This window comes from Glutamicibacter sp. X7 (assembly GCF_054889245.1).
Window position 1 is genome coordinate 3,242,954 of sequence record NZ_CM142678.1, and the last position, 115,343, is coordinate 3,358,296.

Here is a 115,343-nt window from a genome sequence, read left to right on the forward strand (position 1 = left end):
GGAACCGTTGAACTTCGGCAAGAGCCCTGCGACACTGCCGTTATGGTCAGCGAAGAAGACGTCCGAGTTGCGGCGCTACGCCTGCCCGGGGTCAGTGAACGCCTGAGTTGGGGAAGTCTCAATGTTCAGTGTCAAGCGATTTTCAACTCCGGCACGTCATAGAGCGACCCGTCTCGGATCAGGGCGCACAACACCGAGAGGCGCCTGTGGGCCAAAGCGATCAGCGCTTGGTTGTGGCGTTTCCCTTCAGCCCGTTTCCGGTCGTAGTAGTCGCGGCTGGTTGGGTCGAAGCGGATGGACGCGAAAGCCGACAGGAACAACGCGCGTTTCAACCGTTTGTTCCCTGAATGACTGACGCGCTCGGACTTGATGGAGGTCCCTGATTGCCGGGTGGTTGGTGCACGCCCGGCGTAGGAGGCCAACGCGGCGGCGCTGGCGAAGGTTTTGCCGGAGGTCTCGGCGATGATGATCGCTGCGGTCCTGACTTGCGGTCCCTGGCAGGGATGTCAGGACCGGGTAAAGAGGGTGGGCCTCCACCATGGTTTCCAAGTGAGTGGCTATGTCCGCTCGTTGGGCATGCAACGAGATCAATTGCCGGGCCAGGTGGGGAATGGCCAGGCCGGCCGCGTCGGTGCCGATCACGGCCACCGTTTGTTCGTCCATCGCATCAATGATGGCCCCCGGCCCAGGCGGTGTGCCGGCGGGCACCATGTTTTTGAGCTTCGCACCGATTCTGGCTTTGCCGGCATGCTTCAGTGCTGCTGGGGTGGGCCAGGCTGCAAGGTCTTCCAGCACCGCATCATGCTCTTGCCAAGGCCCAAGGATCCGTTCGAGTGGCGGGTGAATGTGGGTGAACAACCCGCGGATTCTGTTGCTGGTTTGGGTGATCTGCCGGGCTAGCTCCAGATCGATTCCGGTGAGCATGCCCAGGGTGGCTTCGTCCTGGTCGGAGATTTGGATGCTGCGTAGCGTGTGCGGCATGGTGCGCGCTCCGCCGGCGATGATGAACGCGTCCTTTTCATCGGTTTTCGCTGTCCTGGGATTCATGCCTGCGATGCGCCGCATCGAAAGTCCGGGCAGGTAGGCCACTGTAATACCGAGGTTCTGGGCGACCGCGACTGCCAGCGCACCGATGGTGGCGGGTTGGTCCACGACGACCAGCACGGTGCCCTGGGCGCTGAGATTCTGGTAGACGGTGACGAGTTTGGTTTCGTCGTTGGGTAGGGTCTTGTTCCAGATTTTGGTGCCGTCTTTGGTGACGGCACAGGCCCAGGGGTCGATTTTCCCGACATCGAGCCCGAGAAATATCTCGCTATCCGTGCTGATCATGGCTAGTGCTGTCTTGAACCGGTTCTTGTTCAAGGTCGGCCAACCGTCGGTAGCAAAGTCTTACATCCACGTTATGACAGGCGTCCGTTTTTGGCGCCGCGACCCTAATCAGCAATCACCTCGCTGCCATCCCAGCCTCGGTGGCAACACCCCCGGACTATTGGATAAGCAGGGGCAAGGCACCATGCCGAGGCTGGTCGGCCGATAGTCCCTATGATCTTCTTTTAGGGGCTGCCAACAACATATCAGGCAGCCCTTCATGGTTTGCCCGCACTCTAATTGCACGCATATGGGAGCCGGGCGTGCTCACGGTCCAGGCAGATGAATACGAGGCGCTGGCCGCAATGGATCCGGATGCCTAATCCTGGACAGCCCGCCACAAAGGCTAAATGCAACTAACACAAGCCCCTTCATCAATCAGTAAGGCTAGATGAAATATTGGAATCCGGCCCTGACAACCTGCTTGGGAGATTATCATGAGATAAATCTGGCGGGCAGTTACCGTGCCACTACAGCACAGCGTGCAAACGATTCGGACACACCCACGGGCTCGGTTGACCTTAGGGTCCTTGAGTTGCAATAACGGTCAACGCACAGAATGGCTACATGGCAATTCGAATGAAGCTTATGTAAAGTTACAGCTATGAATAAACGTTCGCTAGTCCTCGGGCTGGCTTTCTTCTTGCTGTACGCTTCGCTTTTTGTTTTTACGGTAGGGCTCACTTGGTTATGGAGCACGAACTACAGCTGGTGGGTCATCCTTTCAATATTTGCAATTCCTGCACTCCTCGCATGGGTAACTATTTACGCAATCCAAGGTCGCAAAAAGTCTTCATAGGAACCAGCTAGCGCTGACATGTTCCATACGCCGAAAATCAATTGCACACTCAGTGCGCAAGCGGCGAATATTCGACATGGACACTAATTTCGGCAAAACAACACCGACTTTATCTACTTTCATATTAAGACTGATTGATAGCATAAAAGTTCCGATTGAAAATGCAAGTCATGCCAATTCTGATCGTAGCCGATGACATCCAATTGTTTTGTATACATATTTGGAACCACGTGCCGGCGTATCCGGTGTGTAATCTCGCTACTTCGTAGACACCGAATCTCACCACTTCGTAGACGATCGATCTCAAAGCTTTGTAGCCACCCACCGTCTTGAATCCCGTGAAACCCTTCGGAGATGCGCAGCAACCCTCCTGGTTAGTCGGTGAACGCCTCTGGAGTCTGCCTTTCCCGTAGTTCGTACTCCTCCCTGTATCGTGTCACCTTGTTCTACCAATGACGTGTCGGATTGCTCAGCTGAATGCCACGGATCGAATACGAGACAGTATGTCTACCACTGGAATACAACGCCGTCATCGGCAACGGAAGCGACATCGCCACTACGCCTGCGATCGGATCAAAAAGCAAGATCTCCGTGTCGGTTACTGTGCGGGCACGCCATCACCGATGGGCAGGGAAATATGCTGACGCTTATAAAACACCTTGCGCTGCTCCGCCATGACTGCCTTCAGCTTCTGGTTGGCCTCAAGACCTGCCGCCCCTGGGTCTGACTCGTTCCAGTCATCAAGATTGTAGGCTTTCCTGTCTTTGGTCACGACCATGTCGGCACAGCTCAAGTCTGTATGTTTCAGCCGCCGTTTGGTCAGGTACCCGGCGGCCTTCGCTCCCAGCACGACGAGTGCGATCGGCTCTGTCGCGGGCGAGCGTTCCAGCGTTGTCCACGCCATTTCCGGTGTCGCTTGATTAAGCGACTGGTGCGGCCCTCGGGTGTTGTAATGTTTCCGGTAACGCTGAATGAGCCGGCGCAGTTCGCTGAGGTCTTGGGGCTTGTTGGCACTCAGGAAGCGTTGCAGGGTATGGTGTGAACGTTCGCTCTTGCCCTACGTGATGGGCTTGCCCGGCATCCCCGTGATCGGCATGGGTCCCTTGGAAGCAAGGAACACTTCTACGGCGCCGAAGACACCGCTGCGCAGTTGATTGACCTCCATGGAGTTGTCGCTGAGTATCTCCCGCGGCGCCCCATACTCAGTGACACCCCGCGAGAGCACTTCGTGGTGTGGCTGTTCTCGTGCCGGGCGTAAGCACAGGAGCCGACATCGTAGCGGCTTGCGTCATCGACGAGCTGATACACGGTCCGGGTTTTCCCATCCGCGGTGGTGAATTCGAAGGCGTCCAGCTGCCATAGAGCCATGGCCGATGCCCGGGCAAACGAGATGCGTGAGGACCTGGGGCGTTTGCGGGTGTTGCGGTCTACCTGACCAACCGCCGCTAGAAGCCGGGCGATCGTGGCCCCCGAGGGGACCTGGCCGGCCGAGTACTCTTCGACCAACGTGGCTTCGTAGTGGATTGTTTTCGGCCCGTAGTCCCATCCGTCCTGCTTCAGTTGCTTGCGGAGACGGACCAGTTCGTTGACGGCCTCGGGCCCGTAGCGCCTGGCCAGTTGATGAGGTGCCCGAGATCTGGGATGCAGTGGTGCTGATGCTTCGTTCGCGGCTCGTTCGCGCAGACGATAGAAGATGCTGCGTGGGATCTTCTGTATCTTGCAGAATTCACTAATTGCGAGGGCTTCTGGGGCAGTCTGCTCGTAGTTGATGATCATGGCTCTCACCCGCGGTGGCAACGGTTGACTCATGCTTCGACTGTGCCAAGAAACGGGCGGGCTTTGTCCGCGAAGCGTTGATAGATGCTGCCTACGATGTCATGAGATCGTGTGTCCACAAGGCGATGAGACAGGACATACAAAGTCGTGAGATCCACCGTCTACGAAACCATGAGAATCAGTGTCCACGAAGTACCGAGATTACACATCCGATGCGCACACAGGTGCTTCCAATAACGTCCGCTAAACAAGCCGATAACTTACTACTTGTTCAACACAACTCCTTGCAACGAAGTGATGTTCACCCAGCGGACCTACCAAACCGTAGACCGCCGGGTGACGTACATCTCTAAACGCAGCTCTGCCGCTGAATCGTCAAACTATCCAGCTACATCGTAGCTCTCCTGACCTTCAAGTTTCGTATCACAACCGGCAAACCATTGTTTCAGCGAGTACCATCGGCGAAAGATCGCTGACAAAGGACAGCAGAACACCGAACAAATCCTTACGAGAGGCATGATATCGTCAGGTTTGTTCTTCAGCCATTACATTCCTAGCTGATATTGCCTTCCATCATTCGCGGGCCAAGCATCGGGCAAAGCTCTTGCCTTAAGTTACCGCCGAATTGACTCCAAAGACCCTTTGGAACAATGGTTTTCACGTAAGCCAGAAGTTTATTCTTGTCCCCGCCATTGCCCCATGCGTTCGTATTGAGCGTCTTACCGTCGGCAGAGAAGGTGAACTTTAGGTGATTGCCGCTCCCCATTACGTGTCCAGGGAGAGCCTTAAACTGAAAATGCCGAGAACCAACCTGCTCAACGTAGATCTTATTGTTTCCAGCAAGCGCAACAGTTTGGCCGGCACGGATATTGTTCGGCATCCCCGGCACCGGGAACAATCTCGCGAGTTTCGGGTTAACTCTCTTCCAAACCGCATTGCCGTCCTGCCCCGAACAAGGGCGACGAGGATCTCCAGTTGTCTGGATCGTGTAGTTGTAGTTGTACGAATACTTTGCGGCTACGTCGCCTGGAGTGTCAATTACAATAGGTTCCTGCGCAACTCGCACAGCTGACACAGGTGCACCAACCGCTGCATTAGCCCCCAAAAAAGCCAGGCACATTGCAATCGCAACACCAGCCTTCATTCTGTTTGCCACGAACAGTCCTTTCAACACTATAGATCATTGATAAATGATGAACACTAACTAACAGCCACCTGATCGATGACTAGCGATTTTCTATTACATTAATACTATTAACCAACAATTTGATCAAACTGGATGCCACGCCTATCCGTGACACGACCGCCGACAGGCACGCTGGTTTACCGAACCGCCGCCGCCCTGCGACACTGCCGTTATGGTCAGCGAAGAAGACGTCCGAGTTGCGGCGCTACGCCTGCCCGGGGTCAGTGAACGCCTCAGCTGGGGGCAACCGGCGTGGTTTGCCCGCACCCTATTCGCCCGCATCTGGGAAGATGGCGTGCTGACGGTAAAGTCCGACGAACGCGAAGCGCTCGCCGCGCTCGATCCGGATACCTACTACTGGACGGCGCATCATCAACGCTCGCCGTTGCTTGTCCTCGTTCGCATGGACCGGATCGATGCCCAGGTGCTGGGCGAGCTCATCGCCGAGTCGTACCGGTTGGCCAACGAACCCTAGAATAGCTAGGACGGCATCCGCGCACGACAGGACCGAGAATGAGCTTTGCCCCCGACACCGAACGCACGCTGCGTTCGATCGTGGACCTGCTAAACACCAGCAGCCCGCTGGTCGACCTCCTCTCCACGGTGGCGGACCTCGACCAGTACCTCTCCGCGCAGAGCTTCGCCGGTCCGCGCGCCCGCAACCAAGCCGAACTTCGCTCCATTCGTCTGCTGCGCTCCCAGCTTCAAGCCATCTGGACCGCACCGGTCGAAGAGGCCGTGCACCGAGTGAACTACATTCTGCGCAACGGACGCGCGCTACCACAGCTGGTGACCCGCGACGGCAAGAGCTACTTTCTGCATGCGGTCACCGAATCAGCCCCGCTCTACGACCGAATGGCGGTTACCGCAGGGGTGGCCCTGGCCGAGGTGATCAGCGCCGATGGTCTGGACCGCCTACGAATCTGCGCCTCGCAGGATTGCCACGCGGCCCTGCTCGATCTTTCACGCAACAATTCCAAGCGATACTGCGACACCGGTAACTGTGCGAACCGCGAGCACGTGCGTGCATACCGAGCGAGAAAAGCCGCCAAGTAGCTCAACGCACAGATCAGACCTATGCTTGGGACAACGGAAATGTTGCCGCCCAGCCGAGGGAGAATCATGAGCACCGAATCTCATGCCGCTGATCACTACGAGGCCCGCCTGGAACAGAGCCACGAGACTCCCCTGCGCGCCGCGGGACGCTGGGTTGCCGCGATCGCCTCGGCGGCGCTGGGCTCCAATGAAATCGAACCCATTGGTGCCGCCGTCGTCGTCCACTCGCGAGCCGACAACTCGGTCATCCTCACCCTGAAGACCTCGAATATCGAAGAGGCCGAGCGACTGATCGAATCCGTTCGCAAGGACCTCGAAGAGCTCACCGACGAAGAGTTCATGGACGAGTGGGGCGCCAAGGCCGCCGAAGACCCGGCCTAGGAGTCAGCCCGCGCCAGATCCACGGTGATCTCAAGGTGCCCCAGATGCTGGCAGAGTTCCTCGAATACGTGCAGGATGACGCCCCCGCAGGTAACGAACCACGGCTCCGCGCGCTCGGCGGGCAGAGCCACCGGCGGTGCGGTGAGGTCCGTGAGGGCAAGGTCTTCGAGGAAGGCCGCGCGCGTGGCCGCCGCCAGCTCCAGGCTTTCGGCCACGGGCATCTGCACGGTAAATTCCGCCGCGCGGTCCCGTGGCACCGGTACCCCGCGATTGACCGTGGAGCTCCAACGGCGCATCATCCCGCAACAGTGGCTCAGCAGCTGAACGGCCGAGTTACTCCCGGGCACCGGCACCACGTAGTTGGCCTGCTCGTCGGTAAGTGAGGCCACCACGGCGACGAGTTCATCGAACTTCTGCACCGTGAAATCTACAAGCAGCGAATCGTTAGGGCTTCTGGTCGTCATAGCCCTAAGCCTAGCTACCTACGCCGTGCTCACCGCGCCTAGCCTCGGAGACCAGATGCATCAGCGGGTGCTCGGCGCTTAAGTCTGCAAGGCGTAGCGCCCCGGCAAGACCGTCGCCGTCGGCGGATACCACCTCGGCCCGCGGCTGTAGCTCGCCCAGAACCAGAGCGAATTCCTCGGCGATCAGCTCATTGGAGAACACCCCACCAATCGCCGCCACCGGAAGCAGTTGCCGGCTTGGTTGTTCTTCGGTCACCAAGCGCAGCGCGGTGGCCACCGATTGTGCCAGCTCGGTGGCGGCCCGCACGCAAATATCACGCGCCACCGTGTCGGTTGGCGCCCAGCGTGCTACCTCGCGGGCCAGGGAGGCCACGAGGCTCACCCGGTCCGGTGCGGACTGCAAGGCAATGTAGGCCTCGTCGAGTCGTGGCCAACGTTCCCGCACCGGTTCGCTGAGGCCGGTTGCCGGTCCACGTCCGTCGTAGGCCCGCATGACGGCCCGCAAGGCCTGCTGGCCGATCCAATAACCGCTGCCCTCATCTCCCATGATGTAGCCCCAGCCGTCGACCCGGGCGGTGCGGTGCGGTCCGACGGCGAGGGTGACCACTCCGGTGCCGGCGGCGACCACGGCTCCGGGACGATCGCCGAGGGCGCCGAGATAGGAGGTCACCGAATCGTGGGTGAGCAGCACGCGTTCGAAGCCCGTGTCGCCAAGCACCGCGAGGAGTTCGGCGGCGTCATCTTCGGCGCTGGTCAAACCGGAGACACCGAAGGTCAGCGTGGGTGCGCTCAGCCCGCTGTCCTGCACCGCGGCGGCTAGTTGCGGTAGCAGCGGCCGATCCGTGCGCACCCCGGGGTGCCGCGACTCGCGCACCGGTTCCCCGGGGCTCTGCAGCCGCAGCTTAATGCCGGTTTGGCCGCAGTCCACGGCCAGCACAGTTTCGGTCACTTCTCCCCCATCAACGCATCACAATCAGCGAGTCACCGGTGCGCACCGGGGCGACTCTGCACCTCATCGTCGCCCGTGCCGGCCCAAACTGGCAAGCGGGACGCGAAAAGCCCCGGCGTCAACGCCCGGGTCACGGGCGCCCACTCCGGGGCTTCTAGCACTCGCAGTGCTCGCTACGCGGTGATGGCCGCGTTAGTCCAGCTTCTTCGGGCCGAGTTCGGCCAGGAACTGGCCGGGGCCCGGGTTTGTCTCGGCGTCGTTACCGCCAAGGTGCTGCACAACGCCCCACACGGCGTTCAGACCGGTGGTCACCGCGCCTTCGGCCCAGCCCGCGGTCCACGACACGTCATCGCCGGCCAGGAAGATGCCGCGGTGTTCGGCGGCCAAGTTGGCCTGATCGAAGTGGGTGTACAGGCGCTCCTGGTAGCGGTAGTGACCCGGCAGGTTGGCCTTGAAGGCGCCCATGAAGTTCGGGTCGGCCTCCCAGGAGACGGTGACCGGCTGGCCCACGATGTGGCTGCGGATATCTACGTTCGGGTAGATCTTCTCCAGCGAGTGCAGCATCAGCTCCATGCGGCGTTCGGCGGAGAGCGAGAGCCACTTCAGCGCGTCGTCGTTCCAGGTGTAGGACAACAGGATCACCGCGGGCTTATCGTCCCCGTTATCCAGCAGGTAGGTGGCACGGTTCAGGCGGTCGGTGAGGGTCATCGACATGACGTACTCGCCGGTGACCGGGTCGCGGTCCTTCCAAAACGGACGGTCCACCATGACGAAGGTCTTCGAGGACTGCATGTAATGGCTGCGCTCGATCGCGGTCCACAGCTCTGCCGGGAAAAGCCCTTCCTCGGTGTCGATGCCGGTGGAGAGCAACCAGGACTGCACGGTGGAAACCACGGCCGGGTAGGTCGCGGTGCGCCCGAAGCGTTCGGTGATCTCGATGGCGTTCGAACCGTTGAAGCCGGGCTGCTCGGAACGACGGATCTTGGCCACGGCACCGCGCGGTGCGCCGCCGTGCAGCGAGGCCAGCGTGGTGCCGGCCGGCCAGTGCTTGAGGTCGGCCGGGGCGTGGTTCCACAGGGCGTGCGGCAGTTTGGCCGCGCCACCGGTGATACCGCGGTGGTTGTCGTCGGCATCGGTGTAGACCACGCGCAGGATCTCCAGGATGGAGTTCGGGAAGTCGGTGTCCCAGCCGCCCGAGCCGAAGCCCACCTGACCGAAGGCCTCGCGGTGTTCGAAGCCGGCCTCCTTGAAGGCCCTGGAGTTGGCGATGAAGCCGTAGAAGCTTTCCTCGTCGAACTCCTCGAGCAGCGAGTTCCAGATGCGCTTGACCTCGTGCACGTCGCGATCCATGATGGCACGCTGCATTTCGTCGAACTTCGCGTCGTCGCGCAGGGCCTGTTTCCAGGCCTCGGCCACCTCATGATAGAAGGCCGGCAGGTCCTCGTCCTTTTCCACGTAGACCTTTTCGCCCTTGAGCTCGATCACGGTGGAGTCGGTGGGTGCGGCCAGCGGGTTCGGGAAGTCGAAGGTTTCCAGGCCCAGCTTGTCGATGTAATGGTACAGCGCCTTGCTGGAGACCGGGAAGCGCATGCCACCGAGGTCGCAGGTGATCTCCGGGGCCGAGGTGAAGCTTGCGGTGCGCAGACGGCCGCCGATCTCGTCGGCCTCAAAAACCACCGGCTTCAGACCCAGTTTCATCAGCTCGTAGGCGGTGACGAGGCCGGAAAGACCGGCGCCGATCACGGCCACCTCGGTACCGTACAGCGACTCGGGCACGCACCCCAGGCCCGCCGGGTGCTCCAGGTAGAGGTCGTAATTGAACGGGAAATCCGGGTTCAGCATGTTGATGCTGCCATCGGCCTGTGGTGCCGCAGCGCCTGCGGCGTTGTGCAGTGAGGTCATGGAGTGTTCTGCAATCCTTCGGTAGTGATGTGCGTGGGTGGCCGGGGTGGGCGGTTACTTCTCGCCCAGGTGGCTGTCGATGTATTCCTGCTTGCTCAGCTGCCCCAGGCGGGAGCGGCGGCGTCCGTAACCGAGGTAGATCGCGGCGCCGACGAGCATCCACAGACCGAAGACGGTCCAGGTGTGCCAGGACAGTTGGCTCATCAGGAAGGCGCAGGCGGCAACGCCAAGGACCGGGGTGACCGGGTAGAACGGCACCTTGAAGGTACGTTCGGCCAGCGGCTGCTTGCGGCGCAGGTAAATCACCGAGACACCAACCAGACCGAAGGCGAAGAGCGTACCGATGCTGGTGGCGTCGGCCAGGGCGCCGAGCGGGATGAAGGCCGCGGTGATGGCGATCAAGCCACCGGTAATGAAGGTACCGGCCAGCGGGGTGCCGGTACGCGCCGAAACCTTGGCGAAGACCGGCGGGACCAGTCCGTCGCGCGACATGGTCAGCAGAATACGGGTCTGGCCGTAGAGCACGGTCAGCACCACGGAGCCGATAGCGAGCACTGCGGAGGCGGCAAAGAGCAGCACTACCCACTTCTGCCCGGTCAGTTCGGCCAGAATCTGCACCAGCGCGGCTTCGGTGCCGTCGAACCAGTTCCACTCGCGGGCACCGATCGCGGAGACGGCGACCAGCACGTAGGCGGTGGTGACGATGAGCATCGAGAGCAGGATGGCGCGTGGCAGGTCGCGCTTCGGATTCTTGGCCTCTTCACCGGCCGTGGAGGCGGCGTCGAAACCAATGTAGGAGAAGAACACCGAGGAGGCCGCAGCGGTGACACCGGCGGCGCCCATGGGCAGCAGCGGTTCGAAGTGGCCGGCGTCGAAGGCGGTGAAGGCCACGATCGAGAAGAAGATCAGAATGCCGGTCTTGATGGCCACGATGATGGTGTTGGCGATCGCCGACTCACGGGCGCCGCGGGCCAGCAGCAGGGTGGCCAGCACGACGACGATCAGCGCCGGAAGGTTCACGACGCCACCCTCGGAGGGGCCGCCGGCCAGTGCGTCGGGCAGGCCCATGCCGAACACGCGCAGCGTCTCGTTGACGTACTCACCGGCGCCGACGGCAACCGCGGCCACCGAGACGGCGTACTCGAGCACGAGGCACCAACCACAGACCCAGGCGATGCCCTCGCCCATGGTGGCGTAGGAGTAGGAGTAGCTGGAGCCGGAGACCGGGACCATGCCGGCCATTTCGGCGTAGGACACCGCCGAGAGCAACGCGGTAATACCGGCAATCACGAAGGAGATCCAGATGGCCGGACCGGCAATCGGCACGGTTTCGCCCAGGATCACCAGGATGCCGGTGCCTAGGGTGGCACCGACGCTGATCATGGTCAGCTGGAACACGCCAAAGCTACGGCGCAGCGTACCGCGACCCGCGTTGGACTCCGCTTCGCGGACCATGGAGTTAATCGACTTGCGTCGGCGCAGCTGCGGACCAAGCGCGGTGGCCGGTCCGGTCGTGCCGGTGGTGGTGTTCATAGGCGTATCCTCATTGAAAGACGTGCAGTGGTGCCGAATACAAGCCTAGGCCTGTGAGGTGGCTCTCAGAACGGTTCGATTTGAACTAAAGTTGTCTGCCATGGGACAAATCGCACCTGAACCGGATACAACGATAACACCGCACGATCCGTTCACTCGGGCGTGGGATACCATCACGCTGGCCCGTTTCCTTCGGCAACTTCCCGATGACGTGCGCGTACATCACGACGCGGGTGACCGACCGCTGCGTTGGGTCGAACCCAGTGATATCGACGACCCCACCCCGTATCTGGTCGACCATGAACTCATCCTCACCAGCGGATCGTTATTCGTCGAGCACGCCGACGACCAGCAGTGGGTAGATTCCTTTGTGGCCCGGCTCGTCGAGGCCAAGGTCAGCGCCCTAGGTTTCGCGATGGACCCCTACTTCTTCGAGGTCCCAGTCACGGTGATCGACGCCTGCCGCCGCCACGACCTGACCCTGTGGGAAATCCCCGCCTCGCTGCCCTTTGCCGCCATCGGTTTGGCCTTTGCCAAACTCATGGAGGCCGACAGCGCACGCCAGCTACGCCATAGCGCCGAAGCCAATCGCGCGCTGATGCGCTGCGTCGCCGCGGCGAACCCGGAGGAACAACTAGTTACCGTGCTCGCCCAACGGGCCGGGTGCGCGGTGCAACTACTGAGTCCCGCCGGCCGGCTGCGCCACTATGCCAGCGGCAGCGAGGGCACCGGGCTGGACGGGGCCGCACTGGCCAAGCTATGCGCCGAAGCCGTGGATGCCCCGGCCGCCGGGCAGCTTGTCATGGAGCAGGATGAGTCCGGCACCCATCTGGCCTTCCCGATTCGCGCCGGCACCAGCGGAACCCGCAGCGCCGCCGTACTCGGGGTGTTGCAGCTGAGCTTTGCGCAGCCGCCCACCAGCATCGACCACGCGCTGGCCTCGACCGCGTTGGGGTTGCTCGAAGTTGTGGCGCGCCAGCGCATGGCGGGATCTTTCGCCCCGACCCAGCTGGCCACCACCATGCTGCTCACCGGTCGCGCCAACCTGGACGCCCGCGAATTGGAGCTTTTCGCCGGCTCGCTGGGCGGTCCGGCGCGCCGCCCGGTGCGTGTGGTGGCGCTGCGGCAACAGGGCGATCCCGGCGAAAGCGGGCTCGGGGCGGATGTCACCCCGCTGCGTTCGTTGCTGGATACCAAGCTGGTGCTGGCCGAGGACACGGGGTTCCTGGCGATCACCCGGGCCGAACCGGTCAAGGCCCTCTTCGACCGGCTCAAGCGCGCCGGGTACGTGGCGGCCTTCAGTCACCCGGCCGAGGTCAATCCCAAACTGGCCGGGCAGTTGGCCGACCTGACCGCGCAGGCCCGCGGGCTGTTGGGCCGCGCCCGGGAGGAAGGGCGGTGCCTGGATGCCGCCGAACTGCCGCGCACCTTCGCCTCGCTACTGCCGCAGCAGGCGGGGCGTCAGCTGGCCGAGGAAACCCTCGCCGGCGTGCTGGAGCTCCCGGCCAAGCGCCGCAAACTGTATCTGCAGGTCTTGCGCGCCTGGTTGGCCGCCAACGGTTCCTGGGATGTGACGGCCGGGGCGATCGATCTGCACCGCAATTCGGTGCGCCGCCATATCGCCTCCATCGGCGAACTGCTCGACCTGGACCTCAGCGAGGCCGCGGTGCGAAATGAGCTGTACCTGGCGCTCTCATTCCTGCCGGAGCAGGATTAGCCGTCCCAGCGCTCGTACAGCTCGGGCCGACGGTCGGCCAGGTAGGGGATCTCCGCGCGGGCGCTGGCCACCAGTTGCGGATCGAAATCCGCGAAGAGCAGGTCCGCGGAGGCCGTGGCCCGTGCCAGCACCGTGCCGTCGGGGCCGGCGACCACACTGGTGCCGGCCAGCTTGAAACCGGCCTCGCTCCCGCAGTGGTTGGCGTAGGCGATGAACATCTGGCTTTCCATGGCGCGGGTGGGCACGAGCGTGGTGCACACCGTCTCGTAGCCGGCTCCCATCGCGGTGGGGACCAACAACCCCTGCGCCCCTCGCAGGGCAGCGGCGCGCACGGTCTCGGGGAACTCGACGTCGAAACAGATGACCATGCCCAGGCGCAGGCCGCGGAAGTCGACGATCGTCGCCGGCTGGTCGCCGGGCACGAAAACGTCCTTCTCCTCTTCGCCGAACAGGTGCACCTTTTCATAGTGACCCAGGCGCGCACCGGTCTCGTCGATGAAGGTCGCGGTAATTTTCCAGCCCGATGGGGAAATCTCGGGCAGCGAGTACACCAGGGCGATCCCGCGCGAGACGGCAATTTCGGCCAGCCGGGCACGCGTCTCGGGCAGGATGGCGGGTTCGAGCTCATCGCGCAGTTGGTAGGGTGCGTAGCCGACCACGAAGAGTTCCGGGGTCAACAACAGTTCCGCGCCCTGCGCAACGGCCCGCTGCGCGGCAGCATCAATCGCGGCCAAGTTGGCGTCGATATCCAGCACCGCCGCCTGGGCCTGCATCACCGCGATCTGCATTGAGGGTCCTCCTGCGCGTCGTTTAATCGCTTGCTACTAGATTAATCCGTCACGGGTGGCGCGGGGGCTAGTCCATTAGTACCGGTTGGGTGGCGAAGCTGGATGATTCGCACCAAAGCGGCGGCGATCAGTGACGACGCCGCATCCGTGCCGCAACCGCCACCACCGCACCGATCAGCAGGGCTGCCGCGCCGAGCCCGAGGAGTTGCTCGGCCGCGAAACCGGTGTCGGCCAGTTCCTCGTCGCGCTCCGGCGCCGAGGCTGTGCTGCTCGGTGTGGCACTTCGTTCCGGTGACTGGCTGGGTTCGACCGAGTCGCTGGGTTGCGGCGACTGGCTTGGCTCCGGGCTGTGAGTCGGCTCGACGCTCGGGTTCGGGCTCGGCGCCGGCTGTTCCGCCAGCGCGAAGAGCTCCTCGACGGCGCCCAGGTGGGCGAAGGCGGTCTCGCCCGTGGCGTCCTTGACCGCGTCGTTATCGCTGACCACATACACCTGCCCGGAACCGGTCAGCCCCAGTCCCTCGAGTTTCTCCTGCACCCGCCCGTTGTCGGCGGTAAGGCTCGGCATTACGTCCACGGCAAGCTTCTTGTGCAGCATCGGCACCTCGCCGGCCACCGGCTCCGGCAACGTCACCTGATATACGGCCTTGAGCTGGGCATGCTCCCCCACCTGGTTATCGCGTTCGATGACGGCCAGCGACCCGTCGGGCAGTGCGGTAATCTCCGAGAGACCATTCCACTGCCCCTTTCCGGCGCTGGGCTCGAGTTCGTACCCAAACCAGGCGAAGTCCCCGTCGGCCGGGCGGTACCGTCCGATCCGCACGAAATCCTCGCCGGGCACCTCGCGCTGCAGGGCGAAGAACACCTCCTCGTCCGCGCCGGCCCCACGCGCGGTCACGCCCTCCAGCCCCTGCTTGCCTAGGTCAGCGACGACGTCCTGCGACAGCGGAACCTCCTCGGTGACCGCACCCTGCGCGTCGAGGCGCAGCAACAGGTTCTCGGGCCCGCTGGTTCCCTCGTGAACGGCCCAGAAACCACCCTCGGCACGGGCGGCAATGCCTTCTAAGTCGTAGTGGGCCGGGGCGCCGTCCTTGGTCACTGGGATACTGCCATCGATGAGCGCCGGGCTCTGCGCGGTGTCGATGGAGTAGATCCGCGGTAGGTAGGCATTGTCGTTGACCGCGTAGAGCCGATCCGGGTTGGCTGGGTCCTGGCTCAGTCCACTCAGCGCCCCGAAGCCGGGGACCTTCTGGCCGTCGGCCTGCAGCTGCGGGAAGGCCGCCTGTGCGGCTCCGAAGCTGAAGAGGTTGAGCGAGGAACGCACCCCTTCCTCGGCCTCGTCGACCTCCGAGGAGATGGCCAGCAGGTCGCGGCCCGGAATCGGCAGCACACCCTCGGGCCCGTTAGTGGTTGGCAGGCTCTGCACATACCGCGGCTGCGTGGGATCGCTTAGCTCATAAACCGCCACGAAGTTCGCCCGTTCGGCGGCGACAAAGGCGTAATCGACCCCGTTGAACTCGGCCACGGCCAGCCCCTCGGGCTCGATGCCTTTCTTCTCGGCCCGGTGCTCGGGGAACAGGCCCTGCGCCAGCGCCAGCCGTTCGAGCTCGTTCCCGGCGTCCCAGATGACCTCTCCGGTGCTGGTGTCGAAGACCGAGAACCCGCGGCTGCCGCCCTTCCAGTCGCCCTCATTGGCGGTCAACAGATAGCGGTCCTGCGCCCAGGCGATCGCGTCGGGTTCGCGCGGGGCCTGTTCCAGCGAGCCGGAGGGATCGAGCTGCCCATCCTTGGCGGTATCCACCCCTGCCACGTCCACCGCCCCGGTGCTGAAGGCCCCGGTAATTTCGCCGCTTGGCAGGTCGACGAGCACCACGCCATTGTTCTCCTGCAAGCTCACCGCCAGCTGGTTTTGCCCGTTGATGATCACATACTCCGGCTCCGGGTCTTGGGGCGTATCGAGACCGGCCTGCTCCAGCACCGGCAAGGCCTGCGGGTCACCGGGATCGCCACTGGTCAGCGGGACCTCACGCAGCGACCACTGCGCAGGTTCGTGGGCCGCCAAATCCAGGATCGCGATGGACCCGGCCGGTGCCTGAGGCAATCCGCCATCCCCGGCTTCCTCATCACGTTCATTCTCGATGGCGATCGCCGCAAAGGCGCCGTCGCCGGATACCGCGATGGAATCCGGCTGCCCGGGTAGCTCGAAACTGTGCACCACGGAGCGATCGGCAATCCGCACCACGTCGACCCGTCCGCTGGGCTGCGCATAGCTGGCGGAGGTATTGACCACCACAAAGACGTACTCGCCATGGGTGGCGACGCTGGTGGGCTCGTCTTCTTCATTGCCCAACTGCTTCAGCGACAGGGTGCCAAGGCCCTGCGGGGCACTCGCGTTGGAAATGTCGACGAAGCCAATTTGCCGTGCCAACGCGTCGGTATAGATCAGTGTGTTCCCGTCGGGTGACACCGCGGAAATTTCGGCGGCCGTCACCGCCGACTCGCCCTCCGGGTGATTCTGATACACCGGGTAGGTGGCGGTGCGTTCGAAGAACTGCTGCTCGGCGGCCAAGGCCTCCGGACCGATCAGGGTCACGCTTAGGGCCAGCGATCCGGTGAGCAGGGCGCCGGCTAGTACACGAGGATGAAGATTGCGATTCACGAGTGACTTTCGGTAGCAAAACGATGCGAGGGCCGCAGGAAATGAGGCCTCTCACAGGGTGGCAAGCCGACATGACCTGTTGCTTAACGGCAGGTGAAGGAACCGCACCGGCCAATATGTCGGCCCGTTTGCTGGGCTATAGGCAATAAGTGGTGTCCTGGAACTTGATTCTGCCCCGGAATCCCGGGGCAGAATCAAGTTCCGCATGGGCATTGTTCCCATAGGCGTGACCCCTACAAGACAAAACACCCACCTATGCAGTATCTGCCATAGCCCTCTAAAGAAAAACGGGAAACGCAACGGCAAGCAACGCTGGCGATGCATCACCTGCAACGCCTCCACAACCCGAGCACGTCCAGACACCACCGCACGCAACGTCCTAGCCGGCTTCGTCAGCTGGCTGACCAGCAAACAGTCCCAAGCAGAATTCGCCGGAGGAACCGGACGCACCTTCCGCCAGCAAACCCAGTGGTGCTGGAACGTGCACCCATTTTTGCACCACACCGGCGAAGTCTTTGCCGAGATCCAGATCGACGGCATTTACCTCCGTCCAGGATGGTGTCTATTGATCGCCATCGCCCACGGCAAGGTCATTGGATGGCAGTGGTGCGATCAGGAAAAATCAGCGGCGTGGCTGGAACTGCTCAAGCACTTCCCCGAGCCCAGAGTCGTTGTCACCGACGGCGGCTCGGGACTGCTCAAAGCACTGAAGTCCCTCTGGCCGAAGGTGAGGATCCAACGCTGCCTAGTGCATCTGCAACGCAACGTACGCACGCACCTGAGCATGAGACCGCGAACTGAACCTGGCAAGTCACTACGGCGCTTGAGCCTGAGGCTCACAAAGATCAAGACCCGGGCTGCAGCCGCTGAATGGAGTGCCGCGTTCGCGTCCTGGCAGGCCTGCTACCAGCACCTGCTGGAGGAAAAAACATACGCGAAAGACTGGGCCGGCCCATTGCCCAAAAGCGTCAAGTCCACACGACCGTGGTGGTACACGCATGAGCGGCTACGTAGCGCCTACCGCAGCATGGCCACACCGCTCAAGCGCGGCCATGTGTTCACCTACCTGGACGAGGACTTGGACGGGTTGGGCGTCAACGCGACGACGAACATGATTGAAGGAGGGATCAATTCCGGGATCCGGGCGCTGATTTCGCATCACCGCGGGATGCCCATCGAGCATCGCCGGCGGGCTTGTGAATGGTTCTGCTGGAACCGAGCTGAGCCGGTGTCAAGAGCGAACTTGCCGGCCTTGATCCGGGCCTCGGGAAAGCTGGTCTTGGAACGAGAAGCCAAGATGAAGCCGGTTGACCAACAGGTTGGTCCAGCGCTTTATGACACGCACACGACAGCTGAGGATGGCTTGTATTCCCGGTCTGGCTGGGGCGGGCGCAGCCGTTAGGAACCGTGGTTTCACGAAGGTCTGGCCCGGGTAACACGCCCGGGCCAGACACCATTTATTGCCTATAACCCCGTTTGCTTAGGATGAAACACGCTTGGGGCAACCAGTGCCCGGGCCCAAGGATTCGAAAGGACTCGCGATGGCACTGCCAGCAATCCGTCGCCACGGTTTCGACCCGGTTTATGACCGGATGGATCGGGCCACCCTCATCGCCCTGTGTCACGATCGTGCGATGCCAGGTCTTGGCAGTCGCCCGGAGCACATGACCCGTCGGGAGCTAATCGATGCCATTCTCGATAGCGAATCATCCCCGGCCCCTGGCCCAAGCGACGACTATCCCTTGCGCCGACCTCACCAATGGGTTCCTACCGCTCGGTTATCCGCGCTCACCGGGCAGCGGGTGCTCTGGCGCTTCGCCCAAGCCACGCTGGGAACGCTCCGCGCCTTGGAGCATGCGGATACCGCGGCCCTGCCCGACGATCGTTTTCCGCGACGCGCGGGCGATCTGGTGCTGACCGCGGTGAATACGAGCCCGGCACTGCTGCTGAGCATCGACCAGGTTGTGCAGGCCAAGGCTGAAACCACCGCTCTGGAACACCTGGCGACCTTCTCGAATCCGCTGTCGCTGACTCAGCTCGAGGCACGCACCGGTAATCGTCTGCCCCGTGCCACGCAATTTCTTGCGGTGCCGGACTCCGAGCGATTGCTCGCGGCGGTGACCGACGCGCTAGCAACCCCGGCACCGATTTTCCTTACCGCCGGAGACTGCGCCGCGGGGGCATCGAAGGGCAACTACCGCACGCTCTTGACGCTTGCCCTATTGCAATCCGGTGCTCAGGAAGAGCCGATGTGTCAGGTTTGCGAACGCTACAACCCGTCCCGGCTCGAAGCGCATCTGGACCGCCCGGGAACCGAGGATCTGCGCCTGGAAATTCAGGACCACATCGATGACACCGTGGTGCTCTGCAGCGACTGCCATGCCATGGCACATAACCCCACTGTGCAGCAGCTTAGAGGTTTCGCCCGCCCCGCCTGCCCGGACTGCGGCGCCCCGAATCCGATGCAGATTATCTGGGGTGAGCCCGCCATTGCATTCGACGAGGATGTGGTGCTCGCCGGATGCGTCATGTCATCCGGGCCAACACCTCGCTGGCAGTGCCGTGAATGCGAGGCTCGGTACTGGGTGGAATCTGCGCGGCACGCGCCGGAGCAGATGTTCTAACCCGCCGCACGCCTTAGCAGCCACAGGCGGCGCCGCGCGGGGCAACCCGGGCGTCGACAGCCTCTGAGCGCAGCCCCTGCTCCGTAGCCACGTCGAATCCTTCACGGATCCAATATTCGATGCCGCCGAGCATTTCCTTTACCCGATACCCGGCCTGCGCGAAGGCGAGCGCGGCACGAGTTGCACCGTTGCAACCGGGTGACCAGCAATAGGTGACCACCGCGGTTCCGGCGGGGATCAGTTCATGCGCGCGCCGCGGAATCTGCGCGGTCGGCAGGTGCACCGCGCCGGGAATATGCCCCTGTTCCCACGCCGCGTCGCTACGCGTGTCGACGAGTACGAAATCCTCATTCGCCTCGAGTGCCGCATGCACATCGGCGACGTCCGTTTCGTAGGCGAGTTTGGCGGAGAAGTGAGCGATGGCTTGTTGTTGAGTCTGCATGCCACCAACAGTATGAAGGGAAGCTCGCGCATTGAATATGAGAATCCCTGACTTTTCCGCGTTGTGCAATGAAAGTCGTGGGAAAATTCGAGGGTGACCGCGAAACTTCCAATCACCCTCGATTCCGTAGATGCCGCACTGCTCGAACGCATCCAGCACAACGGGCGGCAAAGCGTCGCCGAGCTGTCGCGGAGCCTGAATATGAGCCACAGCGCCACCACCGAACGCCTGCGCCGTCTCGAAGAAAGCGCGGTGATTAGCGGCTACGCGGCACACTGCGATCCAGAACGCCTGGGGTACAGCATCATGGCGTTTATTCATCTGCGCTACCCGAGTAGCAACTACGCGCCGCTTCATGAACTCATCGGCCAGATGCCCGAAATCATCGAGGCCCACCATGTCACCGGCGACGACTGCTTCATCATGAAGGTTATCGCCGGTGACATGAGGCATCTGGAACAACTCAGCGGCCGGGTGGGGTCCTTGGGAAGCGTGCGGACCTCGGTGGTGTATTCCTCGCCGCTAGCTTCCCGCGCCTTAGCACCGCGCGCCTAGTCCTGCTTCACTAGGTCGCCCAAGCAACGACGCAGTTCGGTGTCCGCGTAGAAGAAGCTGCCCTCTTCGATCGGTTCGCAGTCGAATCCGAACGGGATTTCGCGCTCGTTGTAGAGCATCCGCACGAGCACCTCGTGATCGTCGTTGGCGTAGACATCCCACTGAATGTTCGAGCCCATCGGTGCGACCTGCGCCCCGCGCCAGTCATTGTTTTCGTAGCTGAATAGGCTATCGGCCGGCTGGGCGGTGGTGCTGCCAGGCAACTGCAGCAGCGCGGCCAGCGGAATGATCTCCTCCGCGTGGGCGAAGCGGAAGTCCGCGGCTTGGGTAGTTTCACCGGTACGCACCCCGGTGACCGCGTCGAGCATATCGGAGAGCAACACATCGGCCATCCGGTAGGTCACGTCGCTGCCGGCGAAACTTGGGCCCTTCTCGTAGAAGTCCTCGGCTTCGGAGACGCGCGAGAGCACCAAGGCGTCGTCGTTGGTGAGGAACTGGCTAAAGTCGATGGGATGCTCATCGGCCATCCCCGGAGCGATAACGTACAGCTCATACAGGTACATAGCCGCATCGACGACGCTTTGCAGGTGCTTCTTTCCCTTGCCCCGATCGACCAGATCGATCGCGCCGCTATCGAGCTTGGCGATGAACTCTTCGGTAAATAGTCGACCGACCACCCGGCGAGCCACCTGCTGAATTTCCGGGTCGGCCTCGACCTTGTCGAGAGTTTCAGCCAGTAGCGGGTCGTTGTCCACGAAGTCGTTATAGGCTTCGTCGGTGTCGTGGAAGTAGAGCACGTCGGGCTTCGCCACCGGTTCGCCGATCACCTCCGCTAGGTCGTCGTCCTGCCCGGTCAGCCCCTGCACAAAGTTTTGTGCGCTATCCACCGCGCGGTCCACTCCGGAGGTCGCCACGTTGATCGGTAGTTCGTCGTCTTCGGCCTCCTCGAAGAGGTCCTCCATGCGCTCATAGGCACGCTCGGCCATATCTCGGTGCTCTCGTTGGCCCAGGACACTGAGGTTTCCGTAGCCGACCTGTTCGTGCACGGCGGTGATCTCTGCGACCACCGGTCCGAGCCGCTGACCGGTCTCGGTGAGACCGTTCTCTGACTTGGCCATTTCCCAGAGCTGTGTGATCAGATCGTCGTATTTCTTGCTCGAGAGCAAACGTGAGCCGTGGCGGGCCACATGTTCGAGCAATACCGGCTCAAACTCGTCGGGTGCCTCGGAGTATTCGATGTCCTCCGCCGGGGCCTGATAGGTCGCCTTGGTGCCTAGGGCTAGGCGCGCGGCATCCGGTAGCTGGGATTGGCTGGAACTCTGGGTTTGCGGGGTTTCAGCCGCGAAGCCGGTGGTGCTGCACCCGGTTAACGCCAGCATGGTGCCAACCAGTGCCAGCGAGGTGATCCGTGAGGTGGTGTCCTTCATGAATGATGCTCCTTGGAGTGTTGGTGATGGTTCCTGCGGGTGTGTTACAGGTCTGTGGTCGAGGCGCGAGCGACGAGGGTCGGGGTGTTGAACTCGCGCAGTGGCTCGGTGCGTCCCTCGCCGCGTTCGACGAGGGCGTCCACCGCGCGTCGTCCCATCTGCACTTGCGGCTGATCGATGCTCGTGAGGCTGGGGTAAAGCAACTCGGTCAATTGCGTGTTGTCGTAGCCGATGACCGACAGGCGATCCGGTACGGGGATGGATTGCTGATGCGCCAGGCGGATGACCTCGGCCGCCGTCAGGTCGTTATTGCACAGCAGCGCGTCGAGGTCCTGTTCATCGAGTAGTCGCTGCAGGTCGATCTGCTCGCCCGAGGCGATCTGGATCAGGCAACTGGGCAAGTTCGCGTCGGCCAGAGCCAACTGCACGCCCTGAACACGCGCCTGACTGGTGGCGCTCAGAGAGCGGGACAGGTACCCGATACGGCTTCGCCCGCTAGCAACTAGGTGTTCCACCGCCAGTCGGGCGCCGAGGACATCATCGCTGGCGATGGTGTCGATTACCGGCGGCGGATCGGCAATCTGGGTGACCACCACGGTCGGGACCTCCGCACCGGCTTTCTCCAGCACCTCTCTGGGCACCCAGGACGAGACGATCACCAAGCCATCCACGCGTAGCTCGATCATCGTGTCGATCTGCCGCCGCAGCTCCGCCTCGGAGTGGCCCCCGTGGCCGATAAGCACGCTGGCGTTCAGCTCCCTGGCGCGGGCCTCCACACCGTCCACGATTCCGGTGTGGTGTTGGTTTCCCAGCTGGTTCAGAACCACCCCGATCAGACCCGAGACCCCGCGAACCAATGAGCGCGCAGCCGAGTTTGGTCGATACCCTAGGTCTTCTGCGGCGTCCAGAACCAGCAGACGGCTTGCCTCGCTGACGCCCGGATCCCCACGCAGTGCGCGTGAAGCCAGTGACTTAGAAACTCCGGCGCGTTCGGCCACATCGATGATGGTGGGGCGACGGCCGCTGGCAAGCTGCAGCGACATGAGGCTAGTCCCCGGTTCCCGCGCGGCGGCGCGAGACCCGCTCGACGAAGCTCTCCAACGCCGGATAGTGCGCGCCGGGTCCCGCCGCCACGAAGGCCGGTGCCAGATGGTCCGGGCGCTGAGCCTGCGGGGCATCCAACCAGACCGGACGGTAACTGCCCCCGGCGCGTCGCACGATCAAGGCGCCGGCGGCCACATCCCAGGGGTTGACCGAGCCGCCAAAGGCGCAGTCCACCCAGCCGGCCGCCACGTGGGCCAGGGTCAACGCCCCGGATCCGGTGCGACGAAGCGAGGAGAACGCCTCGATCAAGGTGCCGGCATCTTCCAGTGCCGCGGATCCTTCCACGGCGAGGTCGCGGGCGGTGGGGTACCCGGTGATCATGGTGGCCGCATCGGCCGGCTGCGCGGGGGCGGTGCGCAGTACGCTGCCATCCAGATACGCGTGCCAGTCATCGGCGCTGAACATGCGGTCGGCCATCGGATCGTAGATGACTCCGGCGCGCAGTTCCCCGTCGACCTCCGCCCCGATGGACACGCAGAAGAAGGCCAGTCCTTGGGCGAAGTTCGACGTGCCGTCGATCGGGTCCACATACCAGGTCACGGGGCCGTCGCCGCCACGGGTGCCGCCTTCCTCACCGACGATGCGCCAGCTCGGGTCGCGCTCCAGCAGGAAGGGAACGATTAGTTCCTCGGCGGCCCGATCGTGCGCGGTGACCAGGTCGTGGCGGTCGCGCTTGTAGTCGATCTCCATCTCCGAGCGGAACACGGTGCGCAGGTAGTCGCCGGCCAGCCGGGCGGCATCCTCGGCGACCACGCGCAAGGTCTCGGCGTCGTGGCTGGTGACCGTCGAGTGGCTCTGGGTCTCAGGCAGGGACATGAATTTTCCTCATTTCGTTCAACAGGTCTCGTGGGGTGCCCAGTACTAGGTCGGCGCTGACCGGCACGTCATACGGGCGGGCGGCGCTGCCCGGCGAAGGCATGAGCACGCTGGCGCCGATCCCCGCACGGGTGCCGCACAGCACGTCACGGTCCAAGTGGTCACCCACGTACCAGCAGTCGGCGATATCAAGGTTCAGCGCCTGGGCGCCGAGGTGCAGGAAGTCGGGGTTGGGTTTGCGGAGGCCACATTCATCCGAATACAGCTCGGCGACGAAGTAGTGGCTGAGCCCCTGCTCCGCGAGATAGTCGCGGTGCACCTGCCCGCACATGGCGTTGGAGACGATCGCGACGGGCAAGCCAATCCGCTGGCACCATGCCAGTAACTCCTCGATGCCGTCGCGCAGGGTGCGCAGTTCCTTGGTGGAGCTAATCAGGTAGCACAGCGCCGGGATATATTGGGCGATGGTGGCCCGCGCTTCGTCGGGCCAGTCTGCCGCGATGAAGTCCATCACGTAGCTTTCCTGATCCAGTTCTCTCGGGTAGCGCGGACGTGACATGGCGTTGCGCCACAGGCCCGCGGCCACCGCACCGGCGGTGATGTCCGCCAGCAGGCGTTCGCGCGGGACCATCGGCCCCTCTCCCACCAGGCTCAATACGGCCTCGGTGACCGTCTGCTGCCACCCAATGGGTTTTTCGGAGTTCACGATGACTCCGCCAAAGTCCAGCAACAGGCCTCCGGGCAGGTCTAGGTTCTGCCTCATGCCGCAACCTCCATTCGTTCGTGACGCACACCCGAGCCAGTGAAAAGGTGCACCGCCTGCGGTGCCACATGAACCGGCACCAGTTGCCCCTGAACCACCTGCGGACAACGCTGAGTGGTGGCGAAGTACCGACGTGCCCCGTCGTTCAGTTCGACGATCCACGACCCGCCGGTGGGCAGAAGCGCGCTGACACGCAGGTCAAGGGTGAGCTCCCCGCTGCCCGGGCGATGCACGTCGCTGGTCAGCTGCAGGTCTTCTGGGCGGATCCCCAACGTGGCCACGTGCGGGTCGATATGTTCGAGCCAAGCGTCGGCCTGCGCGTTCTGGCCGCGCTCAAAGATGTTGATCGGCGGGTTGCCCATAAATTCGGCAACGAACCGGTTGGCCGGGGCGTTGTAGATCTCCATTGGCGTGCCGACCTGCTGGATTTGGCCCTGATTCATCACCACGATGCGGGTGGCTAGGGTCATCGCCTCGAATTGGTCGTGGGTCACGAAGAGCATGGTGTTACCCGTCTGACGGTGCAGGCGTTGGAACTCGGCGCGCATCTCCAAGCGAAGCCGTGCGTCGAGATTGGAGAGCGGCTCATCCAACAGCAACACTTCGGGACGTGCTGCCAGCGTACGAGCGATGGCCACGCGCTGTTGTTGCCCGCCCGACAGCGCCGACGGGTACCTGTCGGCCAGCTCCGCGATGGCCAAGGTATCAAGCGCCTGTTGCACGCGCAGCTCGCGTTCGGCCTTCGGCAGTTTTTGCACACGCGGGGCAAAGCCGACGTTCTCGCGCACACTCAAGTGCGGCCAGAGCGCGTAGTTCTGGAACACCAAGCCCAGGCCGCGTTGCTCTGCGGGGATGCAGCGCCCGCTAGATACGTCGTCCACCACCCGGTCCCCGATCACAATCCGTCCCGAGCTGGGATTTTCCAGCCCGGCGATCATGCGCAGCGTGGTGGATTTACCGCAGCCCGAAGGTCCGAGCAGGCACAGGAATTCACCTGGTTCGATCTCTAGGTCCAGCCCCTGCACACTGGGAGTGCGGCTACCGGGGTAGGTTTTACTCAGCGCGCTGAGCGTTATCTGCGCCATGGCGCGATCCTCCATTCTGAGAGGGCGGGGCCGATTCACCGGCCGAGTTGGCTATTTGGCCGAGGTGCGCCAGAGGTCCTGCCACGCCTCGCGCGAGGCCCAGTCTGTTTCCAGGCCCGCATTGTTGAACTGGAAAATCTGCTCGAGGTGCTTGCCGACATGGGCCGGGTCCTCGGGCTGGGTGATGCTGGAGTTCGCCGAGATCTTGCCGTCGGCGATCTGCGGGGCGATGCCCTCGGCGGTCAGCGCGAAGTGCACGTAGAGTTTGGCGGCGTTCGGGCTCTTGGTCCCCGAGGCGATGGTCAGCCCCTTCGGGGATGCCTTGCCCACCCACGGAACCATGCCTTCGCAGACACCGAGGGCGTAGCCCTTTTCCTCAATATTTCGGTACTTGGCGCTGGACATCAGGGCCATCGGCGGGTTCTGCTGACCGGTGGCTCCCACGGCCTCGGAGGACTCTTCGCTGGACTTGGTCAGAATCGGCTGGTTGGCTGCCATACGGGCCACCCACTCGGCCGCAGCGGAATCCTTATCGGTCTTCAGTTCTTCGCCAAAGGCCTGCTGGTAGGCCTCGCGCAGGGCGTCCTCGCCGAAGCTCGCCATCTGGCTGTACCAGTCCAAGGCGCCGTTGTCCCCCACCGGGTCTTGGAAGGCCACCTTGCCGCGGAACTCCTCGGTGGTCAGGTCCCAGATATTATCGGCCGGGCAGCTCTGAAACGCCTCGGTGTTATAGGTCCAGAAGCTCGGGTCGGTGATCATCACCAACGGCTCACGCATCGACGGGTCGATATGCTCGGCAAGGTCGCCAGGTACCCAGCTGGTCACGAAGTTGTTGGGCAAAAGCTGGTTTTTCAGCGCCGGAAGATCGGATATCGCCACCACATCGCCCACGACGTTGCCCGCCTGTGCTTCCCGAGTGACCTTCTCGATGGTTTCCGCGGCATCGGCCTTCACTCCGGTGGCCTCGATACCGTACGTCTTGGTGAAGGCCGCCGCCATCTCCTCCACCTTCGAGGTGCTGTCGTAGATGGTGATGGGGCCCTCGGATTTAGCGGCGGCGATGAGTTCGTCGAGGTTGAAGTCCTCGGCGGATTCGGTGACCGCGACGGGTCCAGGGTTTGCGCTGGACGCGGGATTGCCCCCGGCGCATCCGGTAAACAGCAGCGCTCCGATGGCGAGGGTAGCGAGGGTGGCCATACGGCCCGTGCGGATGATGGTCATGGCGTTCTGCTCCTTGGTGCGATGGTGTTGCGATGGTGTTGTTGAGGTTTAGCCGCCTAGCCCATCGGCCAGGTTGCTACGGAATAGTCGTTGGGTCGCCCAGGTGCCGAAGAGGGCAATGGCGCAAATCAGCACCACCACGGCGTTCGCGGCGTGGGTGTAACCGAAGTCGATCAACGTCATGGACAGCGTGGTCATAAGCTGGGTGCCCGGGGTGGCCAGAATGATGACGAGGCTCAGACCTTGCACCCCCGAGACGAAGGGCAGCAAGGTGGCGCTGGCTACCGAGCCGCGCAGCATCGGAATGATCACCGTGCGCATCCGTCGGGTAAAGCGCGCCCCGAGGCTTTGCGCCGCTTCCTCGGCCTCCTGCCCCAGCTGCATCATCGCCGAAACCCCGGCCCGTGAGGCAAAGGGCATTTCATCGGCGATCATGATCAGGATCAGGATGGTGGCGGTGCCATAGAGTGCGGGGATGGGGCCGCGCGGTACGGCGAAGAGCGAGAGGTAGGCCACCGCGAAGGCTAGACCCGGCACGAGGTAGGGCATGAAGGTGATAACGCGCAGGGCGGTGCCCAACTGCCGAAGCGGGGAGCGCACCACAACGTATCCGACAAGTAGCCCCAGCAAGCCCGTGCAGATCGCGGCCAGTCCAACCATCCACAGGGTGTTCCAGGCCGCGTGCCATGTCTCTGGCGAAACCAGCACGCCCCGGTTGAATCCCACGGTGGGAAGGTTGTGGCCGATCCAGTAATCCAAGGTGAAGTTCGACGGGGCGAAATGGCCAGGCACCCGCATCACCGTGGACAGCACCAATACGCCCAGGGGCAGTACCACGGAGATCGTGAACAACGCCGCCACCAGGGTGAAGGCGAGAACCTTGAAGCGTGCCAGCGGCACCACACGCGCCGCGAGGCTCTTACCCGAGACGGTCATGAAACGCTTGGCCTCGCGCAGGAAGCGAATGTCGATCAGGAGCGAGATCCCGCCGAGCACCACCATGACCGCTGCGATCACCGCGGCCACCCCAGACTGCTGGGTAGAAATGCTTTGGTGCAGGGTTGTGGAGAGGACCTGGAAGCCGGCCGGCAACCCCAGTACGTAGGCCACGCCGAATTCTCCGACGGCCTTGGCGAACATCAGGGTCGCGGCGGAGAGCAACGCCGGGCGCAGCAACGGCAGAGTGATGCGCCACCAGCGTTCCGCGGCGGTGGCTCCAGCCATTTTGGCCGCCTCATCCAGCTCCGAGGGAAGGTTCCTCATGGCGTTGGTGACCAGCAGGATCACGAAGGGAGTGAAGTGCAAACAGAAGATCACGATAATGGGCAACGGCCCATAGGCCAGCCAGTTCGGAGGCTCCCATCCTAAGGATTCGAGCCAGCCCAGTTGCCCTGCGCTGCTGCGGTTTTTGAAGATCGTCGTCCAGGCCAGCGCGAAGGTCCAGGCCGGCAGCATATAGGGCACGATCAACGCACTGGAGAACCAGCGCCGAGCCGGCAGGTCGGTACGAGCCAGCAGCCAAGCCACCGGCACCCCGATCATCAGGGCCAGCACGATGGAGCACAGCGAAATAAGCAGGGTGTTGCGTAGCGGCGTGTAAAAAATGATCCCGGAGACCGGGGAGCTAAAGACTCGCCCCAGGTAGTAGCTGGTCAACTCGCCCGCTCCGGCTCCGGCCTTTGCCTCGTCGCCGAAGCCGACCTGCACGGCGCCCAGTAGCAACGAGATCACCGGAGCCACGATGAGGTACCCGAAAAGCAGGATCAGCAGGATGCCGATGAGCGTGGCCGGGTGCCGGAAATTCACCTTCGTGCGGTACGCCAGCCCCTGGGTTTGTGGACGCACTTGGCGTGTGGAACGTTCCCTTTTTGGGGTAATGAGTGCCATACATCCCTCCACATAACCGGTGATTACGGGCCGACGAGGAGGTTTCCCCGCGGCACCTGTTTGAGGCTATGTGGCGTGAGCAACGTTCAGATGGCAGTAAAGTGAACGGTTCGAGTCATCAAGTGGAACGTTCCCATGTCGAGGCACGAAAAAAGCCGCCGCGGCACTCCACATCATGTGGTGCGCCGCGGCGGCCTACAAATCTAGGGCCAGAAGGGCCTTTAGTCCTCGAACTTCTTCTGCGGGTTGGCCGAGGAGCGGTTAACGCCCGAGCCCTTGCCCAGCGACTCGTCATTTTCCTTGGAAGCCATCGTCAACACGGAGATGACCAGCAGGCAGGCGACAAAGGCGATGCCAAAGCACAACAGACCGATGTCGTAACGAATCGGGTTCTCCGAACCGCCCGTGGAAGTAATCATCCCGACGATTCCGGCGATGAGCGCCATCACCAGTGAGAAACTCAGTGGGCCCTTAATGGACTGGCTCCACGGTTGTTTCTTCTGTCCGTTATTTCCCACCGGAAACTCCGTTTCTATCTTTCTTTGGTCAGCTGAAGTCTAGTTGCTTTCCGGCGTACCGGGGTCGGTTTGTTCCTTGCGGGCCTCGTGACGATGGCCGAAGGCTGCGATAAGCACGAAGACCGCGAAGATGATCGCGCCACCACCGACCAGCCCGAACATGCCGTGCGCATCGAGCGATCCGCCAACCGCCAAGGCCGCAGCCAGTGCAATCGACACCGCTCCGCTGACCAGCTGGTTGCGGTATGGCGGAAACAGTGCCCGGTACTTGGCGAAGATGAGGATCTCGCTGATGCCTGCCACGAGGAACCCGAAGGCCGCCATGAATCCAACCATGGCCGGGGTGCCCATGAACAGCGTGACAATACCGGCGATGAGCATGAGCCCGGATCCCAGCGCGTAGAGACCGCGGGACTTTTCGGGTGCCGAGGGCACCGAGGCGTACTGCCACATGAAGACTCCGGTCACCACAAGGAGGGCACCGGTTGCATAGGCGAGCACCTGGGTGTCGGCGTTGATCCAGAAAATCGAGGCCAGCGCGTAAATGAGCGCGCTTAGTCCACGCAGGAAGACGGGGCGGAAAACCTCTGAAGCTTGAACTGGGGTGGTTTTGTCGGCAGGCACGCATCTATTCTACCGGGCATAGAACAAAGGACTAACTCACGGAGCATGGGCTTGCGCACGCCGGCAGAAACGGAAGAATGTGGCTATGACCTTCGCGGAACAGCTGATCGCACGCCACGTTAACGCATTCAATGCCCGTGACCTCGACGCATTGCTGGCAGATTTCACCGACGACGCCTCCTGGGTCACCGGGGATTACAGCGTCCCTGCCGGCGGGTTGCGGGAATTCTTCGACGAGGCGATGCGTGCGATCTTGCCGCACCTCGAGATCCGCAGAGTGATCGATGGCGGACAGGTGGTGGCCGCGGAGCTCACCGAAACGTGGCAACATCAGGGTTCCGCCCGTCGTGCCGCGCTGATCGCCGTCTTCGATATTGAGCACGAACGCATCAGCCGGGCCAAGATCTATCGCGAGGGGTCGGCCGACGCTTAAACCAGGCAGACTGGTGCCGCGGGGCCGCAAGCACGGTAGCTACTTGGGTTCGAAGTTGATCGTATTGCGCCACAACCGTTGCTCGGGATCCACGTGCTTTGGATATCGCACCCAGGGCAATCCGTCCTTCACCACGATTTCAAATAGACCGGCATGCCGGTCGGTGTGATGTCCCGGATGGATGCTGGCCCCGTTCAGCACACTGGTCGGCCCGCCGTTGACCCATTCTTGAATATGATCGACCTCGCAATGTTCGGGCGGGACCGTACACCCCGGGACAATGCATCCACGGTCCCTGGCCAAGATGGCCCGTTTCATCGCGGTCGGGAAGTAGCGTTGGGAGCGTCCCACATCCAGGATCTCGCTGGATCCGCCCAGCACCATGGGGATGATGTTCGCCTCGCACAGCGTCCGGCGGAGCGTACCGGGATCGATCGCTAGGCCATGAGCGGTAATTCCACCGACGGTGGGTAGTCTCCCGGCCCCGGCTGCCTCAGGTAGCTCCAGTCCGTGCCGGTCAGCGAGGGCCAGCATCTCGCGTAGTGGCATATGCACAATCACGGTGGGCCGAAACAGGCCCTTCGGTTTTCCGGAGCCCGTCGCGGCGATCCCGGCGCTGGTTCCAGTGATCTGCGAGCGCAAGGCATTGGTCAGTCCGGCCAGACGACGTTGCGCAACGGTGGGTTCCGGCGCGCCCAGGTCGACGGCGCAGGCGGAGACTGCTTCTTCATCGGTGAGGAAGTCTGGATGGGGCAGCTCGTCTTGTCCCGCCCTGCCAGTTGGGCCGACTCCGGCTTTTGCGGAGTCGACCGCTGAGGCGTGAGCCTGTGTTTTGGGGTGGTCCACGTTGGCGATCAGCGATTCCAGTAACTCGCTGTCTTCCCCTGCGGCCTTAAAGATGTATGTCGTGATGCCGTTCTTGGTGCCCTTGCGAAAAAGCCCGGTGCCGGCCAGCGGGTCGGTCGCTTTCTGGGTGTCGGTGGCGCGACGGAAGAATTTCGATAACCCATCGGCGCGCGTGCGTGGGTCTTCTTCGCCGAGCAGGGTGGCGGTCTGTTCTTCTAGGTCGGCGGACTCGCTGTCGTCGGACACTTTCTCCAGGCGGCGCGCCGCGGCCAACACCCCATGGGGGTCGGGCGTGCTCGTGAACTGTTCGGCGAGCCGGATGAATCGCGGCTGCTCGGGGAGCTCTGCGCTGGCCGGTCGAGCGATGAGCCGGTGGGCATCTTCGACCCGGGCTTTTGCGCCGAAGTACTCGATGCGCAGCCAGGCGGCGAGGAAGCTGGTGGCGTTCTGGTACGTGGGACGCCCGGGGACCAGTGTGCAGGGGCCATCGAGCATACGCTCCAGATCGGGCTCCTTAGCGTTGGGCGCGTCCGCTGCGGCCGGTGTTGTGGCTGAGGCGGATTTGAGTTGGTCGAGGGTGGCCACTGGTAGGGCGTGAGCAGCGGTGGCTTCCACCCTGTGGGCTGCGTGAATCTGGTTCCGCACCACCTCGTGCTCCAGCTGCTCGATCTGCAGTGCCGCCAATGCGGCCACGCGCGGGTCGGTGTTCTGGGCTAGCAGACGGGGGAGTTCGTGCAGATAGTCGGTGATCTGCTTCAGGGCGTGCAGATGCCTGGCCGCACGCTGCTGCGGGTCGAGGTTAGCGGTGGCCTCGTCGTTCAGGGACCGGGCCAGGTCGGTGATCTGCATAGGCCCAGTCTCGACGCGACGCGGCCGCGGTGCTCTGCGGGCTTGCGAACTGTGGATAGGCAGGCGCGGGAGCCCCGGGCTACTCCCCCAGCCGCATCCAGGCGGTGCCGCGGGCACGCACCGAGAGGGTCAGGCCGCGCGCGGCCATATAGCCGAGGGCGAAGGCAATCCAGATCCACAAGATCGCCGTCGCGGGGCTCTGCGCAAATACCTGCACCGCCCACAGCATGGGTAGGTACACCACCATATTCAGCACGCCCACTAGGCCCAGATACTTCGCGTCGCCGGCGCCGATGAGCACGCCGTCGAGCACGAAAACCAGTCCGCAAAGCGGTTGAGCCACCGCGAGCACCCAGAGTCCCGGAGTGGCCAGCGCCTGCACCTGCGCGTCGGAGGTCAACAGTTTCGGGAAAACCCAGGACAGCGCGAAGAGGAACAGCCCGGTCAGCACGCCGAAGTAGAGCCCCCAGCGGCTCATCACACCGGTGAGCGTGCGCACCGCGGGGGCGTCACCGGCGCCCAATTCCTTGCCGATCAGCGCCTGGGCGGCGATGGCCAACGCGTCCAGCGCGAAGGCCAGGAAGGAGAAAATGGTGAAGACCAGCTGGTGGGCCGCCAGCGTGCTCGGGCCGCTATTGGTGGCCACCACCACGGTGGCCAAGAGCGCCACGCGCATGGTCAGGTTGCGCAGCATGAGCCAGGACCCAACCTGACCGGTGGCGATGAAACCGCGATAGGTGGGGCGGATGGAGACCTTGGCGGCGCGAATGCGCGGCACCAGCAGCCACAGATACACCACGGCCATCATCCACTGCGCGATCGAGGTACCCAGCGCCGCGCCGGCCACCGACATGCCCAGCGGGTAGACCAGCACGAGGTTCAGTAGCGCGTTGATCGCGAAGCCCACGGTCGCCACCAGCAGCGGGGTTTTGGTGTCCTGCATGCCGCGCAGCACGCCGGTGGCCGCCAGCACCAGCAGCATGGCGGTCAGCCCGGGCAGCGAGTAGTGAATGTAGTCCACCGCGAAGTCCAAAGTCGGGCCGCTGCCGCCCATGGCGCGCACCAGCGGGCGCGCCCCGAGGAGCCCGGCGATGCTGAGCAGCACGCCCAGGGCCACCGCGAACCACATGCCGTCGCGCCCGGCCGCCATGGCCCGGGGCATATTTCCGGCGCCGATGGCGCGCGCCACCGCGGGGGTGGTGGAGTAGGCCAGAAACACCATCAGTCCGACGGCGGTTTGAATGATGGTGCTTCCCAGCGCGGCCCCGGCCAGTTCGGCGACCCCAAGATGTCCGACGATGGCCGTGTCGGCCAGCAGGAAGAGCGGCTCGGCGATCAGCGCGCCGAAGGCGGGCACCGCCAGGGCCAGGATGCGCCGGGCCAGCGACCGGGAGGGGTGGGAAGTTTTCGCGTCATTCACGGTTTCCAGCTTAGATTCAGCGCTGCGCCGGGCAATAATTGAGTCATGCGAACTCACCCACCGGGCAGCGCCGGCGAAGTGTTCACCGCCTTTCTCCGTCTCGGGCTGACCGCCTTCGGCGGCCCCGTCGCCCACTTGGCCTATTTCCGGGAGGCCTTCGTCGCCCGACGCAAGTGGCTGAGCGAGGACGAGTACGCCGACACCGTGGCCCTGTGCCAGTTCCTGCCGGGGCCGGCCTCAAGCCAGGTGGGCATGGCGCTGGGTTTGCAGCGGGCCGGTTGGCGCGGGATGCTCGCGGCCTTTACCGCCTTCACCTTGCCTTCGGCGATCCTGATGCTGCTGTTCGCGGGCAGCGCGGTGTTCCTCGGGCAGACCCTGGGCAGTGGCTGGCTGACCGGGTTGAAGGCCGCCGCGGTGGCGGTGGTTGCTCAGGCGGTGCTGGCGATGGCTAAGAACTTGGCCGCGGAGAAGATCCCGGCGGTGTTGGCGGCCGCCGCCTTCGCGTTGGTGTTGCTGGTGCCCGGGGCCTTCAGCCAGCTCTTGGCGATTCTGCTGGGCGCGCTGGCCGGACTGTTGCTGCTGCGGCGCTCGACACCGGGCGAGGCAGGGTCGAGAAACGCCAGCCGCCGACCGGTGTTGCCGATGGCCGTGGCCGTGAGCGCCCTGGTGCTTTTCGCGGTGCTGCTGCTCGGGTTGCCGGTGCTGGCGGCGCTCACCGGCAATGATGCGCTGGTGCTCTCGGAGATTTTCTACCGGGCCGGGGCGCTGGTCTTCGGTGGCGGGCACGTGGTGCTGCCGCTGCTCGAGGCCCAGCTGGTGCCCACCGGGCTGATCGATCACGACCTGTTTTTGGCCGGTTATGGTGCCGCGCAGGCGGTGCCCGGGCCGCTGTTTACCTTCTCGAGCTACCTCGGGGCGCTGAGCCAGGATTCGTTGGCGCCGCTGGCCGGGGCCGGGTTGGCGGTGCTGGCCATGTTCCTGCCCGGGGCGCTACTGGTGGCCGGGGCCTTGCCCTTCTGGCAGCGGCTGCGCACCTGGGCTCCGGCTCGGCGGGCGCTGATTGGGGTGAATGCGGCCGTCGTCGGTATTTTGGGTGCCGCGCTCTACGATCCGGTCTTTACCGCCGGGGTGACCTCGGCCGGCACGCTGGCCCTGGCGGTGGCCGCCTTTGTCGGGCTGCACCGGTTGAAGCTTGCGCCGTGGCTGGTGGTGCTGGGCGCGGCGGTGCTTGGCCAGTTCTTCTTCTAGGCTCCGCCTCACGGGATTACACTGGGGCCCATGGACGCCACTTTGCAACGCTGGCAGTGCGCCACCTGTGCCACCGAATTCGATCCGGCTCACCAGTTGCCGCAGTTGTGCCCGATTTGCGCCGATGAGCGCCAGTATGTGCCCGACGGGGTGCAGCGCTGGGTGACCGCTGGGCAGTTGCTCGACGCCGGTCACCGGGTGCGGATCACCGGGATCGAGCCGCGGCTCTACGCCCTGGACGTGGAACCGGCGGTGGGGATTGGGCAGCGCGCCAAGCTGGTGTGTACCGAGGGCGGGAACCTGCTCTTCGATGTGCCGCCGGTGCTCGATGACAAGTGCGTGGCGCGGCTGCGCGAGCTCGGAGGTGTGGCGGCGATCGTGGCCAGCCACCCGCATATGTATGGGGTGCAAAGCGCCTACAGTGCCGCCTTCGACGACGCCCCGGTGTATGTGGCCGCAGTCGATGCGCACTGGGTGCAGTTCGAATTCGCCGCGATCCGGCACTTCGACGCGGGCTTCGAGCCGTTACCCGGGCTGCGTCTGGAGATCGTCGGCGGGCATTTCCCGGGCAGCACCGTGGCGCTGTGGGCCGATGGGGCCGAGGGCCGTGGCGTGCTGTTGGCCGGGGATGCGATTTTCCCGGTGGCCGATGGCAATGTGACCTTCCTGCGCAGCTACCCGAACCGCATTCCGCTCTCCGGTCCGGTGGTGCGCCGGATCGCCGCGCAGGTCACGCAGTGGGACTTTGATCGGCTGTATAACAACTTCACCGGGGTGCTGCCGCGGAACGCTCGGCGGATCATCGGATTTTCCGCCGAGCGTTACGCGCGTTGGGCCGAGGGCGCCAACGACCACCTGACCTAGCCTTCGGCGGCGCGGTAGCGCGCATAACCCCAGGTGGCGAGGGCCAGCAGCGGGCCCCAGGCCCAGAACGGCAGCATCAGGGCGCTGGCCCAGTGCAGCTGCCCGGCGGCAATGAGCACGAGTTCTTGCGCCCCGCCGGCGGTGAAGAGCACCGCCACCGTCAGCGCCGGGATCACCGCCAGCCGGGTAGGCACCGGTTGCCCGCCGATGCCCGGGACCCAGTGCGGGAAGCGGGTGCCCCAGGGCCGTACCAGCCCGATGGTGAGCAGCGCCCCGAGCAGCATCGCTGCGCCGAGCATCAGCCCGGTGGCGAACATGCTCGGGTCGTCGGCGAACTTCTGCGCATCACCGCCGAAGAGCGGCCATGGGGTCAGCCACGAGATGCGGGCGAGGACATAGGGCAGTGGGCAGAGCGCGGCGAGCACGGTGAGCGTCACCCGGTGGCGCTGCACGGATGCCCCGAGCCCGCCGAAGGCGACGGCGGAGGCGCTGGCCCCGCGCACCATCCCGAGTCCGGCGAAGACGATCAGCCCAAGGGCGGTGGCGTAGCGCACCGGCTCGTCGAGCACGCTGGTGGCAAACTTTGCGTAGAGTACGCCGAGCGGAAAGTGGCCGGTGAGCGCCAGTACCAGGACCCCTAACGCTGGTAGCGACACGGCCAGTGCCAGCCAGGGGCGGCGTCGGGCCAGGAGCAGAATCAGTGCCAGCAGGCCCAGCGGCAAGGACAGTGCGAGCGTATATCCGGCGATGACGATTCCGTCGAAACCGATGAGACCGAAGGCGACGAGCGCGGCGGCCACGGCGGCCAGCGGCGGGAGGGTTCGGCCGAGCCAGTCGGGCCGCGTGGCGGGCAGCAACCCCGTGGTCAGGCTCAGCGCACCGGCCGCGGCCAACAGTGCGGCCGCGGCGATGCTGGCGCCCTGGCCGGTGCCGAGCAGTTGTTCCAGTGGGGTGGTGCCGGCGGCGAAGGGTCCGGCTGCGGGAATCAGCAGCCAGAGGAGGCCAAAGGCTAGCGCCACGGCGGAGAGAATGATGCTGGCCCAGCCCAGTGGGCCGTTCTCGGGGTAGCGATCGTGGGTGGTCGGTAATGTGCGGTTGGATGCTTGAGTGTTCATGGTTCAAGCCTCGCTCGGCGGAGGGTGTGTGCGCTTCGCCCGGCGGGGCGGGACCGGCTCACCCGTGCGGGTGAGTTGGCGCGGCCTGCGCTCCCCCGGGTTCGATGACGCCGTGCTCGTAGGCCCAGATCACCACCTGAATGCGATCGGCGAGCCCCAGCTTGGCCAGAATCGACTTCACGTGGGTTTTAACTGTGTTGCCGGTGAGGTAGAGGGAGCGGCCGATGGCCTCGTTGGAGGCGCCGCGAGCCAGGAGCAACGCCACCTCGCGTTCGCGCGGGCTCAGCGGCGCAAGGGCCTGCTCGCCGTCGGAAGGTATGCGATGGCGGGCATATTTCAAGAGCAGTGCCGTGGCCCGCGGAGATACCGCGGCGTCCCCCGCCGCCACCTGCACAATCGCCTCGGCCAGTTCCGCCGGATGGGCGTCCTTGGTGAGAAATCCGCTGGCTCCGGCCCGGATGGCGCCGAAGACGTACTCGTCGACGTCGAAGGTGGTCAGCACCAGCACACGGGTCTCCGGGCGCAGGGTGCGCACCGCCTGGGTGGCGCGGATCCCGTCCATTTGCGGCATGCGCACATCCATCAGGACGACGTCGACCGCGTGGGCACGCACGAAGTCCACGGCCTCGGCCCCATCGGCCACCGATCCGACGATCTGCAACCTCGGGTCGGCACCGAGCACGGTGCCCAGCGCGTCACGGAGCAACTCCTGGTCATCGGCGAGCAGGACGCGAATCATCTGCCCGCCCCCGCCGGCAGGGTGACGCGGATGCTCCATCCGTTCCCGCGCTGCACCTCGAGATGACCACCGGCTTGACGGACGCGTTCGGTCATGGCCAACAGGCCGGTACCCGCGCCCGGATCTTCCCTGGGCCCGGCGCCTCCGTCGTCGGTGACGGTCAGCCGCACTTCCTTAGCGGCCCACGCCAATTCCACCCGCACACTGAGTGGAGGCCGCAGGTGGCGGACGGCGTTGGTCAGCGCTTCCTGGGCGGCGCGGTAAAGGGCCAGTTCTGCCTCGGGGGCCAGTTCTCGAACCTGGCCGGTCTGCCGGAAGCTCAGTCGATGCTCCGGTGAGCTGGCGGCGGCCACCAAGTCGGCCAGCGCGCCTAAACCCGGCACCGGTTGCGTCCCGGCGGGAGGCGCTTCCGGGTCTTCCTCGAGTACCCGGAGCATCCCGCGCAGTCCTTGCAGCGCCGAACGCCCGGTCTGCGCCACCCGGCCAAGCGCCTGAGCGGTCTCTTGATCGCCGGTGAGCACCCGGGCCGCCTCGGACTGCGCGATCATCACGGTGAGCGAATGCGAGACCACGTCATGTAGGTCCCGAGAGATACGGGTGCGTTCGGCGGCGATCGCCTGGCGTATTTGGGCCTGTTGTGCGCTAAGTACGGCCGCGCGGCGGCGCCGAGCTGAACGGCCCCAGAACCAGGCGGCACCGACCACCGCCGCCAACGCGGTGGCTTCGAAGGCCAGCAGCATCAGGTCTCTTTGTTCATAGCTGATAGCGTCCACCGCGGTGATCAGCAGCGCCCCGAGCAGGCCCACGCCCAAACCGGTCAGCGCCGTAGGCCGCGGTTGGGTTGTGGCTAGCTGCCATTGCAGCAACAGGAAGGTGACCGCCGAGGGCAGCAGCGCGGCGCTCGAACTGCCCAGATCCCCGGCGAGCGCCAGGGCGAGCATCAGCAGGGCGCCGAGACCGAACCCCGCGCGCGGGAACCAGACACAGAGGAACCCCGCCAAATGCAGTGCCACCGCCAGCGCGCCGATCCACGGCACAACCCCGTCCCAGCCGGCGGGCTCGGCGAGCTGAAGCAGCGCGGCGATGCTCAGCGGCAGGCCGATGGCGCAGATCAGCATGGCCGCCACGAGCGGCGCGCGGGTCTCGGCAGAGGTTGGGCTCACGGCTTCATCCTGCCACGCGGGATCGGGCGGGCACCTCCCCCTAACGGGTGATCCCTGAGGCCTTCATCAAAGCGGGAGCCTCGCGCATCATGACGCTCGTCGCGTTGAGATGCACCGGCAGTAGGATGCGCCAAAGCATTCGTCCTGCCGGCCGCCGGTAGTGGACAAAGGTAGCTAGGCTGAGACGGTCCCCTACGGCGCAGATCACGAGCTGTCCCGTCAAGGAGCGGGACGACGACGCCAGTCGCACCCATCCATCCCCGCGGGATTCGATCGGCCAGCCGGCGATGGTCTCGGAGGCACCCAACTCGGCCAGGGGTAGGCGCAGTACCTTGCGCCAGATCCATTGACCCGACGCACCGGCAGCATCGTGCAGCAGAATCTGTGCCCACTCTTCGGCACTGGCTCGCACCTCCGTGCGGATCGAGACGCAGTCAACAGCATCAACCTCCGGCGCGCCCAGGGCGCGAATCTCGGATGTGACGGCCTCGCCACGAGTTCCTTCGACACGACCGTGTTCCGCGGTCAGACGCGAGAGCCAGGCCCGTTTCCACTGCCGCGTCAGCGACGGATAGACCAGGAGTCGCCGGAAGGGAAGGATGGCCGCGAGATAGGCCCGACCGAACCAGTTGCGCGGGCGTACGAGCACGGCCAAGCGTAGTTCCCAGCCCTGAGCACCCTGCACCCAGCCAAGGTGCATAACCGCGTGGGTGGTGGCGTTGGCGATTTCGCTGGCGTATTCATTGGGCAAGCGATATAGCGGGCGGAAGACTTCCACAGGTTCTTCCTCGACGGTTCCACAGAGGTCCTCGGGTAGTTTCTCTGTGAGCGACGGGGCTGCGGCACCCGGCGCATATTCGTCCCTGTCCCACCCAAATATCGCGCCCAGCCGCCAGCGTAGCGCGAATAGCGCACGTACGACCGGCGACGAGTTCCCCGGAGCCCCGGCCTCACGGATGGCCTCAAGGAGCGCGGGAAAGTCTTCCGGCCCGGCCCCCGGAGTGTGGATCGACCATAGGTCTTCGAGTACAAACCCGTCGGCGATCTGGTGGATCCGCCACGGGTGGTTGTAGTGCACGGAATTGCGTAGGCGAGCCATGGTAGCCTCCATCTATACGGATACGTATAAAAGGAGTCTAGCGCTTCTATACGCAGGCGTATAGATTTAAGGAGATTGAGCATGGCCAATGCACGTACCCCGAGAGATGAATGGATTCGCGCGGGTCTTAACGCGCTTGAGCGCGGTGGTCCGGGCGCTGTACGCGTGGAATCGATCGCCAGCACTCTTGGGGTCAGCAAGGGCGGGTTCTATGGATACTTTTCGGGACGCGACCAATTGCTCGACGAGATGCTCGCAACGTGGCAACATGAGGCCGCGAACGCGGTGATCACCGAGGTAGAAGCCGCCGCTGGCGATGCCACCGCTCGGCTTGCCGCCCTACATCAGAGTGTCGACGCACGCGCCGACCGAACCGGACTCGAGCTAGCGGTCCGAGAATGGGGAAGACGCGACCCCGCCGTTGCACGCCGTCTCGCTCAGGTCGATGCCGCCCGCATGGACTACCTGCGTGAGCTCTTTCTCGAAGTGACTGGAGACGAGGAAGAGGCACTGACCCGCGCCGCGACGGTCCTTGCCGTGTGGATGGCTGGGTACCTCATGCGCTACGACTGCGCCGGGCGAACTCATGACGAGATAAAGAATCTCACCATGCAACGCACCCTCGACAGGTAACTTCCTAAACGCCCAGGCCCGGCAACATCGGTGCAAGCGTGTAGCTCACCGTCAGCGCGATCCCGTTATTGACCACGTGCATCATGTAGGCATAGGCCAGCGACTTGCCGGAAAGGATGTAGGCCAGCGACATCAGCACCCCGAGGAATAGGTAGGGCAACACCTGCACGATGTTGGTCAGTTGCCCCGAGCCCACGAAATGGATCGACGCGAAGAGCACCGTGGATATGACCGCGCAGATCCACACATTGACCCGACGCGAGAGTTTGCCGATGAGCAGGTGACGGAAGAGGTATTCCTCTACGAAGGGCCCAAAGAGCGCGGTCACCGCAAACATCACCGGGAAGGGCACCACACTCGTCATGGACTGCAGCGCCTGTTGATTCTCGCTGATTTCAGGACCGCCGGCGAGCATGGCCACCGCCGCGGAAACGATGATGGTGGCGAACCAACCCGCCGGTAGCATGAGCCATTTCACCCAGGGCAGATAGCGCATGGTCGCGAAGGACTCGAAGAACTGCTGCCCGCACTGGATCATTGCCAAGATGAAGAACCCCGAGTACAGGATGAGGTTCACCCCGAACAGCGCCGCCTGGTCGCTCGGGAAGGCCTCCATATAGCCCGGCACGAGGGTGAGCAGGGCCGCTCCCCCGCCAACGAACAGGAGTAGGTACGCGAGCACCGTGAAAAAGTCTCCACGGTGGAACCGTCCAGCATCGAACACCCTTTGACGTCGCCGCGGAGGGAAATATGCCGGAGGCCCAAACTGCGATTGCTGCATAATCCCTACCCTACCCAGCACGTCTGTGAGTGGGCCGATTGGACACCGGATAGGCCCGATCCGGATGCACACGGCAAGCGGTATCGCGCCCGATGTCGCCGGAGCGCGCGAACTCAGGATTGCGAGGAGGGGACGGTACCGTCCCCTCCTTCCGCCCAAGCCGACAGCGCAAGGGCTATGCCTCGGCGAATGCACCTGCCGCACGGCCGGAGGCGTTGACCACATGAGCCACGGCCAACACCTGGCTGATCACCGGGTTACTGGCAACCTCGGCCGGCACAATTTCTGGTCCGATAATGGCGCTGGCCTCCCAGCGATCCCCGTCGCGGGTGGTGGGGGTCTGCTCCCCGTTGATGGTCAGCTGCACCTGAACGCCCTCGGCCTGCTGCACGGTGCCGGTCACGGTGACCAGGCGGGCGCCCTCGTTGTACGCCGGCTCGTGAATGCGCAGCTCCTCGATGGTGATCTCCGGCGCCGGGCCCTGGGCCGAACGCTCAAGCAAGGGCAGCGTGTCGGTGGGCAAGGCAGGGGCCAGAGCCGGGACGCCACGCAGCCGCGCGGCCGCGTCAAAGGCGTAGCCGTAGGCGAGCAGGTTGCTATCGTCATAGGCCGCACCGGCGATGGTCAGGCCCACCGGCATGTCGATGTCCTCCATGATGCCCATGGGTACCGTGATCGAAGGGATACCGAAGTGGCGCAGCACGTAGTTGCCATTGGAGAAGAACACGCCATTGGCCCAAGCCTTATCCGCGGACTGCGGGTTCACGTCCGCGTCGGCGGGGGCCACGTCGGCATTGGCCGGGAAGACGATGCCGTCGAGCTTCAACTCGGCCAGCCAGTCCTCGAAGTATTCCTTCCGCATGGCTTCTAGGGCATGGAGGGCCTCGGAGAAGCCCGGCAGCTCGGAGGCGATGGCGCGCCCCTGCCCGGCCAGCGCCACCATATCGCGGTAGCGGTTCTCATAGTCCTCGACCTCTTCGTAGCGGTCGGGTAGCGAACCGGCCGGCGCCGGGAAGATCTGCAGGTGGTCCACGTCGGCCAGCCGGTTGAGCTTCGGGTCGTTATTGGCACGCAGGAAGGCATCCCAGCCGTAGGCGAGCAATTCGTTGAACTCGCGGTCCATCCAACCCTCGGGCAGGGTGCCGAGCGCGGCCAGGCTTTCTCCGCCCGGGATGGCACCCTCGTACTTCTCCACGACCGGCAGATCCACCTCGATCACCTCGGCGCCGAGTTCTTCGAGCTTGGCCTTGGCCTGCTCCCAGAGCTTGAGCACGCTGGGGCGTACCTCGATGGGGAAGTTCTCATCCTTGCCCAAGTACATTTTCGGGGCACCAAAACGCTTGCCCTGCAGTGCCTGGCCGTCGCCGAGGGCGCGGTAGCTGGCCGGACGCACCTCGCTCAGCGGAGGAAGTTCCACGGCCTTTTGGTCGCGCCAGAAGTCGCCGGTGGTGATCTCGTCCTCGGCCACCAGCACGTCGAGCACGCGCAGCATGTCCGCCATGGTGCGCGTGTGCGGTACGACCACGTCGCGGGTGGGGAACAGCGGCCAGTTACCGCGAATGGAAATCACGCCACGCGAAGGGGTGTAGGCGCACAGCGAGTTATTTGAGGCCGGGCTACGTCCCGAGGAGACGGTTTCTTCGCCCATGCCGAAGGCGCTCATATTCGCGGCAGTGGAAACCCCGGAGCCGTTGGAGGAACCGGAGGCAAAGGCGGCGGGCAGGAAGTTGGTGTTGTACGGGCTTTCGGCGCGTCCGTAGACGCCGCGCTGCATGCCGCCATCGGCCATTGGCGGCATATTGGTCTTGCCGACGAGCACGCCGCCGGCTTGGCGCAACTGCCCCACGCTGAAGGCATCGAACTGTGATTCGAGGTCCTTGAAGGCCGGCGAGCCGCTGGCCACGGTGAGGCCGCGGGCCATGTAGCTGTCCTTGACGGTGAAGGGCACGCCTTCGAGTTCGCGGGCGTTTCCGGCGGCTCGTCGCTCATCGGCGGCGGCGGCTTCGGCGAAGAGTTCGGGGTTCAGCACGGGCACGGCGTTGAAGCGAATGCCGGAGCGGTCGTAGCGTCCGATGCGGGCCAGGTAGGCGCTGACTAGTTCCACCGAGGTGGCGGCTCCGGTCTCGAGCGCCTGGGTGATCTCGTCGATTCCGGCCTCGATGAGGTTGAACGGTGTTGCCATGTGTTCGTGATCCTTCGAATCTGTCTTTATCCGGTCCCGCGAGCGGTGTGGCTGCGACCGGTGGAGTGCTCACATCCATTATTGACTGGATTTTCAGTTAAGCATAGTCTGGCAGCGAAAAAAGTTGTCGACGAGGTCAGAACTTTCCCGCTGGCAGACAGCCTCGCTAGGGTTGTTTCCTGTAGTCGCGAACGAAAAATTGGAGTGGAATATGGCCGCCGGAAACCCGGAACGCATTTTGGCCGCCTGTGCGGCCTGCATTGCCGAGCACGGGGTGCGCGGCCTGCGCGTCACCGACGTCGCCAAACGAGCCGGCGTATCCTCGGGGCTGCTGTATTACCACTTTGAAGATCGTGACGGCCTGCTGGCCGCCACACTGGAATATGTCAACGCCACCTCGCTGGCCTCACGGCAGGGACAGGAAGCGACCGGGGAACAGGCCGCGGCCGAAATCACGCGTCGCCTGCTGGCCGAAATCGACGAAGATCCCGAAGTGCGAGGGAACTCCATCGTGTGGAACGAGATCCGGGCTATCGCCGTATTTGAGCAGACGTTGGCCGGGCATCTGGCCAACTCCACCAGCGCCTGGCAGGGCGTGATCCGAGACCTAGTCACCGGGCACGGTGTCACCGATCCGACCGTGGCCGAACGTAGCGCGCTACTGCTGACCGCCCTCGTCGAAGGGCTTTCCGGACGGTGGCTCAGTGGGCAGATCAGTGCCGCCGAGGCACGCGAGGCCTTGGAATCCGGCATCTCGGCCCTGCTGTCGACCTAGCAGCACGCGGTCTCGTTCACGGGAATTTCACCGGCGCCCAATCAGGTGTACACGCCGGGCACCACTGGGCGTCACACCGCGCCGTTAGCGTCTTGCCATGACGATTACCACCTTGGCACCGAAGACCCTGCACACCATGGATGCGGTGTTCTTCGATTTCACCTCAGCGCTACGACAGGGGTCCGGCGGCGATCCCGCCGGCTCCGCGACGGAACGTATCGACGAATCCGCCCGGCAGCTGGTGCGTTCGCTCTACCGTGCCGGAGTTAAGCTCGCCGTGCTCGGTGCCGCTACCGAAGCCGAACTCCTACCGGTCCTGCGCCGGGCCGGCATCCTCGAGCTGATCAGCGTCATTGTCACCGCCGAGGAACTCTCCGGACATGCGCCACACGTTTCGGCCGCGGCCCTGGCCGCTCGGCAGCTGGGCCTGCACCATTCGAGCCGCGTAGCGGTATTCGCCGATACCTTACACGGGGTGCAAGATGCCCTTCAGGAGGGCATGAAGGCGATCGCCGTGAGCGGCGGCAACCCCACCCTGGCGTTCGAATTGACCACGCAACTGGTGGTCCCTCGAATCACCCTCGACTGCCTTGGCCTGAAGTTGGCCTGATCAGCCCGGTAGCTGTCCGAAGGCCTCGGTGTCCTTGGTCGGCCCCAACACCAGAATGCGTTCCCCGGGTCGCAACACGGTGGCCGCGTCGGCGTTCTGCCACTTACCGTCGGCATCCGCATGCGCGGCAATGGTTACCCCATAGTGCTTACGCAGATTGCTATCGCCCAGTCGTAGCCCCTGCAGTACCTTCGGCGCGGTCATCTTCACCATGGCATAGCCGCGTTCGACCTCCACGTAGTCCATCATCGACCCGCGCACCAGGTGTGCCACTCGGCGCCCCATATCCTTATCCGGATACACGATGTGATGGACGCCGAGCTGCTCCAGGATCAAACCGTGCTGGTCGTCATGGGCCTTGGCCCAGATTTCAGGAACCCCCATCTTCAGGAGTTTCGAGCAGGCCAGGATGGAGGACTGCAGATGGCTGCCGATGGCCACGACCACGCGATCAAAATCGGCCAGGGATAGCTGCTCGAGCGTTTCGAGCTTGGCCACATCGGCCTTCACCACCTGGGTCAGCTCGCCGTTGAGAGACTGCACGGTCTCTTCGTTCGAGTCGATGCCCATCACACTGGCGCCCGTGCTCATCAATTCGAGAGCCAGCGAGGTTCCGAAGCGGCCCAGGCCGAGCACGGCCACCGAATCGGCTTGCGCGATCTTCTTGGCGGCGTTCCGACCGCCGATAATGTTAACCAATGGCTGGCCTTTCCTTAGGTAGTTCATACACTAATTTCTTGTCGCGTAACGCAAGCGCGGATCCGAGCGACAACACGCCGACGCGGCCGGTGAACATGAGGACGATGACAACGATCTTTCCGGCGGCCGGTAGGTCTGGAGTAATTCCGGTAGACAACCCCACCGTGGCGAAAGCGGATGCTGCCTCGAAAAGGCACTTGTCCAGCGAATGCTCCGTGATCAGCATCAGCGCCATGGTGCCCACAAACACCGCAGCCACGGCGAGTAGCACCACGGCAATAGCCTGGCGGTGCACCGAACGCGACAGGCGCTTGCCGAAAATATTGACCGCACCCTCACCGCGCAACTCGGTTGAGAGGATGAAAAACAACACCGCGAAAGTGGTGATCTTGATGCCGCCAGCGGTACCGGCGGGTCCACCACCAATGAACATCAGTACGTCCATGCCCAGCCACGTGGCCGGATGCATCTGTCCGATATCTATGGAGTTGAATCCCGCCGTACGCGTTTGCACGGAATGGAAGAAGCCTGCCATGAGCTTCTCCGGCGGTGACAACGGCCCCAGCGTGCCCGGGTTCGACCACTCGAGCCCGGTGATAAACACCGTTCCAGCCACCAGCAGCATCGCGGTGCCCGCCAGCACCAGCTTGGTATTCATGGACCACTTCAGGCGGTTTCGGGCGTACTTACGCAGCTGCAGTAGGACGGGGAAACCCAACCCGCCAAGGATGATCGCGCCAGCAATCGGCAGACAGATCCAGGGATCGGTCACGAACCCCATGAGACTGTCAGAGAAGAGCGCGAAACCAGCGTTGTTGAATGCCGACACCGAGTGGAAAACGCCCAGCTCAATCGAGCGCGGCACCGAATAGCCGTAGCCGAGGTAGAACCGGCCGATGAGCATCAGTGCCACAATCGCTTCGATGAGGAAGGTGGTCTTGACGATGCCCAAAACAGTTCCGCGCACGTTGTTGCCTTCAACTGCCCGCGCCTCTGTCTGGGTGGTCATCTTGGTACGCAAACTCAGCTTGCCAAGGATGCTCAACGAAATGAGCGAAGCGAGCAGCATAATGCCCATTCCGCCGATCTGGATCAGCATGAGGATAATTCCTTGACCGAACCCGGAGAAGTCGTTGGGCGTGTCCAGCACGACCAAGCCCGTGACGCAGACGGCCGAAGTGGCGGTAAACAGTGCATCGATGAAAGCTATTGGCTGACCGTCCGCCGAAGCCCACGGCAAAGCCAGCAGCATCGCGCCAATCAGGATGGTGAAAGCGAACCCACCGACGACGGTCCGCGCCGGTTGGGCAACCACGCGGGCACCGTGCACTCGTATTTGGGGCTTGCCTTTGATGACGCCCATAACCTACCTGAGTTTTCGCTACTGCCTTCCGCATTTCGCAAAAGGCCTTACGAATGGATGATCATACGCCTACCCGGCGGCTAGTCAAACGTTAGCTGCACCACAGAAGCGGTACGTGGATGATCCGTGGTGCAGCCGTGAGGTTAGGCGTTTCTGGGCACTGGGAGATCGATGGACTTGATCAGTTCTTGACTCATGAAGTCCCATGCCTCGATGCGTATACGATCCCTAAAGGTCTTGACTCGCAATCCCGAAGCCCGCTCGCCGGGCAACGCCACCTCGGAGTAGTCTCCACCCAGCGTGTACTCATTGGCCAGGGCCCCGGTATTGACCACCATGGGCCCACGTTTGCTGCTCCAGGCATCGGAACCGCCGTGATATTCGCTAGCCCAGTCGTCTAAACGTAGCGACCAGTGGGTGTGGCTGGTGAGCATCACGACGTTAGGGTTTTCGGCAAGTAATTGCTTGAACCGCTCTCGGTGGGCTCCAAAATCGTCGCGGTAGAAATTAATGAATGTGCCCGAAACGCTGTTGTCCAGAACATAGTGACTAAAGAGCAACACCGGCTTTCGTTGCTCCTTCCAATAAGCGAGGCGTTCTTCGAGCCACGTCAGCTGTTCCTCGGAGAAGTCCACAAAGGGCCCCGACCCGGTGTTCTCGTTATAGTCATAGCCTTCGCTCCCGATGACCAGCATCGGGGTCTGCCCGATCATCTGCTCCTGCCACACCTTTTCCTGCCCGGTGTACTTCAAGAAACGTTGCAAGTAAGTTTGGGATCCTTCGCGTCCATAGAATTCATGATTTCCGTTGGCGTAGAAGATCTGTCCGGAACGGTGCCCCTGGCTTGATTCCAAGGCTTGGGTGAATGCTTCCCAGTTCGCGGTACTGCCTTGGCTGACGATGTCACCGTTAATCATTAGGGCGTCGGCCGAGTCGGGTAGTGAATTCAGCAGCGGCAACGCATGGTCCGTGAGGTGTCGGTTGCCGGTGGCACCCTGGATGTCGCTGACTACATCGAGCACGCCGGTAGGCTTGGCACTGGTTTCTGGTAGCGGCGCGACCACCTCGACGTTATCGATGGCCCAGAACCAGTTGTTCGCCGAGTCGCGGTAGTTGAACTCGAAGTTCACCTTCTTCGCTCCCTGCGGGACGGTGAAGCGTACGACTTCGCGTTTGGAGGCCACATCCTTGCCGACATTATCCGAGGCGGCGGAGCGGTCGTAGGTGAGCACCGTTTGCGGGTGCTGTCCCGGCATATTCATTATGATGTCCGCGCTTTGTTGCCCGCGCCCCTGCCGGTAGTGGCTGTCGAAGCGCAGCTCATAGGTGCGTCCGGCCTCCACGGGAATCATCGGTGTTTTCATGTGACTGGAGAACAAACCGTTCGTTGGCGCATTCTGGTCACTTTCAACCACGGCCATCGGGCCGGCGGCGCGAGTGAACGACTGTCGCAAATCGGTGCCCCAGCGTTGCACAAACTCATCGCGGGTGTGAAGGGTGAAGCCTTCCCACCCTTGTGCCATTCCCTCGGTGTTCTCGTGGGTGAAGGACCAGCCGCGCGGGATACTTCCCTGATCGAATCCCTCGAACCAGACCCGCTGCTCGGTGAAGCTCCTGTCGGCCCCGTCGGTTCCAGGCGGTGCGGCAAGAGCTGTCGTAGGAACAAGAGGTACTAGCGCGCAGGCCGCAAGCGTCGCGGCGAGGGTACGGCGAGAAGTCTTCATCGATCATCCTTGGTCTGTCATCCGTGCTTCCGAAGAGCAACCTATCTCTACAAGTCAGCCAGCGATAGATGACTACTACGCGACCGGAATATGTACGGAAGCCAAAGCAGGCACCCGCTGCGGCGAATACTTGGTGAACGCTCACGAAGAGCGGCCCGCGCGGCGAGTTCCTGGGAACGGTCGGACGCTGGCGCGCGGACTCCCGAAACCTATTCATCGCCAAGATCACGCGATAGGGTACGAGTTAACTTCCCCCACCGAAGGACTGTGCGCACCGTGAGCTCATCGAAAAATCAGCAAACAAACAGCATCCCCGAGGCCCCAGACGACTCCGCGAAAGTCAAGAAACCCGAGTTTCACCCCTACCACCATCCTGCCGCCGGATGGGGCGCGGCAAAGAGCGTTGGACGGGTCCTTTTAGAGCAGGGCCAACTCGTCGATGGATCCCGGGCAATTTTCCGGATGAATCATGAAAACAAGGGCTTCGACTGCCCGGGGTGTGCCTGGCCCGATGACACCAAGGGACTACGACTCGATATCTGCGAGAACGGCATCAAGCACGTCACCTGGGAAATGACACGCAAACGCGTCGGCGCAGAGTTTTTCGCCGAGCATTCGGTCGCCGAGCTTTCCCAGTGGACCGAACACGAGCTCGAGAACCAGGGGCGGCTAACCGAGCCGATGCTCTACGACGAGGCCAGCGATCACTACGTTCCCATCTCTTGGGCGGAGGCCTTCGAGGTCATTGGCCGCAACCTACGTGAACTAGAGAACCCCGATCAAGCGGCCTTTTATACCTCTGGGCGCCTCGGCAATGAGGCCACGTTCCTCTACCAACTCTTAGCCAGAGAGCTGGGCACCAATAACCTGCCGGACTGTTCCAACATGTGCCACGAAGCCAGCGGCCGAGCCCTGCAGGCGGCGCTAGGCACGGGCAAGGGCACCGTAGACCTCGAGGATTGGGAGGTCACCGACGCCCTGTTCGTCATCGGCGTCAACGCCGCCAGCAACGCTCCGCGCATGCTCACCTCCTTATCCGAGGCCTACCGACGCGGCGCCCAAATCGTCCACATCAACCCGCTTGTCGAGGCGGCCGCCACCCGGACCATCGTCCCGCACGAGATGCTCGACATGGCCACCTTCCGGAGCACGAAGACCAGCACGCTGAACTTCCAGCCACGCATAGGCGGCGACATGGCGCTGGTGCGGGGCATGGCCAAGGCGATCTTCGAGATGGCCCAGAGCGATGAAAAAGCGCTGGACCGCGAATTCATCGAACGACACACCACAGGGTTCGAGGACTACCGGAAGCTGTGCGAGTCGACCGACTGGGCGGAACTCGAGCACCAATCCGGGTTGAGCCGAGCAGACATTCTGGCGGCGGCTCAGGTGTACCGCGATGCCGACCGGAGCATCATCAGCTGGTGCTTGGGCGTCACGCAACACGAACATGGGGTGGACACCGTCCGCGAGATCACCAACTTGCTGCTCATGCGGGGCAACTTGGGCCGTGAAGGCGCCGGGCCTTCTCCGATACGCGGACACAGCAACGTGCAGGGCAACCGTACCTGCGGCATCAACCATCGGCCGCGTGAAGATTTCCTGGATCGGCTCGACGAGGTCTGCGGCATTAAGGCGCCGCGCCATCACGGCCTGGACACGGTGCAATGCATCGAAGCCATGCGACGTGGTGAGGTAAAGGTGTTCGTGGGTATGGGCGGCAACTTCGCCCTGGCGGCCCCGGACACCGAGTACACCTTCGAGGCATTGCGCAACTGCGAACTGACGGTTCATGTGAGCACGAAGCTAAATCGTAGCCATCTGGTGCACGGCCGTACGGCGTTGATCCTGCCCTGTTTGGGGCGCACCGAGAAGGACCAGCAGGCCGAAGGACTTCAGAGCACCTCGGTGGAGGACTCGATGAGCATGGTGCATCTCTCGGTCGGCATGAAACAGCCGGCCTCCGAGCATTTGCTTTCCGAACCGGCCATCATCGCCGGGATCGCCAAGCATGCGCTGCCGCAGAGTGAGACGCCGTGGCAGTGGTACGTCGACGACTATGATCGCATCCGCGACACCATGTCCCGGGCCCTGGTTGGCTTCGAAGACTTCAATCGCCGGGTGCGTCTGCCCTTGGGTTTCCGAATCAAACAGCCCGCCCGCGAGCTGGTCTTCCACACCCCCTCTGGCAAGGCCGAGTTCAGCGCGGCCCCGTTGCCCGATGTGGTACCCGCCTCTGGAACGCTGGCCCTGGGCACGATGCGCTCACATGATCAATGGAACACCACTATCTACTCGGATAATGACCGCTACCGTGGGGTGAAGAATCTGCGCACGCTGATCTTCATGAACGCCGAGGATATGGCCGAACGAGGCATCGATAAGCTTCAGGCGGTGGATATTGAAAGCACCGCGCGCGACGGGTCCACGCGCTCGCTCGAGAGTTACCTGGCCGTCCCGTATGACATCCCTCGCGGCTGTGCCGCCGGGTACATGCCGGAGATGAACGCACTGTGTGCGATCGGGGATTACAGCACGCAGAGCGACCAGCCCATTATGAAGCACCTCAAGGTGCGGGTCACCCCGGCTCGGCACTAGCCCCCGCGTTAGGTCCGGAACGAGCAAGAGCGCTGTGGCGCGGTAGCCATTTGGCTACCGCGCCACAGCGCTGTATGGATAGCTTTCCCCTAGTGGGCCTGATCCTCGGCGAGCGATTCGGCGACCGCCGCGTCGGTGACCGGGGTGACGCTGGTATCCGGGTTCGCGTCGATATCTTCGGCGGGGCCGGAGAACTGCGACTGGTACAACCGGTAGTAGGCGCCCTCGGCCGCCAGCAGGGTTTCGTGGTTGCCCTGCTCGACGATCTGACCGGCCTCCATCACGAGGATGGTATCCGCGTCGCGAATGGTCGACAGGCGGTGCGCAATCACGAAGCTCGTGCGGTCGCTACGCAACGCGGCCATGGCCTTCTGCACGAGCACCTCGGTTCGGGTATCCACCGAGCTGGTGGCCTCGTCGAGGATCAGCAGCGACGGGTTGGCCACGAAGGCACGGGCGATGGTGATCAGCTGCTTCTCACCGGCCGAAACATTCGTTCCTTCCTCGTCGATGACCGTCTCGTAGCCGTCGGGAAGTGCACGCACGAAACGGTCCACATAGGTGGCCTTGGCCGCGGCGATGACTTCCTCGTCGGTGGCCTCGAGGCGACCGTAGCGGATGTTCTCCATGATGGTGCCGCCGAACAACCAGGCGTCCTGCAGCACCATGCCCACCTTGGAACGCAGATCTGCACGGGACAGGTCCGTAATGTCCACCCCGTCGAGCACAATGCGTCCGCGGTTCAGCTCGTAGAACCGCATCACCAAGTTCACCAAGGTGGTCTTTCCCGCACCGGTCGGACCGACAATGGCCACGGTGTGCCCCGGGTCGGCATCGAAGGAGAGGTCTTCGATCAGCGGCTTGTCCTTGGAGTAGGAGAAGCTCACGTTCTCGAAGGAGACGTGCCCATCGGTGCGGGCCGGCAGCTCGCGGGTGGCGTTCTCCGGGTCTTGTTCCTCGGCATCCAGCAATTCAAAGGTGCGCTCGGCCGAGGCCACACCGGACTGCAGCATGTTGGCCAGGCCGGCCATCTGCCCCAGCGGCTGGGTGAACTCACGCGAGTACTGAATGAAGGCCGTGGCATCGCCCAGGCTCAGTGCACCGGAGGCCACGCGCAGGCCACCGACCACGGCGATGCCCACGTAGGACAGGTAGGAAATGAACTGCATCACCGGGAAGATCATGCCGGACATGAACTGTGCGCCGAAGCTGGCCTTGTACAGTTCGTCGTTGCGCTTGTTGAAGCGCTCGACCATATCCTGTTCGCGACCGAAGACCTTCATCAGCTCATGGCCGGAGAAGGACTCCTCGATCTGCCCGTTCAGTGCGCCGGTGTTCTTCCACTGGGCCGTGAACTTCCCCTGCGCCTTCGAACCGATCACGCCGGCGGCAATACCGGAGAGCGGCAGGGCCACCAACGCGATCAGCGCCAGTTGCCAGGAGACGATGAACATCATGATCACGATGCCCAAAACCGTCAGCACGGACTGAATCAGCTGGCTGATGGCCTGCTGCAGGGCGTTTTGGATGTTGTCCACGTCGTTGGTGACGCGTGAAAGCACATCGCCACGCTGCCTGGTATCGAAGTAGTTCAGCGGCAGGCGGTTGAGCTTATCTTCGACGTCCTTGCGCAGGTTGTAGATCACCCGCATCACCAGGCGGTTGAGCAACCATCCGGAGGCCCACATGAAGATCGAGGCCACAAAGTACATGGAGAGCACGATCAGGATGTAGCGCGAGAGCAGGGTGAAGTCGATCCCCTGGCCCGGCACGAAGTCGATCCGGTTGAGCATATCGGCCTGGGTGGTCTCCCCGGCGGCACGCAGCTGCTCGACGAGCCCTTCCTTGGTGGCTCCCGGTGGAAGCTCGATCCGTTGCCCGAGGACGCCGGCGAAGATCACGTCCATGGCCTTGCCCAGCACACGCGGGGCAATAACCGAGAGCACCACGTAGACCGCGATCAGGCCCAAGGAGATGAAGACACCGAGCTTGTGCGGGGCGAGCAGCCCGACGAGGCGTTTGGCCGATGGCCAGAAGTGCTTGGCCTTGCGCACGGGTGCGGCGTCGCCGAACACGTCTGTGGAGCCAGCGGTATCAAACTCGTCGACCTCGGCCAGCTCCTGATCCACCGCCGTGGTGGTTCCGCTTTCTTTCTTCCGCGCCATCCTAGGCCACCTCCTCGATGCTCATCTGAGATGCGACGATCTCTTGGTACGTTTCGGAGGTTTCCAGCAGTTGCTCGTGGGTGCCACGCGCCACGATCTGGCCTCCGTCGAGCACGAGAATCTGATCGGCTCCGGTAATGGTGCTCACACGCTGAGCCACGATAATCACCGCGGCATCGCGGGTGGGTTCACGCAACGCCGCACGCAGCTTGGCGTCGGTGCTCACGTCCAGCGCGGAGAAGGAGTCGTCGAAGAGGTAGGTCTTCGGCTTCGCCGCCAGGGCGCGGGCAATGCATAGCCTTTGCCGCTGACCGCCCGAGACGTTGGTACCGCCCTGGGAGATCCGTGCATCCAGCTCTTCGTCGCGTTCGGCCACGAAATCGGCGGCCTGCGCCACCTGCAGCGCCTGCCACAGGTCCTCGTCTGTCGCCGATTCGGCACCGAAACGCAGGTTGCTGGCAATGGTGCCGGAGAACAGGTAGGGTCGCTGCGGCACGGCGGACACATTGCGCGAAATCACGCTACGGCCCAGTTCCTGCACCGGACGCCCACCAATCAGCACCTGCCCCTCGGAGGCGTCGTAAAGCCGCGAGATGAGGTTCAAGAGCGTGGTCTTACCGGCGCCGGTGGAACCGATAATGGCCGTGGTCTGGCCCGGCTCTGCCTTGAAGGACAGGTTCTTGAGTACCGGTTCCTCGGCGCCCGGGTAGCCGAAGCTGACATCGCGGAATTCCACGGTGCCCGGAGTGGGAAGCTCGAGCTCAACATCCGGTGCCTCGGTCATCGACGGTTCGGTCGACATGACCTCGTCGATACGTTCGGCCGAGACCATGGCACGCGGGATCATCATGGCCATGAAGGTACCCATCATGACGGCCATGAGGATTTGGAGCAAGTACTGCAAGAACGCGGTCAGCGCTCCGACCTCAACCTGCCCGGAATCCACGCGGTGCCCACCAAACCACAGCACGGCGGCCGTGGCCAGGTGCATGATCATGCCGATGGCCGGGAACATGAGCACGAAGAGGTTACCGACCTTCACGCCCAGTTGGGTCAGCTTGTCGTTCGCATCGGCGTAGCGTTCGGTTTCGTGGCGTTCGCGCACGAAGGCGCGCACCACGCGGATGCCGGTGATCTGCTCGCGCAGCACCCCGTTGATTCCGTCGATGCGGGTCTGCATCTGGCGGAACAGCGGCATTAGCTTCAGAACCAGCACACCCACGACGACCAGTACGACGGGCACCGACACCCAGACCAGCCAGGAAAGGCCGGGATCTTCGCGGACCGCCATGATCACGCCACCAATGGACATGATCGGCGCGTTGACCATGAAGTTCAGCATCATCAGGGTCAGCATCTGCACCTGCTGCACATCGTTGGTGCCGCGGGTGATCAATGTGGCCGCACCGAACTTGTTCACGTCTTGCGCGGAGAAGGTGGTGACGCGTTCGAAGATGGCATGGCGCAGGTCGCGCCCCAGTGCCATGGCCGTGCGCGCGCCAAAGTAGACGGCACCGATGGCGCTGGCCACCTGTGCCAGCGCGACCAGCAGCATCAGCCCGCCGGTGCGCCAGATGTAATCGATATCGGATTGGACCACGCCGGTGTCGATGATCTTCGCGTTGAGACTCGGCAGATAAAGCGTGGCGATGGTTGTGATGAGTTGGAGGATCAACACCGCGATGATCCACCCGGTATACGGTTTGCTATGTTTCAGAATGAGCTTCAGAAGCATGTTTTCCCTCAAGGACTCTCAAATCGGGAGACACCACCGCCGACCGGTTGCGGGCAGCGTGAATCCCGAGCGATCAATAGTCTATGCAGGGGGTAGGACGCTTTGAGTCATCCTTGCGGTTGATTTTTCTCAACCAATATACTTTTGCTCAGCGCTCCACTTGCCGGATGGCCGCATTGACCGCCTGCACGGCCAGCAAACGCACCACATCCACATGGGCCGAGACCTCTCCGACGGACGCGGCGATCACCGCGTCGCCGTCGAATCTCGTATGCGGTGGATGCAAGGCTCGGGCCAACCCATCGTGGCCACCCTGAGCCACGACGTGGCAGGCGACCTTGTCCAAGCGCGCGTTGGTCAATACCACCCCGATGGTGGTGTTCGAGCGGGAGGTCTTCGCACCCGGTTCCATGGCGGTTAGTGCGGCCAATACCGAGGCGGTGTCGGCTGTGGACTCCCCCACGTCTCCGAAGGCGTTGACCGCGAACAGCGCGCCGACCACGACATCATGGTAGCGGCGTTCGGCGTAGACAATGCCGCCAGGATAATGACCGGCCGCTCCGCGCCAATTGCCGGCATAGGCGCCGGTGCCAGCGCCCATCGCGCCGGTCACCACAACACCCTCGGTGGCGTCCCGTGCGGCAAGGTAACCGTGTTTGGCTTCGGGGCGGGTGACGGCCTGGCCCACGGCCAAGTCGTAGAGGCCGAGCGCCGGAACGATCGGCACCACACCGGCGGGCGTGGGTACCCCACGCCCCTGTTCCTCCAGGTATTGCATGACCCCGTCTGCGGCGGCCAACCCGAAGGCCGACCCGCCGGTCAACAGCACCGCGTCGATTTGCGCCACGGTTTTGTCCACGGAGAGCACATCGAGCTCACGGCTGGCCGGGGCACCGCCGCGGATCTCCACCGCGCCCACGGATCCCTCGGGCAGCCGAATGACGGTGCATCCGGTCTGCGCTTCGTGGTGCGTCCAGTGGCCCACGGCGACACCGGGTAGAGACATTCGTTCTTCACTCATGACAACCTCCCGCAATTCAGCATGTGCTTGTGGCCGCCGGATGTCCAGAGCCTTAGGTTAGCGGCCCTCACCGTGTCCGAGCTTGCTGACCTTTTTCGGTAGCTTACTCACCTTGGGCGCGGCGGGCTTGGCCGGCGCAGCTTTTTCTTCCTGGGTGGCTGGCTTCTGCTCGCTGGACTCGGCAGGAAGTTTACGTACCTTGGTCGCGACGCCGCTGGGTCGTTTGGCTGCTTTTCCGGAGGGCTTGCCAAGCGATGCGGGCTGATCGGTCACCGGGTGCTTCTTCAGCTCCACGAGTTTGCCGGGCTTGATCTTGGGCTCTGGTTCGGGTTCGCGCAAGACCTTGCGCGCAACGTGATTCGCCTCGTGGACCGCGGCACGCAGGAACCACCAGACAAAGAGGTAGCCCACGGTACCGAAGATTGCCGCCGCCTTCGCATCGCCGGCGATGGCGAACAGCCCGGCGACGCCTAGCATCACCAGCGACCAGTGCATGGCGCTGCGGACATAGGGCCACGCCGCATAGTGCCCCTCCACCCACGCATGATCGCTGCGGGTGGTCCACTTGGTGCGTAGGCCCAAGGAGCCGGGCGCCAAGCTGCGGGATTTCATGGCACCGAAGAGCATGGCACATAGCCCGCATACGCAGGCTAAGCTCATGAGAAATGCGATGACCAAGGGTACGTACATGCTTCTGAGAGTAGCAACGCGTTACCCCAGTTTTGGCCGCTACGCACCTATTAACAGGTCACTTTTGGGTCACGGTCGATTTACTTGTGGATTTAGGCGCATGGTTCCCATCACACTCGGTGATTAGGGGCCTTCGAGCACTGTCCCGGAGACCGCGTCGAGGGTGTAGTTGGCCGACTCGTAGCCATTGTCGAAGGAGAAATGCGCCTGCGGATCGGCGAACGACTTGCCGTAGTCGTCACCGCCTATTTCGTTGTTGCGGCCACGTTCAACGTAGTAGCTGGTTTGCTCATCCAGGTGAAGATCACCACCTTGCCCAGCACCACGCACGGCCTGCCAGATCGAGTTCCAATTGATCTTGGAGGCACGGTAGAACTCGCGTTCGTCCTCGGGCTGGATGGTGGCGGGACCCTCATTGCGCAGCTCGCCACGGCGGTAGATCCAGTCATCTGCTCGCAACCCGGTCACGTCAACGGCGGCCTCGATAGTTACGAACTCCGGGTAGGCGCGTACGTTAAGCACCCGGTCGTGCCCGACCTCTCGTTCCAGGGCTTGCAGTGCGAGCTCCACCGAGTATGGTTCACGCATATCTAAATGCAGTTGGCCGTGCTCCTGCAGCGCATAGACGCTCTGCGACAGGGCAGCACGATATGGATAGAGCACTGCGGTGGCTGTCAGGGCAAAGACCAAGGCGAAGAGGATGACCCGCCAGCTTCGGCCCTTGGGCCCCATACCTAACAGTGGCTTGCGTCGCGTTCCGTCCTCGCGCAGCCCGCCGGGCGCCGGGCGCTGGATATCTCCGGCCTGCGCTATCGAAGGAATACGGGTACGGGACCAGACCTCCGCATGGGCATCCGCATCGAGCAACGCAACATCGGGCTCTCCCGGGAGCAGTTGCACCACGACTCGGTGCATTCCTGGCTGCACACTCGGTAACTGACTGACCGGAATGACCGAGCGCAAGATCGTTCGGTAGGCGGCTCCGTGCGCCGGCTGCACCGTGAGTTCAAGTTCGCACAGTGGTTGATCGTTGATCTGCGTACCGGTTTGCCGCAGTGCGTCGATACGCGCCAAGGCCGCCCGCCCCTCATCTTGGGCCTTACGCACGAGCGCGGCCGGCGGAGCCTGGATCGTGCGCATGGTTCCGGAGATCCCCCAGAGCACGGCGGACGTGATGGCCAAGCCTAGCCCCGGCCCCCAGGCACCGGCACCGGCCCCCGGAGGTCCAACGACGGTGGCCGCAATGCCGCCGACGAGGAGACCCAAACCAACGAAGAAGAGTGCACGGATCATTCACTTATCTTATCGGCGGATTTAATATCAACTGGACTTGAGCGGACTGCATGGTGAGTCCACGCATCTTCATTCGCCCGCCTCGCCCCTGGGCATTCCCCAGTTAACGAAAGACTCCCGGAGACGACAGTCATGCTGTCATCTCCGGGAGTCTTTGCGCCGGCTTTAGCGTGCGGCGTTCTCCGGGTGGTGCTTCTCGTGCCAGTGGCGCGCGATGTCCACGCGGCGGGTAACCCAGATGTCCTCATGGGACTTCACGTACTCCAGGAAGCGGCGCAATGCGGCCGCACGGCCCGGGCGACCCACTAGACGGCAGTGCAGACCGATCGACATCATCTTCGGCGCACCGTCGGCACCCTCTTGGTAGAGGGTGTCGAAGGTGTCTTTGAGGTAGCTGAAGAACTGGTCGCCCGAGTTGAACCCCTGGGCGGTCGCGAAGCGCATGTCGTTGGCTTCGAGGGTGTAAGGAACGATCAGGAAGGGCTTACCCTCGTCGGTGCTGACCCAGTACGGCAGATCGTCGGCGTAGCTGTCGGCGGAGTAGAGGAATCCGCCTTCTTCCTGCACGAGGCGCAAGGTGTTATCCGATGGCTTGCCCTGGTAGATACCGTAGGGTCGCTCACCGGCGACCTCGGTGTGTAGGCGGACGGCCTCACGAATGTGGGCGCGCTCGACCTCTTCGGGAACATCCTTGTATTCCAACCAACGGTAGCCGTGGCTGGCAATTTCCCAGCCGGCCTCGTTCATCGCGGCGACGGCTTCGGGGTTACGCGCCATGGCGGTAGTGACGCCGTACACGGTGACGGGCAGATCCAGGTCGGTGAACATGCGGTGCAGGCGCCAGAATCCGGAACGCGAACCGTACTCATAGATGGACTCGATGTTCAGGTTGCGCTGACCCTGCCAAGGAGCCGCACCAACGATTTCGGAGAGCAGGCACTCGGAGGCTGCGTCGCCGTCCAGGATGTTGCTTTCGCCGCCCTCTTCGTAGTTGACCACGAACTGCACGGCGAGCTTGGCGCCGCCCGGCCACTGCGGATCCGGGGTGTGGCGGCCATAGCCGACGAATTCACGAGGGCTGGACAGGTCAATGAGGTCGTTCATGACGATTCGCTCATCCTTTCGTTCGGTGAAACTCTGCTTCCGGTTGGTGGAAATGTGCTCCCACTCACAAGATACGCCTTCCGGGCCCCGAAAGGAAACCGTTACGCCCAATTCTCGGGCGCGCAGAGCACCGAACCAATCACCTACTGCTCATGCGGCGCCTCGGTACAAAAACAGAACCGGTTGCCCTGCGCATCGGTCACGACCGTCCAGCTCGGGGTTCCGACATGGCCCAACGCCCCGCCAAGCTTCTCGGCCTGCTCGAGTTTATCCGCCGCGTGTGAAACCGGCATATTGATATCCATATGCAAGCGGCTGGTATTTGGCGTGGGCGTGACTTGGAACCATACCGCCGGACAGCGGCCATGGGGGTCCACCAGAGCGCCGGATTTGTCGCGCACATAGCCCAGCGCCTCGCGCCACAGTTCTGCGATCGGTTCGGGATCATCGGTGTCGATGCAGATATCCATGGTGCGCACCAGTTCCAGACGTACTTTGGCCTCGGCTGCTTTGGCCTTCCCGGAGATGGTGGCGGCAAGGTTCAGATCGCGGTCGGTCACTCCGCCGGCATCGTGGGAACTGATCGCCACGAACAACATGTCATACCGCCAGTCGACATCTGGGTGGTGGTTCGCATCCTCGGCGGCTGCCGCCACGGCAACGAAGAGCGAGGTGGCCACGCGCGAAGAGCTGCATTTATATGCGGTGCGTAGCGCGCCGTCCACATACCGCCAGTCGGGCAGCTCCTTCAAGCGATCAACGATGGTGTCGCGGTCTAAGGGCTTGGGGGAAGTCATCGGCACATCCTTTCTAGTCCAGCGACATGGATCACATGCCACGGCTTCCAGTCTGTCACCGCTCTAGACCCACCGCTAGGGCGCGCCGGGTGGATTCCCCCGAAGAATACGGGGGATGAAGAGTTGCCAGCGGCCGGACCGGGTCGACGCAGTACATCTTCCGCCGAACTCACGGCCCGGAGCTCAACCGGGATTGCGGGCAACGAGCCGGATGAGACTAGTCAGAGGTCACCAACGCCCGCTACCGCACGGTTGATGCTACGGTGATTTTGTTGCCTCTCACGCCGTGAAGAGGTCGTCGATTACCTGTAGTGCACCGTCGGATTAGCCAAGCACTACCCAATGATCGGAGCCCCGCTATGGAACAACTGTTAGAACTGCTCGCCTTGACCCAGAGCAGCTTCAGTGACGCACTAGCCGCCCTTTCCGAAGAACTCCCCCAACTCACCGATACCATCATCGAGCAACTTCGGGCATTGTTCCGCTAGGGATCAAGCACGTCCGGTAGCTACCCGTGGCTCACGAACTAACGAATCGGCGGATCTGCCGGTAGCAGGTGTTCACCGGTGCGGTCGGTGGCCAGCGCCAATGAGGAGATGTACTGTCTCTCGCCATTCGGGCCGGGCACCGCGGAGGCCACCATATCGGGGCGTTCGAAGCTCAGCCCGGTCACACAGCAGGTCAACAGCTCATCGCTGGGGTTGCCCTCGGCATCCAGCAACGGAATCTCGATTCCGTCATCGCTCCGTCGCAGGTAGTAGCGTCCCTTGGTGGCCACTGCCAGAATCGGCGGCAAGAACAGCGCCAAGGCCACGGCCACCAGTGGACTGAAGGGTTGCAGCTGCGGACCGAAGAGCCCGAAGAAGACGGCGATCGAGGCGACCGCGGAGAGCAACATCGAGATGAAACCCACCGGGTTGACGGCGTAGAGCATGCCGCGGCGGAACTCGGGGATCTTTGGCGAGAGCTTAAGTAGGTACTTGTTGATGGCGATGTCACTAGCCACCGTGACCACCCATGCCATGGCGCAGTTGGCGTAGAAGCCCAGCACGGTATTGAGGAAGTCGAACATGTTCGCTTCCATCAGCACCAGGGCGATGCCGAGGTTCACCAACACGAAGACCATACGCCCCGGGTAGGTTTTCGTCACTCGGGTGAAGGAGTTCGTCCACGCCAGGGATCCCGAGTAGGCGTTGGTGACGTTGATTTTGATTTGCGAGATCACCACGAGCACCACGGCTAGGCTCATCGCCAGCCAGGCGGGCATCATCTCACGGTAGACACCGAGGAACTGGTGGACCGGCTCGTTAGCCGTGGCCGAAGCCTGCGGATCCAGTGTGGCAATCAGATACACGGCGATAAACATGCCAGTGATCTGTTTGATCGCACCGAAAATAACCCAGCCCGGACCACCGAGGATGACCGCGGTCCACCAACTGCGCGCATTGGCCGCGGTCTTCGGCGGCATAAAACGCAGGTAGTCGATCTGCTCGGCGATCTGAGCCATCAGTGAGAGGCAAACACCGGCGGCCAGCATGGCCGAGGCGAAGTTCACCCCTCCGCCGGTTCCTTGTTCGCCGGCGTAGCTTAGAAACCTGTCCACCGATTCCGGGTGGGAGGCAACCAGATACACCAGCGGGACGACCATCAACACCAGCCATAACGGTGTGGTCCACACCTGTAGCTTGGCTAAGGTCTTCATCCCGTACACGACCAGCGGGATGACCAGCAACGTAGAGAGCGCGTAGCCCAGCGGCTTGGGAATACCCAGCCCGAGTTCCAGCCCCTGTGCCATGATGGCGCCTTCCAGGGCAAAGAAAATAAAGGTAAAGGTCGCGAAAATGACGTTCGTGACAATCGAACCGTAGTAGCCAAACCCCGAACCGCGGGTGATCAGGTCCAGGTCGAGGTTGTAGCGTGCCGCGTAGTAGGCCAGTGGAAAGCCGGTGACAAAGATAATGAGTGCGGCGATCAGCACGCCGGTGATCGCGCTGGCCGTCCCGTGGGCCAGGGCAATATTCGCGCCAATGGAGAAGTCCGCTAGGTAAGCGATCCCACCGAGCGCGCTGGTGGCGACAACTCCCGGAGCCCACTTCCGGTAGGAACGCGGGGCAAAGCGCAGGGTGTAGTCCTCCAAGGACTCCTTGGCCGCATTCATCTGCCCCTGTGTGGAGGTGCTGGCGGCTACCGGAGCTGCGTGCTGTGGCTGGTTTGTCACTGTCATGGCTCCAGCCTAAAAATCACATGTTTCACGGGCCGCGTTAGTCATGTAACCGGTTCGTAAATTGCAACTCACCAAGTAAAGCCTCGGTTAAGCGGTCGCACAGGTGATTCATGCCAAGACGTTGCCAGCCAGTGACATAGCCGCAACATGCGTGAAACATATCGTTACTAAGCTCAACTATTATGCGATTGACTGACAGGGAGCAAGAGAAGCTCATGATCGTGGTGGCGGCCGATCTGGCCCGCCGCCGGCAGCAACGGGGACTGCGTTTGAATTACCCCGAAGCCATCGCCATCATCACCTATGAGTTGCTCGAAGGCGCGCGCGACGGGAAGTCGGTGGCCGAGCTGATGTCCTTTGGCACCACTATTCTCTCCACCGACGATGTGCTTGACGGGGTCCCCGAAATGATTCACGACGTGCAGGTGGAGGCCACCTTCCCGGATGGAACCAAACTGGTCACCGTCCACGACCCGATCAGGAGCGCGGCATGATCCCCGGAGAACTCATCCCGGCCGAGGGGCACATCGAGCTCAATGCATCGCGTCCCCGGGTGACCGTGACGGTCTGCAATACCGGCGATCGCCCGGTACAGGTCGGTTCGCATTTTCACTTCGCAGAGGCCAATCGTGCGCTCGAGTTCGATCGGGAGGCGGCCACCGGCTACCGACTCGATATTCCGTCGGGAACGGCCGCGCGTTTCGAACCGGGCGACCGACGCGAAGTACGTCTCGTGGCCTTGGCCGGACACCGCGAGGTCTACGGCCTACGCTCGCTCACCGACGGGCCACTTCCGGCAGCCGTCGTGCCGGATGAGAAGCCGCAGGGGCTCTCGATCCCGCGCCGGCAGTACGCCGAACTTTACGGACCCACCACCGGCGACAAGGTTCGGTTGGCCGATACCGTGCTCTTCGCCGAGGTCGAATACGACCTCACCGTGTACGGCGAGGAAGTGGTCTTCGGCGGCGGCAAAACGATCCGCGACGGTATGGGCCACAACGGGCGGTTGCCTCGCGCTGCCGAGATCGCCGACACCGTCATCACCAACGCGCTGATCATCGACTACACCGGGGTGTACAAGGCCGATATCGGGCTACGCGACGGACATATTCACGCCATCGGAAAAGCCGGTAACCCGGACATCCAAGACGGGGTGGATATTGTGATCGGCGCGGCCACCGAGATCATTGCCGGCGAGCGCAAGATCCTCACCGCCGGCGGCATCGATACCCACATTCACTTCATCTCCCCCACCCAGGTTCCCACCGCGGTGCAGAACGGTATCACCACCATGATCGGTGGTGGCACCGGCCCGGCCGAGGGCACCAAGGCCACCACGGTCACCCCGGGCCCGTGGCATATTTCCCGTATGCTCCAGGCGGCCGAGGGGCTGCCGGTCAACCTCGGGTTTCTCGGTAAGGGCCACGCCTCGGCCACCGAACCGCTGGCCGAGCAGATCCGCGCCGGGGCGATTGGGCTGAAGATCCATGAGGACTGGGGCGCAACCCATGCGGCCATCGACACCTCATTGCGCGTGGCCGACGAATACGACGTGCAGGTCGCCATCCACACCGACACACTCAATGAATGCGGTTTTGTCGAGGACACCGAGGCGGCCATCGCCGGCCGGGTGATCCACACCTTCCACACCGAAGGGGCCGGTGGCGGACACGCACCGGATATTATCGCGCTGGCCTCGCGGGAGAACGTGCTGCCGGCCTCCACCAATCCGACGATCCCCTACACGGTGAATACGGCCGAAGAGCATTTGGACATGCTGATGGTCTGCCACCACCTGAACCCGGATATTCCCGAAGACATGGCCTTCGCCGACTCGCGGATCCGCCCCGAAACCATTGCGGCCGAGGACGTGCTGCACGATCTGGGGATCTTCTCGATCATGTCCTCCGATTCGCAGGCCATGGGCCGGGTGGGCGAAGTGGTCACCCGCACCTGGCAGCTGGCCGATGCGATGAAGCGGCGGCGCGGGGCGATCGACGAGTCGGGGGTGAACTCCGCGGCCAACGACAACTTCCGGATTCGCCGCTACGTCGCCAAATACACCATCAACCCCGCCCTGGCCCAAGGCATCGCCGACACGGTGGGGTCGGTCGAGGTCGGGAAGTTCGCCGATTTGGTGCTCTGGGAACCGGCCTTCTTCGGGGTCAAGCCGGATCTGGTGATCAAGGGAGGTCAGATCCTGAACTCGGTGATGGGTGATGCGAATGCCTCCATCCCCACCCCGCAGCCCCAGTTGCTGCGTGGGGCCTTCGCCGAATACGGCACGACCATGGCCGAAGCGGCCATCACCTTCCTGCCGAAGGCCGCCATCGAGGCCCAGGTCCCGGAACTGCTCGGTCTGCGCCGCAGAATCCGGGCGGTGTCGGGGTGCCGCGAGGTCCGCAAGCAGGACCTGAAACTCAACGACAGCACCGCCCATCTCGAGGTGGACCCGCAAACCTATCAGGTACGTGTCGATGGCGAGCCGGTCGGCTGCGAACCGGCCGTCGAACTGCCCATGGCCCAACGCTATTTCCTGTTCTAGGAAGGACTTGTCATGTTGATCGATTCCCTGCAGGGCAACCTGCACGAACTGGATGAGGCGCAGGCACGGGAACTGGCGCAACTACACCGCGAATATGTGCTGCTCTCCGGCGCGCAACTGACCAAACGCATTCAGCGGCTACGCACCGATCATGACCGCGAGCTAGGGTTGCGTCTGCCCGGAGGTCACCGCGACCTGCGTGACGGCGATATTCTGCACCGCGATGAGAAGGGGCTGGTGGCGGTGAAACTGCTACCCACCGATGTGTTGGTGATCAGCCCACGAAGTATCGAGCAGGCCTTGTTCACCGCGCACTCCTTGGGCAACCGGCACCTGCAGGCGCAGTTCTTCGGCCCCGACTCGGCGTATGGCGCGGAGGTGATGGTGGTGCAATACGACCATACGGTCTGCGACTTTCTCGATGCGCACGCGGTGCCGTATGAACGAACCGACCGAGTAATGCCGGTGCCCTTCCGCCATGCCGAACACACCCACTAAGGGCGAAGAGCTCTCGCTGCTGCTGCAGCTGGCCGACTCGGCGTTGCCCACCGGGGCGTTCAGCCACTCCTTTGGCCTGGAATCCCCGATCGTCGCCGGGCTGATCGGCGATGAAGAGTCGCTGCAGTGCTGGCTTCGTAGCTACTTGGAGACCCAGCTGCTGTGTTCGGAGACCTTGGCCATGCGCTGGATCTATGAGGGACAAGATCCCGCTCGGGTGCACGCGCTGCTGGCGGCGGCCACGGTGGCGCCTCAGGTGCGACTGGCCAATCGCCGCATGGGTGCGCAACTGATCAAACTCGCCCCGCAGATCGACGGCACGCTCGGCACCGCACCGCTGCAGTGGCCCGAACACTTCGCGCTGGGCTTCGCCCTATTCGGCAAGCACCTTGGTCTGGACTTCACCGTCCTGGTTCAGGTGTTCCTGCATTCCTCGGTGACCACCCTGGTGCAGAACGCCGTACGCGCCATACCGCTGGGGCAGTTGGCCGGCCAACGGGTGCTCAGTGCCCTGCGTCCGGCCATCGCGGCGGCCGCGGTCAAAGCCAGCACGCTGGATGAGCGGGAGTTTGGCAGCGCGGCCCCCGGACTTGAAATCGCCCAGCTGCGGCACGAACACCAGTCCATGCGCATGTTCATGAGTTAGCAGCCACACCACTAGTTGAAAGCAGGACCCACGATGAACGACCCGGTAATCATTGGCATCGGCGGCCCGGTCGGCGCCGGCAAAACCCAGCTGATCGAGCGGCTGACCCGGGCGGCCAGCCACGAGATCTCCATGGCCGCGATCACCAATGACATCTACACCATCGAGGACGCGAAAATCCTCTCGGAAAACTCGGTACTCCCACTCGAACGCATCATCGGCATTGAAACCGGTGGCTGCCCGCATACCGCGATCCGCGAGGACACCTCCATGAATGAGCAGGCCATTGCCGAGCTCAAGGAACGCCACCCGGACCTTCAGGTAATCTTCGTGGAGTCCGGGGGCGATAACCTTTCGGCCACCTTTAGCCCCGAACTCGCCGATGTCTCCATCTACATCATCGACGTGGCCCAGGGTGAGAAGATCCCGCGCAAGGCCGGTCAGGGCATGATCAAGTCCGACCTGTTCATCATCAACAAAACCGATCTGGCCGTGCACGTCGGTGCCGACCTCGCGGTGATGGAGTCCGATTCGAAGGTGTTCCGTGGCGAGCGGCCCTTCTGCTTCACCAATCTGAAAACCGACGAGGGGCTCGAGGCGGTGCTGCAGTGGTTGCGCCACGATGTGCTGATGCTGGATCTGGTGTAGCCACCGAAACCGGGACGCTGCGCCTTGCCACACTGAATACAGGCGACGGCCGCACCCGGGTGAGCCAGCAATTCCACCGCGGAGCACTGCGCATCCTGCGCGCCCACCCCACCACGGAGCGCACCACCATTACCGTGGTCAATCCGGGCGGCGGATATCTCAGTGGCGACCGCTACCTGCTGGAGTACCACGGCGGCGCGGGCACCCGTACCTTGCTGACCACCCAGTCGGCCACCAAGGTCTATCGCAGCACCGGTGAGCCCGCATACTGCGAACAGCGCTTCAGTCTGGCCTCGGGGGCGGTGCTGGAAAATGTCCCCGACCAGCTGATCGCCTATGCGCACGCGCGCTACGAACAAGACACCGTGATCGAGTTGGCCGATGCCAGTGCCGGCTACTTTGGGGCCGAAATTATCACCCCGGGCTGGTCCCCGGATGGCGGAAGTTTCCGGTACGAGCAGGTCCGTTTACGTACCCGGCTAGGCGTTGCCGGGGCGCCGTTGCTTCACGAAAACCTGCTACTCGCTCCGGGCGAACAAGCGGTCGACGACCCCGCCTGGTTGGGTACGAAGAGCCATTGCGCCTCGGTGGTCATTGCCGGGATCGGCGTCGATGAGCGGCTCCTTGGCGAGATTCGCGCCCGCTGCGCCGAGGCAGAACCTCAGATACTCAGTGGTTGCGGACTGTTGGCCGGGCCGGGCGTGGTGGTCCGAGCGCTGGGGGCCGACACCGATCGGCTACGTGCGCTGGTCGACGATCTCGGTCGGCTCTATCAGCGCGCTCGCGGTCTACCCGGCACCGGGTGGGACCTGCGCAAATACTGACATTTTCATTTCAAGGAGCACAGCATGACTCAAAGCTCGGTGGCCGGCCAAAAGCATCAGGTTCTCAAGGTATTGGGCGGAGTTCTGGCACTGAACCTCGTGGCCTGGGGACTTTTCGCCCTCGCGGTGGCCGGTCACGGCTTCGCCCTTCGCGGCGGGCAACTCTTTACCGCCGGGCTCGCGGCCAGCGCCTTCCTGCTGGGGGTGCGCCATGCCTTCGACGCCGATCATATCGCCGCCATTGATAACACCACCCGTACCCTCTCCGGCCGGGGCCTACCGCATGCCAGCACCGGTTTCTGGTTTGCACTGGGCCATTCGAGCGTCGTGCTCGGTGCCATGGTGCTGCTGGCCGCCGGAGCTACTGCCTTGGCCGGTGCCCTAGAGAATCCCGAGTCGCTGTTCCTACACATCACCGGAGTCTGGGGCCCGGCGGTCGCCGGAAGCTTCCTGGTGCTTATCGGGATGATTAATCTTCTTTCGCTGGTGCAGCTCGTCCGGTCGATCCGGGCGCTGCGCTCCGGGGCGGACACCGCCCAGGGCTTGGAAACCGCATTGGCCAAACGCGGGGTGCTGGCTCGGGTAATCGAGCCCTTGGCCCGAAAGGTTGATTCGCCGGCCAAGCTCTACCCGCTGGGTTTGCTCTTCGGGCTGGGCTTCGACACCGCGGCCACGATCGGCCTGTTGGTCATCTCCGGCGGTGCGGCCCTCGCCCTGCCCTGGTACGTCATGCTGTGTCTGCCGTTGCTCTTTACCGCGGGCATGGTGACCTGCGACAGCCTCAACGGCCTGGCCATGGGCGGGGTCTACCGCTGGGCGCATAAGGAACCGGTCCGCCGGGCCGGGTATGCGCTGGTGGTCACCACCTTCTCCGTGTTCGTGGCCTTCGCGGTGGCCGCGGTGGTGCTCGGCGGGCTCGTCGAAACCCTGCGTGGCGAACCAGTCGGGGTGATTTCCTTGGTGTCCGGCATTGATTTGGAGTACTTCGGGCTGATCACCGCCGGCCTGTTCCTCGCAGTGTGGTTGGTTTCCTGGGGGCTGTGGAAGCTTTCGGCACCACGGCGCACGTCCGTGACCAGCTAGTCGGCGGTGGCCCGGGCCAGTCGAGCCGACCATTCGTGGAGCATCTGGACCAAGGCGGCGGGGCGTACCTCGCTGAGTTCCGCGGCGGTGCTAGCGAGCGCAAACGCGGCCCAGCGCAGGTCGTTGGTGTCGGCTCGTACCCGGCAGGCTTGCGCGCCGAGCTCTTCAACTTCAAACCAGCGTCCGATGGCGCGCCGGACGTCGCCGGTCGGGGCGTGGATCACCGCGCTGCATTCGTGGCGCTCGCTGCCGCGTAGCCCACGCCGAACGAATTCGGCCGCATCCCCGCCGGGGATGGGCCGGGGCGTGAAACGTAATGCCTGCGCCTTGGCGTCTCGGGCCCGGTCAACGCGGAAGCTGCGCCAATCTTGCCGGTCGAGGTCGAAGGCAACCAGGTAATACCGGTTGGCCACGCTGACGAGGTTGACCGGTTCTACCCGTCGGGAGGTGGCACCGCCACGGGCATCGACGTAGTCGAAGGAGATGCGCTCACGGTCGCGGCAGCCCTGTGCGAAAACCACGAGAGCTTCGGGTTCGGCGAATTCGGGAGCCGGTTCGCCTGACCCCAACGGCACCGTTGCCGTGGCTAACGCCTGTACCTGTTTCCGCAACCGGGCCGGGAGCACCGGAACCACCTTGGTCAGCGCGCGCACCGATGCTTCGGCAAGCGAGCTCACCCCGGCGTGGGCGGCGGACTGCAGGCCCACCACGAGCGCGACGGCTTCATCATCGTCGAGCACCAGTGGGGGCAGTGCCGCACCGGCGGCCAGCTGGTAGCCACCGCCCACTCCCCGTTCGGCCTGCACCGGGTAGCCCAGATCCCGCAAACGTTCGACGTCGCGCCGTAGCGTGCGCAGGGAAACATCGAGTCGTTGCGCCAACTCGTCGCCGGACCAGTAACGATGCGTCTGGAGTAGCGACAGTAAGCGGATGAAGCGTTCGCTGGAGCTCATGAAAATATTCTCTTCTTATTGAGGACAAAAACTGACACTTATTGCTTCTACTCTTGAACCTACCAAGCCACTTCAACCCAAGGAGCACCCCATGTGCACCACGATGGTCACCCCAGATACCACGCTGACCGGCGAACGCGCAGGCCTGCACCAGGCCCTGGCCAATGCGCGGCATTTCCTGAAGTTCACCACCCGCGAGCTGAGCGATGATCAGGCCCGTTTGCGCACCACCGCCAGCGCGCTGACCCTCGGCGGTCTGATCAAACACGTCACCGGCGTGGAGGAGCAGTGGCGCAATTTCATCGTGCAGGGGCGTGCCGCAATGGGTTGGGACGGCACGGATTTCAGCACGATCACCGAGGAAATGATGGAAGCCTTCCACGAAGAGTTCCGGATGAACGCGGACGAAACGCTTGCAGGACTACTGCAGCGCTACGACGAGGTCGCTGCCGCCACCGACGAACTGCTCGCCACGGTGGATCTGGATCAAGTCCACGAATTGCCGCAGGCACCTTGGTTCACCGGCACCCACTGGTCGGTGCGCCGCACCCTGTTGCACATCATCGCCGAAACCACCCAGCATGCCGGGCATGCGGACATCATCCGCGAATCGCTGGACGGGGCGAAATCCATGGGTTAGCGCGATGGCGCCCTGTGCGCCCGCACGGTTCCATGCCGCTAGGACGCACAGGGCCATCGAGCGTTAGCTGCTCGGGAGACTCGTCGGTCAACGCCGTACACTAGAAATCACATCACTAGCACCATAGAATGGAATCAAAATATCGCTATATGAAAGTGAGTTTGTCGTGAGCCAGTACTCCACCCCGCTGACCGTCGGCCAGAAAGCCCCGAATTTCTCCCTGCAGGACGCCAACGGAAACACCGTCTCCTTGGCAGATCAGGCCGGCAAGAACGTCATCGTCTACTTCTACCCGAAGGCCGCCACTCCCGGCTGCACCACCGAGGCCTGCGACTTCCGCGATAACCTCAACTCGTTGCAGGGCGCCGGCTACACCGTGCTGGGTATTTCGCCTGACCAGCCAGAAGACATCGCCAAGTTCGCCGCCGATGAGTCGCTGAACTTCCCGCTACTGTCCGATCCGGACAACAATGTCGCCAAGGCCTACGGCTCATACGGCGAGAAAAACATCAACGGCAACACCATTGTCGGCACCCTGCGCTCGACCGCAGTCGTCGACGCCGAAGGCACCATCAGCCACATTGAATACGGCGTTGACGCCCAGGGGCACGTGGCGCGCCTGCGCGAAACTTTGGGCGTCTAGCCTCACCAACAACTCGCCACCCGGCGAATCAATAGCAATGCCGCGACCCCTCTTCCAAGGAGAAGGGGCCGCGGCATTGTTGGTATCGCCTAGTTCGCGAACTTCGGCGGCCAACAAACTTCAAAGCGCTCCATGATCACCTTGTGCCCCGGCTTGTCAGTATCTGCGGGCGACCATTCATTACCCATGGAACCTTGGGTGCGACGCCAGAATGCTTCATGCTCGCGGCGCCAATACTCCAGCGACAAGTCCCCTTCGCCTTCCGCGGCGGCAAAATCGGCGTCCACGTCGTAGAAGCTGCGTTTCTCCACGGACGAGACCCGCGTAATGAGCTGCGGTTGACCACGTCCGTCGCAAATCATCCAATAACGGCCCACCTCGGGCAGCGGTTCATCGAACTGCGCGTACTCGATCTCCAGTGAAGAGGTAGCCCGCTTGGCCCCGTGGCTCACGGCATGCAACAGCTCGTCGGCTAACTCCGGGCTATCCCCGAAACACTCGGCCGTGTATTCCGTTGGACGCTCAATACCCTCAAAGGCGGCCAAATATTCTTCCCATAACTGCTGCGCAGCCGGATGTTTTATCGCTGGCAATGATGAATATGTTGAATCGCTCATGCTTCCATCGTTCCATTCTCTCTAGGCAAACTGATTATCCGCTTGTCAGAAAATAGTTCCGGCCTGTCGGTCCACAGAATGTACTATCCCTGATAGCCTCGCCCCATGGATGAAAACCTGACGTCGTTTGCCGATTCCTTCGTTCGCTTATCCCGTCTAGTTCTCGACCATCACCCCGAGTCGGAGAGTCCTCAGCTTGTGCCCGTCCTCAGGGAATTTCTTGGCGCGGAGCCATCGACCGTGCCGGTCCTGACTGAGAATTTCAGCGCCCATCGGCTCGCAGATGCGAATATCGTCCTTGATGACATCGTGAGCCGCGATCCGAACGCAAAACTCATCGGATTCGCGGGCAGGGAACGACACCACATGGAGCTGGCAGATCATCTGGAATCGTCCGGTCCCGTCGGTTTCATCGGCGAACCCGACTACATTTCCATGGCTACAGGCCCAGACGAGCAACGCCGCTTCCTGTCCATGGGAATGCATCTATTCGCCTACCGCGGCACACCAATGGCCGTGTTGATCCGCACGGCCAATGAACGGTTCGGGCGCACTGACAACTCCCTTGAGATCGTAAGCCCCGACCAAGCATCCGCGGACAACTTCATCGACGAATTCCGAGAAGGACTGCGCACCACCAGCATCTATCGCGGCCACGTCATTACCTTCAAGACCTCCGAATATGGCAGCACGAACGCCGGAGTGACGTTCCATCACCGTGGTGATATGCAGCCCCACCAGCTCGTGCTTCCCTCCGGCACGCGCGAACGGATCGATGAGCAAGTCCTCGGCATTGGTAACCACCGTGATTTCCTCAGGGACCGCGGAATTCATCTAAAGCGGGGTGTACTGCTATATGGCCCTCCAGGAACCGGCAAAACCCATACGGTGCGCTATCTGACCTCCGCCGCCAAGGACCATACGGTCGTCCTTCTCAATGGAAATTCACTTGCACTAGTCAGCGAGGCAGCCGCCATGGCTCGTGCTCTTCAGCCCTCACTCGTAGTGCTCGAAGATTGCGATCTGATAGCCGAAGACCGTTCTTTCGGACACGGTCCGCAGCCACTGCTTTTTGAAGTTCTTGATGCCATGGATGGGCTGGATCCAGATGCCGATGTAGCGTTCCTGCTCACCACGAACCGCGTCGAATCACTTGAGCGTGCCCTGGTCCAGCGCCCCGGTCGCATCGATCTTGCGGTCGAGATACCCCGGCCCGACCGTGACGGAAGACTTTCTCTACTACATCTCTACGGAAAGCACGTCCACGCGTCGGAGGAGACCTTCCATGAGGTAGCCGAGAGGATCGATGGGACGACCGCTTCCTTCATTAAGGAGCTCATCCGCCGCAGCGTCTTGCTTGCCGCGGCAGAGGGTATAGATCCCTCGGACTCGCACCTTATACAGGCGGCCGAAGAACTCATGAGCAACCAGGCCGATACGACTCGCAATCTACTCGGCGGCACCGCAGACCCTGAACACAGCGACGAGGACCTGGAACACGGCCATGTACATGAGGGCGGGTCTTTCGGGTTCTTCCCTGAAGCTGTGTCATCTGTCGACTACTTCGTGCCTGAACCCGGTGTTGCCCCTGGAGCTGGGCACAACATGGAAGATGAGCAGTGAGCGGCGCATAGGCGCGATTGCGCATTTCGTCTTTCTGTAGCGCAATTCTGCTAGCCCTCCGCGCTTCGGAGTGTTGTGAAATCAGTGCAGCAATTCGTTCGGCTTCAAGTAATCGTACAAGGCTGTATCAATGGGCTTTTCGAAGCGAAGATCTATATGAACGACATCCAAAACAGCTCCATCCTTCCCTTGCATCACGTCTTGCTGGGGGTTGGCCGCCGTAGATTTCCCTAGGTAAAAGAATTCAGACCCTTCCGCATCATCCTTTTTCACGAAGACGTGCAGATCTACTGAATTTGTAATGATCGCTTGAACTTCGTCGCTGGCCAATGTCCGACGGCTTCGAGTGAACCACCGGAGAGTAGAAGGGTTCAGCAAAGCATCTTGATAAGCAGTACTCTCGGAGATTTCTTCAGACTTATGCAGGGTGACGAAAATCGGGCATGTTCCAGACGCTCGGTCGACCTTGTACCCGTATAACGTAGATGTCCACTTCCTGGGCAGACCCAGCAGACGTGTGACCTCTTTACGCGAGTACTGTGCCCCAAGGATAAACGGTTTCCCATCCGAGTACCGCAGAGCAACGATAGCTTTTCCGGTAGCGATAATGTCATCAACTTCGAGCGCGAATTGCTTATTTCTCTCGTAAGATTCCTGCAAATAGGCGTTAACCGTCACGCGCTCGGGGTGAAACTCAGCGAGTTCAGTGCCGTACTTCTTGATGTCAGCTTGCGCATGATTAGCCAGCGTCAATGATTCAATGACGCTGTCGACAATTCGATCCGACGAACTCAACCCATGGGCCGAGAACAAGTCTCGTATGGCCTGTCGAGAGAGTGAGCCTTGCGACAGCAAGGTTTCGAGCAGAATAAACTCATGCAGCCGTTTTGCTGTCATGATCTCGTTGGAGATCAGTGACAATAGGTCTTCAAGCGAATCTTCAAACACTGGGCCATCTTTAAGCAATGCTCGGACCAGCGTTGGGTAGTTGTTCTTCTTGGTCGCAAGCAGGACCGGGTCCACAGACTCAAACCTATGGAAGTCCATCAAGCGCGGAACGCCACCCACCCGATTGCTCATTGACTTGATCGATGCGCGCAACTGCATAATGCTGTCCAGCGCTGTGCTGCGGATAGATTCAAGTACACGCTGCTGGGCAATCTTGTCGAAACGGATGCTGGAAAGGCCAGCGAAGGTGCCACGTTGCTCAACTGAGATCATTTTTTCTTTGAGGATCTCTTTGTTTAGTGATTCGTCGCCAAAGAGGGCGATGGGGATCAAGTAGTTATTCGCGTAGTTACCGATGAAATCGATGACGACCAAATAATCCTTATCGGCGTGCTTTCGCAGTCCTCGACCGAGCTGCTGAACAAAGACAATGGCCGACTGCGTTTGGCGAAGCATGATCACCTGATTGACCGATGGAATATCGACGCCTTCATTGAAGATATCGACCGTCAATATGTAGTCAAGCTCCCCGCGTTCCAGCATGGCAACCACATGTTCGCGGTGTTCAATCGAGTCGCTACCCTGCAAGGTCTGAGTGCGTAGGGGTTTATCGCGCAGCGACTCCTTGTTTAAAGCGATCGATAGCGCTCTTGCTTCATCGTTACGGGAACAGAATATGAGCCCCTTTGCTGGGACCCCGGCCTGACCGTATGTTTCGATTGCTCTGACAATATGGGTAACCCGCTCGGCGGATATCAGGCCACGAAGATCATCATCAAGTCCAAGCCTCCCTTCGCCCGTTTCGACATCAGCGATGCCGTAGTAATGGAAAGGGCTGAGCATGTCCGATTCGAGTGCCTGTCCAAGGCGAATTTCATAAGGAACGTTGTAGTCAAAAAACTCAAAGACATTAAACCCATCGCTACGTTCGGGGGTAGCGGTCAATCCCAATAGGAACTTGGGCTGCAAATGCTCTAGAACCTTGGCATAAGATCTCGCTCCGACGCGATGAGCTTCGTCAACAATCACGTAGTCGAAACTGCCTGGGGTAATCGTGCTGAGCACAGAGTCCTGCTGCAGTGTTTGCACCGTCGCGAAGACAAAGCGGCGTTCTACCTGCTTGGAAGTTCCGGCTAGTTTCCCAAACTGTTCGGGGGCACCACCGATAACACGGCGATATTCGGACATGGTCTTATCTAAGATCTGTTCCCGATGCACAATGAAGAGAAAGCGCTCTGGGTTCGCAGCCCGAACTTCAAGTGCCGACAAGATCGTTTTACCTGTACCGGTGGCAGAGACAACCACAGCACGTTCGGCCCCCTCGCCGCGCACGGCAGCGATAGCCTTCAGCGCATCAACCTGCATCAAGTTTGGCATGATCGGCATTTGAGACTTGCCACTGTCGAGAGAAACTTCGGCGTCCCCCGAGACGCTTTCGTCAGGATCTAGCCGGGCGACGTGGCTCTGAATCATTGGGCTATAGCGGCGTGCATATTCGTCGACCCAATCACTTCGCAAGGGAACTGAGTCTTCAATCTGCCGCTGAATTAGATGATCAATCTGACCCGATAGATCACTATCAACCGAAGCAGAAACCTTGAGATTCCACTCATGGTTGCTAACGATTGCACCGGCCGTCAAATTCGAGCTACCGATCATCGCTGTGACGATGTTTGCATTCTTAAATACGTACCCTTTGGGGTGAAACGCCTTCGCCGAATGAAGCCGAACTTCAATTCCGAGGCGCTCAAGGTTCAGTAGTTCACGGAAAGCTTCGGGAGAATTGAATGCCAAGTAGTCCGACGTGACGATAGTGCCTTTACCACTGAATTCGACGAGCTCTTGTTTCAGCATGGCTAGAGCATTTGGAGTCACGAAGGCAACGGAAAAAAGGAATTCATCACTACGTGCAAGTTCTTCGCGAAGAATGCGCAGGACTGACCGGTCCTCGGTATTAACGACGACCTCAGGGTGGTGGTCTTGGGCCGATGGTGCAGAGCGATCCAAGAACCCGAACGTTACATCCGCACTAAGTGGCCCCTTAAAGACCAGGTCGTGCTCAATCACGCTTACCGCGCTGCTTCGATTAGTTCAACGGCCGGAACATCGGCCGGAGCCCATTCAAGCGACGATAACTTGCTTGGTGCCAACCAGCGAACCTCCGTATGTTCCGTCAGCTGCGGTTCGCCCTCGAGAAGGCGACAGTAGAACGTCGTCAGAGTGACTACACCGAATTCATAGTCGTGAGTAGTCGTAGTGACTTCCTCACCGACTTCTACGATGCACTTCAATTCCTCGTCAATTTCACGTTGCAGCGCCGCACGGGCCGTTTCACCCGGTTCAATCTTTCCGCCAGGGAACTCCCACATGCCCGCTAGGCTGCCCGACCCCCGTTGTGCGCAGAGCACAAAGCCTTCATGCTCAATCACTGCACCGACAACGTTGATTTGCTTTTTCAAGCTGGCTCCTAATGCGCTTCAGAAAAATACCAGTGGCTGCACGACGAAAATAACCTAACGGATTGCGTCGTCGGCTCCGTACAAGCATATGCATTTCTGCGACATTTTGGTCGAAGCAGGCACCGAGCTTGGCGCGACCGACCCGTCGAAATGCTGAGACGCCCATCCAAGAGGCTTCTCAGCTCATCTCTGCCACAGCCTCAGCCAACGTCTCCACGAGCAATTGCGCCTGCTCGCGTTCAATCACCATTGGCGGGCGCATCTTGAGCACATTGTCGTGACGCCCGATGCGGCTAATCAGCACGCCCTTGGCCTTCATGAGTTCGATCAGTTGCTTGGTTGCTGCTGCATTGGGAGCTGATGGATTATCCGGTTGTACGATGTCGTAGCCGAAGAATAGCCCTTGGCCTCTAACTGCACCGATGATCGGGCTGTCCTTCGCGATCTCACGCATGGCGTCGGCAATGAACTCGCCGTTGGCGACGGCGTTCTCCATCAGGTTCCGGTCCCGCATCTGCGAGAGCACCGCGAGCCCCGCAGCCGAGGAAACCGGGCTCCCAGCGAAGGTATTGAAGTACATGTTGTGGCGACCAAATTCATCGAGCAGCGCCTCGGTGGTAACAACCGCACCCACCGGGTGACCGTTGCCCATGGGCTTGCCAAGGGTGACGAGATCCGGGGTGATGTCGTAGAGCTGGTGCCCCCACATGTGGGTACCGAGGCGCCCAAAGCCGGACTGGACTTCGTCGGCAATGAACAGACCACCGGCCGCCTGGACACGCTGTGCCAGGCCTTCGACGTAGCCGGCCGGAACCTTCAGCAGTCCTTCGGTGGAGAAGATGAGGTCGAAGAGCGAGGCGGATATGCCAAAGCCTGCCTGCTGGAGTGAGTCGATCGCACGATCGACCTCGGCGAGCGCCTGGACGCATAGCGCCTCCGCCTGCGCTTCGTCGAGTCCGGTAGCGTCGGGCACCCGGATAGCGCGCACGTGGGCGCCGAAGGGCTCACGAACGGTGAGACCAGTGGTCAGCTCGGCCAGTGAGGTGGTGTTGCCGTGATAGCTGAAATCGGAGACGAGGATGCCGGTGTTGCCGGTGTGCTGGCGTGCGATGCGCAAAGCCAGCTCATTGGCTTCGGAGCCGGAGTTGACCAAGAAGAGCCGATTGAGATGTGCCCCGAAAGTCTCCAGTAGCGTTTCCGCGTAGTCCACCACCATGTGGTTGAGGTACCGCGTGTGTAGGTTCAGGGTACGCATCTGTTGGTTGACGGCGTCGGCCACGACCTCATTCGCATGCCCCACGTGCGGCACGTTGTTGTAGGCGTCGAGGTAGGTGCGTCCGGCGGCATCGGTGAGCCACACGCCGCGGCCGCTGACCAGTTCCAGCGGGGTGTCATAGAACAGCGGCGAGTGTGGGCCAAGGGTAGCGACCCGGCGGGCCATTAGCGCCGCCGTGGATGGGGACAGTTCTTGTTGTGGGGCAACGTTGGTCATAGCTGCTCTCCGTTCGTGGAGGTCTCTTCGGGGCGTAGAAGCCCGGCGGCCAATAGGCCGATGGCGTGGATTTGGGCCTCGACCGCTTCTGGGTCGGTAGCGGCGCGGGTACCGGCGGCGCGCAGAGCGCCGTTGAGCGTATTGGCCAGCGCGTCGGCGTCGGCGCCAGGGACGAGGCGGCCCTCCTGTTGCGCCAGAATCAGGTCATCCCGGATGAAGTTTTCGAAGGACCGCGAGGCGGTTCCGGTGACTCCGGCGAGCACCGGCGCGAGGTCCGGACCCATGATGCCATAGAAGCGACCCCGGGGGTCGGCACTGGCTTCGGTCAGCGCTCGCGCCAAGGCACGGGTGCGTTCCACCAACCCTTCGGCTTCTTCGCGCAGTTCCGCACCGCGGTGCAGGACGGCTTCGGCCAAGCGCAGGTAGACCGCGCGGACGATTTCTTCGCGGCCGCCGGGAAAGTGGGCGTAGATGGTGCCGCGGGCGATCCCTGCGAGTCCGGCGATTTTTTCGAGGGCGGTGCCCGCGTAGCCGCCGTCGCTGAGCAATTGCGCAGCAGCATCCATGATGTCGTTTCGGGTCCGCAACCGGTTGCGTTCGCGTTGGCTGGTGATCGCAGGAATCTGGCTCATGAGTCCTCGGAAAATTCGAAGGGGCGTGGCCTGGGTCGGATGACCCGTTGGCACCAGCATAACCAGAAAAACTAAAAAGTTGAACACTCTGTACTGTTGACAAACACTCTGTTCAACTTTTTACTGAATATGACCACCATCACAGATTTAGCCACGCACCCGAAAGGGCTCCATGATCTCCGCCAGCGCCGCCGAAGCCGCACTCCGGACCGTTCTCCCCCGCTATGGGATCGAGGATTCGGCCGAACTTGACCTGGTCAAATACCGCGAGAATTACGTCTTCCGGGTGACCACAAACCATGGACACGCCTATGCGGCCCGCATCCACCGCGTGGGCTATCACAGCAACGCGGAACTTAACTCGGAAGCCAACTACCTATTGGAGCTCTCCCACTACGGTTTGCGGGTGCCACAGCTGGTCGCCACCACCGATGGTGCTGCCAATTGCAGCCACGGAACTGCCGAGACCGAGGTCGTGATCGATCTACAGCACTGGATCGAAGATGCCGCGCCCATGGGCGACATTGTTGCCGCCCTCGATTGCGACCCATCCTTGAGCGAGGATGACTTCCATGCTCTGGGCCGCGAACTCGGTCGACTTCATCGGGCCTGCATGAGTATAGGTGTGCCGGAAGACTTCACTCGTGGCGCTTGGGACGCCGACGGACTAGCCGGATCGGCCCCACTGTGGGGTGACCCGACGAAGCTGCCAACCCTGGAATCCGGCGAACGCGAGATGATCGCCGCGGCAATGCAAAGACTTCATCGCCGGCTACAGCAACTACCGCGCGACGCGGCCCATTTCGGCGTGATCCATGCAGACCTGACCCCAGAAAACGTGCTGATCAGCGGCACTGACCCCACGCTGATCGACTTCGATGACTTCGGTACCGGATGGCACCTATTCGATCTGGTCACCGTGCTTTTCTTCTACTCCCGCCACCCGCTGCTCAACGAGTACCGCCGGGGTCTCGAGGCCGGATACCGCTCCGAACGCCCGGGGCTGCCCGACGATTTCTTCGACCCTTGGGAGGACCTGTTGGTCGCTCGCGGACTGACCTACCTCGGCTGGGCCGCCGAGCGGCACGGAGATGAGGAAGCCAGCTTCATCGAACAGCGCGTGGTTCCCGTAGTACTCGAACTTATTGCACGCCAGCACACCACTCCCGTTGCCAACACCGGAGGCCGAGCATGAACCCGGAATTGACCGAACACTCCCCCGTCACCCTGATTTCTGGTGGCGGCACCGGCATCGGCCGCGCCGCCGCACACCGGTTGCGTGCCGAGGGTTACCGGGTGGTGCTTACCGGCCGCCGCGCCGAGCCGCTCGAGGCGGCCGCCGCAGAGATCGATGCCTTGGCGCTGCCAGGCGACATGACCGACACCGACAGCACCGAATCCGTGGTGCGGCGCACCCTCGAAACCTATGGTCGGATCGATGCGGTGCTGGCCAACGCGGGCGGACACGGCTTTTCTACCGTGGTGGACACGGAAGATAGCTCCTGGGCTGCAAGCCTGGATGCGAATCTGACCACCGCTTTCAAGCTCTGTCGCGCGGCCCTGCCGCATCTGGTAGAAACCGGTGGACGGATCGTCGTGGTTTCCTCGCTGGCCGGCATTGCCGCTGGACCCTCGGTGGCCGGTTACACGGTGGGCAAGCATGCATTGATCGGACTCACCCGGTCGATGGCCCGCGATTACGGCAAGCGTGGGGTACGCGTCAATGCCATCTGCCCCGGCTGGGTACGCACGGATATGGCCGACGCGGAAATGGATGAGCTCTCCAGTGCCATGGGGTTGCCGGATCGGGCCGCCGCCTACGCCAAGGTCACCGAGAATGTCCCACTGGGCCGCCCGGCCGATCCCGAAGAGATCGCCGGAACCGTGGCCTTCCTGCTCGGACGGGACTCGAGCTACATCACCGGTGCCACCCTCGTCGTGGACGGCGGGGCCCACATGGTCGATCTGCCCACCATTTCCTTCGACGCCCTGTCCTAACTTTTCGGGAGTACCTATGAGCGATACAACCCTCGTTTATACCAACGCCACCGTGCACACGATGGATGCCGAGCTGAGCACCGTGGATGCTTTCGCGGTAGCCGATGGCCGGATCGTGGCCACCGGCGAGCGCGCCCATGCGCTGCTGGCCGAGGGTGCCGAGTCGGTGGATCTGGGCGGACGCACCGTTCTTCCCGGGCTGATCGATGCCCACATTCACCACGCGCAGGGCGGGAAGAAGGCGCTCTTCGACTTCAATATCCCACCCACCGCCGGCCTCGAGGAAATCTTGCAGGCCATTGGGCGGGCCGTGGCCGAACTGCCCGAGGGGGCTTGGCTCACCGGTGGTTCCGTCGGTTCGGGTCTTATCGACCAGGTCAACAGCGCACAGACTCTGGCCCGTCTGGATGAAATCAGTGCCGGGCATCCGGTGTTGCTCACCGATGATTCGATCCATAACCGTTGGGCGAACTCGGCGGCCATGGAGCTGGCAGGGATCGATGCCATTACGCCCGACCCGGAGGGCGGCCAGATCTGCCGTGACGCGGAAGGCCAGCCCACCGGATGGCTGGTGGAAGCTGCGGGCATGATGGCCGAGAAAGCCAAGGAACGCGTTGCCCCTTTCGGGCTGGATAAGCTCATGGAAGCCAGCGCGCAGGGCGTGGCCGAATGCAACTCCTTCGGCATCACGGGCTTTCAGGACGCGGCCACTTCGCAGCAGATTATGCAGGCGGTGCACCGACTGGATACTGAGGGGCGGCTGAACGCCTGGGTGGTCTCCTCCACTCCGGTGGAGGAGTTCATCTTCGGATTCGACCCGGTGGGCCAAGAGGTTATCGAGGCCATGCCAGACACCGCCAGCGAGCATCACCGCCCCACCTTCATCAAGATCTTCCTCGACGGGGTGCCACCCACGCGTACCGCCGCCTTCCTCAACCCCTATAAGGGCATGAGCGAATCGGATCCGTGCTCTCACGGGAAGATGACCATGAGCCAAGACAAATTGGCCGGATGGTTGCTGCGCACCGCCGAACAAGGCGTGGGAGCCAAAATCCACTGCACCGGTGATGCCTCGGTACGTGCGGTACTCGACGCCGTCGCCCAGGTACGTGCCGCCGGGTACGCGCATGTGCGGTACCAGGTGGCTCACGGCCAGTTCATTGCCGCCGAAGACCTGCCACGCTTTGCCGAGTTGAACGTCTCGGCAGATATCTCCCCGGCCATCTGGTATCCGGGAGTCATCGCCGAAACCTTCCACGAGGTACTCGACGAACCACAGGCCAGCGAGGTGCAACCCAACCGGCTGCTGCTCGAACACGGGGCCCGGATCGCCGCCGGCAGTGACTGGCCGGTTGTCCCAACACCCAACCCGTGGCCGGCCATCTACGGACTGGTTACCCGCAAGGATCCCAGCGGGAGTTTCCCGGGAACCCTTTGGGCGGAACAGGCCATGACCATCTCCGAGGCGCTGGTCTCCTACACCCGAGCCGCCGCGGAGGCCGCCGGACTGGAGGACGTCACCGGCAGCCTCGAGGTGGGCAAATCGGCCGACTTCATCGTGCTTCCCACCGACCCGATGCACTGCCCCATCGAGCAGGTCATCGAGCTTCGCCCCGAGGCCACCTATTTCGCCGGCCGCCGCGTTTACGCGGCCGTTGCGGACACCGCGCGCGGCTAAGCCCCGCCCGAACTCAGTTAGGCAATGACATGTCCATATCCACTCGCACCACCGAACGAAATATCTACATCTACATCGCGGCGATCTCCGCCGTGCTCAACGCGGTCCTCCTCGTCGCTCCGATTTTGGCTTCCAAGCTCAGCGCCGATCTGGGGCTGGAGCCGGCTCAGGTTGGTTTGATCGCGTCCGTGGAACTTGGTTGCTTCTCGCTGGCCACCGTGCCGGCCTTCCTGTGGCTACGCAAGGTCAACATCCGCAAACTCACCTTCTGGTGCCTGCTGGTGGTGATCACCGGTAACGTGCTGTCCTCGATGACCGATAGTTTCGGCTCCTTGCTCGCGGTCCGTGCGGTCACCTCGTTCGCCGCCGGTTCCATCATTGTGGTGATCCTGTCGCTCAGCGCCAAGGCCGCCAACCCCTCGCGGGCCTACGGTCTGTTTGTGGTCAGCCAGCTGGCCATGGGCGCGATCATTCTCTTTCTGTTCCCGGTGATCTACGCGCAGCGTTCCGTCTCGGCCGTGTACCTGACCCTTGCGGCGCTCGCCGCGCTGTGCCTGTTCTGCACGCTCTGCGTCAAGGGCAACGAACTCCACGCGGTACCCGGTGAACGTGCCGCCGTTCAGCGTCGCGTCTTCCCCTTCGCCTGCGCACTGATCGCGGTGCTCGGCTTTTACGTAGCCCTCGGCGGGGTTTGGACCTTCATGGGTCAGATTGCGATCGCCTCGCAGATCCCACTGGACACCGCGTCGAGCATGATTGGTATCGCCACCCTCTTCGGTGTCGCGGCCTCCTTCGTCAGCACCTTGGTCGGCGAAAACTCGCGGGCCCGCTACTTCGTGCTCGGTGGCTTCGTGCTGATGGGCATCTCCATCGCGTTCCTCTACGGGATGCCCGGGCTGATTCGTTTCGTGCTGGCGGCCGTGCTGTTCAAGATCGCGTGGAGCTGGTTGCTTCCCTTCTTGCTGGCCGAGGTCTCCCGCGTGGGTGGCCCGCAGGTTATGAACGCCACCAATATGGTCATCGGTGGCGGATTGGCCATCGGTCCTATGCTTGCCGGCACCATCCTTCAGACCACCGGCAGCTTCACTGTCATGCTCACCGTGGCCCTGAGCATCCTGGCCGTGGCGGTCCTGGCTTCGCTGGTGGTCTTCCGGGCGGCGAATGTCTCGGCCGACGAACCCGAGCAACAGTCGGTGACGGCCTAATTCTCCTAACGCAGCATGCCCACCCTCACCAGGATGGTCAGGGTGGGCATGCTGCGTGCGTACGAGAATCGGGCCAGTGGCTATTCGTCGCGTTGGCTGAACACTTTGTGGGCCGCTCGATCCGCCTTGTTTAAGTGCAAGGGCACGGGCCACGAAGCGGGTTAGCGGTGCCCGTGCGAGACACATATATTCCGAATCTATGCCCGAGAGACACCCATGTAGGGCACGCGGTGGATGAGAGCTTCCTGGTCGTACAGAACACGGACATTGCGAGCATTTCCGAGCTTGCGCCTAGTGGTGGCGCGACCGTCGACGGTCGTGCCACCACTAGGCATGTCCAGCAAAACTGAATACCAAAATGGGACTCCTCACCCTAACGCGCTGGCATCCTCCTAAACTGAAGGAAATATTTGGTATTCCATTTCTGGATATTTGCTTACGATCCCCGTAAGATGGGCCGCAATCACCTCCCTGAAAGGCGTAACCATCATGTGCGAACACGACCACAGCACCGGGCCGGTCCCGACCGCAAAACTTGAACGACGACATGTCCTCGCCGGGGCCGCAGCGCTGGCCGGGCTCGGACTTGCCGGCATGGTGCCCGGGGTAGCCCAAGCCGCCGAGCACACCGGCAAGGGTGCTCCGGCACATGCGAAAAACCGCGCCGAAACCACTCCGCTCATTATCGAGGGTGGTTCGCTGATCGATCCGGCCACCGGAGACCTCGCCGAAGACGCCGTGGTAGTGCTGGCCGGAGGAATCGTCCAGGCTGTGGGCACGCGCGACGAAACTCGCAAGGCCGTGGCCAGCTACTCGGCGACCGCGACGCGAATTGACGCGCAAGGCAAGTTCATCCTGCCCGGCTTCGTCGACGCCCACGTTCATGCCCAAGCGTTCGAGGATGCGGCGCTGATCCTCAGCCACGGCGCCACCACGGTGCGCAGCGGCTCAACGAGTTTCTACCAGGACATCGCTCTGGCCAAGGTCCCCAACTACGCGCCGGGGTTGACCCCGCGCATGCATGCGGCCGGGCTCTTCGTCTCCCCGGATCAGTCCGATTCGATCCTGGCCGACCCGGATCTGGCGCCCCTAGCCGCACAGCGTCACGAGATCACCGATCCGAAGGACCTGGCCTACCTCACCGGGATAAACATCGCCCGCGGCGCAACGGTTATCAAGACACGCGCCAACCCGCGTGCCGGCTTGGCCGAACAGGATCCACTGGAGCTGGTCTATGACCGCGAACAGCTGGCGTCGATCGTCCACGCTGCAAAGGGCGCGGGCGTGCTCTGCCACAGCTACAGCGCCGAGGGTATTGCCGGGGCGGTGGCCGCTGGCGTGAAGAGCATCGAGCATGGCGTATTCATGGATGAGCAAACCATGGTGCGCATGGCCCAGCAGGGTACGTACTTCACCCCGACCCTGTATGGCATCGCCGGCATGGCCAACTCCAGCGATCCGGTACTGGCCGAGCGCGGGCGCGAATACGGCCCCGTGCTCGCCGAAGCCGCCCGGGCGGCTAATGAGTTGGGTGTAACCGTGATCGGCGGCACCGATTCCTTCGGCACCGACGTCACCCCAGTCGGCGCCGAGGCAAAGGCGCTGGCCGACGCGGGTCTGGGCACGCTCAAGGCGTTGCAGTCCATCACGACCGCCCCGGCCAAACTGCTCGGTGTCGACACTCGCGGTGTGGGCCGACTGGTTCGTCGCGGCGTTGCCGATGTGGTGCTGCTGGGTTCGAACCCGCTGGAAAGCGCCGCCGCACTGGTGGATGTGCACACCGTGGTGGCGCAGGGCGCGATCGTTCGCAACGACGCAGCTTAGCCCGTATTTAGGCCGGACCGGCGGGCTCTCTTCCGCCGGTTCGGCCGTCGCAATCCACTACCTACTTTTTCTTCTTAGTCTCGAAGGCCGGCGTAGTGGCCGAGCATTCAACCGGCTTGCCCGGTGCACCGGTCTTCTTGGCCAGCTCGCGCTCGCCATCCAACAGAATTCGGCAGGTCGCCTTCGCGCCCTTGCCCGGGGTCGCGCTGATCCGGGCATCCGCCTCGGCGGTCACCATCGCATCCTTCGTCCAGCTGGCCTTGGCCGCGTTCGACGCGCTGTTCGTGGTGGCCGCCTCCCCAACCGGCACATTGCTCGAGGACTCACCACGCGAAGGCGCATCCAGGTAGCTGACCTCGGTGAGTCGATTAATGTCCTTGCCTTCGACCGTAACCTCGTAGGTCACCGACCACGCATCCGCGGTTTGCTTCTTCAGGAAGTCCGAGGCCCCGCAGGCGGTAAGGCTCAGCCCGAGCGCCAGAATCGAACCAGTGGCCAACAGTCGGCGTCCGCGGCGGGCGGTGGTCATTGAGGTAGTCATTGATAGAACTTCTTTCACTGAGGTGGGCGGCGACTAGCGCTTGAGGTTAGGGGTGAAGGCGTAGAGATAGCCATCAGACTGGCTCACCCACCACTTGCCGCACAGGTCGGTGGCTCGGGACTCCGTGCCCTCGGGGTAAAAATCTGCCTTCAACGTCGCTACCGATTCCTGCTTTTCGGCCAGCTCTTGCGGTGTGAATTTGCCTCCCGTGGTGCTGTCTTCGTGCTTCAAGGCTTTGACCCGTTCCTCGATGGTTGGCTTTCCCTTTGTGTCCATCGCCGCGCAGGTCTTGGGCAACTTGCCGTCGTAGGTGGCGCGGACTACGCGCTCGTTGTTTGTGGTGGACTGCTTGATCTGCACGTCCGTTGCGTCATCTGGGATCCAGTTGGCTACGACCTTGGCGCTTTTACCCTCTGCGGCGGTGGCGTAGCTATGAGTTTCGGTGTGATCGGAAGCGATGGAGCACCCGGTCATGGCCAGGGCGCCACCGAGCGCCAGCACGGAAAGTCCTAGTTTGGAGGCTTGTTTCATCGTCATAGTTCAAGACTAGAAAATCCGATTTATCTTCTCACGCCCCGTACGGTTGATTTGCCCGGAGCGGCTCTCCACCCCGGGTATGAGTGGATTGCGCAGTACTCTCAGACCTACAGTTTCTGAACGACCTCGCCGGCCATTTCCCCGTTCACTGCGGTTTCTACGTTTATCTGACAAATCACAGGCCCGAGACTAATCTGAGAGACGTGAACCACTCTCCCAGTCGTCGTACGGATTTCCCTGCACGCAAGATGCCAGGAGTGCTTGCTGCCGCAGGCATCTTAGTCCTGTCAGCATGTCAGCCAACCGCTACTCCGAACGTCGTTGGCAGTTCCGATAACTCGAAGACCACCAGCGCGCCCGACTCGTTGGACGATTCCAACCAATTCCACCCAAACGAGGAAGCGGTTAAGGCCAAGGCTTTAGCCGCCGGGAGACCCGAGGCCGCATATGACCTTGACTGCGAAGTGTGGGACCTACCGGAAGCAATCACCGAAGAGCAAAAGTGGGCCAACAGCCTAGGCATGACATGGCTCGATGGCCATGGTGCCAAATGCCCGGATGCCATTACCTATCCAAACTACTTCGTGCGAGAGTTTGAACCTGGCGTCGAAGGAGAGCTCATAGCTGTACTTGAGAATCTTCCCGGCGCTCGTGAAGCAATGCCTGCTGCGTCATGGGACATCATGGAGCATGTGGGACACAAATTCCCAGAACTAGACAAGATCACAGCTCGCATAGAGGGTAGCCAAACCACACACGAATTTAGGCGAGATTACTGGGAATCCACGCTGTCCCTAGAAGAACGCAATGAAATTGCGACCACCAAACCCTATCCAGCATCAGAACTCACCGGTCAAGCTTGGGCGGATGAGAAGTTTGACCAGTGGCTGACGCTACTTGGCGCAGAAGATGTCAGCGACCTTGCCGCCACCTTTAAGTTGATCACGGCATGGGATTCACCCACCCGCGGGCACCTTCGCGTCTACCTCGACCCGTCCTTTATCAACACGACACTCGTTGATCGTGACATCGAGCCAGCGGAGCAGGACCTTCGCGGCATCGCCATCACAATCCTAGATAATCTACTACTCCGGGCACCCGAGCTTGAGCAGGTCACGGCTGTCATTGCGGGAACGGAAAGAGACATCACAGTGTCCCGCGAAGACCCCTACTTTTCGATAGACCAGTAATGCACCAAGCGGCCCCGCTAGGCCCCCACGCCGTATCCGGTGTAATTCACGATCGCCAGCAGGCCGGCCAGCAGGACCAGCGTGAAGGGCACCGCCATCGCGGCAAAGAAGCCCCACCGATCGCGCATGATCGCGATGAACTCGCGTAGGAAGGCGCTGGGCCGGTAATAGGCCGCGGTCTTGCTCCCGAAGGTCCGTGCGCTGTAACCCATGGCGCGCGAGGCCAGCCCGGCACGGAGGTTGTGATAGTCGCTGGTTACGATCCAGAGCTGACCCTCGGGACGTCGAGCTCGAATAAGTTCGGCGGAGAACCGCAGGTTTTCGGTGGTGTCCTTGGCTCGGTCTTCGACGATGATGTCCTCTTCGGCTATACCCTGCTCGCGAAGGTAACGAGCCATGGATTCGCCTTCCGGTTCGATTTCATCGGGTCCTTGCCCGCCGCTGGGCACCATTAGCGGCGCCGGGTCTTGGGGTAGCCGGTAGAGTTCGATGCCGCGATCCAGGCGACTGCGTAGTAGCGGGGTGACCTTGCCGTTGATGGCGCGTGAGCCGAGCACAACGATGGCCGCCGCCGCGCGGCGGATGGCGAAGAGCCCGTAGAACCAGGCGTAGAGCAGCAACATGCTGAACATTGAGGCTATATACCCGGAGGCCACGAAGAGGATGAATGCCAGAGCCACCGACCACCACTGGTTCATGCCCACCAGAATCACCGCGATTACAGGCAGCCCCAGCACCAGCAGGCCGAAGATCATCGAGAGCAGGTTCGAGAGGCGCCGTCCCTCGCGTTTGAGCATGAGCACGCCGTTATAGATCAGCACAAAACCGAAGATCAATACCGCGAAGGGAACGGCCAGCAGCAACAGGGCCGCAATGATGGTTCCATCGGGCAACGCCGTTTCGATAATGGTTAGCCCCAAAGCCAGAGTGGAGAGCACCGCGAGGCTGAGCACCACGGCGTTGCGTAACCGCCGGGGCTCACGCCGATAGAGCCAGGTCAGTAGCAACCAGAGGAAGAGTGTCGTCAGCAGCGTGCCCATGGCTTGATCGTATCAACGTAGCCACCGGCGGGGTCGTGCATTTTCGCTACGCCGCATGACTTCCCGTGCGATAGCTCACATCGACCGTCGATCCATGCCGCCGAAATAATTATCGCAACTCAGCGCCCCGATACCGGTGCACTGCCGGAGTGCTCACAAGTTACCATTCGGTCTCTTTGGCTAAGAAAACAATGGTGAAAATGTTTTAGGTTATGCTTACCAAGGTTTCTTACCACTACGACCCTCTGACTTGCCTCTAGGACCTCAATGAAACACCCCCGCCTCAAGTCCCTAGCCACCCTGACCCTCGTGGCCCTAGGGCTGAGCTCCTGCGCTGCCGGCGGCAACGATGCCCCGGCCGTAGATTCCGAGGCACGCCTCGTGGTGGATAACTTCCGCGCCCCGGTTTCGAACTGGGCCCTCGAAAGCGATGATGCCTATGTGCTCTCGATTTCCGGCTGCCTAGAGACGCTCACCCGCTATGACCAGAAGGCGCAGGAAGTTGTGCCCATGCTGGCTACCGAGTGGAAACAAAGCGCCGAAAAGACCTGGGACTTCACCCTGCGCGAGGGTGTGACCTTCCAGGACGGCAGCGCCCTCGACGCCCAGTCGGTCACGGACGCGCTGAACCATGTACTGAAGGCCACCGCCCCGGCCCGTGCGGTCAACCCGAAGACTATCTCCGCCGTCGAGGCACTCGACGAGAACACCGTGCGAGTGAGCACCCCCTCGGCCGACCCGCTGCTTCCCTACCGGATGGCCAGCGTTAACGCCGGAGTGCTCTCCCCGGCGGCCTACACCAAGGACGGCATTGACCCCTTCGGCCACTGCACCGGCCCCTTCACCCCGGTCTCCGAACAGGCCGGCCAGTCGCTGACCGTGGACCGCAATGAAAACTACTGGGGCGGAGACGTGAAGCTCGCCGGTGGCGAGATCCGCTTCATCACCGAGGGCCCCACCCGAGCCACCCAGGTGCAGACCGGCGAGGCCGACATTTCCATGTCCATCCCCGCGACCTCCCTGGCCACCCTCGAGGCAGACCCGGCCGTCGAGTTGGCCAAGGCAGATTCGCCGCGCACCTCGACGCTGTACCTGAACAACTCCCGTGCCCCCTTCGATAATGTGGACGTGCGGCGCGCGGTCACCAAGGCACTGGATGTCTCGGCCATCGCCGACTCGGTCTACGAGGGTGCCGCCACCGGTGCCACCGGCCCCTTCGCGCCCAGCGAGCCGTGGGCGCTCGCCGATGCTCAGGTTCCGGCCTCGGACGTCGAGGCCGCCAAGAAGCTTGTCGAGTCCTCCGGCTTCACCCAGGACAAGCCGCTGGAGATCATCGCGATCACCGAGCGCGCCGAATTCGCCGCCGTGGGCACCATCATTCAGGAACGCCTCAAGCAGATCGGCATCGAGTCCACCGTGGTCACCAAGTCCTACGGTGCGGTGGAACCGCAGCTGCTCAAGGGCGACTACGACATGCTACTCAGCCAGCGCAACCGGATGATCGACATCGCCAACCCGATCGGGTTCCTGCAGGCCGACTACACCTGCGAGGGTAGCTACAACCTCAGCGGCTACTGCAACCCGGAGTACGACAAGCTCGTTAGCGCGGCGGCCGCCGAGAAGGACGAGAAGGCCCGCAACGACCTGTACCGTCAGGCCGGTCAACTCCTGGCCGACGATGCGGTGAACGTGTGGCTCGTGAACGAGCAGGCCATCGACGGGGTCCGTACCGAGGTTAGCGGCTACGTCCAAGACCCGCTGACCCGGTATGTGATGACCAAGGACCTAGCCAAGACCAAGTAGCGTGACACCGGTTCTTTCACTCCTGCTGCGCCGCGCCCTCGGGCTCGGCGCAGCAGTGCTGCTTTCCTCCATCGCCGTATTTCTGGTGCCCTTCGTTTCCCCGGGCGACCCGGTGCGCAATCTGTTGCGCGCGCGTATGGATTTGGGCACCGCCGATGATGCCACGGTGGTGGCCTATGCCGAGCAGCTGGGTCTGAATGAACCGTTGTGGAAGCAGTATCTGGACTGGCTCGGGCGTTTTCTGCACGGAGATATGGGACTGTCCTACGTCAGCGGCACCCCTGTGGTGGACCGCGTGCTGCCGGCGCTGGGGGTCACCCTGCTGCTGGCCGGCAGTGCCATCCTGATCGCCGTGCTCGTGTCCATCGTGTTGGGCGTGATCAGCGCATTGCGCGCCGAGAAGCTCAGCGACAGGGTCATCACCTCCTTCACCCATGCGTTAATCGCCATCCCCGAGTACGCCATGGCCCCATTGGCGGTGCTGCTCTTCGCCGTCCGCTTGTCTTGGCTGCCCTCCGCGGGGCTGAGCTCTGCCGCGTCGCTGGTCCTGCCGGTGGCGGTACTCTGCCTACGCCCGATCAGTTTCTTCACCATCGCGGTACGCTCCGGGGTGCTGGAAACCCTGGGCTCCGAGCACGTGCTGGCGGCACGCGCCCGTGGACTGAGCGAAGTCCGGGTGTTGCTGCGCCACGTGATCCCCCATTCCCTGTTGCCGCTGAGCACCATGACCGGAGTCTGGTTTGCCGGGTTGCTCGGCGGGTCGGTGATCGTCGAGGTCATCTTCGCGCTACCGGGCATGGGCCGACTCGTTTACGACGCGATCGTCGACTCGGATCTGCCCATGGCGCAGGGCGGAGTGGTGCTCGTGGTGATGTGCGCGGTGGTGGTAACCACCCTGGTAGATCTGATCCATCAGCTTTCGGACCGTTCGGCCAATTTGGAGGTCTCCGGTGTCTCGTAAAACGACCCGCCTGCTTCTAAGCGCCCCGGCCATTGTGCTCGCGCTGTTCCTGTTGGCCACCGTCTTCGCACCGGTGTTGGCACCCTATGACCCCAACGCGCAGGATCTTGCCGCCCGGCTTCAGGGGCCGAGCCTGGCCCATTGGCTGGGCACCGATGATCTGGGCCGCGACACCCTGACCCGCTTACTCATCGGCGGACGCTATTCGCTGTCCATCGCGTTGCTGACCACGCTCCTGTCGCTGGCCGTGGGCACCGTGTTGGGGCTGCTCAGTGCCCTGCGCGGCGGTTGGCTCGATGAGCTGTTTTCCCGCACCAGCGACCTGCTCTTGGCGTTGCCGGAGATCGTGATCGCCCTGCTGATTATCGCGGTGGTGGGTCCGGGGTACCTCTCGATGATTCTGGCGGTATCCGTGGTGTCGTGGACGCCCACGGCCCGGCTTGTCCGCTCGCTCAGCGCCCAGGTGCTCGCCAGCGGATACGTGAGCGCCTCCCGGCATGCGGGCTGCTCGATCGGCTTCGTGCTGCGCCGCCACGTGATTCCGGCCCTGCTCGGTCCGGTGCTTGCACAAACTGCGCTCCGTTTCGGGCTGCTGCTGGTGCTACTCGGTTCCCTGTCCTACCTGGGCATCGGCGTACAGCCACCGCAGTCGGACTGGGGCTCCATGCTCGCTCAGGCCCAACCGCATGCGGTGCGCTCGGCCTGGGGCCTGCTCGCCCCGGGCGGTGCGATCTTCACCGTCAGCCTCTGCGTGACCCTGCTGGGCAACCGCATCACCCACACCTATTCGGACCGCGACATTCTGCAGGTCGCCGGGCCGGCCCCCGGGGAGCGCCATGCATAAGGCCCTTGAACTACGCGACTACACGCTGCGCCGGGCCGATGGCGCCGCCTTGTTGCAGGGCGTGAACCTGAGCCTGCGTCCCGGCGAGCTACTGGCACTGGTGGGACGCTCGGGCTCCGGCAAAACCCTGATCACCCGGGCGCTCACCGGACTGACCTCGCCCCATCTACACGCCCAGGGGCAACTGCTACTGGATGGCGAGCGCCTCGATAATGCCGCACCGCAGACTCTGCGCGCGGTGCGTGGGGCACGCATCGGCATGCTGTTTCAGCAGCCCAAGCGGGTGCTGAATCCGCGGCTGAGCATCGCCGCTCACCTCTATGAGGCCTTGGGCGCCTTCGGTCCGGCACGTCGCGCCGCCGCGGCGCGCCGCATTCCCGAGCTGTTGGCCGAGGCCGGGCTGAAAGACCCACACCGGGTCGCGCGGATGCGGCCGGGTCAGCTCTCCGGCGGCATGGCGCAACGGGCCATGGTGGCCATAGCCTTGGCCGCCGACCCTGACTACCTGCTCGCCGATGAGCCCACCGCTTCACTAGATTCGGTGCTGAAACATGAGGTGCTGGAACTCCTACGCTCCCGTCAACGCGAACGCGGGCTCGGGGTGCTACTCATCACCCACGACCTGGCCAGCGTGCGCAGCCTCGCCGATCGCATTGCCGTACTCGAGCACGGCCACCTCGTCGAGTCCGGGCCTGCCGCCCAGCTGCTGGGCGCACCGGAGCACCCGGCGACGCGCGAGCTACTCGACGCCAGTCTGCACCCACTACCCGGCACCACACCTTCCACCGAAGCCCCGGTCCTCGAAGCGCAGGAAGTGGAGGGGCGCTATCGTGGCGCGAAGCGTGCCGACCCGGCGCTTTGGCCGACCACGCTGACTCTGCACCGCGGCGAGGCGCTCGGGGTTGTGGGGCAATCCGGCTCGGGAAAGTCCACCTTCGCGCGGCTGCTGGCCGGGCTGCAAAAGCCCAGCGCCGGAAGCGTGCACCGTTCCCACGGTGCCGAAGAACCCAACGCCGTGCAGCTGATTTCTCAGGAACCTGCGGCGAGCTTTGACCGCCGGTTGACCCTGCGTGAGTCGCTGAGCGCGGCCGTGCACCGGTTGCCCAGTGCGCAGGCCAACGAGTTGATCGATCGTGCCGTGACCCGCGTCGGCCTGGATGTGGCACTATGCGATAGCCGCCCGGGCACCTGCTCCGGCGGCCAACTGCAACGCATGTCGATCGCCCGGGCGCTACTGGCCGAACCCCGGGTGCTGATTTGTGATGAGTCCACCTCGGCGCTGGATACCGTCGCCCAACGCCACATCCTAGATCTGCTCCTGGAACTACGCACCGAGCTCGGGCTCAGCCTGGTGATCATTTCGCACGATATGCAGGTCATTGGGCATATGGCCGATAGCGTCGCGGTCTTCGGACAGGGGCGCCTACTCGAGCACCGTCCCGCCGCGGAACTCTTCGCCGACCCACAGCATGAGCAGACGCGCGCGTTGCTCGCCGCCCGCCAGCCGGTCGGTGCCACTGGCTGATAAACCCTAGACACGACACCGCAGGCGGTGTTGAATGCATGCATGGCTACTTACAACATCGGCTATATCGTCGGATCCCTGGCCAAGAATTCAATCAACCGAACTCTGGCTCACGCGCTCATCGGGCTGGCTCCAACCAACCTGAGCTTCACCGAAATACCGATCAAAGACCTGCCGCTCTACAGCTACGACTACGATGACAACTACCCGCCCGAGGGCACCGCACTGAAGCAGGCCATCGAGGGCTCGGACGGGCTGCTCATCGCCTCTCCCGAATACAACCGTTCCATTCCCGGTGGACTCAAGAACGCCATCGACTGGGCCTCCCGCCCCTGGGGCACCAACTCCTTCGCCCGCAAACCCACCGGCCTCATCGGAGCCTCCCCCGGAGCCATCGGCACCGCGGTGATGCAGTCCTCGATGCGCAGCGTGCTGAGCTTCCTCAACGTTCCGCAGCTCAACTCGCCGGAGGCCTACGTGCACTATGACGCGGACGCCTTCGACGCGCAGGGCAATGTCACCAATGAGCACACTCGCGAATTCCTCCAGCATTACATCGACGAGTACGCAGCCTTCGTCGAACGCGTGCTGGATGCCACCGCGGCCGGGCACATCGGCGACAGCCAGTAGCTAGTCCGCGAAAATTCCGGTGGGCACGTGAATCAGCTGTAGCCCACCGGCGGCAAAGGCCGACTCAATCGCCTCGGCGAGCGCAACGGGTTCGCGTACCGCGCGCCCGGTGCCGCCGTTGGCCTCTTTCGTGGTCCCCTAGGCCCCTACTTCTGGCACGCCCGTTGCAGAATCCTGTTCACCGCGCTGCTCGGACGCTCAGATTGCAAAAGCAAGGGAAACTCCCACCAGCTTTCGGGCACAAGATTATCGCCACGTCTGCCCAACCTTCCGGTCACCAAACCCAACCTGCGCAGGTGTCCTTGTGCCACGCGAAAGTCTTCCGACGAGAACCTGCGCGACCTGAGGGATGCCTCAAGCACATGATGCAGCAATGCATAAGTCTCGGGCGTAAAGCCCGCGGCCTTCCACCGCGTTACATAGTCGTTGTGGCCTGGGATTTCGGGCATCCGTCCGGTTCGCAAACACACCGCCCATAGGCTCATGATGCTTGGCCCAGGGATTAGCGGGGTGCCGTCCGGCCGCGTCGGCGTGTAGGGCCAGTCAAGCATTACCGCTGCCCACCTGAGCTCCTCGGCACGTTCCGCGGCCTGTGCGCATTCGCGCTCCCACAGGGCAAAATCAGCCGCGTAACGACTATTGAATTCCGCATTGTCCACGAAATTTCCCCTCATTCAGGGGATGCGCATATAGCGCATCCACCGACTTGTCCGTGGCTATCTGCCGCGGACCAGTTCTTCCCCTGGGGCACCCCGCTCGATGATGGAGGGTTGCCGTTCAGCAAGCCAGGTACTTAGCGCTGAATCTCTTGAACCTGAGCAACAGTGTAAACGACTGCACGGACGTTAACGACAACGTCCGCGCCGCACGAGATTTCTCGGCGACGCGGACGTCATTTGGTACGACTAGAGTTCGACCACTTCAAATTCCATGAGCTCGGCTCCGGTGGCCACCGGCTTGGTACCGGAAGGAGCGTGCACCTTACCCGATCCCTGTTGACGCCAGTTCTCGAAATCCTCACGGCTGGCCCATTGGGTGTAAACGAAGTAACGGTCGCCGCCACCGGTAGGGCGCAGCAGCTGAAAACTCTCGAACCCCGGTGCGGAATCTACCGCATGTTTGCGCGCAGCAAAGCGTGCTTCAAGTTCGGTGTTTGGTGCCCCGTCCGGGACCGATAGGGCATTGATGACGACAATCGACAAGGTCGAACTCCTTTAAACTGGACTATTCCGGGTCGTCTCCAGCCTACGCCGAGGGCTCCTGTCGCCGCGGGCTATTCATCACCTTTGGTGTCCTCGAGCCACACCTGCTCCGGCAGGGTATCCCAGATGGACGTGTCGGCGGTTTCCACCGAACCATCAGCCACGGCCCTAATGGTGCTTTCTAGTGTGGTGATGGTCTGCTGCCGGAGGTAGCCGTTGGATTTCTGGCCCAACACGGCGTCGGGGTTCTCGTGATCACTCATGCCGCGCATTTCGAAGAGCAGAGTGGATATTCCGTACTCGGCGGCGACACCATTTCGGGCAATGGTGTTAGCGGTGCCGCCGGCGTACTTACCAAGGTGACCCCACCCGGTCGGATCCACGCTCTGGTAGACAATGGCGCCCAGCCGCTTCGACCCCTCGAGGACTTCCGGAGCCACGTCGGGGGTTGTGGGGTGCAGGATGGATCCGGAGACTAGTTTTCCGTCCACCGCCGAACGTGTGCCCTGGTGGTGCAGGTCGATCATGTAATCGATGTCGTAAGCCTGCAGCACGTTGTAGTGCAACGCTTGGATCTCCGGCTGGGTCTTGGCCACGTGGTCACGGTTGATATCGACATTGTTAGCGTTGTAACGGGTCAGATGCCGATCCCCTTTAGCCAGATAGTCGTCGAGCGGGAAGTCCACATCCCCCATGGCCCCATCGGGGTTCAGCATCGGCAGCACCAGGATGTTCACGTTGTCCAAAACCGAACTCATTCGGCCGGTGCCCAAATGCTTGATGACCTCCAGGGCACCTTCGGTGGTGAGTTGCTCATTGCCGTGCTGCTGGGTCAGGAAAAGGATCGTGGGGTTTGCTGGGTCGGAAAGGTACTTCGCTAGGAACAGGTCGCGCCCCTTCACCGACTGCCCGATGACTTCAAGTTCGAGCGCGGACTGCTTGGCGTCCTGCTTCTTCAGTTCGGCGGCCATGGAATCGTAGGTGTGCAGAATCGAGGTGTTGATCGATTCATTACCCCCATAGTTAGGCCCCTCTCCGACGGCGAAGGCGGGAACGGAACCTAGGGATAACACCAACGCGGTGGAGGCCAAGACGCCGGCGACTTTTACGGCCTGCGTGCGGACGGGGCGAGGTTGATTGCTGGACGGCACGATGCGGTTCTCCTTTGAACTAGATGACGCGCCCCCAAGTACGCGAAGTGACATCCCTCACCTCATCATGATTCGATTTAGTAGACAAGAGCACCGCCAGCTGAATTTACGGCCCGACAAGGAGTCCGCACCATGCCCACCGCGCAATCGTTTGCCGTCATCGGGGCCGGAATCCTCGGAGCTGCGGTGGCCGCCGAGTTATTGCGTCGGTATCCCTCGGCTCAGGTCACGCTCTTCGAAAAAGAGCATCGGGTCGCGGCGCACCAAAGCAGCCATAATTCCGGTGTGGTGCATGCCGGTCTCTATTACAAGCCCGGTAGCCTCAAGGCGAAGCTCTGCCGTCGCGGGGTCGACCTGATCAAGAACTATTGCGCCGAGAAGGCTCTGCCCTATGAACGCTGCGGCAAACTCGTGGTGGCGCTCGATGACGCCGAAGAGCAGCGGTTGAACGCCATTCACGCCACGGCTCTGGCCAACGGCGTACCCGAGGTGTCGATGCTGGGGCCCGCGGGACTGCGCGAGATCGAACCGAACGCCACGGGACGAGCGGCCCTGCACTCCCCTCATACCGCGATCGTGGACTACGCGGCGGTCACCCAGGCGCTGGTAGACGATGTGCAGCGTGCCGGCGGGGTACTACGGACCGGGTGCACGGTAGATCGCATCGAGGAACGCGACGATGCGGCCTTGCTGCATACCTCCGCCGGAGAGTTCCGGGCCGAGCAGGTGATCAGTTGCGCCGGTGCGCAATCCGACCGCTTAGCTCGAGCGTCCGGCGCCGGAAATCAGCCACGGATCGTTCCCTTCTTCGGCCAGTATTTCCTGCTCGAAGAACAGCACCGGCAGATCCTCAACGGACTGGTCTACCCGGTGCCGGATCCGCGCTATCCCTTCCTCGGGGTGCACCTCACCAAGCGAGTCGACGGCTCGATGACCATCGGCCCCAACGCCTTTCTCTCGCTGTCCCGGGAGAAGTATTCCGGGCTTGGCCTCGATCCGAAGGACCTGATCGCGACACTGGGCAATGCCGGTTTCTGGCGTTTCTCCGCCGCCAACGCCAGCGCCGCCATTCGCGAACTGCGCTCGGTGGCCAGCCGCGGCTTTTTTGTGGACCAGGCCGCCCGCTATGTTCCCTCGCTTGCCGGCGCCAGCATCACCCCCTTGCCGCGCGGAATTCGGGCGCAGGCCATGGATGCCCGCGGCAAGCTGCTCGACGATTTTGCCCTGGATCGTAGCGAGCGGGTGCTGCACGTACGCAATGCTCCCTCACCGGGGGCAACCAGTTCGCTGGCCATGGCCGAGCACCTGGTGTCTCTGCTCGACTAATTCGCTTCGGCCGGTGACCTCGCCCCCTTAACCGGAGTAGTCTCGCTGTCATGGGTGTACAGCGAATCGACAATATCGGCATCATGGTGGGCGATCTCGACGCGGCCGTCGCGTTCTTCGGCGCCATCGGACTGGAACTCGAGGGTCGTGGTTTCGTCGAGGGACGAGTGGTCGATGACTGCATCGACGTCGATGGCACACGGTGCGAGATCGCCATGATGCGCGTCCCCGGGGAAAGCACCGGCATTGAGCTCAGCCGATTCGAGCGTCCGGCGGCCCATCCGGCACAGCCAGCTGCCCCACCGGTTAATACGCTGGGGCTTCACCGAGCCATGTTTGCCGTCGACGATATTGAGCAGACTCTGCACCGCCTCGAAGCCGTGGGCGGGAGTTTGCTACGAAGCATCGTGGACTACGAAGGGGTGTACCGTCTGTGCTACGTACGAGCTCCCGAGGGATTCGTGGTGGCGCTGGCCGAGCAGTTGGCTTCCGAGGGCTAGAGGCCTAGCCGGTTCGCGATGTTCAGCGCCGCGGCCAGGTCCGTGGCATCAAGTTTGCGGTAGAGGCTACGCATCTGCGTCTTCACCGTATTTTCCGAACGGAACGTGGACACCGCGATCTGTCGGCGCGTTTTCCCAGCTCGCAGGTACTCGAGAAGTTCGAGTTCCTTCGGTGTCAGTTTGGGCGTGTTGGTGCGCTTGGGGCGCGGCCCAAGCTCGGAGAGGTAGGCCAGCGCCCGTTGCTGGCCCACGTTGAGCTCAAGATCCTTGAGCAGCACTTCGAATCCGCTAATGCCCGCCAGCATGGCACGCACGGCCACGGCATTTTCTGGAAGTACCGCCGCGAGCTCCGTGCGCGCCGTCGTGGTGCACCGGCCATGATGCCGGTCGACAACGTCGAGGGCCTGGGTCAATGGGCGCCACAACCCGATGACTTCGGCGTCGGCCACCGTAGAACTTTGGGTTTCAAGGGGTTTACCGGCAGTCCATCCATGGAGCCGTTGCAGGGCCATGGACTGATTTTCACCCAAGCTATCCACGCGCAGACATCCGCCGGGGCTGAGCACTGTGGCCAGCCAGAGAGCGTCGTTTAGCAGTTGCCGTCCGAAGTCACCAAGCGCGTAGCGCCGACTATCGAGTAGATCCACAATCAGTTGGCGGCCTCGGGCACCTTTACCCTCGAGCAGGTACGAGACGGCCAGCAAGAACGTATGAACGCTCCATAGTTCGTCCCGGTCCGGTTCACTCGGCAGCCGGTCGAGTTCGTGACGCAACGCATCGGCATCCAGTTCATTCCACGCCACAATGCCTCGAGCCAGGATGGCGGATCGTTCAACGAGATCGCGGGCCCACCCGGCACGCAGCGCCGCCTGCTCGCTACGGTAGGCCAACTGACGCGCCGCGACATGGTTGTGGTTCAGGGACTCAACCAGAGCCATTTTGGCCGCAGCATCGGCCAACAGGAAGTTACTGCCGCTAATCTGCGCCAGTTCCACCGCCTGCCCCAAAACCCAACGCGAGGCGGTCAGGCGAGCGTCGAGTATCAGCGACACACCGATCTGGGTCTTCGCTATGGCGCGCAATTTTGGCGATGTAATAGCTACGCCCGACGCGAATTGCAGCGACTCGTGAAGACGTGCAGCGGCGTCGGCAGACTGCGAATAAAGCCCGCCCAAGCGGAGATACACAAAATTCAACAGCGCGAGTGCCACATACTTCATGCCGCCGGTCGGTTCGAGTGCTTCGACCTGTTGCGCCAACTTCTGCATGGCGGCGGAACGTTCCCCGTTCCGCGAGGACGTCGGGATCGGAGCGATAACCTTGCCGTGGTCGATCATCGATAGTAGTTTGCCGGCGATCCCTAGGTATCCGGATTCTTCGATCACGTAGACCGGCATTTTCGCAATGATGGACGACAGGAAACGTGGCGCACTGATGAACAGGTCGAGGCCGTGCTCCAACACCAGTTGTTGAAGCGAATCCCAATTCCTGCAGGTCATCGCCTCCCTCATGGCACCGAATACATCTCCGGATTTGGCACGCGTGGCCAAGCTGGCGTCCTGTAACAGGGGGATCTTCGTCGGAGCGACCTCTTGAATGCGCTGGCGTAGTGCCGTTTTCATAAGTTGCGGCATAAAGTATTCGCCCAGATGATCTTGGAACACGGCGCCGGCGTTCCGTAGTTCCTCAATCCCCAGCCCCGCAGCCGAATAATGGCCATAAAATTCGCGGAGGGATTGTTCGCTGAAACTCTCGAGGAAACTTGCCTCGGCAGTCAGGTCGCCTTCACGCACATAACTTAGCCAGGGCAAGACGACGGAGGTCAACAATCGTTGCGCTGCGGTTGTATGCCCTTGAGGATCGGTGGCCAGCACAAACAGCGGCAAAGCCCAGCCGCCAGCCAACCGATACATGTCATTGGCATGGAACATAAGTCGCTGACTGGGATCAATAAGTTGCGCCCAGGAACGCCATTCGGCCAAAAGCAATAACACATCGGAATGCACGGCCAACGCAGCGTCGAAACGCTGGCACAATTTCCACGCGTAACTCTGGCTACCGGTGACAATGGCGGCACGATACTCGGGATCTTCATGGAGTTTCCCGGCCAGCTGCCCCATCCAACCGTCGGGCTCCTGCGCGTAATCATCAAGCATGATCACCTCGGTCGGTGCCCGACCCGTCCAGGTAGCGCAGAACCACTGGCTATTCGCGGAAGGCGGTGCATGAACAACCAACACTCGTTCCCGACCGGTCAGCGCCCCTTGAAAACGAGGGATGGCAGGATGAGTGGTTATGGCTTGGAATTCGCGGACGAATTGCAACCGCATTTCGGCGTTGGGCAAACTCCCTCCAAGCACATGTTGTGCGACGTGTGACGATAAAAGCCGCCGGTTAGGACCGGTTGCTCTCATCAGCTATCGACGACGTCGTTTATTGATCGCCTTTAGCTTATCGCCCGATATGTCCACAAGATAGTGCCAATGACTCTGCGCCAGAAAAGATGCCCACTATAAACTAGATTTATAGAAGTTACGCCCCGTGGTCGCGGCTTAGTCCGCAACCCGGGCGTAACTGCGATGCCGGCGAGGGTCTGCGAGTGGCTGGGTACATTCCATCCCCCAATCCATGGAATCTGCGACAGCCGACCCCTCCGAGCACCAAGCGCGCAGGTCGGCTCCGAGGCCATAACGCGTCGCCCCCGGTGCGGACGTCACGTTCTACTCTGCGCAAAGACGTCATTAGAACGCCCTATTCTTACATTCAACTCCACGCTTGAAGCTTCATCTACCGATTTGCTAGTTTTTCACCCTGCATTTAACCCGAGTAACCTCCGAGGCTATTGCCCACTGTCTCAGTGAATAATAATCACTGCGTTTACTTTTTATTCGAGAGCTCCGAGGCTAGGCATTAGGATTCTAGAAAAAAGTAGCCACCGTTGAGCCCGTCGACCAAGACTCGATACTGCCGCCCGTGCAGGCTGACATCCAATAGCCAATTGGGCTTCCACACCATGCGCACACTGTCCAGCTCACGGATTCCTCCGCGCCAGGCAAGGCGGGCCCGCCGCAGGGCTGCAGTCGACATCAGCGCCCTTGCTCGACGTCGGGCAACCTCAAACTCAATTGAGTTCCACCCGGGATCGACTACGGGCTGCACAGACCCACCCGATTCAGGGGCAAAGTTCCACGAATCAGTAATGAAGGCTTTGCCCGAATAATAGTCAACTAGCGCGTAGGCTCTTTTGGTCTGGCCAGCTAAGTATGGGATCTCGTATTCAAACCCGGCAAACGGATGATGTCGTAGACGAGCTCCATGAATGCGCAGTTGCGGTTCCTTAACACGCAGTAAGTCTGCGGCTTGGTCTGCGTCGACAACCGTCAGAAGGACCCCTTCACCCCTCACGGCGAGCCGCCACTTCTGCCTGAGCGGCTAAGAACGCGTCCTGCCCAAGGAGCATTTTGGCCGGAATAGGGCCGACCTTAGCCGTCTCATCTAGGGCACGGGCAATCCGTTCGGGCACGGGATGGCTCCGCTGGGTCAGCAGTGAGCCCACCACCATACCCAGCACCGAGGCAAGGATACCCACCACCATGGGGTCGATGCCCGTACTGGTCGGCAATCCGGAAAGCTGCCAGGCAACAGATGCTGCCGTACCAGCAAGCATGGAACTAATCGCTCCTACAGCATTCGCTTTCTTCCACCACACGGCACATACATAGGAGGGCACGAAGGCACTTCCAAGCACAGTGGTGGAGAAGATAACAATTTCGGCAACCGCCGGCGGATCGAATGCAGCGATGGCATACCCGATCACCGCCAGGAGCAAAACGGTAATGCGCGAAACCTTCACCATCTGCGCATCGGTCATTTTCCGGTTAATGAAGCGAGCATAAATATCCTGGCTGGCAATAGTACCGGCTTGAAGTAGTAGCGCGTCGGCAGTGGACATAATCGCGGCCATAATTGCAGCCATAACGATGCCCACCGCAAAGGTAGGCAGAACCGCATCGGCCACAGCAAAGACCGCGGTTTCCGGATTTGCGAGGTTGGGCAAGAGGATCAGCGCGAACAGACCCACTAGATACGGCCCCGGGATGAACAATAGATTGAAAGCCAACGAATAAGCCCCAGCGGTGCGCGCCACCGAAGGTCTCTTCATGGCCATATGGCTTACAACCACGTGCGGCCAACCCATGTACCCAATGGAAAACACCAGCAAGGCGCCCAGAATGACACCCCACTGTCCTTGGAACCCTAGATCTGCACCCCACATGGTCAGCAGATTCGGGTTTATTTCGCCGACGGCCTGGTTACCGGCGGTGAAGCCGCCGATCTCGATCAGCGTTGCAATCAAGATCCACACCATACCGATGACCATGATGATGGCTTGCACGAAGTCGGTATAGGCCACCGCCAGGTATCCGCCGAGGAAGGTGTAGAGCACGATGACACCGATTGCGATGGCCAAGGCGACAGGAAAGGACACCCCGGTGACCATTTCGAGTCCACGTCCACCTGCGATGAACTGGGCGAGGACATAGAAAAACATGCAGAAGAGCGCGACCGGTGCGGCAATCAGCCGGATCCACTTCGAGGGATAGCGGTGTTCCAAATACTCAATGGACGTAATGGACCCCAATATCTGGGATAGCTTGCGCATGCGACGGCCAAGTACCGACAAGTTCAGGATGCCTCCACCCAAATCTCCCAGGGCGTACCACATACCGAAATAGCCCTGGGTGTAGCCAAGGGACCCCGCGCCCATGAACATGTAGCCAGACATAGACGAACTTTGAAGACGCAGAGCGGTGACACCGGGGCCGAGACTTCGGCCGGCGAGGAGGAACCCCTCGGAATCCGACCGCCCCTTTTTCATGGCCCAGACACCGATACCCGCCATGGCGGCAAAGTAGACAATCAAGAACGCCAACTCAATGCTCATTTCTTGGCCTCGGCATCCTCGCGCTTCCAGCCACGGCTAACCCAAAGGAACACCCCTGTATAGATCACCCAGAGTATGGGCACCCCGACAATCACCACGGTGGTAAACGTTGGCAGTCCGAACATCTCAGCTAGTCTCCTCAGTCATACAGAATGTATTGTGTGAACTGGATCACTCAATTGCGCTTGACTGCAAGTTTTCCACAACAGAGAGGGCACCGACAGTGACACTTGGACTGAATTTCGAGGAAAGTCATACAAATTGTCCGGAAGGCTCGCCCCTGACCATTACCCAACTCCTGTCCTTTCCCTCCATGCTGGCCGGGAACCCGCAAGTTTTTGCAGATGATCGGGGACTACGTCGCCCCATCCACTGGGCCCATGTCCTTGAAACCGTTGCCGCAGGAATCCATTTACGCGGTCACGAACTAGTACTCACCACGGGGATCGCGTGGGGAGCGGACATGGACTTTGAGCGATTCGTTAGCGAACTGGTTGAAAGGCACTGCCCCGGACTGGTCTTAGAACTCGGAGAACCTGTGCCACAAGTGCCGGTAGATCTGGTGACCGCGTGTGGAAACGCCGGACTGCCACTCATACTGATGCACCGGCCGGTGGCATTCGTCGACATTACCGAGGCCGTCCATCAACACTTGTTTTCTTGGCAAACCCGACGGCTCGAAGCCGGCGGTGAGGTCAATGACCACTTCACCAAGCTGATGCAGGTCGGTACCCCGGCCGAGTCGGTATTGGAGGACTGCGCACGCATGCTCGGACGCACGGTGGTCATGGAAGATTCCGGTTACAACGTGGTGCACTACTCGTGCCCCGGTGACCTACCGCCAGGGTTCTTCGAGGGTTGGCAACACCGTTCGGCGGCCCAGCACCGTGAAGGAAACCCAACGCGCTATGCAGTGCCGGTAGTAGTTCGCGGCAAGCGCTTCGGTACCTTGCTCACCCCCGAAGATGCTGACCACCCCGCTGGGGTACAACACGTCCTCACCATGGCAGCCACGACGCTGGGCACCGATTTGCTCTATCGCCCCGGACCGCTGCTATGGAAGCTCGGAACGGCCAATCGGCTACTTGATCGGTTACTCAATCACCGCGAACCCGACATGCACCGGTTGCAAACCGAATTCGAGTCTGCTGGATTCCCCACCCGTGGTCGATATCTGCGTGGGTTCGCAATTCAGTTGGCTCCCACGGCTGACCCCCAAGAAGCCCTCGAGGCTTTGAAATATCAGTGGCGCTCCGGTGGCTCAGTCCTTGGAGGCATCGCCCCTGGAGCTCCGAGAGTAGTTTTTGGGCTCTACTCCAGCCCCGAGAGCGCACACCCCGTACCCTCAAGCGAACACTTTCTGCTCCCGCTATATATTGGATCGGTTGCCACGGACCTGCCGCGAGCTTCACTCTCACTTGCCCAAGCACTAGCTGGCCGAGAATTACACCTTCCCGGAACCGGCGATGTGCGCCACGCCGCCGATGACCCCCTAGCGCTACTAGTTCACGAGTTACGGCATGAACCGGCGATCCAGCGCTTGCCACAACACCACCTCGCGCCGATCTTGGCTCTGAAACCAGAACGCCGTGACGATTATCTGCGCGCCTTAGAGTCCTACCTGACGTATCCGACGAATCGTTCGAAAGCCGCAGAACACAGTCACCTTTCCCGCTCGGTGTTTTATCAGCGCTTGGGTGACCTCGAGAAGCTACTCGAAGTGGATTTGGGAAGCTCCACAGCGCTAACCATCCTCTCGCTGTCGCTACATATTTACCGGCACAGCCAAAGCACCTGATCTCAGAGCACAATCGAGTAGCGGATTCGCGAGAAATCGAGCCATTTCAAGTACCGGGCACGCGCGCCGAGTAGTCGACCATCTGCCTAGGTTAGCTCTAGCAATTCATTGCGCATCCGCGGGCTTCGCAGGTCGATGCTCGCCTGTCACGTGCTGGGTGGTGGTCAGGAACGCGCGGGGACTTCCCGCGCCATGCCTCGAGACCGGCTCCCCCGGACTTCGCCAGCCGGTACGCAGCGGCCGCGGACCCAAGGTCCGCGGCCATCCACTCGTTAGCAATCGAGGAGCGAACAATGAAGCGATTATTAGCCACGGCCGCCGTTGCTGCACTTTCGGTACTGGGCGCCGTAGCCCCAGCCAATGCCGCACCGCCTGCCGGGGCCGTCTGTCCAAGCTGGGATACCGGACATCTTGGCGCCGGAGGTGCCACTTCAACCACCATCACGGCTCCGGCTGGCATGGTGATCACTGGAGTCTGCGTAAAGGCGGGTTCTGCGCAGCAAGGTGACGGACCGGAAATTACCTACTACGACCCAGGAGTGACCAGCGTGACGATCTGGCACTCGTCGGGGAAGCAAATCTCGCACTACTCGGTGATGTACTCGGAGGGTGGCCCGGTCAGCTAAGCATCACTTCTTTCCCTATCGGTTTAGTTCCCGGACGTAGCTTGCCCGGGAACTTTGCCGCGCGCTGACCTGTCTTCCACTTCATAAATACGGTCAACGAGACGGCCGGGTTGGCAGCCCTTTGGAGCCGTGGCAGTGCTTCGCCTCATCCTGTGCCAATCTCCGTGGCTCACTCCAATCGGCGGTCCCGCTGCCATCTAGCTCGACAAGAGTCTGCGTGCCAGTGCCCGTCCAAACGTTGCTGATCATTGCCCTGATGTATCCCACCGAGCTGTTCATGGTCCGCAATTACGGTCTTGCCATGGGCTATTCCACGCCGATCATCCAGATGATGCTCAAACTGCCAGCACCCACCGGTGACTTCCAATTGCTTGGGGATCGGGCCATCGGCAATCTGGTCGGTGTGCTTGTGGGTATCCTTGTGGCGTTGGTGGTGGGCGACTGTTGAGCGAGCTAATGAAAAATGTAGTGTTACTGAACCCCAACACCAACACGCGCGCCACAACAATGATGACCACACTGGCCATGCGACACCGCAGTGGTTTCCCGCCGATCACCGTCCGTGGGGCTACCGTTCACAGCGGACCGGCAATGATCACGGAGCCGGTAGCGCTGGCCGCGGCCGCTACGGCCGTCGGTGACCAAGTTAATCTACTCGAGCCAGGGACGATGGATGCGCTGATCATCGCGGCCTTTGGAGACCCGGGACTCGCACAGTTACAGCACTCGCTGGACCTGCCTGTGGTTGGCATCGGGCAGTCCGCCATTTTGGAAGCAGCTCACGCAGGCCGTGCATTCGCTTTGGCCACCACGACTCCTGACCTTGTGGATTCCCTAACCGAGCAAGTTGAGCGCTATGGGTGCTCCGATAGTTTCCGCGGGGTATTCCTGACCGGGGATGGCCCGTTAGTTCTCGCAGCAAATCCGCAGGCACAGCTGGAGCAATTGCGCGAGGCCACACGTGCCGCAGCCGCTCGTGGCGCCGAAGCTGTCGTCATCGCTGGTGGCCCGTTGAGTGACACGGCCCGCCAGCTACGCACTAGCACCACTGTGCAGCTGATCGAGCCGGTTCCGGCAGCGATCGCTCGCGTCGAACGCATGCTATTGCTCCGCTCACAAAAGCGCTGAGGCGATGTTGCTGGGGAATACTCCTCGGCCGTTATCCGTTGCCCCGAAGGTAACCATTGATGGAGCACACGAGGCGCAGACGTACCCAGGATGTCGCCTCACCCGATGGAAGGAACGCCTTGACGGATACATCCACGCAGTCACTCTTCTCCGAGATCTCGCTCGGATCGCTGCAACTTCCCAATCGATTGGTCATGGCGCCGTTGACTAGATTACGCGCCGACGAACGTGGCGTACCGACCGATATTATGGTCGAGCACTACGCTCAGCGCGCCTCACTGGGCCTTATCGTTACCGAAGGCACCTGGCCGACCATAGAAGGGCGCACCTGGATCGGCCAACCGGGCATCGAAACGGACGAACATGTGGCTGGTTGGCGTCGGGTTACCGACGCGGTGCACGCCGCAGGCGGGCGCATCTTCATGCAAATCATGCATGGTGGGCGTATCTCCCACGAATTGCTGACCGGCACCGGTCGGATTGTGGCCCCGAGTGCTGTGGCCGCCCCGGATCCCATCCGTACCCCGGAAGGCAAAGCCGACGCGCCCGTGCCCCATGCGCTGGAGGTCGAAGAAATCACCGAGGTAATCGCCGGGTTCGTGAAGGCAGCACAAAACGCGATTGACGCTGGCATGGACGGGGTGCAGATCCATGGCGCCAACGGTTATCTACTGCACCAGTTCACCTCCCCAACCTCGAACCAACGCACCGACGCCTATGGCGGTTCTCCACAGAATCGCGCCAAGTTGAGCATCGAGGTTGCCCGTGCCGTTGCCGAACGTATCGGCGGCGAGCGCACCAGTATCCGGCTCTCCCCGCAGCACAATATTCAGGGCGCGCTGGAGACCGACGATGCAGATGCACTAGCTACCTATGAAGCACTAGCCGCCGGGCTGGCCCCACTGGGGTTGGCCTTTGTCGATGTGCTCAGCGCCAATCCTGCCGGGGAACTCGTGCAGACGATACGGCGTCTTGCCCAAGCGCCCTTGGTGCTAAATACGGGCTTTGGTGAACAGACCACACGCCAGCAGGCCACCGGCCTGCTCGAGTCAGGTGCCGCGGATGCGGTCGCGGTCGGCCGCGCAGCCATCGCGAATCCCGACCTCGTGCATCGTTGGAGTCAAGACCTGGCCGAAAACGCGGCAGACCCGACGACGTTCTACGTCGGCGAACAGGCCGGATATACCGACTATCCGACGTTCGCGGAACTCAACTAAGACCATCTCTGCAGATGCTCGCCCGCAATAGGGCGAGCATCTGGGTTCATCGACGCGACACTACGGCGCCGAGCTCCGGAGGAAATCACCGAGTTTCGTTTCTTCGGTCTGTCCAGGTCCGATCAGAAACGTTCCACTCGCCGTTGTCCTCGTGAAGTTCATCAGGTCATCCAGTTCGTCCATCCGGTGCTGCGTCGCAGTAAACGTTCGCAGTTCGGATTGGAAGGAAATAAAGAGCAGACCCTGGTCGTCGGAGCTATTGAAGTACGAGTAACCCCGACGAAGCATTAACCCCTTGGCCCCGCTGGGTAAGGGATGAGCCCTGCGCACATGAGCTCCCAACGGAATATCTACTTCGCCGGCAGGAGACTTTGAATGCAGGTTCGGATCATCTTCGCGCGAGCCACCAGACAGCGGCGCCCCATTCTTACGCCGACGGCCAACAGCCTGCTCCTGTTCTTCGAGCGTCAGCGCGGCAAATCTGGCCACATCGATTGGCATTCTACGCACCACCGCGATCGTCGCTCCCCGAAGACGTTCGGGTTCCTGAAGCCACACCAAATCATCGAGTTCCGCATCGCCCCGCGGAACGCTCACCCCGTCGTGGAAACCCAGTAAATTCCGCGCCGCTCCATTGTCCAGTGCGCCGCGAAACCCCTGTGCCGACCAATTTTTCACGCTCTTATCCGCCAAGTAATCTTCGACCCGAGCCTGGACGAGCGAGGTGACCATCTGATCGTCAGAACAAAGCTGAATGAACAGGTCGCCTTGTTTCAGCCCCGGCGACTCGAACTGTTCTCGCTGGAAGTCTGGCAGCATTTGGCTACCCGGAGAAGCTTCGGATAGGAATTCACGAATCACCCGTGGCCCGACCCCGACAGTAAGCGTCAACTTGGCCGGTTCGGTGTCAGCCAGCATGCCTCCCTCGATCGCATCGACCGCGATGTTGCCCAACTTGTCCAGAATCTCGGGCACCTGCGCCATCGTGAGAACATCAAAAATGCTCACCGTGACATTTTGCTGCCGTGGCGAGGGCGAAGTAATTCCTGGTTGACGCGCCCCGAATGGTGACACGCGCTCGGGCCCGGCAGCTACATGCGACACCGTTTCCGTTTGGTTTGAGCCAGCGAGATTTCGTCCGACGGCGAAGGATACGGCCGACGTTCCGGCCAGGACGCCGGTGGTCAACAAGCGGCGCCGTGTGGGTCTGATTCCTGGTTCTTTGCTCATCTGACTGTTCAGGTTTTCGCGTGTGCCATGGTCGTGGGACAAGGGACTGTTACTCCGTATACTTCGACTAGCCGGTAGCCCCTCCGGCCACTACCCGACGACAACGATGGGATGAGACCTAGGTGAGAATACGGCGGACATTGGTAGCCATGCTAGTCGGTGGATCCCTCGTACTGTCGGGTTGCAGCGCAACGGAACCTACACCGCGCCCGAATTCCAGTGGCCCACAGACGATTTCGGTGCCGGCAATGGCATCGAGCATCCAAGAAGCAGTCGATGCAGCCCGTCCGGGTGACACCATCGAAATCTCGCCCGGAACCTACAACGAATCCGTCGTGGTGCGCGGCGATGACATCGTTCTTCGGGGTACGGACCGCAACAGCGTAGTTCTCGATGGCGGCGACGCTAAAAGCAATGGCGTTGTCGTCACTGGTGATCACGTACGCGTCGAAAACCTGACGGTGAAGAACTACACCCTCAACGGCGTATTGGTTACGGGCATGGCCACCGAAGAAGGCGGGCTAGCGCGCGGCAGTGATGGCTACCAGAGGCTTGACCCGGAAAAATTCCCACCGGTTGATGGCTTTGCCGTGCGTTACGTCTCCGCATACAACAATGGGCTTTACGGTGTTTACGCATTTGACGCGCAGAATGGCATCCTCGAACACAATTATGCGTCGGGAAGCGCGGACTCCGGACTTTACGTGGGACAGTGCAGTTCCTGTAATGTCCTCGTGCGGAATAACGTCGCCGAGTCGAATGCGGTCGGCTACGAGCAGACCAACGCCTCAAACACCGTGACCGTGATCAATAATAGGTTCACCGGTAACCGCCTTGGGATGACGTTATTGTCCGATTACCAGGAGGCCTTCATCCCTCTGCGAACCTCCGTCGTTGCCGGGAATTTCATTGGGCAAAGTAACAATCCCGATACTCCTGCCCACGGCGAGGGAGGGTATGGTCTGGGGATCGGCGTTTCGGGAGCTACCGATGTGAAGATCTTGAAAAACCGCATCACTGATAATCCGGTCGCAGGCATCGAGATCACCTCCACCGAGGACCTAGCGCCAACCGACATCCACGTGCGCGAGGACCACTTCGAGAATAATCACTTGGATCTGGCCTATACCGCCTCGACGCGCTCACCGGGTTCAGGTAACTGTCTAGACGATGCATCCCTGAGCACTTCTCCAAAGAATCTAGCGAAGCTATGGGACTGCAATACCGGAAGTTCTGCGGCGGCCGGAGAGCCTCTCCCCGCGCCCGAGGTGCCCCGCGGTATCTCCTACCGAAAAATTGCCCCCGGCCCGGCGCAGCCCACTGCACCGCAGGACGATTCCTTCACCTGGGATTCGATCACCGAGCCTTCGCTCGATGCACTAGAGGTTCCGGGCACGGACCTCTTTGAAGATCTGGTTCGGAAAGGCAGTAACTGATGCCTCGACGCCTACAACCACTCGCCGCGTGCCTTTCGATTGCTGCACTGCTGGCAGTCAGTTCCTGTAGTGCTTCGTCAACAGAATTCGGTCAGATGGAACCGTCCATCGTCAGCATGGAGCAGGCTGAGCAACTCTCCGTGATGCGCCTGAATAACTACGAGCTTGGGATAGCGCGTTTCACAATGTCCCTCCCAGACAAGGGCCGACAAGCGTGGCTGCAAGGTCGCGTCGACCTCGTTGAACATACTGGCTACGCAAATATGACCACCAACGGTGCGGGTAACGCCTATTCCTTGCTCGTCTGGACCGAGAATCAGATTGCTGAGCTTCCGGCGCAGAATACCGAGCTACCCACCCAACCGCCAGCAAGCAGAGCATGGTCCTTGCGTGATCTCGACCCTCATGCCGGACTACCCGACTCGGCATTGAATTTCCTGCTCCAGTTGGCTTCAGATCGCCCTGAAAACGCATTACTCCTGCGCCAAAACGGCGCGCAGTATCACGGCCAAACGGTCATCGAGGGGCAAGAAGTATCGGTCTATACCGGCCCCGGAACGAACCACAAGCCATCTGACAACATCACTTACTTTGTATCCTCCGACGCACGGCTCATGAAGGTCGAAGCGCGGCTAGGTGACTCGAGCAATCCTGTCGTCATCAACTTCGAAGGCGCCGAGGAAACTCCCATCGAGCTTCCTGCCCTAGGGAACAGTTCTAAGTAGGCGCAGCCCCGGGGAGTAGCAATCCGCACGTGCCATTTTTCCGGCTGGTTCGCACGCGATCCCGTTCAGGCGTAATTGCTCAGTCCCTATCGATGCACCCAACTTCAAGGAGCGTCTAGTAAAAAACCTATAAAACTACAGCTATTCTGAGGGCATATTTTACAGTAAGGACTCGTCACAATTAAGAGTTGCGGCCAACCTCTACTCCAGTTGCCCTAAATCCGTCAAATATTCGGTCACATTCGACAACTAGCTGCGTTTATCCACTATACATAGCAGTTATTGACAGGTGCTACAGCGCTGAGCAAAGACCATTGAACCATACGGACGGTGACATAAATGATCGAACTGCAACAACTCCGCGAGCTCGCAAATAGGGTGGAAGATAGGCAAGCCGACCTCGATGCGGCTCGTGAAAATCTCCACGACGCCATTTGCATGGCGCTGTCCAAAGGCGTAGACGCGGCATCCGTTGCAAAGTGGTCAGGCGTCTCAAAGCCGTATGTGTATCAGATCCGAAGCAATAGCAAACGATCATCTGCCCATGGAAAAGCGAAGCTTTCATGACCACATCCGGGTACAGCGTTACTTCAGTGAGAAGCCACTGACCCTCCCATTTCAGGCTCCCTAGCGGTCTTATTGGATTCCCCTGGCAGGCTGACTTTGAAGCCATAGGAGTCCAGTCCCACAGAAGGTCCCGAACTGCAAATACAATCGCAAGCCTTTGCATTGGGTGAGTCTTTTCTGCCCGGAACCCTGCTGGAGAAAGCCACAACTCGAAGGCGCTCTCGCTCTCGACAGAGGCCCGGTGAAATGCTACTTGGGGGAGCATTTCACCGGGCCTCTAGCCTGCATTCCGTCGCTATCGTCGCCTACTGACTATGGGGAACCTTAACGACTTTCACGAGCACACAACACCAACTCGAACCAAGTCAATCTTCAGTGGTAACAGTAAACTTCCCCGCTCGAGTCATGGTGTGCCTTGTTCGACCGCGCTTGGGGGAACGGACAAACAATACGGAATATTATGAAGCAGCGCTGCTTCATTAGGTGAGAAACTATGCACATGATGCATTTATGTCAACACTTTAAGGATGAACCATTCTGGCCAGCTAACTTTAGCCAATAAGGAGAGCTCAACAAACAGGGGCGGAAGAACAATCAATTAACTTCACAGACGGCCACGACCCAAAAAGTCGGTCGTAGGCACTGGCAATATTGGGCAATTAAATCGTTGATGATCATTGATCCCGAAAACCACACGGGCCTGAGTACGCAACTAATTTGCAACCCATGTCCGCGGCGACGAGACCGGGCTCGTCATCCCAGCTCCCGCGGCACAATGCATGGCAGACTGCGCAGTCATCGGCAAGGAATGGCACATAGACTAGACGCCGCCGGGGCCGTTCCTTCAAACTTTGCGCCCGCCAGTCATGGGGCGGAACTGACTAGTTCGTTTACATGCTGCGAGTAATGAAGACTCGGTCTGATTCGCTGGAAAATGTGTATCTCCTCGACCCGATAACGCTCAAATGCGAGCAGACTCTTATAGTTTCGCGAGCGATCCATAGGGGGTACGAGCGCAGACTTCCAAGTCAAAGAAGCTGTCACTTGATCTCGGCACTACAAGGTAATTTGTGTGGCCCGGTCTAAGCATCTCGCTGCATAGTTTGAACTACGTTGTACCCAAAAAGATGCCTCCTTTCAAAGGTTCAAATAGGTCGTTGCAGGCGACTAATTGTGCAGCTGACTCACTCGCAACCTGTAGCACGAGTATGACTAGATTCAGCGACCCTGTGCATACTATCGACAGGGCGCCGCAGCTCGGCTGACCGGATGGACAAGTGGAGTCACGAGGCTGCTTTCGAAGCGCCTAGTCTCACTAGGTTTTGGCTATACTACTGGGGGTAGGACCCGGATGGGTCCTACCCCCAGTAGAGGTTTTCAATGCTGTCTACGTTCCTTAGGAGTTCTTCCTCCGGCTACGAAGGAGCATTGTGCCGAGACCGGCAAGCAAAACACCCAACGCACCTGCAGCTATCAAACCGGCGGTCACACCAGTTTCAGGAAGCTTCGGCGTCTTGGGGGTCTCCGGCTTCGGCTGTTCCGGCTTCGGCTGTTCAGGCTTCGGCTGCGGAGTACCTTGCTTGGAAACACCAGCATCGATATCAGTGCGATCGTTCGGCTCCTCGCCACCAACAGTCACGTTCTCCACGACACCATCAGCGTTCGGATCCGAATCCTTCGCAGAATCCTCACCCTCACCCGGCATCGTAAAGACATAACCCTCAGGCAGGTCAGAGAACTTCACCTGGTAAGTGCCGCACTCAACCTCGTCGAACGAGTACTTACCCTCAGCGTCGGTCTTCACCTCAGCGATGACCTTACCGTCCGCATCGATCAGGGTGACAGTAACGTCCTTGATACCCTGCTCGTCAGCGTCCTGGACACCGTTGTTGTTCGCATCAACCCAGACGAAGTCACCAATCGAGCACACCTCAACCGGAGCCGGTGGAACAACACCAGCATCCACATCAGTACGATCGTTCGGCTCCTCGCCACCAACAGTCACGTTCTCCACGACACCATCAGCGTTCGGATCCGAATCCTTCGCAGAATCCTCACCCTCACCCGGCATCGTAAAGACATAACCCTCAGGCAGATCCGAGAACTGAACACGATAAGTACCGCACTCAATACCCGAGAACACATACAGACCATTGGCATCAGTGGTCAACGGCTCAACACCCTCAACCGGAGTGCCATCAGCATTCAGCAGAGTAACGGTCACACCCTCAACCGGGGCCTCACCCTCATCCTGAACACCATTGCCATTCTCATCAACCCAGACATAGTCACCAATCGAACACACCTCAGCAGCCGGCGGAACAATACCCGCGTCCACATCAGTACGATCGTTCGGCACCTCGCCACCAACAGTCACGTTCTCCACGACACCATCAGTGTTCGGATCCGAATCCTTCGCAGAATCCTCACCCTCACCCGGAGTCGTAAAGACATAACCCTCAGGCAGATCAGAGAACTTCACCTGATAGGTACCGCACTCAATACCCGAGAACACATACATGCCGTTCTCATCGGTAACGACGGGGGCAACTCCAGTTGGGTTTCCGTCAGCATCCAACAAGGTCACAGTCACACCTTCGACTCCAACCTCGTCAGCGTCCTGGACACCGTTGCTGTTCTCATCCACCCAGACATAGTCACCAATCGAGCACACCTCAACCGGAGCCTGCGGAACAACACCAGCGTCGATTGTTAGGTCCTCGTTCGGCTCTTCGCCGCCGACAATGATGTCGTCAGTTAGTCCATCCGAGTTCGGGTTTGAATCAACTGTGGAGTCATTGCCAGAATTTGGCGTGGTGAACTCGGTGCCTTCAGGTATATCGCTGAATCGAACCTTGTAGGTACCACATTCGATCTCATCGAAGACGTACCCGCCACTGACATTGGTAGTGGTGGTATCGACCGTCTGACCCTGTGCATCAATAAGAGTTACAGTCACGTTCGGTACGCCGTTCTCATCGGCGCCTTGCGTACCATCCTTATCGACATCGAACCAAACGAAGTCACCGATACGGCACTTGTCTGGGTCCGGTAGCACCTCGGTCTCAATTACACCGGCATCAACTGTCAGGTCCTCAGCAGGCTGTTCTCCACCGACCGTTACCGGGTCCGTCAGACCCTGCTCGTTCGGGTTTGAATCAACTGCGGGGTCATTGCCAGAAGTTTGCGTAGTGAACTCGGTACCTTCAGGGAGATTCTCGAACTGTACTCGGTACGTGCCGCACTCCAGGTTCTCGAACAGGTATTTGCCTTCTGCATCAGTAATCTGTGCCGGAACACCGGCGACCGGGTTGCTGTCTGCATCTAGCAAGGTCACTGATACGCCCGGAACGGCAGCTTCTCCAGCGTCTTGGATGCCATCCTTATCGGCGTCGTACCATACGAAGTCACCAATAGTGCACTTCTGAACTGGAACTACTGGCTGAACCAAGCCTGCGTCGATGTCTGTGCGATCGTTGGGCTCTTCGCCTCCGACAACCACATTTTCAACGATGCCTTCCTCGCTCGGATCCGAATCAATCGTTGAGTCATCGCCCTCACTGGTACCAGTGAAGTTATATCCCTCGGGTTGTTCGAACGTAACGGTGTAGGTTCCGCAGTCGATGTTGGCGAACAAGTACTTGCCGTTGACAT

Annotated in this window: 99 protein-coding genes, 2 pseudogenes and 1 riboswitch (1 of these 102 cut by a window edge); of the genes and pseudogenes, 46 read left to right on the forward strand and 55 right to left on the reverse strand. The window is 61.9% G+C overall.

Annotation, left to right across the window (positions count from 1 at the left end; genetic code table 11):
• Positions 1–131 precede the first annotated feature (131 nt).
• The 3 genes and pseudogenes from ACYU0X_RS15445 to ACYU0X_RS15455 all read right to left on the reverse strand — a co-directional run bounded on the left by ACYU0X_RS15445 (position 132) and on the right by ACYU0X_RS15455 (position 5,099).
• A pseudogene (locus ACYU0X_RS15445) lies at positions 132–1,329 on the reverse strand (IS110 family RNA-guided transposase).
• A gap of 1,212 nt (positions 1,330–2,541) precedes the next feature.
• Positions 2,542–3,976 (reverse strand): annotated as a pseudogene (locus tag ACYU0X_RS15450) (integrase core domain-containing protein).
• A 520-nt stretch (positions 3,977–4,496) separates the two neighbouring features.
• Positions 4,497–5,099, reverse strand: a complete 603-nt coding sequence (locus ACYU0X_RS15455; RefSeq protein WP_461901609.1) for a hypothetical protein — start codon at positions 5,097–5,099, stop codon at positions 4,497–4,499.
• Between the two features lie 202 nt (positions 5,100–5,301).
• Here ACYU0X_RS15455 and ACYU0X_RS15460 point away from each other — a divergent pair, with 202 nt between their 5' ends.
• From ACYU0X_RS15460 to ACYU0X_RS15470, 3 genes are all read left to right on the forward strand, one after another.
• Entirely contained in the window at positions 5,302–5,604 is a 303-nt protein-coding gene (locus ACYU0X_RS15460; protein WP_461901610.1) for an MmcQ/YjbR family DNA-binding protein, read from the forward strand.
• A 38-nt stretch (positions 5,605–5,642) separates the two neighbouring features.
• Positions 5,643–6,185 (forward strand): CGNR zinc finger domain-containing protein, encoded by a 543-nt coding sequence (locus ACYU0X_RS15465; protein WP_418907642.1) that lies wholly within the window; start codon positions 5,643–5,645, stop codon positions 6,183–6,185.
• A 66-nt stretch (positions 6,186–6,251) separates the two neighbouring features.
• Positions 6,252–6,566 carry a hypothetical protein gene (locus ACYU0X_RS15470; RefSeq protein ID WP_309409695.1) on the forward strand — a complete coding sequence of 105 codons (315 nt, stop codon included), beginning with the start codon at positions 6,252–6,254 and terminating at the stop codon, positions 6,564–6,566.
• Here ACYU0X_RS15470 and ACYU0X_RS15475 read toward each other — a convergent pair.
• From ACYU0X_RS15475 to ACYU0X_RS15490, 4 genes are all read right to left on the reverse strand, one after another.
• A complete protein-coding gene (locus tag ACYU0X_RS15475; protein WP_461901611.1) occupies positions 6,563–7,030 on the reverse strand; it encodes a DinB family protein in 468 nt (155 codons plus the stop codon). The two genes, ACYU0X_RS15470 and ACYU0X_RS15475, sit on opposite strands and share 4 nt — an antisense overlap.
• 10 nt (positions 7,031–7,040) lie before the next feature.
• Entirely contained in the window at positions 7,041–7,979 is a 939-nt protein-coding gene (locus ACYU0X_RS15480) for an N-acetylglucosamine kinase (RefSeq protein WP_461901612.1), read from the reverse strand.
• Positions 7,980–8,171: 192 nt separating this feature from the next.
• The gene (locus ACYU0X_RS15485; RefSeq protein WP_461901613.1) at positions 8,172–9,881 is read right to left on the reverse strand and encodes a flavin monoamine oxidase family protein; all 1,710 of its coding nucleotides are present in this window, start codon (positions 9,879–9,881) and stop codon (positions 8,172–8,174) included.
• A 54-nt stretch (positions 9,882–9,935) separates the two neighbouring features.
• A complete protein-coding gene (locus ACYU0X_RS15490; protein WP_461901614.1) occupies positions 9,936–11,414 on the reverse strand; it encodes an amino acid permease in 1,479 nt (492 codons plus the stop codon).
• A gap of 100 nt (positions 11,415–11,514) precedes the next feature.
• On the opposite strand from ACYU0X_RS15490, the gene ACYU0X_RS15495 reads away from it, so the two are divergent.
• The gene (locus ACYU0X_RS15495; RefSeq protein ID WP_461901615.1) at positions 11,515–13,131 is read left to right on the forward strand and encodes a PucR family transcriptional regulator; all 1,617 of its coding nucleotides are present in this window, start codon (positions 11,515–11,517) and stop codon (positions 13,129–13,131) included.
• On the opposite strand, the gene ACYU0X_RS15500 is transcribed toward ACYU0X_RS15495, so the two are convergent.
• Both ACYU0X_RS15500 and ACYU0X_RS15505 read right to left on the reverse strand, forming a co-directional pair.
• The gene (locus tag ACYU0X_RS15500; RefSeq protein ID WP_461902828.1) at positions 13,128–13,904 is read right to left on the reverse strand and encodes a carbon-nitrogen hydrolase family protein; all 777 of its coding nucleotides are present in this window, start codon (positions 13,902–13,904) and stop codon (positions 13,128–13,130) included. The two genes, ACYU0X_RS15495 and ACYU0X_RS15500, sit on opposite strands and share 4 nt — an antisense overlap.
• A 142-nt stretch (positions 13,905–14,046) precedes the next feature.
• Complete coding sequence (locus tag ACYU0X_RS15505; protein ID WP_461901616.1) at positions 14,047–16,575, reverse strand: esterase-like activity of phytase family protein; 2,529 nt, start codon at positions 16,573–16,575, stop codon at positions 14,047–14,049.
• Between the two features lie 205 nt (positions 16,576–16,780).
• On the opposite strand from ACYU0X_RS15505, the gene ACYU0X_RS15510 reads away from it, so the two are divergent.
• Together ACYU0X_RS15510 and ACYU0X_RS15515 are read left to right on the forward strand one after the other, a co-directional pair.
• The gene (locus tag ACYU0X_RS15510; protein ID WP_461900733.1) at positions 16,781–17,977 is read left to right on the forward strand and encodes an IS1249 family transposase; all 1,197 of its coding nucleotides are present in this window, start codon (positions 16,781–16,783) and stop codon (positions 17,975–17,977) included.
• Between the two features lie 139 nt (positions 17,978–18,116).
• Complete coding sequence (locus ACYU0X_RS15515; RefSeq protein WP_461901617.1) at positions 18,117–19,199, forward strand: hypothetical protein; 1,083 nt, start codon at positions 18,117–18,119, stop codon at positions 19,197–19,199.
• A gap of 13 nt (positions 19,200–19,212) precedes the next feature.
• On the opposite strand, the gene ACYU0X_RS15520 is transcribed toward ACYU0X_RS15515, so the two are convergent.
• Positions 19,213–19,641, reverse strand: a complete 429-nt coding sequence (locus ACYU0X_RS15520; RefSeq protein ID WP_461901618.1) for a rhodanese-like domain-containing protein — start codon at positions 19,639–19,641, stop codon at positions 19,213–19,215.
• Positions 19,642–19,734: 93 nt separating this feature from the next.
• Between ACYU0X_RS15520 and ACYU0X_RS15525 the strand changes: the two genes are divergently transcribed.
• Positions 19,735–20,196 carry an Lrp/AsnC family transcriptional regulator gene (locus tag ACYU0X_RS15525; protein WP_461901619.1) on the forward strand — a complete coding sequence of 154 codons (462 nt, stop codon included), beginning with the start codon at positions 19,735–19,737 and terminating at the stop codon, positions 20,194–20,196.
• On the opposite strand, the gene ACYU0X_RS15530 is transcribed toward ACYU0X_RS15525, so the two are convergent.
• From ACYU0X_RS15530 to ACYU0X_RS15570, 9 genes are all read right to left on the reverse strand, one after another.
• The gene (locus ACYU0X_RS15530; protein WP_461901620.1) at positions 20,193–21,623 is read right to left on the reverse strand and encodes a histidine-type phosphatase; all 1,431 of its coding nucleotides are present in this window, start codon (positions 21,621–21,623) and stop codon (positions 20,193–20,195) included. The genes ACYU0X_RS15525 and ACYU0X_RS15530 overlap by 4 nt on opposite strands.
• Positions 21,624–21,667: 44 nt before the next feature.
• Positions 21,668–22,666, reverse strand: a complete 999-nt coding sequence (locus ACYU0X_RS15535) for a LacI family DNA-binding transcriptional regulator (protein ID WP_461901621.1) — start codon at positions 22,664–22,666, stop codon at positions 21,668–21,670.
• 4 nt (positions 22,667–22,670) lie between these two features.
• On the reverse strand, positions 22,671–23,543 hold the full coding sequence (locus ACYU0X_RS15540) for an inositol monophosphatase family protein (RefSeq protein ID WP_461901622.1): 873 nt from the start codon (positions 23,541–23,543) through the stop codon (positions 22,671–22,673).
• The gene (locus tag ACYU0X_RS15545; protein ID WP_461901623.1) at positions 23,530–24,306 is read right to left on the reverse strand and encodes an HAD family hydrolase; all 777 of its coding nucleotides are present in this window, start codon (positions 24,304–24,306) and stop codon (positions 23,530–23,532) included. The genes ACYU0X_RS15540 and ACYU0X_RS15545 overlap by 14 nt, the downstream gene beginning before the upstream one ends.
• Positions 24,303–25,391, reverse strand: a complete 1,089-nt coding sequence (locus tag ACYU0X_RS15550) for an ABC transporter ATP-binding protein (protein WP_461901624.1) — start codon at positions 25,389–25,391, stop codon at positions 24,303–24,305. Before ACYU0X_RS15550 ends, ACYU0X_RS15545 begins: the two co-directional genes overlap by 4 nt.
• A 51-nt stretch (positions 25,392–25,442) precedes the next feature.
• Positions 25,443–26,612 carry an ABC transporter substrate-binding protein gene (locus ACYU0X_RS15555; protein WP_461901625.1) on the reverse strand — a complete coding sequence of 390 codons (1,170 nt, stop codon included), beginning with the start codon at positions 26,610–26,612 and terminating at the stop codon, positions 25,443–25,445.
• Between the two features lie 48 nt (positions 26,613–26,660).
• Complete coding sequence (locus ACYU0X_RS15560) at positions 26,661–28,499, reverse strand: ABC transporter permease (RefSeq protein ID WP_461901626.1); 1,839 nt, start codon at positions 28,497–28,499, stop codon at positions 26,661–26,663.
• 221 nt (positions 28,500–28,720) lie between these two features.
• Positions 28,721–29,017: a hypothetical protein gene (locus ACYU0X_RS15565; protein WP_418907663.1), complete on the reverse strand. Its 297-nt coding sequence runs from the start codon at positions 29,015–29,017 to the stop codon at positions 28,721–28,723.
• A gap of 39 nt (positions 29,018–29,056) precedes the next feature.
• Positions 29,057–29,641: a DUF308 domain-containing protein gene (locus ACYU0X_RS15570; protein WP_461901627.1), complete on the reverse strand. Its 585-nt coding sequence runs from the start codon at positions 29,639–29,641 to the stop codon at positions 29,057–29,059.
• Positions 29,642–29,726: 85 nt separating this feature from the next.
• Between ACYU0X_RS15570 and ACYU0X_RS15575 the strand changes: the two genes are divergently transcribed.
• Positions 29,727–30,074: a nuclear transport factor 2 family protein gene (locus tag ACYU0X_RS15575; protein WP_461901628.1), complete on the forward strand. Its 348-nt coding sequence runs from the start codon at positions 29,727–29,729 to the stop codon at positions 30,072–30,074.
• 39 nt (positions 30,075–30,113) lie between these two features.
• Here ACYU0X_RS15575 and ACYU0X_RS15580 read toward each other — a convergent pair whose 3' ends face one another.
• Both ACYU0X_RS15580 and ACYU0X_RS15585 read right to left on the reverse strand, forming a co-directional pair.
• Positions 30,114–31,769, reverse strand: a complete 1,656-nt coding sequence (locus ACYU0X_RS15580) for an HNH endonuclease signature motif containing protein (protein ID WP_461901629.1) — start codon at positions 31,767–31,769, stop codon at positions 30,114–30,116.
• 79 nt (positions 31,770–31,848) lie between these two features.
• Positions 31,849–33,189, reverse strand: coding sequence for an MATE family efflux transporter (locus ACYU0X_RS15585; protein ID WP_461901630.1), 1,341 nt, complete (start codon positions 33,187–33,189; stop codon positions 31,849–31,851).
• Between the two features lie 45 nt (positions 33,190–33,234).
• Here ACYU0X_RS15585 and chrA point away from each other — a divergent pair, with 45 nt between their 5' ends.
• Both chrA and ACYU0X_RS15595 read left to right on the forward strand, forming a co-directional pair.
• Positions 33,235–34,437: a chromate efflux transporter gene (chrA, locus tag ACYU0X_RS15590; RefSeq protein ID WP_418907668.1), complete on the forward strand. Its 1,203-nt coding sequence runs from the start codon at positions 33,235–33,237 to the stop codon at positions 34,435–34,437.
• A gap of 30 nt (positions 34,438–34,467) precedes the next feature.
• A complete protein-coding gene (locus ACYU0X_RS15595) occupies positions 34,468–35,301 on the forward strand; it encodes an MBL fold metallo-hydrolase (protein WP_461901631.1) in 834 nt (277 codons plus the stop codon).
• On the opposite strand, the gene ACYU0X_RS15600 is transcribed toward ACYU0X_RS15595, so the two are convergent.
• Genes ACYU0X_RS15600 through ACYU0X_RS15615 form a run of 4 tightly spaced genes read right to left on the reverse strand, consistent with a single transcriptional unit; the run spans position 35,298 to position 39,417 of the window.
• Positions 35,298–36,416, reverse strand: a complete 1,119-nt coding sequence (locus ACYU0X_RS15600; protein ID WP_461901632.1) for a hypothetical protein — start codon at positions 36,414–36,416, stop codon at positions 35,298–35,300. The genes ACYU0X_RS15595 and ACYU0X_RS15600 overlap by 4 nt on opposite strands.
• A 58-nt stretch (positions 36,417–36,474) precedes the next feature.
• Positions 36,475–37,155 (reverse strand): response regulator, encoded by a 681-nt coding sequence (locus ACYU0X_RS15605; protein ID WP_461901633.1) that lies wholly within the window; start codon positions 37,153–37,155, stop codon positions 36,475–36,477.
• On the reverse strand, positions 37,152–38,318 hold the full coding sequence (locus ACYU0X_RS15610) for a sensor histidine kinase (RefSeq protein WP_461901634.1): 1,167 nt from the start codon (positions 38,316–38,318) through the stop codon (positions 37,152–37,154). Before ACYU0X_RS15610 ends, ACYU0X_RS15605 begins: the two co-directional genes overlap by 4 nt.
• A gap of 40 nt (positions 38,319–38,358) precedes the next feature.
• Positions 38,359–39,417 carry a DUF2867 domain-containing protein gene (locus ACYU0X_RS15615; protein WP_461901635.1) on the reverse strand — a complete coding sequence of 353 codons (1,059 nt, stop codon included), beginning with the start codon at positions 39,415–39,417 and terminating at the stop codon, positions 38,359–38,361.
• Positions 39,418–39,498: 81 nt separating this feature from the next.
• Here ACYU0X_RS15615 and ACYU0X_RS15620 point away from each other — a divergent pair, with 81 nt between their 5' ends.
• Positions 39,499–40,050 carry a TetR/AcrR family transcriptional regulator gene (locus tag ACYU0X_RS15620; RefSeq protein ID WP_461901636.1) on the forward strand — a complete coding sequence of 184 codons (552 nt, stop codon included), beginning with the start codon at positions 39,499–39,501 and terminating at the stop codon, positions 40,048–40,050.
• Between the two features lie 4 nt (positions 40,051–40,054).
• Here the strand turns inward: ACYU0X_RS15620 and ACYU0X_RS15625 are convergent, their stop codons facing one another.
• Together ACYU0X_RS15625 and ACYU0X_RS15630 are read right to left on the reverse strand one after the other, a co-directional pair.
• A complete protein-coding gene (locus tag ACYU0X_RS15625; RefSeq protein WP_418907675.1) occupies positions 40,055–40,831 on the reverse strand; it encodes a CPBP family intramembrane glutamic endopeptidase in 777 nt (258 codons plus the stop codon).
• 175 nt (positions 40,832–41,006) lie between these two features.
• The gene (locus tag ACYU0X_RS15630) at positions 41,007–43,013 is read right to left on the reverse strand and encodes an amidase (RefSeq protein WP_461901637.1); all 2,007 of its coding nucleotides are present in this window, start codon (positions 43,011–43,013) and stop codon (positions 41,007–41,009) included.
• Between the two features lie 211 nt (positions 43,014–43,224).
• Between ACYU0X_RS15630 and ACYU0X_RS15635 the strand changes: the two genes are divergently transcribed.
• Together ACYU0X_RS15635 and ACYU0X_RS15640 are read left to right on the forward strand one after the other, a co-directional pair.
• Positions 43,225–43,788 carry a TetR/AcrR family transcriptional regulator gene (locus tag ACYU0X_RS15635; protein ID WP_461901638.1) on the forward strand — a complete coding sequence of 188 codons (564 nt, stop codon included), beginning with the start codon at positions 43,225–43,227 and terminating at the stop codon, positions 43,786–43,788.
• A 97-nt stretch (positions 43,789–43,885) separates the two neighbouring features.
• Positions 43,886–44,398: an HAD hydrolase-like protein gene (locus tag ACYU0X_RS15640; RefSeq protein WP_461901639.1), complete on the forward strand. Its 513-nt coding sequence runs from the start codon at positions 43,886–43,888 to the stop codon at positions 44,396–44,398.
• Here ACYU0X_RS15640 and ACYU0X_RS15645 read toward each other — a convergent pair whose 3' ends face one another.
• The 3 genes from ACYU0X_RS15645 to ACYU0X_RS15655 all read right to left on the reverse strand — a co-directional run bounded on the left by ACYU0X_RS15645 (position 44,399) and on the right by ACYU0X_RS15655 (position 48,184).
• The gene (locus ACYU0X_RS15645) at positions 44,399–45,097 is read right to left on the reverse strand and encodes a potassium channel family protein (protein WP_461901640.1); all 699 of its coding nucleotides are present in this window, start codon (positions 45,095–45,097) and stop codon (positions 44,399–44,401) included.
• Entirely contained in the window at positions 45,090–46,460 is a 1,371-nt protein-coding gene (locus tag ACYU0X_RS15650; RefSeq protein WP_418907680.1) for a TrkH family potassium uptake protein, read from the reverse strand. The genes ACYU0X_RS15645 and ACYU0X_RS15650 overlap by 8 nt, the downstream gene beginning before the upstream one ends.
• 143 nt (positions 46,461–46,603) lie before the next feature.
• Positions 46,604–48,184, reverse strand: coding sequence for a metallophosphoesterase family protein (locus tag ACYU0X_RS15655; protein ID WP_461901641.1), 1,581 nt, complete (start codon positions 48,182–48,184; stop codon positions 46,604–46,606).
• 276 nt (positions 48,185–48,460) lie between these two features.
• On the opposite strand from ACYU0X_RS15655, the gene ACYU0X_RS15660 reads away from it, so the two are divergent.
• On the forward strand, positions 48,461–50,782 hold the full coding sequence (locus tag ACYU0X_RS15660) for an FdhF/YdeP family oxidoreductase (RefSeq protein ID WP_461901642.1): 2,322 nt from the start codon (positions 48,461–48,463) through the stop codon (positions 50,780–50,782).
• Positions 50,783–50,871: 89 nt separating this feature from the next.
• On the opposite strand, the gene ACYU0X_RS15665 is transcribed toward ACYU0X_RS15660, so the two are convergent.
• The 7 genes from ACYU0X_RS15665 to ACYU0X_RS15695 form a co-directional block, all read right to left on the reverse strand.
• Positions 50,872–52,947, reverse strand: a complete 2,076-nt coding sequence (locus ACYU0X_RS15665; RefSeq protein ID WP_461901643.1) for an ABC transporter ATP-binding protein — start codon at positions 52,945–52,947, stop codon at positions 50,872–50,874.
• A gap of 1 nt (position 52,948) precedes the next feature.
• Complete coding sequence (locus ACYU0X_RS15670; protein ID WP_461901644.1) at positions 52,949–54,682, reverse strand: ABC transporter ATP-binding protein; 1,734 nt, start codon at positions 54,680–54,682, stop codon at positions 52,949–52,951.
• A gap of 148 nt (positions 54,683–54,830) precedes the next feature.
• Positions 54,831–55,703 (reverse strand): P1 family peptidase, encoded by an 873-nt coding sequence (locus ACYU0X_RS15675; protein WP_461901645.1) that lies wholly within the window; start codon positions 55,701–55,703, stop codon positions 54,831–54,833.
• 57 nt (positions 55,704–55,760) lie between these two features.
• A complete protein-coding gene (locus ACYU0X_RS15680; RefSeq protein WP_461901646.1) occupies positions 55,761–56,393 on the reverse strand; it encodes a hypothetical protein in 633 nt (210 codons plus the stop codon).
• Positions 56,394–56,516: 123 nt separating this feature from the next.
• Positions 56,517–57,686 carry a hypothetical protein gene (locus ACYU0X_RS15685; RefSeq protein WP_461901647.1) on the reverse strand — a complete coding sequence of 390 codons (1,170 nt, stop codon included), beginning with the start codon at positions 57,684–57,686 and terminating at the stop codon, positions 56,517–56,519.
• A 165-nt stretch (positions 57,687–57,851) separates the two neighbouring features.
• Complete coding sequence (gene puuE, locus ACYU0X_RS15690) at positions 57,852–58,790, reverse strand: allantoinase PuuE (RefSeq protein WP_461901648.1); 939 nt, start codon at positions 58,788–58,790, stop codon at positions 57,852–57,854.
• 143 nt (positions 58,791–58,933) lie between these two features.
• Positions 58,934–59,587: a 4a-hydroxytetrahydrobiopterin dehydratase gene (locus tag ACYU0X_RS15695; RefSeq protein WP_461901649.1), complete on the reverse strand. Its 654-nt coding sequence runs from the start codon at positions 59,585–59,587 to the stop codon at positions 58,934–58,936.
• 359 nt (positions 59,588–59,946) lie between these two features.
• Between ACYU0X_RS15695 and ACYU0X_RS15700 the strand changes: the two genes are divergently transcribed.
• Entirely contained in the window at positions 59,947–60,075 is a 129-nt protein-coding gene (locus tag ACYU0X_RS15700; protein ID WP_461901650.1) for a hypothetical protein, read from the forward strand.
• A gap of 38 nt (positions 60,076–60,113) precedes the next feature.
• Here the strand turns inward: ACYU0X_RS15700 and ACYU0X_RS15705 are convergent, their stop codons facing one another.
• Entirely contained in the window at positions 60,114–61,811 is a 1,698-nt protein-coding gene (locus ACYU0X_RS15705) for a purine-cytosine permease family protein (RefSeq protein ID WP_309409768.1), read from the reverse strand.
• 182 nt (positions 61,812–61,993) lie between these two features.
• On the opposite strand from ACYU0X_RS15705, the gene ACYU0X_RS15710 reads away from it, so the two are divergent.
• Genes ACYU0X_RS15710 through ACYU0X_RS15740 form a run of 7 tightly spaced genes read left to right on the forward strand, consistent with a single transcriptional unit; the run spans position 61,994 to position 68,055 of the window.
• Positions 61,994–62,305: an urease subunit gamma gene (locus tag ACYU0X_RS15710; RefSeq protein WP_309409769.1), complete on the forward strand. Its 312-nt coding sequence runs from the start codon at positions 61,994–61,996 to the stop codon at positions 62,303–62,305.
• The gene (gene ureC / locus ACYU0X_RS15715; protein ID WP_461901651.1) at positions 62,302–64,356 is read left to right on the forward strand and encodes an urease subunit alpha; all 2,055 of its coding nucleotides are present in this window, start codon (positions 62,302–62,304) and stop codon (positions 64,354–64,356) included. The genes ACYU0X_RS15710 and ureC overlap by 4 nt, the downstream gene beginning before the upstream one ends.
• Positions 64,357–64,368: 12 nt before the next feature.
• Entirely contained in the window at positions 64,369–64,854 is a 486-nt protein-coding gene (ureE, locus tag ACYU0X_RS15720) for an urease accessory protein UreE (protein WP_461901652.1), read from the forward strand.
• Positions 64,835–65,500, forward strand: a complete 666-nt coding sequence (locus ACYU0X_RS15725) for an urease accessory protein UreF (protein ID WP_461901653.1) — start codon at positions 64,835–64,837, stop codon at positions 65,498–65,500. Before ureE ends, ACYU0X_RS15725 begins: the two co-directional genes overlap by 20 nt.
• Before the next feature lie 33 nt (positions 65,501–65,533).
• Entirely contained in the window at positions 65,534–66,148 is a 615-nt protein-coding gene (ureG, locus tag ACYU0X_RS15730) for an urease accessory protein UreG (RefSeq protein ID WP_309409776.1), read from the forward strand.
• A gap of 59 nt (positions 66,149–66,207) precedes the next feature.
• On the forward strand, positions 66,208–66,972 hold the full coding sequence (locus ACYU0X_RS15735; protein ID WP_461901654.1) for an urease accessory protein UreD: 765 nt from the start codon (positions 66,208–66,210) through the stop codon (positions 66,970–66,972).
• Between the two features lie 24 nt (positions 66,973–66,996).
• Positions 66,997–68,055, forward strand: a complete 1,059-nt coding sequence (locus ACYU0X_RS15740) for a HoxN/HupN/NixA family nickel/cobalt transporter (RefSeq protein WP_461901655.1) — start codon at positions 66,997–66,999, stop codon at positions 68,053–68,055.
• Here ACYU0X_RS15740 and ACYU0X_RS15745 read toward each other — a convergent pair.
• Positions 68,052–69,008 carry a helix-turn-helix transcriptional regulator gene (locus ACYU0X_RS15745; RefSeq protein ID WP_309409781.1) on the reverse strand — a complete coding sequence of 319 codons (957 nt, stop codon included), beginning with the start codon at positions 69,006–69,008 and terminating at the stop codon, positions 68,052–68,054. The two genes, ACYU0X_RS15740 and ACYU0X_RS15745, sit on opposite strands and share 4 nt — an antisense overlap.
• A gap of 91 nt (positions 69,009–69,099) precedes the next feature.
• On the opposite strand from ACYU0X_RS15745, the gene ACYU0X_RS15750 reads away from it, so the two are divergent.
• A complete protein-coding gene (locus tag ACYU0X_RS15750) occupies positions 69,100–69,648 on the forward strand; it encodes a DinB family protein (protein WP_461901656.1) in 549 nt (182 codons plus the stop codon).
• A 166-nt stretch (positions 69,649–69,814) separates the two neighbouring features.
• Positions 69,815–70,291 (forward strand): thioredoxin-dependent thiol peroxidase, encoded by a 477-nt coding sequence (bcp, locus tag ACYU0X_RS15755; RefSeq protein WP_309409784.1) that lies wholly within the window; start codon positions 69,815–69,817, stop codon positions 70,289–70,291.
• Between the two features lie 89 nt (positions 70,292–70,380).
• Here the strand turns inward: bcp and ACYU0X_RS15760 are convergent, their stop codons facing one another.
• On the reverse strand, positions 70,381–70,908 hold the full coding sequence (locus ACYU0X_RS15760; protein ID WP_461901657.1) for an ASCH domain-containing protein: 528 nt from the start codon (positions 70,906–70,908) through the stop codon (positions 70,381–70,383).
• 105 nt (positions 70,909–71,013) lie between these two features.
• Between ACYU0X_RS15760 and ACYU0X_RS15765 the strand changes: the two genes are divergently transcribed.
• A complete protein-coding gene (locus ACYU0X_RS15765) occupies positions 71,014–72,531 on the forward strand; it encodes an AAA family ATPase (RefSeq protein ID WP_461901658.1) in 1,518 nt (505 codons plus the stop codon).
• Positions 72,532–72,612: 81 nt separating this feature from the next.
• Here ACYU0X_RS15765 and ACYU0X_RS15770 read toward each other — a convergent pair whose 3' ends face one another.
• From ACYU0X_RS15770 to ACYU0X_RS15785, 4 genes are all read right to left on the reverse strand, one after another.
• Positions 72,613–75,546: a DUF3427 domain-containing protein gene (locus ACYU0X_RS15770; RefSeq protein ID WP_461901659.1), complete on the reverse strand. Its 2,934-nt coding sequence runs from the start codon at positions 75,544–75,546 to the stop codon at positions 72,613–72,615.
• Between the two features lie 2 nt (positions 75,547–75,548).
• A complete protein-coding gene (locus tag ACYU0X_RS15775) occupies positions 75,549–75,938 on the reverse strand; it encodes a (deoxy)nucleoside triphosphate pyrophosphohydrolase (RefSeq protein WP_461901660.1) in 390 nt (129 codons plus the stop codon).
• 178 nt (positions 75,939–76,116) lie between these two features.
• On the reverse strand, positions 76,117–77,430 hold the full coding sequence (locus ACYU0X_RS15780; RefSeq protein ID WP_461901661.1) for an aspartate aminotransferase family protein: 1,314 nt from the start codon (positions 77,428–77,430) through the stop codon (positions 76,117–76,119).
• Positions 77,427–78,062: a TetR/AcrR family transcriptional regulator gene (locus ACYU0X_RS15785; RefSeq protein WP_461901662.1), complete on the reverse strand. Its 636-nt coding sequence runs from the start codon at positions 78,060–78,062 to the stop codon at positions 77,427–77,429. The genes ACYU0X_RS15780 and ACYU0X_RS15785 overlap by 4 nt, the downstream gene beginning before the upstream one ends.
• 172 nt (positions 78,063–78,234) lie before the next feature.
• On the opposite strand from ACYU0X_RS15785, the gene ACYU0X_RS15790 reads away from it, so the two are divergent.
• The 5 genes from ACYU0X_RS15790 (at position 78,235) to ACYU0X_RS15810 (ending at position 84,767) form a co-directional block, all read left to right on the forward strand.
• Positions 78,235–79,257 (forward strand): phosphotransferase enzyme family protein, encoded by a 1,023-nt coding sequence (locus tag ACYU0X_RS15790; RefSeq protein ID WP_461901663.1) that lies wholly within the window; start codon positions 78,235–78,237, stop codon positions 79,255–79,257.
• On the forward strand, positions 79,254–80,060 hold the full coding sequence (locus ACYU0X_RS15795; protein WP_461901664.1) for an SDR family NAD(P)-dependent oxidoreductase: 807 nt from the start codon (positions 79,254–79,256) through the stop codon (positions 80,058–80,060). The genes ACYU0X_RS15790 and ACYU0X_RS15795 overlap by 4 nt, the downstream gene beginning before the upstream one ends.
• 16 nt (positions 80,061–80,076) lie before the next feature.
• Positions 80,077–81,738, forward strand: coding sequence for an amidohydrolase (locus ACYU0X_RS15800; protein ID WP_461901665.1), 1,662 nt, complete (start codon positions 80,077–80,079; stop codon positions 81,736–81,738).
• A 29-nt stretch (positions 81,739–81,767) separates the two neighbouring features.
• Complete coding sequence (locus ACYU0X_RS15805) at positions 81,768–82,943, forward strand: MFS transporter (RefSeq protein WP_309409802.1); 1,176 nt, start codon at positions 81,768–81,770, stop codon at positions 82,941–82,943.
• Between the two features lie 489 nt (positions 82,944–83,432).
• Positions 83,433–84,767, forward strand: coding sequence for an amidohydrolase family protein (locus tag ACYU0X_RS15810; RefSeq protein ID WP_461901666.1), 1,335 nt, complete (start codon positions 83,433–83,435; stop codon positions 84,765–84,767).
• 61 nt (positions 84,768–84,828) lie between these two features.
• On the opposite strand, the gene ACYU0X_RS15815 is transcribed toward ACYU0X_RS15810, so the two are convergent.
• Positions 84,829–85,308: a hypothetical protein gene (locus ACYU0X_RS15815; protein WP_461901667.1), complete on the reverse strand. Its 480-nt coding sequence runs from the start codon at positions 85,306–85,308 to the stop codon at positions 84,829–84,831.
• Between the two features lie 33 nt (positions 85,309–85,341).
• Positions 85,342–85,845, reverse strand: coding sequence for a hypothetical protein (locus tag ACYU0X_RS15820; RefSeq protein WP_461901668.1), 504 nt, complete (start codon positions 85,843–85,845; stop codon positions 85,342–85,344).
• A gap of 203 nt (positions 85,846–86,048) precedes the next feature.
• On the opposite strand from ACYU0X_RS15820, the gene ACYU0X_RS15825 reads away from it, so the two are divergent.
• A complete protein-coding gene (locus ACYU0X_RS15825) occupies positions 86,049–87,035 on the forward strand; it encodes a hypothetical protein (RefSeq protein ID WP_461901669.1) in 987 nt (328 codons plus the stop codon).
• A gap of 17 nt (positions 87,036–87,052) precedes the next feature.
• On the opposite strand, the gene ACYU0X_RS15830 is transcribed toward ACYU0X_RS15825, so the two are convergent.
• Positions 87,053–88,075 (reverse strand): YdcF family protein, encoded by a 1,023-nt coding sequence (locus ACYU0X_RS15830; RefSeq protein WP_461901670.1) that lies wholly within the window; start codon positions 88,073–88,075, stop codon positions 87,053–87,055.
• 267 nt (positions 88,076–88,342) lie between these two features.
• Here ACYU0X_RS15830 and ACYU0X_RS15835 point away from each other — a divergent pair, with 267 nt between their 5' ends.
• The 5 genes from ACYU0X_RS15835 to ACYU0X_RS15855 are packed head-to-tail and all read left to right on the forward strand — an operon-like array spanning position 88,343 to position 93,838.
• Positions 88,343–89,878 (forward strand): ABC transporter substrate-binding protein, encoded by a 1,536-nt coding sequence (locus tag ACYU0X_RS15835; protein ID WP_461901671.1) that lies wholly within the window; start codon positions 88,343–88,345, stop codon positions 89,876–89,878.
• A gap of 1 nt (position 89,879) precedes the next feature.
• Complete coding sequence (locus ACYU0X_RS15840) at positions 89,880–90,839, forward strand: ABC transporter permease (protein ID WP_461901672.1); 960 nt, start codon at positions 89,880–89,882, stop codon at positions 90,837–90,839.
• The gene (locus ACYU0X_RS15845) at positions 90,829–91,683 is read left to right on the forward strand and encodes an ABC transporter permease (RefSeq protein WP_461901673.1); all 855 of its coding nucleotides are present in this window, start codon (positions 90,829–90,831) and stop codon (positions 91,681–91,683) included. Before ACYU0X_RS15840 ends, ACYU0X_RS15845 begins: the two co-directional genes overlap by 11 nt.
• Positions 91,676–93,208, forward strand: a complete 1,533-nt coding sequence (locus ACYU0X_RS15850) for an ABC transporter ATP-binding protein (RefSeq protein ID WP_461901674.1) — start codon at positions 91,676–91,678, stop codon at positions 93,206–93,208. Before ACYU0X_RS15845 ends, ACYU0X_RS15850 begins: the two co-directional genes overlap by 8 nt.
• Positions 93,209–93,250: 42 nt before the next feature.
• Entirely contained in the window at positions 93,251–93,838 is a 588-nt protein-coding gene (locus tag ACYU0X_RS15855; protein WP_461901675.1) for an NADPH-dependent FMN reductase, read from the forward strand.
• 697 nt (positions 93,839–94,535) lie between these two features.
• Positions 94,536–94,652: riboswitch (SAM riboswitch) on the reverse strand.
• A 91-nt stretch (positions 94,653–94,743) separates the two neighbouring features.
• Here the strand turns inward: ACYU0X_RS15855 and ACYU0X_RS15860 are convergent.
• Positions 94,744–95,040: an antibiotic biosynthesis monooxygenase family protein gene (locus tag ACYU0X_RS15860; protein WP_461901676.1), complete on the reverse strand. Its 297-nt coding sequence runs from the start codon at positions 95,038–95,040 to the stop codon at positions 94,744–94,746.
• 71 nt (positions 95,041–95,111) lie between these two features.
• Entirely contained in the window at positions 95,112–96,131 is a 1,020-nt protein-coding gene (locus ACYU0X_RS15865) for a M14 family zinc carboxypeptidase (protein ID WP_461902830.1), read from the reverse strand.
• Between the two features lie 192 nt (positions 96,132–96,323).
• On the opposite strand from ACYU0X_RS15865, the gene lhgO reads away from it, so the two are divergent.
• Together lhgO and ACYU0X_RS15875 are read left to right on the forward strand one after the other, a co-directional pair.
• Complete coding sequence (gene lhgO, locus ACYU0X_RS15870) at positions 96,324–97,517, forward strand: L-2-hydroxyglutarate oxidase (RefSeq protein ID WP_461901677.1); 1,194 nt, start codon at positions 96,324–96,326, stop codon at positions 97,515–97,517.
• Positions 97,518–97,567: 50 nt separating this feature from the next.
• Positions 97,568–98,017, forward strand: a complete 450-nt coding sequence (locus ACYU0X_RS15875; protein ID WP_418907730.1) for a VOC family protein — start codon at positions 97,568–97,570, stop codon at positions 98,015–98,017.
• Here ACYU0X_RS15875 and ACYU0X_RS15880 read toward each other — a convergent pair.
• The 4 genes from ACYU0X_RS15880 to ACYU0X_RS15895 form a co-directional block, all read right to left on the reverse strand.
• Positions 98,014–100,173 carry a helix-turn-helix transcriptional regulator gene (locus ACYU0X_RS15880; protein ID WP_418907731.1) on the reverse strand — a complete coding sequence of 720 codons (2,160 nt, stop codon included), beginning with the start codon at positions 100,171–100,173 and terminating at the stop codon, positions 98,014–98,016. The genes ACYU0X_RS15875 and ACYU0X_RS15880 overlap by 4 nt on opposite strands.
• Before the next feature lie 754 nt (positions 100,174–100,927).
• Complete coding sequence (locus ACYU0X_RS15885; RefSeq protein ID WP_418907732.1) at positions 100,928–101,104, reverse strand: hypothetical protein; 177 nt, start codon at positions 101,102–101,104, stop codon at positions 100,928–100,930.
• A gap of 307 nt (positions 101,105–101,411) precedes the next feature.
• The gene (locus tag ACYU0X_RS15890) at positions 101,412–102,962 is read right to left on the reverse strand and encodes a sodium/proline symporter (RefSeq protein WP_418907733.1); all 1,551 of its coding nucleotides are present in this window, start codon (positions 102,960–102,962) and stop codon (positions 101,412–101,414) included.
• Positions 102,959–103,087: a hypothetical protein gene (locus tag ACYU0X_RS15895; protein ID WP_418907734.1), complete on the reverse strand. Its 129-nt coding sequence runs from the start codon at positions 103,085–103,087 to the stop codon at positions 102,959–102,961. The genes ACYU0X_RS15890 and ACYU0X_RS15895 overlap by 4 nt, the downstream gene beginning before the upstream one ends.
• Positions 103,088–103,185: 98 nt before the next feature.
• Here ACYU0X_RS15895 and ACYU0X_RS15900 point away from each other — a divergent pair, with 98 nt between their 5' ends.
• From ACYU0X_RS15900 to ACYU0X_RS15920, 5 genes are all read left to right on the forward strand, one after another.
• Complete coding sequence (locus ACYU0X_RS15900) at positions 103,186–104,760, forward strand: PucR family transcriptional regulator ligand-binding domain-containing protein (protein WP_418907735.1); 1,575 nt, start codon at positions 103,186–103,188, stop codon at positions 104,758–104,760.
• Positions 104,761–105,053: 293 nt separating this feature from the next.
• Positions 105,054–105,386 (forward strand): hypothetical protein, encoded by a 333-nt coding sequence (locus ACYU0X_RS15905; RefSeq protein WP_418907736.1) that lies wholly within the window; start codon positions 105,054–105,056, stop codon positions 105,384–105,386.
• A 223-nt stretch (positions 105,387–105,609) separates the two neighbouring features.
• Complete coding sequence (locus ACYU0X_RS15910) at positions 105,610–105,834, forward strand: FUSC family protein (RefSeq protein ID WP_418907737.1); 225 nt, start codon at positions 105,610–105,612, stop codon at positions 105,832–105,834.
• 8 nt (positions 105,835–105,842) lie between these two features.
• Positions 105,843–106,514 carry an aspartate/glutamate racemase family protein gene (locus ACYU0X_RS15915; protein WP_418907738.1) on the forward strand — a complete coding sequence of 224 codons (672 nt, stop codon included), beginning with the start codon at positions 105,843–105,845 and terminating at the stop codon, positions 106,512–106,514.
• Positions 106,515–106,633: 119 nt separating this feature from the next.
• Entirely contained in the window at positions 106,634–107,731 is a 1,098-nt protein-coding gene (locus tag ACYU0X_RS15920; RefSeq protein ID WP_418907739.1) for an alkene reductase, read from the forward strand.
• 60 nt (positions 107,732–107,791) lie between these two features.
• Here the strand turns inward: ACYU0X_RS15920 and ACYU0X_RS15925 are convergent, their stop codons facing one another.
• Positions 107,792–108,961, reverse strand: a complete 1,170-nt coding sequence (locus ACYU0X_RS15925) for a Dyp-type peroxidase (RefSeq protein ID WP_418907740.1) — start codon at positions 108,959–108,961, stop codon at positions 107,792–107,794.
• 248 nt (positions 108,962–109,209) lie between these two features.
• Here ACYU0X_RS15925 and ACYU0X_RS15930 point away from each other — a divergent pair, with 248 nt between their 5' ends.
• The 3 genes from ACYU0X_RS15930 to ACYU0X_RS15940 all read left to right on the forward strand — a co-directional run bounded on the left by ACYU0X_RS15930 (position 109,210) and on the right by ACYU0X_RS15940 (position 111,689).
• Positions 109,210–110,397 carry a right-handed parallel beta-helix repeat-containing protein gene (locus ACYU0X_RS15930; protein WP_418907741.1) on the forward strand — a complete coding sequence of 396 codons (1,188 nt, stop codon included), beginning with the start codon at positions 109,210–109,212 and terminating at the stop codon, positions 110,395–110,397.
• Between the two features lie 95 nt (positions 110,398–110,492).
• Complete coding sequence (locus tag ACYU0X_RS15935) at positions 110,493–111,122, forward strand: hypothetical protein (RefSeq protein ID WP_418907742.1); 630 nt, start codon at positions 110,493–110,495, stop codon at positions 111,120–111,122.
• 339 nt (positions 111,123–111,461) lie between these two features.
• Positions 111,462–111,689: a hypothetical protein gene (locus ACYU0X_RS15940; protein ID WP_418907743.1), complete on the forward strand. Its 228-nt coding sequence runs from the start codon at positions 111,462–111,464 to the stop codon at positions 111,687–111,689.
• A gap of 1,396 nt (positions 111,690–113,085) precedes the next feature.
• On the opposite strand, the gene ACYU0X_RS15945 is transcribed toward ACYU0X_RS15940, so the two are convergent.
• Positions 113,086–115,343: the end of an SdrD B-like domain-containing protein gene (locus ACYU0X_RS15945; protein ID WP_461901678.1), read on the reverse strand. 3,898 nt of this gene lie beyond the right edge of the window; 2,258 of the gene's 6,156 nt are visible here — the last part of the coding sequence; its start codon lies beyond the right edge, outside the window; it ends in the stop codon at positions 113,086–113,088.

Bases quoted from the DNA above. Each gene is read 5' to 3' on its own strand.
- ACYU0X_RS15460 (WP_461901610.1), top strand. From the start codon at position 5,302: ATGGTCAGCGAAGAAGACGTCCGAGTTGCGGCGCTACGCCTGCCCGGG.
- ACYU0X_RS15465 (WP_418907642.1), top strand. From the start codon at position 5,643: ATGAGCTTTGCCCCCGACACCGAACGCACGCTGCGTTCGATCGTGGAC.
- ACYU0X_RS15470 (WP_309409695.1), top strand. From the start codon at position 6,252: ATGAGCACCGAATCTCATGCCGCTGATCACTACGAGGCCCGCCTGGAA.
- ACYU0X_RS15475 (WP_461901611.1), bottom strand. From the start codon at position 7,030: ATGACGACCAGAAGCCCTAACGATTCGCTGCTTGTAGATTTCACGGTG.
- ACYU0X_RS15485 (WP_461901613.1), bottom strand. From the start codon at position 9,881: ATGACCTCACTGCACAACGCCGCAGGCGCTGCGGCACCACAGGCCGAT.
- ACYU0X_RS15490 (WP_461901614.1), bottom strand. From the start codon at position 11,414: ATGAACACCACCACCGGCACGACCGGACCGGCCACCGCGCTTGGTCCG.
- ACYU0X_RS15495 (WP_461901615.1), top strand. From the start codon at position 11,515: ATGGGACAAATCGCACCTGAACCGGATACAACGATAACACCGCACGAT.
- ACYU0X_RS15500 (WP_461902828.1), bottom strand. From the start codon at position 13,904: ATGCAGGCCCAGGCGGCGGTGCTGGATATCGACGCCAACTTGGCCGCG.
- ACYU0X_RS15510 (WP_461900733.1), top strand. From the start codon at position 16,781: ATGGGCATTGTTCCCATAGGCGTGACCCCTACAAGACAAAACACCCAC.
- ACYU0X_RS15515 (WP_461901617.1), top strand. From the start codon at position 18,117: ATGGCACTGCCAGCAATCCGTCGCCACGGTTTCGACCCGGTTTATGAC.
- ACYU0X_RS15520 (WP_461901618.1), bottom strand. From the start codon at position 19,641: ATGCAGACTCAACAACAAGCCATCGCTCACTTCTCCGCCAAACTCGCC.
- ACYU0X_RS15530 (WP_461901620.1), bottom strand. From the start codon at position 21,623: ATGAAGGACACCACCTCACGGATCACCTCGCTGGCACTGGTTGGCACC.
- ACYU0X_RS15535 (WP_461901621.1), bottom strand. From the start codon at position 22,666: ATGTCGCTGCAGCTTGCCAGCGGCCGTCGCCCCACCATCATCGATGTG.
- ACYU0X_RS15540 (WP_461901622.1), bottom strand. From the start codon at position 23,543: ATGTCCCTGCCTGAGACCCAGAGCCACTCGACGGTCACCAGCCACGAC.
- ACYU0X_RS15545 (WP_461901623.1), bottom strand. From the start codon at position 24,306: ATGAGGCAGAACCTAGACCTGCCCGGAGGCCTGTTGCTGGACTTTGGC.
- ACYU0X_RS15550 (WP_461901624.1), bottom strand. From the start codon at position 25,391: ATGGCGCAGATAACGCTCAGCGCGCTGAGTAAAACCTACCCCGGTAGC.
- ACYU0X_RS15555 (WP_461901625.1), bottom strand. From the start codon at position 26,612: ATGACCATCATCCGCACGGGCCGTATGGCCACCCTCGCTACCCTCGCC.
- ACYU0X_RS15560 (WP_461901626.1), bottom strand. From the start codon at position 28,499: ATGGCACTCATTACCCCAAAAAGGGAACGTTCCACACGCCAAGTGCGT.
- ACYU0X_RS15575 (WP_461901628.1), top strand. From the start codon at position 29,727: ATGACCTTCGCGGAACAGCTGATCGCACGCCACGTTAACGCATTCAAT.
- ACYU0X_RS15580 (WP_461901629.1), bottom strand. From the start codon at position 31,769: ATGCAGATCACCGACCTGGCCCGGTCCCTGAACGACGAGGCCACCGCT.
- chrA (WP_418907668.1), top strand. From the start codon at position 33,235: ATGCGAACTCACCCACCGGGCAGCGCCGGCGAAGTGTTCACCGCCTTT.
- ACYU0X_RS15595 (WP_461901631.1), top strand. From the start codon at position 34,468: ATGGACGCCACTTTGCAACGCTGGCAGTGCGCCACCTGTGCCACCGAA.
- ACYU0X_RS15600 (WP_461901632.1), bottom strand. From the start codon at position 36,416: ATGAACACTCAAGCATCCAACCGCACATTACCGACCACCCACGATCGC.
- ACYU0X_RS15605 (WP_461901633.1), bottom strand. From the start codon at position 37,155: ATGATTCGCGTCCTGCTCGCCGATGACCAGGAGTTGCTCCGTGACGCG.
- ACYU0X_RS15615 (WP_461901635.1), bottom strand. From the start codon at position 39,417: ATGGCTCGCCTACGCAATTCCGTGCACTACAACCACCCGTGGCGGATC.
- ACYU0X_RS15620 (WP_461901636.1), top strand. From the start codon at position 39,499: ATGGCCAATGCACGTACCCCGAGAGATGAATGGATTCGCGCGGGTCTT.
- ACYU0X_RS15625 (WP_418907675.1), bottom strand. From the start codon at position 40,831: ATGCAGCAATCGCAGTTTGGGCCTCCGGCATATTTCCCTCCGCGGCGA.
- ACYU0X_RS15630 (WP_461901637.1), bottom strand. From the start codon at position 43,013: ATGGCAACACCGTTCAACCTCATCGAGGCCGGAATCGACGAGATCACC.
- ACYU0X_RS15635 (WP_461901638.1), top strand. From the start codon at position 43,225: ATGGCCGCCGGAAACCCGGAACGCATTTTGGCCGCCTGTGCGGCCTGC.
- ACYU0X_RS15640 (WP_461901639.1), top strand. From the start codon at position 43,886: ATGACGATTACCACCTTGGCACCGAAGACCCTGCACACCATGGATGCG.
- ACYU0X_RS15650 (WP_418907680.1), bottom strand. From the start codon at position 46,460: ATGGGCGTCATCAAAGGCAAGCCCCAAATACGAGTGCACGGTGCCCGC.
- ACYU0X_RS15655 (WP_461901641.1), bottom strand. From the start codon at position 48,184: ATGAAGACTTCTCGCCGTACCCTCGCCGCGACGCTTGCGGCCTGCGCG.
- ACYU0X_RS15665 (WP_461901643.1), bottom strand. From the start codon at position 52,947: ATGGCGCGGAAGAAAGAAAGCGGAACCACCACGGCGGTGGATCAGGAG.
- ACYU0X_RS15670 (WP_461901644.1), bottom strand. From the start codon at position 54,682: ATGCTTCTGAAGCTCATTCTGAAACATAGCAAACCGTATACCGGGTGG.
- ACYU0X_RS15675 (WP_461901645.1), bottom strand. From the start codon at position 55,703: ATGAGTGAAGAACGAATGTCTCTACCCGGTGTCGCCGTGGGCCACTGG.
- ACYU0X_RS15680 (WP_461901646.1), bottom strand. From the start codon at position 56,393: ATGTACGTACCCTTGGTCATCGCATTTCTCATGAGCTTAGCCTGCGTA.
- ACYU0X_RS15685 (WP_461901647.1), bottom strand. From the start codon at position 57,686: ATGATCCGTGCACTCTTCTTCGTTGGTTTGGGTCTCCTCGTCGGCGGC.
- puuE (WP_461901648.1), bottom strand. From the start codon at position 58,790: ATGAACGACCTCATTGACCTGTCCAGCCCTCGTGAATTCGTCGGCTAT.
- ACYU0X_RS15695 (WP_461901649.1), bottom strand. From the start codon at position 59,587: ATGACTTCCCCCAAGCCCTTAGACCGCGACACCATCGTTGATCGCTTG.
- ACYU0X_RS15700 (WP_461901650.1), top strand. From the start codon at position 59,947: ATGGAACAACTGTTAGAACTGCTCGCCTTGACCCAGAGCAGCTTCAGT.
- ACYU0X_RS15705 (WP_309409768.1), bottom strand. From the start codon at position 61,811: ATGACAGTGACAAACCAGCCACAGCACGCAGCTCCGGTAGCCGCCAGC.
- ACYU0X_RS15710 (WP_309409769.1), top strand. From the start codon at position 61,994: ATGCGATTGACTGACAGGGAGCAAGAGAAGCTCATGATCGTGGTGGCG.
- ureC (WP_461901651.1), top strand. From the start codon at position 62,302: ATGATCCCCGGAGAACTCATCCCGGCCGAGGGGCACATCGAGCTCAAT.
- ureE (WP_461901652.1), top strand. From the start codon at position 64,369: ATGTTGATCGATTCCCTGCAGGGCAACCTGCACGAACTGGATGAGGCG.
- ACYU0X_RS15725 (WP_461901653.1), top strand. From the start codon at position 64,835: ATGCCGAACACACCCACTAAGGGCGAAGAGCTCTCGCTGCTGCTGCAG.
- ureG (WP_309409776.1), top strand. From the start codon at position 65,534: ATGAACGACCCGGTAATCATTGGCATCGGCGGCCCGGTCGGCGCCGGC.
- ACYU0X_RS15740 (WP_461901655.1), top strand. From the start codon at position 66,997: ATGACTCAAAGCTCGGTGGCCGGCCAAAAGCATCAGGTTCTCAAGGTA.
- ACYU0X_RS15745 (WP_309409781.1), bottom strand. From the start codon at position 69,008: ATGAGCTCCAGCGAACGCTTCATCCGCTTACTGTCGCTACTCCAGACG.
- ACYU0X_RS15750 (WP_461901656.1), top strand. From the start codon at position 69,100: ATGTGCACCACGATGGTCACCCCAGATACCACGCTGACCGGCGAACGC.
- ACYU0X_RS15760 (WP_461901657.1), bottom strand. From the start codon at position 70,908: ATGAGCGATTCAACATATTCATCATTGCCAGCGATAAAACATCCGGCT.
- ACYU0X_RS15765 (WP_461901658.1), top strand. From the start codon at position 71,014: ATGGATGAAAACCTGACGTCGTTTGCCGATTCCTTCGTTCGCTTATCC.
- ACYU0X_RS15780 (WP_461901661.1), bottom strand. From the start codon at position 77,430: ATGACCAACGTTGCCCCACAACAAGAACTGTCCCCATCCACGGCGGCG.
- ACYU0X_RS15785 (WP_461901662.1), bottom strand. From the start codon at position 78,062: ATGAGCCAGATTCCTGCGATCACCAGCCAACGCGAACGCAACCGGTTG.
- ACYU0X_RS15790 (WP_461901663.1), top strand. From the start codon at position 78,235: ATGATCTCCGCCAGCGCCGCCGAAGCCGCACTCCGGACCGTTCTCCCC.
- ACYU0X_RS15795 (WP_461901664.1), top strand. From the start codon at position 79,254: ATGAACCCGGAATTGACCGAACACTCCCCCGTCACCCTGATTTCTGGT.
- ACYU0X_RS15800 (WP_461901665.1), top strand. From the start codon at position 80,077: ATGAGCGATACAACCCTCGTTTATACCAACGCCACCGTGCACACGATG.
- ACYU0X_RS15805 (WP_309409802.1), top strand. From the start codon at position 81,768: ATGTCCATATCCACTCGCACCACCGAACGAAATATCTACATCTACATC.
- ACYU0X_RS15810 (WP_461901666.1), top strand. From the start codon at position 83,433: ATGTGCGAACACGACCACAGCACCGGGCCGGTCCCGACCGCAAAACTT.
- ACYU0X_RS15815 (WP_461901667.1), bottom strand. From the start codon at position 85,308: ATGACTACCTCAATGACCACCGCCCGCCGCGGACGCCGACTGTTGGCC.
- ACYU0X_RS15820 (WP_461901668.1), bottom strand. From the start codon at position 85,845: ATGACGATGAAACAAGCCTCCAAACTAGGACTTTCCGTGCTGGCGCTC.
- ACYU0X_RS15830 (WP_461901670.1), bottom strand. From the start codon at position 88,075: ATGGGCACGCTGCTGACGACACTCTTCCTCTGGTTGCTACTGACCTGG.
- ACYU0X_RS15835 (WP_461901671.1), top strand. From the start codon at position 88,343: ATGAAACACCCCCGCCTCAAGTCCCTAGCCACCCTGACCCTCGTGGCC.
- ACYU0X_RS15850 (WP_461901674.1), top strand. From the start codon at position 91,676: ATGCATAAGGCCCTTGAACTACGCGACTACACGCTGCGCCGGGCCGAT.
- ACYU0X_RS15855 (WP_461901675.1), top strand. From the start codon at position 93,251: ATGGCTACTTACAACATCGGCTATATCGTCGGATCCCTGGCCAAGAAT.
- lhgO (WP_461901677.1), top strand. From the start codon at position 96,324: ATGCCCACCGCGCAATCGTTTGCCGTCATCGGGGCCGGAATCCTCGGA.
- ACYU0X_RS15875 (WP_418907730.1), top strand. From the start codon at position 97,568: ATGGGTGTACAGCGAATCGACAATATCGGCATCATGGTGGGCGATCTC.
- ACYU0X_RS15880 (WP_418907731.1), bottom strand. From the start codon at position 100,173: ATGCTTGATGATTACGCGCAGGAGCCCGACGGTTGGATGGGGCAGCTG.
- ACYU0X_RS15885 (WP_418907732.1), bottom strand. From the start codon at position 101,104: ATGTCGACTGCAGCCCTGCGGCGGGCCCGCCTTGCCTGGCGCGGAGGA.
- ACYU0X_RS15890 (WP_418907733.1), bottom strand. From the start codon at position 102,962: ATGAGCATTGAGTTGGCGTTCTTGATTGTCTACTTTGCCGCCATGGCG.
- ACYU0X_RS15895 (WP_418907734.1), bottom strand. From the start codon at position 103,087: ATGTTCGGACTGCCAACGTTTACCACCGTGGTGATTGTCGGGGTGCCC.
- ACYU0X_RS15905 (WP_418907736.1), top strand. From the start codon at position 105,054: ATGAAGCGATTATTAGCCACGGCCGCCGTTGCTGCACTTTCGGTACTG.
- ACYU0X_RS15915 (WP_418907738.1), top strand. From the start codon at position 105,843: ATGAAAAATGTAGTGTTACTGAACCCCAACACCAACACGCGCGCCACA.
- ACYU0X_RS15925 (WP_418907740.1), bottom strand. From the start codon at position 108,961: ATGAGCAAAGAACCAGGAATCAGACCCACACGGCGCCGCTTGTTGACC.
- ACYU0X_RS15930 (WP_418907741.1), top strand. From the start codon at position 109,210: ATGGCATCGAGCATCCAAGAAGCAGTCGATGCAGCCCGTCCGGGTGAC.
- ACYU0X_RS15935 (WP_418907742.1), top strand. From the start codon at position 110,493: ATGGAACCGTCCATCGTCAGCATGGAGCAGGCTGAGCAACTCTCCGTG.
- ACYU0X_RS15940 (WP_418907743.1), top strand. From the start codon at position 111,462: ATGATCGAACTGCAACAACTCCGCGAGCTCGCAAATAGGGTGGAAGAT.